The organism is Accumulibacter sp. (assembly GCF_036625195.1).
Taxonomy (GTDB): Bacteria; Pseudomonadota; Gammaproteobacteria; order Burkholderiales; family Rhodocyclaceae; genus Accumulibacter.
Genome location: NZ_JAZKUG010000001.1, coordinates 2,746,631 through 2,861,973, shown reverse-complemented (window position 1 = coordinate 2,861,973; position 115,343 = coordinate 2,746,631). Strand labels below are relative to the sequence as shown.

Here is a 115,343-nt window from a genome sequence, read left to right as displayed (position 1 = left end):
TCGCCGCCGGGTCCAGCAGCCATCGCACACGGGCAGTATCGAGGCCGTTCACTCTGGCCGCTCGAGCGTCGTCGGCATGGCTCATGTCCTCGCGCCGCTCGTCGCCTGCAGCCCCGACCATACGCCGGATCGGGCCAGCGCGGCCAGCGGCGCACGACGGTCGCGCGCTTCGAGCCGGCCGACGAAACGATCGATGCCGGCGAAGTCCGCCGCCGCAAGAAGCCGCTGCAGTTCCCCGACCACTTCGGGATGCCGCCGGACGGTCCGCTCGATCGCCTGCCCGGCCTCATCGCGCTTCCGCTCGACGCGCCGGCGGCAAACCGCCAGCTCGGCGGCCAGCCGGCCTCCTGGAAACCGGTGGCAGTTCCCTGCGCCGGTGGCCGTTGAATCGGGTTGAATCCGCTGAATCATCTGGCCACCATGCAGTTTCCCGTCTTGCTTGCCCTCGCCGCTGCCGGAGGAACGGTTGCAGTGGTTGCGGTCGCCGGTCGCGCGTCACGCATCCAGCCGACAACACGCATGTGAAGGAACGGCGCAGTGTAACCCTGTGACTCGCCCAGAAGAGTGAGCTGTCGCTTTTTTTTACAGCGCATCCAACAAGGTTATTACAACCATCTGATATAACGTCCAATCCATGTCTGGGACGGTCATTGCTTTAACGGTTCCAGCCGCCAACTGAGGTTCCCCGACCTCACTTGGCGACCATCAACCGAAAACCAAAGGAGAAGCATGATGATCAGCACATGGAAGAAACTCGCCGTTGCCGCCACCCTGGCCGCCGCAGCGCCTCTGGCGTCAGCCACGGTGGTACCAGTTGGCTCTTGGGGCTCGTTCCAATTTGGCACGGCGCCGTCGTTCATCGATACCTACACGATTGACGTGGCTCCGGGTACGCATGTGAAAGTGAGGATCGTGGACGGCTACATCATCGGCGACGAGTTCTCGTACTCGGTCGACGGCGGAGCACTGCAGTTCACCACCGACGCGGATGCCGACGACGGTGTCCAGTCGAATGCCTTCGATGGCGACGCCGCCTGGGCTGACCCGAGACTGAGCAGGGCACTGATTTACCTTTTGCCCGGCCTCCATACCATCGACCTCGCCATCACCGAGAATGCCTTGGGCACGAGCGGCGGTGCTGCGTTCATCCGCGCGGATGTTCCCGAGCCGGCAACGCTTGGCATGCTCGGCCTGGCGCTGGCCGGCCTTGGTTTCAGCCGCCGCAAGGCTGTCTGAGCCAGCCCCCGGGCGCATTGAACGAAACCCCGCTGCGGCGGGGTTTTTTTTGCCTCCGCCTGCGCTCTTGGCAGGCGGCAGAGCGGCCGAGTTCGAGCAGAATGGTCGCCCCTCGATCGTCGCTTCTCAATCAGTGCTGATCCGGCGCATGGGGCACGCTGGCGCGTGCGCTCGGTTGGCTGGCGGGCAGCGGCTCTGCGCCGGCCGACAATGCGCGAGCGAGCGACCGTGCGGCAGCGTGCGCCCAGGCATCGTCCGGAACGCGCACGCTCATCGGCATGGCTCATGTCCTCCCGCCGCTCGTCGTCTGCGGCCCCCCTCTCGCCCCGCGCCTGCCCTTCCGGCCGGCTTGGTCGAGCCGCAGCAGCGTGTCGGCATGGGACAGGAAGCGGTTGAGGTAGTCGGGCGACAGATCGCGCATCGCGGCAAGCGAGCGCAGCACCAGCAGGTGCGAGTTGAGCGGCCCGGCGTTCGCGGGTGCCCGTTCGATGGCCTGCGACGCCTGCCTCACGGCGGCGCGCTGCGCCCAGGTGTTGCGGAAGAGACGCAGGCTTCTCAGCTCGCCGCGCGCTCCGTCGTCGCCGGTCGGCAAGACGGCATCCTCCTGCGGCCCCGACCATACGCCGGCCCCGGCCAGCGCGGCCAGCGGCGCACGACGGTCGCGCGCTTCGAGCCGGCCGACGAAACGATCGATGCCGGCGAAATCCGCCGCCGCAAACAGCCGCTGCAGTTCCCCGGCCGCTTCGGGATGCCGCCGGACAGTCCGCTCGATCGCCTGCCCGGCCTCATCGCGCTTGCGCTCGACGCGCCGGCGGCAAACCGCCAGCTCGGCGGCCAGCCGGCCTTCGAGAACGCGCCCGGTCGCTCCCTCGGCCTCGTGCAAGCGCCGCGCCAGGACCTCGATGAAACGAAAGCGCAGCGCATCGAGTTGCCCGGCACCGTCGCTGCGCAAGGCGGCGATCTCGGCGGCGTGGCCGCCTGCCCGCGCAAGCGGCGCCGACTGCGGCATCGCGCCCTGGCCGGACTCACCCACCCGCGGGCGTCCCTGGATTCGCCGAGCGTGGCACCGGCGCGATCTCGACCCGCCGGTTGCGCGCCCGCCCGCGGTCGTCGGCGTTGGAAGCCGCCGGCTGCTCGGCGCCGAACGCCGCGGCGAAGAGCAGCGACGACGGCATCCCTTCGTCGATCAGTGCACGGGTGACGGTCAGCGCGCGCTGCGCCGACAGCTCCCAGTTGTCGGCGAAGCGGGTGCTGCCCTGATGGATCGGCACATCGTCGGTGAAACCGCTGACCATCAGCAACTCGTTGCGCTCACCGAGGTAGACGCGCAGCGGCGCGACCAGGCTCTTCAGCAGCAGCCGGCCCTCGGGCTGCAACTGCGCCGAGTTGAAAAGAAAGAGGACGCTGCCGCTGATGCCGATGCGGCCGTCGTGCAGGCTCACCCGCCCGGTGGTGATCGGGATCGCCAACGCCTTTTCCAGCGCGATGCGCCGCTGTTCCTCCTGCTTGCGCTTGTGCACCTCGTTTTCGAGGTGGGTCGCCAGTTCGAGCTGGACACCGAGGACGCCGACCAGGACCAGCACGAAGGCGCCCAGCAACCCGGACATCAGGTCGCCGAAGACCGTCCATACGGGAGCGACCTGCTCGACGCCGGCGTCCGTGTCGTCCATCAGTCCGGCTTCTCGCCGGTGGCCGGATGCTGCTCGCCGAGCTGGCGCAACTCGGCGACGACCCTCTCCTGCGCCATGATCGACAGATCGATGAGCTCGCGCGCCTGCGCGACGTAGTAGGCGAGCTGTTCGTCGCTCCTCGCCGTCGACTGCTCGAGCGCCGTCTCGATCCGCTGCAGGCTGGTGACCAGCCTTTCGTTGCCGGTGGCGAAGGAGTCGACGGCGAGGGCAAAGGCTTCGCCCAGGCTCGCCACCTCGACGGCGCTGCCGGCAAGCTGCGTGGCGACTTCGGCCAGCCGCGCCGATCCGGCATCGAGCTCATCGGCAAAGCGGCTGCCGGCGGTGTCCAGCAGCGTCGCCGACGAAGTCACCAGAGAGTCGACCGTCGCCCGCTGTTCGCTCGAGGCCTGTTCGATCGCCGCCAGCAGCGCAGCGAGCGTCTGCATGATGCGGGCACGTTCCTCGAGCAGGCGGTTGTCCCGCTCCAGGCTGCCGTTCATCTCCTGGCGCCATTGCGCGAGCAGTTCGGCAGCGGCGTGCCGCGCTTCCGACGCGGTGTCGATCAGGCGCGCCAGCGGCTCCTCGAGCGCGGCGCCGAGCCGTTGCAGGTGCGTCGCCAGTTCTGCCAGCGATCCGCTCCACTCCGCGAACCGTTGCCGTTCGACGGACGCCTGGTTGGCCAGCGAAGTGGCGAGCGTCTCGCCGACTGCCGCCAGCATCGCTTGCGAACGCTGCTCGAAACGCGCGTCGAATGCCGCCAGCGAGCGCTCGATGCCAGCCAGCAGGTGATCGCCGGTACGGCACTGCGTCGCCAGCACCTCGCTCCAGGTCTCCGCGACCTGCCGGGCGGTTCCGCCGAGCTGCGCCGCAAGGCCGTCGAGCTGCGTCTGCGTGGCCGCGATCACCCTTTCGTGCGCCAGCCGCGTTTCGCCGGCAATTGCCGCCATCGCGCCATCGACCGCCGGCCGGATGATCTCGCCGGCAACCCGGACACTGTCGCGCAGGCTGCCGGCGAGCGATTCGGCGACGGCTTGCGCGAGCCCGCCAAAAGCGGCCTGGAGCTCGCCGTGGAAGCGCTCCTGGCCGCTGACGAGGCGCTCGTGGCATTGCCTTTCGCGCTGCTCCATCTGCCCGATCAGTGCGTGCAGCCTCTCGACCACGGCGGGCATGGCCTGCGCCTGCAACTGCAGGGCCTGCAAGGCTTCCTGGCGTTGCTGGCCGAGCGAGAAGGCACGCAGGGCACTGGTCGCGATCCGCGTGTCGAGCAGTTGCAGCACCAGCGCCCTGTCGCGGCGGCTGAGCGCCGAAATCAGGCCGAGCATCGCCGACGCCGCGACACCCGCGACCGAAGTGCCGAACGCCAGCCCGAGGCCGCGGATCGGCGCTGCCAACCCGGCGCGCATGGCCTGCAGGTCGGTGGTGCCGTGCAGCGCCGCGACGGCACCATCCAGGGTGACGACCATGCCGAGAAAGGTGCCTAGCATCCCGAGCATGACCAGCAGACCGACGAGATACGGCGTCAACGCCGGACCCGGAAAGCCGTTGCGCTCGCCCTCGATGCGCAGGCGAACGGGATTCTGCAGCGATGGGTGCACGCCACCGAGCCAGTCGGCGAGGCGCGCCAGCGGCTCGGGAATCGCCGCCAGCGCGTGCGCCAGCGACGCGGTCGCGCGACGGAAGTCGAGGATTTCGAGCGCGCCGAGCAGATAGACCGCGGCAATGATCAGCGTCATCGTCAGCGCCAGCGGATTCGAGCCGAGGAAGCCGGCGCCGACCCAGACGACGACGACGGCACCCGAAAGGAAAGCGAGCGCGCAAAGGCTCCGGTTCATCGCAGCCTGCCCGCCTCGTTTCGCCATGCCTCGACAAGCCCGAGCGTCGGCTGCAGGCGCAGGTCGAGTTCGGCGATCAGCAGCGCCCGCAACTCGTCGCGAAAGGAAGCCAGCCAGCCGCCCGGCTGTCTCCACAGGCCCGGCTCATCGCCCTGCCCTCTGTCGCTCAGCGCCCGTCGGTGTGCCGCCAGCAAGTGCTGGAACCGCTTCTCGAACAGCGCCGGCAGGCTCGTCGCCAACAAATTGCGCTCACGGACGGCGAATATTCGCTCGATCGCCTCGTCCAGCGCGGCAAGCCGCGCCAGACGTGCCGAGCTGTCCGCGAGCGCTCGTCGAATGCCGCCACGCAACGCCCGGATGGCCGTTTCCATCTCGCTCTGCAAAGCCAGGTGGAAGCGCCGATACGGCCCATAGGCCACAGCGTCATCGAGTTCGACGGCGGCTTTCGGCAGTGGCAGCCGGATGCGGCTGCCACTGCCGTCTGGCGAACAACTCGCGACGATCAGTTCGACCAGCGTCGCGCGGACGCGCGCGAACTCGCCTGCTGCGGCGGCCCCCGAGCCGGGCTGCGGCCACTGCCGGGCGGCGGGCACGATGGTCGCGCCGGCGCCCTGCGCGGCATGCAGCCTGATGGCGTCGGCGACGTCCAGCCATCGACCCAGTTCTTCCGCAGAAAACGGCCTCGACCCGGCGGAATCGACGAGGGACAGCCCGGCGAGAAGACGGATGAGTCCCGAACCGTTGAAATCTGTCCGTGGCAGGGCCTGCGACATGACGATGTACCTGCTCCTGATGGGCTGGGATGGGCCGAAGGGGGCCGAAAGGGGCCGTAGCGTACTACATCTTCAGTGCCCGACCAACCGGGCGCGGCGACGCTGGACCGTGCGCGGGGCGGGACCACTGCCGGCCACGCGCTGGAGCACGCAACGGACCGGCAAGGATCGCACCCGGCCAGCGCGAACGGACGCCGCTTGCGCTCCGTCCCGGGCCATCGACAGGCAGCTTTTCCGCCTGCTCCCGACGCTCCCGGCGACCCGGCTCACAGGGTCTTCAGGTACTCCAGCAGCGCCTCCTTCTCGCTGGCCGACAGCTGCGTGCCGAACTCGTGCCCCTGGTTGCCGCTGCCGCGGCTCTGCGTGTCGAGCCTCGTACCGGCCCGTTGCGCCGCCTCGCCATCGCTGACGAAGCCGACCTTCTTCTGGTCATAGACGTCGTAGCCACGCCAGAAGACTCGCGGTCGCCTGGCTGCCGGCTCGAGCAGGTCGCGCAGCGTCGGTACCGAGCCATTGTGCAGGTACGGCGCCTTCAGCCAGATGCCGTCGAGGAACGCGGCGACATAGCCTTCGGGGTCGGCCTCGACCAGGCCACGACGGTCGAGGCCCATCTCCTTGACGACCTGGTTGGCCTTGATCGCCGCCGCCATGTTCCACGAATCGATGCGGCCGCGGTCGGTGCCGACCTCGGCCAGCGGCAGCGGCCGGCCGGTCAGTTCGCTGTCGTGGCAACGGGCACAGTGGGCGACGAACAGCGGCTTGCCCGCGGTCGCCTTCGCACGGTCGATCGGGAAAGGGTATTTCGGCGGCGGCAGTTGCCCCAGGTAGCCGTGCAGCCATTTCACCTGCGCGACGAATTCTTCCCGGTTCGCCGGTGCGGCGCCGAGCAGGCCGAGCGCCGAGTCCATGATCACCGACCAGGCGTCGTGGCTGTCGCCGGCGTAGTTCATGCGATGGCCCTCGTCCCAGCGGTATTTGGCGAGGTTCCAGACTGAGGGCATGTCGGTCGGACCGAAGGTGTCGTCCATCGGCGCGCGGATCATGAAGTACTTCGTCAGGTTCATCGCGTCGTCACGGCCGCGACCCCACTCCGGGAAGTCCGGGCGGTAGATCCAGGCGAACTGCGCCTCGCGTTCGAGCAGGCGCTTCTTGGTGATCGGGATGATGAAGAAGCGGTAGAGCAGCCTGTCGATGACATCCAGATCAGTGACGCGATTGATCTCGGCCATCAGGATGTCGGCGTTGAACCGCGGATCCTTGGCGCAGTCGATCAGATAGCGAAAGAATGCCTCGACGTTGGTGGTGTGCGCCGGGCCGGCGACGATGAAGCTCGGGTTGGCATCCGCCGTGGCGCGGATGCTGGTCGTGTGGCAGACCGCGCAGTTGTTGGCGACGCGGGGAAAGCCGATGATCTTCTTCGTGAAACCGATCGGCAGTTCCTGCCCCAGTTCCCAAGGCACACCGAGCGCGGCGTAGCCGCCGGGAACGATCCGGCCGTCCTGACGCAGCTTCTCCGGGAAGATGCGCGGCAGAACGTAGAAGATCCAGTACGGCACGCCGGCATCGTGCTCGGCGCCGATCGATCCGTACTTGAAGCGCGTCTCCGGCGTGGCACTGACCCAGTCGGGTTGCGGCTGCTCGCGGAAGCCGCGATCGTAGCCGATCAGGGCAGCGAGAATGCCGAGGACGCCGACGAGGATGACGATTGCCCTGACCCAGGGCTTGCGGGTGCCGATGCTCATCGTGGCTTCCTCAGAAGGTTTTCAGGAACTCGACCAGCGCCGCCTTGTCCGCGGCCGGCAGTTCGGTGCCGTAGGCCCGCCCTTCGTGGCCGCTGTTGGCGTTGCCCGGCAGTCGGGTGTCGAAGCGGAACAGCGGCCGCCCGTCGACCTGCGACTGGTCGGAGACGAAGCCAACCCGTACCGGATCGTAGACGTCGTTGCCGCGGTGGAAGACCGGCGGACGCTGCGCCGCCGGCTCGAGCAGGTCGCGGAGGCTCGGGACCGATCCGTTGTGCAGGTACGGCGCCCGCAGCCACAGTCCGTCGAGCGGCATGTTGGCGTAGCCGTGCGTTTTCTGGAAATGCGTGAAGCGCCACGGATAACCGGCGTAGAGCGTCGCCTGGTTGACGGCGAGGGTATAGGTGTAGGAATCGAGGCGTCGACGGTCGGTGCCGATCTCGGCCAGCGGCACGACCCGGCCGACGTACTCGCCGCTGAAGTCGCTGCCAGAAGCCCCGTGGCAAGCAGCGCAGTACTGCTTGTAGAGCGGTGCGCCGCGCGCCGCGAGTTGCCGGTCGATGGCGAAGAATCGGTCGAAGGCGGGCGGTCTGGCGTCCAGGAGCCAGTCCTCGACGCGACGGATGCGCGCCAGGTCGATCGTCGGCGGCGTCGTGCCGGTGCCGAAGGCCGCGCTCTTGTTGCGCTCCTCGACGGTGGTGTTGTTGCCGTCCCAGTGCAGTTGCATCTCGCGCGGCTCCTTGCGCTGCCGCTGCTGCCAGATCGACGGGAAGTCGGCCGGCGCATCGAACTCGCGCGGGTCGAGGTGCGCCATCGGGAAGTTGAAGATGACCTTGGCCGAGTTGAAGGTATCGACGCGCCCCGGCCCCCACTCGTGCTGCCTGAAGACCCAGTCGAAACGGCCGGCGAGCGCGAGCACCCGGTCGCGCATGATGGCGATCGCCAGCGGGTAAACGAGCATGCGGTCGAGCAGGTCGAGTTGGCCACCTTGGCGCTCGATCTCGGGCAGGATGTACTCCTTGGAAAACTTCGGATCGGCCGCGCAGCGGAAGAAGAATTCCTCGAAAGCCTTCATGTTGAACGTCGCCGCCGGCATGCCGAGAATGATCTGCGCCGGCTGGTCGGCGGCAACGCGCACGGTGCTCGTGTGGCAGACGGCGCAGTTGACGAAGACGCGGTCGATTCCCTGGTAGCGGCGGCGCGAAGTGCCGACCGGGACGTCGCGCTCGCTGCCGTCGGCATTCTTCTCGAAGACCATGCCGAGCGACTGGTAGCCGCGGCCCGGCAGGTACTGCGGACACACCTCGGGCAGCGCGCGCCAGATCCAGTAGGGAAAGCCCATCTCGTGCTCGCCGCCGGTCGAGCCGTACTTGAAATGCTCGACGGCGCTTTCGTGGTCCACCGGCACGTCCTCGCCGAAGCGGCGCAGCAGCCACAGGGCGACGAACGCCGGGATGATCACGGTGACGAGTAAGAGGATGATGAAGCGCCTCTTCCAGGGGTTGTCCACCGGCGGGGTCTGGCTGTCGTTCATCTTTCTCTCTCCGCAGCGTCGAGCGTGTCGTTCAATGTGCCGGCAGGCACGGCCGCAAGGCTTCGTAGCCGCCGGCTAGCAGGCCTTCGAGCCGCGGCTCCTGCCCGTTCTCGGCGCGCAGCCAGTCGCCCACCTGCGCCAGCAGCGCCTTGCGCGCCGGACTGTTGCGCCAGCCGTCGATGTCGCTGCCAAAGACCGGCAACAGGCTCTCCGGCGGCATCGGCGTTTTCTGCCGCCGCGCCGGTGGCTCGTCGGCCATCGCCAGGCGCACGTAAAGGCGCGGTGCGCAGTGACGCAACCTGGCCGTCACTTCCTCGGCATTGCCTTGCAGGAAATTGGGCGGGAAGGTCTCGGCGCTCTGGTGGCAGGCGGCGCAATACGGCTGGAAACCGCGGCTGGCCGCGTCGCTGCCGGCCGCTTCCGGGGCGACGGCGGCCACCTCGAGGCGCGCCGGTGGCAGCAGGGCTGCCGCCTGGCAGCAAGCGGCCGGCAGCGGTGCGCCGAGTTCGGCAAACAGGGCCTGCAACAGCGGCTGCCGCGGGAAAGGCGCCGCGCCGAAGAGCGCGGCAGCCGCCGGGCCGGTGAGCAGGCGGTCGATCGCCCGCTGTGCGACGGCGAAATCGTGGCGCAGGCGGATGCCCATCTCACCGCTGTCGCGGTCTGCAGCAAGCGTCAGGTCGAGGCCGACGATGGCATCGCCGGCGGCGGTGCGCGGCAACCCGTTGCCGCCTGCGTTGGTGCCTGCACGGCGCGGGCGCAGGGTCGCCCGCGTCGTCGTCGGCTTGCCGCTGGTGACCAGCTCGATGCCGGTCAGCGCCGTACCGCCGGGCAGCGTGAGGCGCGTCAGCAAGCCAGCCCGAGGCCGCCCGCCGCGCAATTCCACCTGGCCTTCGACGACGCCGTTTCCCGGGCCGGTGCAACGGAACGCGCGCAGACTGCCGGCAGCATCTTCCTCGAAGCGGCACGCCAGCCTGATCTCGCTGCCGGCGACCGGCGCGGCGCCAGCGAGGATCGCCGCCAACCGCTGCCGGTCGGCTTCGGAGATGAACTCAGCCAGACCGGCGGTGACGCGTCGCAGCGCATCGGGTGCTTCCGGTTGCCAGATGTCGACGGCTGCCCGCGGCAGCAGCGGGTCGAAGGCAACCGCGACATGCGACAGGCCGGCACGCCGCGCCGGGTTGGCCGGCAGCTCGGCGACGCCGGCCAGCGGGTCGCGATTCGGCAGGTCGGCGTTGCCGATCGCGAGGCCCTGCGGCCAGCGGCGACGCGCTTCGCGAATGAGCGGTGCGGCGACCGCGTCGGCAAAGGTCGCGTCGCCCGGCCAGAGCTGGCCGCCCGATAGCGCGTAGCGCAGGCTGGCGGCGAACAATCCCGCGCGACAGCGCTGCGCTGCCGGCTCGGCGTCGCCGCAGCCCTGGCGCCAGAGCAGCTGCGTCAGCGCGAAACCGTTGGCGCGGTCGCTGGCGTTGTCAATGGTGTAGGGCAGATCGACGCCGCGCTTGGCGGTGATGCCGTGGAAGCTGCCGCCACTGGCCAGCAACTCGCTGGCGAGGCGTGGATTGGCGTTGGTTTCATCCCACAGCGCCCGGGCAAAGATCGGCGCGCCGTTCTGATGACAGGCGAAGCACAACATCCTGTTGGCGTAGAAGACGCGCGGCCTGCCGCCCGTGCGGTAGTCCTTGACGAGCTGGAACTCGAAGCGCCCCTCCTCCTCGTTGTAGCTGATCACCTCGAGCACAGCCGAGCGTTCCTGATAGCCGATGTACAAGCGGTCCTTGAGCAGGAGCGCAGCAGCATTCGCCGGTGGGCGGTCGACGGCGGCGACGACACGGGGGAACGCGAAGTAGTCGGGAGCAGCCGCCGTGCGCTGCAGCGAGCGACCGAGCGGAATGAGGACGCTCTTCACCGCCGGCAGTGAGCCGTCGGCTGCCGGCTGCAGCTGCGCCTCGATGCGCGCCAGCAGGGCAGAGAACGGCACCGGCAGCTCGATCTCCGCTGGGCCGCCGCGGCTGACGGCAAACAGGCGGTCGAAGAGCGAACGTCCATGGCGCGGCAGGTTGTCGCCCGGACGGGTCGGGTCGACCACCCAGGCCGGCACCCCACGCTCAGCCGCGCTGCTGCCGGATGCCGTCGTCAACGCGCAGGCCAGCCCGAGCACCACTGCCGGCAAGATACGCCGCGAATACCGCGGGCTCATCGGGCACCTTCACTTTCGCCTGCCGATGCCGGCCGCGATCAGGAAGCGGCGGCAGCAGGCTTCCGCACCTGCGTCCCCGGCCAGCACTCCTGCTGCACCTTGCCGGTGCGGACGAACTCGTCGCGCAGCCGGTCATCGGTGACCTTGTCGTAGAGGGTGAAGTTGAGCGCAAAGCCACGGTCGAGGTAGGCCCGCCCGAGGTAGAAACCGGGACGGATCATGCGGATCTCGTCGCGCACGCGCAGGCCGCGACGGCCGGCGAGATAGTCGGGTTTCTCCTGGTAACCGGCGATCTCGTCGCTGAAGAAGTAGTCGATGATGATCGACTCGCGACGGGCGTCGAGCAGGCTCTGACCACAGTAGAGCTTGGCGGGGAAGAGTAGCCAGGTTTCCTTGCCACCGTAGCTCATCCTTGCCGGTTCGCCCTCGACCAGGCCGGCCTTCTTCAGCAGCGAGAGATCCTCGATGCGGTTGCGCAGCACCCGTTCATCGCGATAGAAGACCTTGCCGCGCCACAGCGTCTCGCCGACATCTTCGACGACCAGCCCCTTCAGGTGCAGTACGCTGCCGGCAAAGCCACCGACGATCTCCGACAGGCGGAACTTGCCGCTCTCGCCACGCGGCAGCAGGATGCGACCATCGAAGGCACCATCGGGAATCGGTCCGGCCGGCAGGCGGGCGTAGATCTGGTCGAGCTGTTCCTGGTCGAGCGTCGCCAGATACTCCGGGGTCACCCGGGCCAGCTCTGCCGGCGCGATCGGGAACTTGTGGTCGACCTGCGCCAGATCCATTTTGGAATGGTGGCTCTGGTCGTAGGAGGCAAAAGCGATCTTCGGCGGCTCCGGTTTGCCGCAGGCGGCGAGCGCCAGGACGGTACAGGCGATGGCGAGGCGACCGAGGCTGGTAACGGCGGTGTGGTGGGTGTTCATCTGCGGACCCTCCCGTTGGCTAGAGCGTGGCGAGGAAGGCGGTGAGCGCCATCTTGTCGGCCGGCGAGAGATCCTCGCCGAAGCGATGCCCTTCGTTCTCGATTTCCTGCGTGCAGGTCTGGTAGTTGGCGCTGATGAAATCACGCTGCTCGCGCAGGATGTCGACGAAGCGCGCCGGGTTCTTGACGATGTCGTCCGCCATCGCCTGCAGCGTGGGCACGAGCTGCTTCTTGCCGGCGGCCTCGAGCCTGGCCGGATCACGCTTGGCGAGGAAGAGATCGCCGACCAGTTGCTTGTGCGTCAGCCCGTTGAGGAAGCCGGCGCTGGTGCCGGCAGGGATCTTCACCTGCCCGAAACCGAGCAGGGGTTTCTCGCTCTTGCCGTCGAGCGGCCGCACGCCGACGTCGATGAGCAGGTCGGCGTTGGTCAGCGTCCGCTTGCGGCCACGCTCCTGTGGATTCAGGAGTTCGTGCATCGAGCGCCGGTAGAGCGCGAAGCGCCCCTCGACGCTCGGGTCATAGCGCAGGCAGTCCGGCTGCTCGGGCAGCAGTTTGCCGTCCGCGTCGACGTAGCGCGCGCGATGGAAGTCGTTCGCCTTGTTCGCCGGCTTGCCGCAGATCTCGGGACCGATCGCGTTGTTGTGCATGAACGGCGCGCTCGCCCAGACATTCACGAGCGAGATGTTGCGATAGAAGCCGCGGCCGCCATCCTTCAGCTCGTCGCGCTCGGGGATGTCGGCAACCAGGGGCTGCCGGCGCAGCGTCTCGGAGCCATACTCCATGTACAGGTGGCCCGCCTTGTGATTCGAGTGCAGCGCCCGGCAGCGGAAAGTGCCGACCTCGGTCACCGCAACCGGCCGATCGTTGCCGAGAAAGTCGGCACGGACCTTGCGTGGATGCGCTTCGTTGGCCGCGGCGAAGTCGCGGTTGCGGAACGGGCCAGCGACGCTTTCGGGGATGCTCGAGTGGCAACGGGCGCAGTTGTCGGCAAAGACGAGCTGGCCACGACTGATCGCACCCTTGCCGAACTCCTTCTCGAGCTCGGCGATGAAATCGGTGCGCGAGTAGACGGCAGCGGGGTTGGCCGCCTTGCGCGCGCGTGCTCGCGCCACCTCGAGATCGGTCTGGTCGGACTCGGCCGAAGCGAAGAAATCGAGCAGGTTTTGCAGGCGATCCTCGATCGCCCTGAATTCGGGGCAGTCGCGCCGGCACTGGCCGATGTTGAACGGCGTCTGGGCGAAACCGCGCTGCGCCGGGTCGACCTGGCGCATGTCGGAGAAGTGGTTGACCCAGCACTGCTCGGAACACGAGCCAATGTTGAAGTAGACACGCTGGATCGCTTCCAGGGCGCCGATCGAGTCCTCGCCGCCCTTCAGGATGTGGTGTACGCCCGGCAGCACGACTCTCTGGCCGCCGAGATTGACCGGCGTCGTGTCGTCTTCACGCGTGCTCTTCAGCCAGCACTTGCCCTCGCGACCCGGCTCGCACCAGCACTTGTCCTCGTCCTTCTCGGCGCCGCAGGAGGCGGCCTTGCGCCACTTGCTGATCACCTCGCCGGGAAATACCGGCCGCTGGGCGACATTGACGAGCGCATTGATCGTCCCCGGGTTGTTGACCTGGTCGTGCGAGATCGCCGAGGTATCGGTCACCCCCGGGCGGGCATGCGCGAACATCTGGTATTCGAGGCTGCTGATCGGCATCCCCGAGCCGAGCAGTTCCGACATGCGCGTGTACTGGTTGCCGACCAGCCCCTTGATGTTCTCCCATTTCGGCTTCGCCGGATCGGCGGGCGGGTTGAGCGGATCGAAGGCGATGTGGCACGAGCCACACGAGGTGCCGATCAGGAACGGTGGTTCGATCGACGCGTCGGCCAGCTTGCTAACCCGCTGGTCCGATTCGATGCCGGTCTTCGCCGCCAGCGGCCGCGAATAGCCGCTCCAGTCGGCGAGGCTGCCGTTGAGCTGCTGCCAGCGCGCGGCGTCGAAGCGCGGATTGGGGAACTTGCGAATTCCCAGGGCGCCGGTCGAGGTACCGAACTTCAGATCGCAGGCCGAATGCCGCTGGTCGAGCTTGCCACCCTGGCTGTGCGGATCTTCGGCGTCGAGCGCCGCGTCCTTGAGGCCGCAGGCCGGGTCGACGTAGCCACTCTTGCCGACGTACCTGAGCAGCACGTCATCCCCCGGGCACCAGTCGAAGCCGTAGGTCTCGTCGAGCGACTTCGCCGGGCAGTCGGCTTCGCCCGGCCGGCAGCAGGCGGGGTCGTTGATGATTCCCCACGCCCAGAAACGATCGTCGCGCTGGTCGGCACGGAGGACGCGGAACCAGTCGACAAGGACGCCGATCCGCTGCTGGAAGGTGTAGGTGTGGAAGCGGTCGTTGCCCGCCGTCGCCTTGAACCAGATCAGCCGTCCGACGCACTCAGACTCGTTGAGCCCCTCGCGGGCGCAGGCCTCGCGGTAGGGTGCATCCTGATCGACTGCCGCGGTCTCGGGAGGGGTCGGCGTCGACCCTGCAACTGCCGGGGCCGGTGAAACCTGCGCATTCGCGCTGCCCAGGTTTCGCTGTTGCGACAGGCCAATGCCCCCGCCGACGATGACGATGGCCGCAACGGCAGCCAGCAAAGCAGCTTTCATGCTATCCCCTCCTGCATTGCATGATGTTCGAAAAGCGCGTGATTTGACGTTGTTTTCTTGCGCGACGAAGACCACGTGATACTTCTTGTCCCTGTTCGTGCATGCGTCACTAGCTGTGGTTCCATAGAGTTGTCGAATGCTCGCCGGAGCGATCGGCAAACTGCATGAGCCGGATGCCTGGGTGATCGGCACTCATGCGGCAGTGCCCGACCCCGAAAGCCCTGAACGAGCAATTGACATGGCTCCGGCACTTGCAATAAGATGCCGGGCTTTCCGTTATCAGGCAAAAGGACGGCGTTTTTGATGAAGACTTTCTCCGCCAAGCCGCATGAAGTCACGCGCGAATGGCTCTTGGTTGACGCCACCGACAAGGTGCTCGGTCGCCTGGCCACCGAGATCGCGCGCCGCCTGCGCGGCAAGCACAAGCCCGAATTCACTCCGCACGTCGACACCGGCGACTACATCGTCGTCACCAACGTCGAGAAGTTGCGCGTCACCGGCAACAAGGCGGAAGACAAGATGTACTACCGGCACTCGGGCTACCCGGGAGGCCTTTACGAAAGCAACTTCAGGAAGATGCAGCAACGCTTCCCGGAGCGAATCCTGCAGCAGGCCGTGAAGGGCATGCTGCCGAAGGGTCCGCTCGGTTATGCAATGCTCAAGAAGTTGAAGTGCTACGCAGGCGCAACACACCCGCACGCTGCTCAGCAGCCAAAGGTCGTCGAACTCTAAGGGCTCATGATGGCAGACAACTATTTTTATGGCACCGGGCGGCGGAAGAGCGCGGTCGCGCGCGTCTTCATGAAGCGCGGGAGCGGCAAGTTCGTGGTCAACGGCAAGCCGGTGGACGATTTCTTCTCGCGTGTCACCGGGCGCATGATCGTCCGCCAGCCGCTGCACCTGATCGCGCAGGCCAACGATTTCGACATTCTGGTCAATGTCTCGGGAGGCGGCGAATCGGGTCAGGCGGGAGCCGTGCGGCACGGCATCACGCGCGCGCTGATCGCCTACGACGTCGCGCTGAAGCCCGCGCTTTCGAAGGCGGGCTTCGTCGCTCGCGACGCGCGTGAAGTCGAGCGCAAGAAGGTCGGCTTCCACAAGGCGCGTCGCCGCAAGCAGTTCTCGAAGCGCTGAGCCCTGTCGGCAATGCAACGAAAGCCGCCCGCGGGCGGCTTTCGTGTGTTGAGACCTGCCAAAGCGACCATCTACAGCGATCACGGAGGCGAGAATGATCAGAGTCGGTATCGTCGGCGGAACCGGTTACACCGGCGTCGAGCTCCTGCGCCTGCTGGCGCGACACCCGGAAGTCCAGATCACCAGCATCACCTCGCGCGGTGACGCCGGTACCGATGTCGCGCAGATGTTTCCCAACCTCCGCGGGCGATTGCGGCTTCGCTTCGAGGACCCGGCGAGGGCCAACCTCCAGAGTTGCGACATCGTCTTCTTCGCAACCCCGAACGGTGTGGCGATGGAGCAGGCACCGGCGCTGCTCGATGCCGGCGTGCGGATCATCGACCTCGCGGCTGACTATCGCATCCGTGACGTCGCCGACTGGAGCCGCTGGTACGGGATGCAACATGCGAGCCCGGACTGGGTCGACAAGGCCGTCTACGGACTGCCGGAAATGAACCGCGCGGCCATCCGCAATGCACGCCTGGTGGCCAACCCCGGCTGCTATCCGACCGCCGTCCAGCTCGGCTTCATGCCGCTCCTCGAACGCGGGCTGGTCGACCCCGACCACCTCGTCGCGGACGCCAAGTCCGGAGTTTCCGGCGCTGGCCGCAAGGCCGAGGTGGCAACCCTTTTCGCCGAAGCGTCGGACAATTTCAAGGCCTACGCCGTACCCGGACACCGGCACCTGCCAGAGATCCGACAGGGCCTGTCGGCAATGGCGGGCAGGCCCGTCGGACTGACCTTCGTCCCGCACCTGACGCCGATGATCCGCGGCATCCATGCCACGCTCTACGCCCGCATCCGGGCCGAAGCCGACTTCCAGGCGGTGTTCGCCGAGCGCTACCGCGACGAGCCTTTCGTCGATGTCCTGCCAGCGGGATCACACCCCGACACCCGCTCGGTGCGAGCCGCCAACACCTGCCGGCTCGCCGTGCACCGCCCGCAGGATGGTGAAGTCCTCGTCGTCCTTGCCGTCATCGACAACCTCGTCAAGGGTGCCGCGGGACAGGCGATACAGAACCTGAACGTCATGTTCGGCCTACCGGAGACCGTCGGCCTGCAGCAGATCGCCGTGCTCCCCTGACCGCCTTCGCGGTTGGCTGTGGCCGCACCCTCGTGTGCCGACCTGCCGGCACCGACGATGGCATTCTGTCGCGGCCAAACGCGACGCAACAATGGTGCTATGATTCGGCGCCAGCGCGCCGACGGCATGCCGCGCGACCGGTGGCGCAGCAGCACGTGCAGAGCAGCGGCCAGTGGCAATCGCGTCCGTTCGATGGACTCGGCCGGGACCGGTCGGGTCGCCGGTCTCGCTTCATGCCGCTGGAACCGGATGCCTGGCAACCGGTGGCAGCCGCATCAGGTGACTATCGGTACCAGCCATCAGCCCGGCGCCGCTGGCAACGCTGCGCGGGCGACATGCGGTGGCGCGCTGAACTCGCCAGGGCCACTGCGGTCCACTGGCAGGTAGACAATCAGTGAACGTATTTCGGAGAAAGATTGATGAATGTAGCGACAGAAATGCCCATGCCTTTCGTGTTTACCGACAGCGCAGCCGGCAAGGTCAAGGAACTGATCGAGGAAGAGGGCAACCCGGATCTCAAGTTGCGCGTCTTCGTCACCGGCGGCGGCTGCTCCGGCTTCCAGTACGGCTTCACCTTCGACGAGGTGGCGAACGACGACGACACCGCACTGCAGAAGAACGGCGTCACCCTGCTGGTCGACCCGATGAGCTACCAGTACCTGGTCGGCGCCGAGATCGACTACACCGAGGGGCTCGAGGGCTCGCAGTTCGTGATCAAGAACCCGAACGCTTCCTCCACCTGCGGCTGCGGCTCGTCGTTCTCCGTCTAGAATGGAATGGCCGGGCGGCGGGCTGGCGAACAGCCTCTTCGCCGCCCGGACAGGGTGGAGATTTTCCCAATACGGCGGCGATGGCCGGGCGCGGTGGCGGCGGCGCCTTTGTCAGCCCCGCTGCAGCAGCGTGGCGAGTGTCGCCAGCAGTGCCGCGGCACACGCCCCGTGCGCGACCGCCAGCCAAAGGCTGAAGCCGGAAAGCACCGTGAGGATGCCGATCACGACGGTCGTCACGAGCAGGAACAGGAGCAGCCCTGCCGCCAGCCGCCGCTCGGGGTTGGCCAGCGCCCGCAGTCCCGCCGCACCCAGCAGCAAGAGGGTCGCCACGGCCGCATACCGGTGCAGCAGGTGCAGGTTGACACCCGCCGGATCAGCGGGCTGGGGCGCCGCCTGCAGCACGGCAAGCGTCGGCAGCGCCGGCCAGCCAGCCGCCACGGGCCACCACCTGCCTTGACAATCAGGGAAGGTGGTACACGCTGACGCCATGTAAGTGGCGCCGATCAGAGCCCCGAGGATGACCGTCAGCGTCAGGCAGGCTGCCCCCAGACGCAGTAGAACGGTGGGCGCCGCGTGCGGCTGCAACGTCATCGCCGGCGGCTCGCTGGCCAGGGCCACCCGCCAGGAGAAGCTGACCAGGCCAAGACCGCCGAGAAGGTTCAGCAGGTTCACCAGCGTCAACCGCGGATCCGAACTCCAGATCCCGAGTGCCGACAGTGCCAGCATCAGCAAGAGCAGCAGGGTTGCCGGAAAGGCCACCGGGCGCAGAGCCGGTCGCCGCCAGCACTGCCAGGCAAGAGCACAGGCGAGCAGCAGCGACAGTGAAGCAACCGCGCGGTGCAGCAGCCGTGCGATTCCGTAGTCGCTTGCCGCCGGCGGCAGGGCCAGCAACCGTGCGTAACAGGCGGGCCAGTCGGCGCAACCAAGACCGGCACCTTCCAGCCGCAGGTAGGCACTGACGAGAACGACCAGCAGGGACAACGCGGTCAACAGGCGCGCAAGCGAACGGATTCGCCGCAGACGAAGGCCCTGACTGAGGTTCACCGGGCGGCAGCGTACTGCGGCACGCGCAATTCGTGGTTGAGCCAGAGCAGCAGGGCGAGGACGACCATCGCCCCGCCCTGATGCGCCGCCCCCAGCGCCACCGGCACCATCAGCAACAGTGTGGCAATGCCGAGGATGATCTGCGCGAACACCGCCAGCAGCAACAGCGTCACGGCGAGACGGGCGGTGTTCGACACCTCCGCCAGGCGAATCTTCCACCAGAACCACGGGACGAGAAACGCCAGCAGCCACGCCCCCAGGCGATGGTCGAACTGCACCAGTGCCATGTTGTTGAAGAAGTTGAGATACCAGGGGTCGATGATGAAGCTCTCCGGTGGCAACACGTGCCCGTTCATCAGCGGGAAGGTGTTGTACGCCCTGCCGGCGCGAATGCCGGCGACGAAACCACCGCTGACCACCATGTAACCGACGAGGAGCGTCAGCCAGAAGCCGACCCGCTGCAGACTCCGCACGACCGCATCGTGCGTCGTCCCACGACGCGGGGAAAGGAGATCCAGCGCGACCCAGAACATGGCGATGAAGATCAGGAAGGCGAGCGACAGGTGGGCGGTCAGTCGGTAGTGGCTGACCCGCGGATCGTCGACCAGGCCGCTCTTCACCATGTACCAGCCCATCGCGCCCTGCAATCCGCCCAACACGAAGATGCCGAGCAGCCTCGGCACCAGCGCCGGCTCGAGCTTGCCGCGCAGCCAGAAGTAGAGGAAAGGCACGAAGAAGACGACGCCCACCAGTCGTCCCAGCACCCGGTGCACATACTCCCAGAAGAAGATGCCCTTGAACTCGTCGAGCGTCATCCGATGGTTCACCTGCCGGTATTCCGGCGTCTGCTTGTACTTCTCGAAAGTCGCCTCCCACTCCATCTGGTCGAGAGGCGGAACGACACCGATGATCGGTTGCCACTCGACGATCGACAGGCCGGAATGAGTCAGCCGGGTGACGCCACCGACCACCAGAATGGCAAAGACCGTGGCGCTGCAGACCAGCAGCCAGATCGCGACGTGTCGACGAGCGACTGTATTCATGACAGGGGGAGCAAGCGGCGGAATGGGGAAGAAGGCGCGAATTATATGCCCATCGGGAGGCCTCGTGCGCAGCCACCCGCAGGCCTCCCAGGGTGCGACCATCGGCCGCGGTCGCGAGGGCAAGATGCCGATGTTTGCTGGCCTGCAGCGCCGTTGCAAGCCGCCGCGGTTCTTGACATGCATCAAATCAATCGACCGCCGCCTACGGGTATTCTTCCGCCAATTGTGCCCGGCAGGGCCAAGATTTTCGACGTTATCTGCAATCTGGCCGCGCCGCGAGCGCAAATCAGCGATGGAGGGTAAGACTATGGCCGACAACAATGATGGCGACATTCCGTTCATGCAGAGGCTGCTGGACAACCATTTCCTGCTTCTCTTCCTCGGTGTGGCGTCACCGGGACTGCTCTACATCCTGTGGGGCATCATCGACATCATGAACACGCCGCTCGCCAGATAAGTCATCCAGCCACATCAGGGAGAATCCAATATGAGTGCAATTCTGCCGCCGTCCGAGCGGCTCTGGTGGAAACAGCCCATCGACAAGGTCGAGTGGGCGTGGATCGCGATCGCCTTCGTGTGGGGCATGGTGATGTTCGCGATGATGATTTACTGGCACATTTACGGCAAGCAGAACCTGTCCAATGAAGCCTACAAGACCACTCCCGAGATGTTCGCGGCCAAGGCCGAGAAGTTCATCGCCGAAAATACCATCCGCACCGAAAAAGGCCTGAACGGGGAGGACATCCCGGTCGCCAAGGTTCCCGCCGGTGGCGCGGGTTACCTGATCGCCAGGCTGTGGGCGTGGTATCCGATTCTCGAGCTCGAGAAGGGTCAGACCTACAAGATCCACCTCTCGTCGCTCGACTACAACCATGGCTTCTCGCTGCAACCGGTCAACATCAACATCCAGGTGATCCCCGGCTACGAGCACGTCGTCAAGATGACCCCGACCAAGGAAGGCACCTACGCCATCGTCTGCAACGAATACTGCGGCATCGGCCATCACTCGATGCTCGGTCGCATCTACGTCAAATAAGGGGGAAACGAACCGATGGCAACGACTTACCGTACCTGCCCCGTCTCCGGGCTGCAGTTCGAGGACCAGGCCGAAAAGCTGATGCGCTGGAACGCCGTCGCCGGCGTCCTCGCACTGCTTGCCGGCGGCATCACCGCGCTGCTGGTGATCCTCACCCGCTGGCCCGCGATCAAGCTGCTGCCGGCCGACCAGTTCTACCTGATCCTGACGGCGCACGGCGTCGACATGCTGATCCTGTGGATCATCTTCTTCGAAATGGCAGTGCTCTACTTCGCCTCGTCGACGCTGCTGCGCTGTCGACTGGCGGCACCGAAGGTCGCCTGGGCCGCCTTCTGGCTGATGGTCGTCGGCAGCATCATGACCAACGTCGCCATCTTCCAGGGTGAATCGAGCGTGATGTTCACCTCCTACGTGCCGATGCAGGCAGCGCCGCATTTCTACCTCGGCATCATCCTGTTCGCGGTCGGTGCGCTGATGGGTTGTGGCATCTTCTTCGCCACGCTGGTCGTCGCCAAGCGTGAGAAGACCTACAGCGGATCGATCCCGCTTGTCACCTTCGGCGCGCTGACGGCAGCGATCATCGCCACCTTCACGATCCTGGCCGGCGCCGGCATCCTGCTGCCGACCCTTCTCTGGTCGGTCGGCATCATCAAGGAGATCGACGCGCAACTGTACCGCATGGTCTGGTGGGGCCTGGGGCACTCGTCGCAGCAGATCAACGTCTCCGCGCACGTCGCCATCTGGTACCTGATCGCCGCCGTCGTCTTCGGCGCGAAGCCGCTGTCGGAGAAGGTTTCGCGCTTCGCGTTCCTGCTCTACATCCTCTTCCTGCAACTCGCCAGTGCGCACCACCTGCTCTCCGACCCCGGCATGAGCGCCGAGTGGAAGGTGCTCAACACCTCGTACTTCATGTACTTCGCGGTAATGGCATCGATGATCCACGGCTTCACGGTTCCCGGTGCGATCGAGGCGGCACAGCGGCGCAAGGGCTACACCAACGGCCTCTTCGAATGGCTGCGCAAGGCACCGTGGGGCAACCCGGTGTTCTCCGGCATGTTCATCTCGCTGGTCAGCTTCGGCTTCCTCGGCGGCATCTCCGGTGTCGTCCTCGGCACCGAGCAGATCAACATGCTGATGCACAACACCTTCTACGTTCCCGGCCACTTCCACACGACGGTCGTCACCGGCACGACGCTGGCCTTCATGGCCGTCACCTACCTGCTGGTGCCGGTCCTCTTCAAGCGCGAGATGATCCTGCCGAAGCTGTGCCAGATCCAGCCCTACCTGTTCGGCATCAGCATGTCGATCCTCGGCCTGGTGATGATGGGCGCCGGCACGCTCGGCGTCTCGCGCCGGCACTGGGACATGGCCTTCTCCGGCGCGCCGTTCCAGTATGAGTGGCCGGGTGCTGCATACCTGATGATGGGCCTGACCGGGATCTTCGGCGTCCTCGCGGTGATCGGCGGCGGTCTCTGGATCCTGCTGGTGGTCGGCTCGCTGCTCTTCGGCAAGAAGCTCGACGGCGGCAAGGTCTCCGACAAACCGACGCCGTTGCCGGCGAACACGCAGGCGGCTTCCGCCGTGTCGCACGGTCACGATCACGTTGGGGTTCCCGGCACGGTCGTGCTGGCGTTGCTGCTCTTCGTCTGCTTCGTGTTGTACTATTTCGTCAACTGGAAGTACCTGTCGGAAGTCTGGCTGCTGAGCTGATCCGGCAACCATCCCCGCGCCACGCCGGCGCGGGGACCTGCCGCAATCGGGCTTGGCCAACAGGCCCGATCGGAGCAGGGACGCCTCCTTCGCCACCGCTTCATTCACCTGATCGCCACGCTATCGACGCCAATGCAATCGACCCTCCCATCGAACAGCACTCCCGGCCTCCCCATTCGTGCCATTCTGGGCGTCTTCAAGCTGCGCATCGGCGTCGTCATCACCTTCACCGCTCTGGCCGGGCTGGCCGTCAGCACGGGTCCCGCCCTGACGCCGCTGCAGTTGCTCGTCCTGGCCCTCTCGGTGCTCGTCTCGTCAGCCAGCGCGGGTGCCTTCAACCAGTATTACGAGCACGACAGCGATCACCTGATGGCGCGCACCAGCAAGCGCCCCTTCGTCACCGGCCAGCTCCGCCACGGTCCCGTCTGGCTGCTGCTGATCGCAGTGCTGATGACGCTCTCGGTCGGTGCTGCATGGATCGCGCTCAATGCCTGGTCGGCGCTGTTCGTCTTCCTCGGCGCCTTCTTCTACGCCGTCGTCTATACCGTCTGGCTCAAGCGCCGCACCTGGCTGAACATCGTCTTCGGCGGACTCGCCGGCAGCTGGGCAGTGCTCGCCGGCGCCACCGCTGCCGATCCGCAACTCGGCGCCGTGCCGCTCGCACTGGCTCTGGTCCTCTTCCTGTGGACGCCGCCGCATTTCTGGAGCCTGGCCATTGCCTTCCGTGACGACTACGCCGCCGCCGGCGTACCGATGCTGCCGGTGGTCGTCGGCGACCAGCGCGCCGCCAACACGATCTTCGCCAGCACGCTGGCGCTGGTCGCCGCCAGCCTGCTGCCACTCGCCTTCGGCCTCGGCCCGATCTATTTCGCCGGTGCGGCGGTCGGTGGCTTCCTGTTCATCCAGAAAGCCTGGCTGCTGACCAGGCAGCCCAACCGCAAGACGGCGATGGTCTGCTTCCACGCCTCACTCATGCAGTTGACCCTGGTCCTTGGCGCCGCCATCGTCGACACACAGCTGCGCTTCTGACTCGTGACGGGCCACATGCCGTGATTCGACGAAACGTCCGGCGTCGTCCCCAGCCGACAGTCCGGCTGTCGCGGTTCCGGGTAGAGCTGCTCGGCTTCCTCGCCATCCTGCTGGTGCTGGCCGCATACCCGCTGCGCGCCGCCGATGAGGCGGCCGGCGAAAGGCCCAGACTCACCGCCCGGCCGCAGGGCGCCACCGGCGCCCTGACGCTGACCACGCTCGACGAGCAGGCGGCGTTCGCGCTGTCGCAGGCCGCGGTCGGCAAGCAGGTCGGCGATTTCGTCCTGCTCGACCGCCAAGGACGACCGGTCGAGCTGTCGCGCTATCGCGGCAAACCGCTGCTCGTCACCTTCATCTACACCGCCTGCTTCCAGGTCTGCCCGACGATCACGCGCAACCTGCAGAAGGCCGTCGACACGACGGTCAGCGTCATGGGGGCCGATCGCTTCAACGTCATCAGCATCGGTTTCAACCAGCCCTTCGATTCGCCGGCTGCACTGGCGGACTTTGCGCGGCAGTATGGCATCCGCCTGGCGAACTGGGAGTTCCTCAGCCCGGCCCCGGCGATCGTCGGCGAGCTGACGACCAATTTCGGCTTCAGTTACGTCGCCACTCCGGCCGGATTCGACCACATCAACCAGGTGACGCTGGTCGACGCCGAAGGGCGGATCGTCCGCCAGGTCTACGGCGAGAAGTTCACCGCCGAAGACCTCGCTGAACCGCTCAAACTGCTGATCACCGGCTCGGCGATCCCACCCGAGACCGGCACACTGCAGGAGATCATGGAGCGTGTACGCATCCTCTGTTCGATCTACGATCCCGTCACCGGCCGCTACCGCACGAACTACTCGCTCTACTTCCAGTTTGCTGGCTTCATCACCTTCGTCGGCTTCCTGATCTACCTGTCGATCAACTTCTGGAGGAACCGGCGTCGCGGCGAAGGCCAGGCGCACTGACGAAATGCAGCGCTTCACCATCTCGCTCGAAGCGCCACTGGCCAAAGCCTTCGACGGACTGATCCGCAGCAAGGGCTATCGCTCGCGTTCGGAGGCGATCCGTGACCTGCTGCGGCAGCACCTCGGTACGCATCAGTTGCAGCATGACGAAGCACCATACTGCATCGCCACCCTTTCCTACATCTACAACCACCATCAGCGCGAGCTGGCCGAGCGACTGACGGCGCTGCAGCACCGCCACCACGACCTGACGCTGTCGGCCATGCATGCCCACCTGGATCACGACAACTGCATCGAAGCGGTCTTCCTGCGGGGGCCGACCAAGGCCGTGCGCGAGTTTGCCGATGCGCTGCTTGCCGAACGCGGCGTCCGCCACGGCCAGCTCAACCTGGTACCGGCGGAACTCGTCCAGGAGCCGCATCAACACCAGTCTGCGCCCGGCAGCGGTGGCACCCTGACACACGTCCATAGCACGCCGAAGACCTGAACGCAGTCAATGCCGCCAGAGGGCGCGCTGCCAAGCGGCGCCCGATGGCGCGAGCGGCATGGCAGCCCGCGGCCAGCCCCCGTTGATGCCGGTGGATTTGACCCGTGTCAATTCGCCGCACGCGGGCAATCAATATAATCAACGGCTAATAGTTACCGGCGGCACGCGTCCTGGTCCTCCCGTGAGTTTCCACAGAATTCTGCGCAAAGGCGCGAGCAGCGTCTTCCTGCGCATCGAAGAGGCTCTCGACGGTCCCTTCGGCGGCGGCGACAATCCGCTGCGCCATCTCGGCGCCCTCGGCCTCTACCTGCTCTGGATCATCGTCGGCAGCGGTCTCTATCTGTATACCGTACTCGATACCGGCATCGATGCCGTCTACCAATCCATCGGCGACCTGTCGGGCAAGCAGTGGTATTTGGGCGGCATCCTGCGCAGCTTGCACCGCTATGCCTCGGACGCTTTCATGCTGGTGATGACGCTGCACCTGATCCGCGAATGGTGCTACGGGCGCTACCATGGTTTCCGCCTCTACTCCTGGATGACCGGTGTGCCGCTGCTCTGGCTGGCGTACATCAGCGGCATCGGCGGTTACTGGATCGTCTGGGATCAGCTCGCACAGGTCTCGGCCACCGCGACGGCCGAACTGCTCGACTGGCTGCCGATCTTCAGTGAGCCTTCGGCACGCAACTTCCTCACCCCCGACTCGATCAGCGACCGTTTCTTCACCATGCTGGTGTTCATCCATATCGGCGTGCCGCTGCTCCTGATCCTCGGCCTCTGGGCGCACGTGCATCGCATCAGCCACGTCGACTACCTGCCAAGCAAGCGGGTGATGCTGGCGACGCTGCTGGCACTGCTCATCCTCTCGCTGGTGCAGCCGGCGCTCAGCAACCCGCCAGCCAACCTGGCGATGCTTCCCGGCGCCCTGGACTTCGACTGGTTCATCCTCTTCATCCATCCACTCACCGATCTCACCTCGCCGGCGCTGGTCTGGCTGCTACTCCTCGCTCTCACGGCGCTGCTCTTCGCCCTCCCCTTGCTGCCCCATCCCGCACCGGAGCCGGTTGCGCTGGTCGATCCGGCCAACTGCACCGGCTGCGATCGCTGCCTCGCCGACTGCCCCTACGCCGCGATCGCCATGCAGCCGCACCCGTTGCGCCCGGGCTTCAAGCTCGCCGTCGTCGATAGTGACCTCTGTGCCGGCTGCGGCATCTGCGCCGGCTCGTGCCCGTCGTCCACGCCCTTCCGCCGCCGCGACAAGCTGGTCACCGGCATCGACATGCCACAACGACCGATCCATGCGCTGCGCGAGGAACTCGAGCAGGCAGTGGCGGGGCTCAGCGGCCCGCAGCGCATCGTCGTCTTCGCCTGCGCCCGTGGCGCCGACGCGAGGGGGCTGGCGGCTGCCGACACGGCGGTGATGCCGCTCCTCTGCGCCGGCATGCTGCCACCATCCTTTGTCGAGTACGCGCTGCGCGGTGGCGCCGACGGCGTGCTGCTGAACACCTGCCGCCCAGGGGGCTGTGACTTCCGGCTTGGCGATCGCTGGACGCGCGAGCGCCTCGCTGGTGAGCGCGAACCGCACCTGCGGCAAACGGTCCCTGCCGCCCGACTGCAGTTCTGTGCCGCTGCCGCCGGCGATGAGCCGACGCTCAGTGCTGCCCTGGACGAACTCAGGGCCCGCCTCGGCAACGAGGCGCTGGCCAGCGACAGACTTCCACCCTACCTGCGGAGAGTGTCCAACCATGCCTAAACCCGTCGCCATCATCGGCCAGGTGATCCTCTACGGTGCTTTTGCGGCCTTCATCGGCTACTTCGCCACCTCGCCGAAGTACCGGCAGATTGCCGACGACGTCGCACTGATCAAGCTGTCGATCAGCCACCTCGGCGACCGTGAATGCCGCAAGCGAACGCCCGAGGAACTGGCGAAGATGCCGCCCAACATGCGCGCGCCGATGGACTGCCCGCGTGAGCGCTCGGACATCAGGCTGGAAATGGATCTCGACGGTCAACCGGTCCTGCGGACGGTGATGCACCCGACCGGCCTCTACAAGGACGGCGTGTCGACGATCTACCGGCGCTTCGAGGTGAAAGCCGGCAGCCACCAGATAGCGGTGCGGATGAATGACAACCTCGTCAAACCCGGCTTCAACTTCGTCAAGGAAGAGGAGATCAACCTCAGACCCGGCCAGGTGATGGTGATCGACTTCAACCCCGACAAGGGTGGCCTGTTCTTCCAGTGATCGCCACGCGCGACCAACGGCCGTCTCCCGACGCCTCCCCAATTTCCTGAGCTGACATCGATCATGGTCAAGTTCCTGCAAAAAATCCTGCGTTGGCTGTTCATGCGCATCGAGAACGTCTTCAACGTCGCCTTCGGCGAAAAATTGAACCCTTTCTACCACCTCGGAACGATCAGCTTCTGGCAGTTCTGGCTGCTGGTCATCTCGGGTCTGTACCTCTACATCTTCGCCGACACCGGTGTGCACGACGCCTTCGAGTCGGTCGAGAGCATCACCCACGACCAGTGGTGGGCCGGCGGCATCCTGCGCAGCATCCACCGCTACGCCACCGACGGCATGATCCTGACCATGCTGCTCCACATGCTGCGCCACTTCGCCTACGACCGTTATCGCGGCTTTCGCTCGTTCTCGTGGCTGACCGGGGTCGCCCTGCTGTGGCTGATCTACATCGCCGGCGTAAATGGTTTCATGCTCGTCTGGGACAAGCTGGCGCAGTTCGTCGTCATCGCCACGGCGGAGTGGTTCGATATCCTGCCGATGTTCAACGGCACGTTGATCCGCAACTTCCTCTACGTCGAGAGCGTCAACAGCCGGCTGTTCACCCTGCTCGCCTTCATCCACATCGGCGCGCCGCTGATCGTCGCCTTCATCATGTGGGTGCATGTGCAGCGCGTGCCACGCGCCCACATCAATCCGCCGCGGCCGATCGCCATCGCCGTGACGCTGATGTTCCTGGTGCTGTCTCTGGTCAAGCCTATCCTCAGCCAGGGCGGCGAGGCCGACATGTCGGTGGTGCCGACCAACATCGACTTCGACTGGTTCGAGCTACCGGTGCTGGCGCTCGTCTACGTGACCAACCCGCTGCATCTCTGGTACTGGGTTCTCGGCCTGACGGCCCTCCTCTTCCTGGTGCCCTGGCTGCCGCCGAAGAAGCGCGGATCGGCGCAGGCGCTGACCTCAATCACCTTCCATCCCGACCGGCGTGCGGTCAGTGCGCGCTTCGACGAGACGCTGCTCGACGCCGGCCTGCGCCAGGACATCGACCTGCCCTACGAGTGCCGCAACGGCGGCTGCGGCGTCTGCAAATGTACCGTCCTGCATGGCCGCGTCGACCCCGGCCTCTACCAGCCGAGCGCGCTGTCCGACGCCGAGCTGGCGCAGGGCAAGGTCCTCATGTGCTGCGCCACGGCGCTCGAGGACGCCGAGATCGAGTACCAGGCGAGTGCCGTACCCAAGGCCTTCCGCGAATTCACCGCGAAGGTCGTGCACATGCACCGGCTGACGCACGACGTCATGCAGGTGCTGTTGCGCCTCCCCGACGGCGAGCGGATCAGCTTCAAGGCCGGCCAGTACATCAACATCATTCTCGACGATGGCCAGCGACGCGCCTTCTCCTTCGCCAACCCGCCGCACCAGCCCGACTTCGTCGAACTGCAGATCCGCCTGATGCCCGACGGCCGCTTCACGACGCACGTCTTCGAAGCGATGAAGGAAGGCGACGAGGTCCGCTTCGAGGGACCGATCGGGGACTTCACGCTGCGCGAGTCGGAGCGGCCGATCGTCTTCGTTGCCGGCGCCACCGGCTTCGCGCCGGTCAAGAGCATGGTCGAGGATGCCTTCCAGCGCGGCCTGAAACGAGAAATCCATCTCTACTGGGGGGTGAAGACCCTCAAGGACCTCTACCTGCCCGAGCTGCCGGCCCGCTGGGCACGCGAGCACGCGAACTTCCACTTCATCCCGGTTCTTTCAGAGCCAACGCCGGAAGACCAATGGAGTGGCCGGACCGGCCTGGTGCACGAGGCGATTCTCGCCGACTTCCCCGAGCTGAAGCAGCACGAGATCTATGCCTGCGGCTCGGTGCGCATGGTCGAAGCGATCTTCCCCTTCCTCAAGCAGCACGGAGCCGAGGACGGCGCCTGTTTCTCCGATGCCTTCAGCGTCTCGGCACGCTCGATGGCGCTTCAGCCACGGAAATGACGCGACCTCTGCGGCCACCATCGGCTCTTCCGACTATCGGCTCACGTGGTGGCCTTGCATCGCTCGCACGATCCCATCTCATTTGCGTCGCAAGCAACGCACCCACCATGCGGTCCATCGCCCACCGCACCGTAGGCCACTGCCCTTTACCCAACCCTGCTCCGCCAATCGACGCCGCCGCATCCTGAAAGCCAGTAACGTCGATCCCAAGCCAAAGAGAGCAGGCGTGGACGGCTCGGGAACCGAGGCAAGAACGAGATCCCATTGCAGGATTCGGTGTTCATTGAATCCATCACCAGTCCCGGCGGTAAAACCAAAGTAGACGTCCGGACCAAGCAAGCCAAGAACATCAATTGAGTCCGCAATCAACGGAGTTGATGGCTTGGTACTACTGTCATTCAGAAAAACCTCCCACCATCGAGAAACCGGGTCGTAGTCGATCCATACGTAGTGGACCACGTCATCATTCAGCGAGAACGAAGGGCTTGCGAGATTGCCATGCCGTGCTACGTCGCCATCAGCAACGAAAGCCACATGATTGCCGTTGCCATCGAAGGCATTCTGGTGCGTATCGAATTCGATGGCAAGACTATGACTGATCGCGGGCACGAGAGTAGTTCCAGTTCTGGTCAAGCCGAAACCAAGCCCCTCCCCGGCATTGCCGAGCGCTGATTGACCCCGTGGGTCACTCTGAATCACAAAAGCAAATCCGTCAGCGCCCTTCGTTCCATTTCCATTGACGCCACCTGTCGAGAACGAGAAGGCCGTCTCGATGCTCGTCTTTGGTGTAATGTGGTACGGCACGGTCAGAAAAGCACTACCCGCCTTACCCGGCTGGTCGGGAGTGAGTTGCAGGACGTTGCCCACAACCCCTGCATCCCCGTTGATTGTGAGGATCGAGTGGTCGCTGAAATCCGGTAGCGATGTGTAACTGATGCTGTCGAGATTCACGCGCTTGAAACCGCTGACTTCGGCGGCGAGCAAGACGTCGGCATCCGAAAGCACGCCATGATGCATGCCAACCGACGGCTGGTAGCCATGCATCACCATGGCACCTTGCGGGTAAGGGAGCACGGGGTGACCACCGCCAGCACTTGAATAAGGCATCTGGGTACCCGCAAACGGACCATGCAGGATATCCACATCGCCGTCCTTGCCGATATCTGCAGACTGAAGCCGGCCATAGTAGATATTCAGGGCATGACCGATTTCATGAACCGCATTGTCCAGAAGACTGGTATCGCTGCCACTGTAGCCACCCCCGGGCTGCTGAGTGCCCGGAAATCCCGGCGGCTGACTGACCGCGTAGGCCCATCGACCCGTATTCAGGGTACCACCGCCAAGGTCAACGGCGACCGATTTGATGGGCCCATATTCTTCGCCTTGTCGCGGAGTGGGATCCAGAAACCACACACGACCTGGCCTGTTCAAAGTGTTCGAAAAACGGATCTCAGCCTCCGCGACTCGTCCTGTCGTGGAATCGAGACGACTTGCATAAGTAACGCCATCTGACGAAGGGGTATGACCCCACCCGTAGTTGATCGTTACCGTGTAAGGGTCGGTGAAGCGACTTTCCCAGGCCGCCGCCGCCGCCGCAAAGACATCCTGTATGTTCCCAGTTCCGACAACGGTCGTCGGAGGGTTCAATGCCAGCTCGCCTGAGTGCGGAAAGTACTGCCCCGGCTGAATGTAATTTCCTATTATTTCGAGGGCCATTGCAGAGACCGGTACGGCGGTTAGCCACAGGATGCCCATGCTAGATCCCAAGCGCCAACCTCTCTGCCTGACCCAGTGGCCGATTCGAATCTCCCTCAAATTCCATGACATGCCGTTCACAAGACCTCCGCTTTTGGTTCCAGTGTTAACATGTGACGCCCACCGCCTGGTTGGCGGAAATCCGCCGGAACCTGACGCTCATTGAAGTTGCGGCAACCCCGGATGATGCAGGAAGATGCGCCTTGGAAAGCGGCGGGCAGAGGTCGTGCAACATTTCGGCGGCCCAACCGAGCAAACCAACGTGACCCTCTGGACCGACTCGTACCCCAATTGCTGATATTGAGCTCATACTCAACGGTGCATCGCAAAACGGTCCGGGAGCGGCACCGGGCAACCAGCGCCGCGCTCCGGGCGTGGTGGTTCGCCGAAAATCTTCCGTTCTCCTTGCTGAAAGCGCTCCTCGGCGCCAAGTCCCAGGTGGTCCAAGGCACAACCACATCTTTCTCAGGGCCAAAGCGGCGCACTGGGCAACGACAGTCGGGAACTTGTCGCCGCTGAAGACCCGATCCCTGGCCCCAGCCTTGTTGCTCCGAAGTCGCCGTCGCTTCACCTGCCGACCTGTTCAACTCTTCGATGATTCGTATGCGTCGGATCATCAGGGCAAGTTGCCAGAGAGCCTCCGACGAAAAACTATGATTCCCAAACCCAGCCAAACCAAGAGGATAGATCCTGGCTCTGGAGTAACCATCGCGGTCATGAATGTGTTCTCTATCCGTACCACTTCCAGATATCCACCGGTAGGGATGTATTCAACATAGTCCAGGCTGATAAAGTCCACAACGGTCAGATTACCGACGTAGAAGGAGTCCCACGGAGTTTGTTTTCCGCCCTCTTGATTCCCGCAGCCAAGAAATACATTGACTTCAAGTTCCTGACAGGTAATGCCCAAGTGAAACGAGGACCCATCCGGCGTGGCCAGGGTTTTTTCGACTACCCCAGTCAATGCCAACCCACCGGAGTTCGCGAACTCACCAAACTCAACCTTGAGCGCTGCGGTGCCCAGACCTACCGGATGGAAGTCACCATGGACATCCATGTAGAAGCCGCTATATTCAATGTCGTATTTCAAGGCGTCCGTGTAACTTACGCTTCCGAACAGCGGCGGGCCACTTTCTATTCGCCAAGGATTAGTGCCTGCGGTTTGTCGCGGCTCCAGGACCAACTTCCCAGTAGTTCCCCATGCCGATATACCTGCACCGCCGAAGTCGCCGACAAGAGCCTCGAAGTTGTGGAACTTCATAGTTTCTTTATGATTCGCCCCAAGCGGACGGGAGGCGACAAAGTAGTTACCTGGAATCAGCAGTTCGGCAACCGTGCAGGGCGCGGCCTGAGTGCATGTCAATTCGGCGGCATGCGCATGGCCAAGAATGAGCGGGAGAAAAAGCGCGAGAGTGACTCCGATCGCCAAGTGAATTCTGACCAACGTTTGCTTCAACATAACCGTGTTCCCTTCAAAGATGTTTCTGGAATAGTAAATCTAGACCGCTGTCACGACACGGTGAGCAAGGCACCGTTTACACCGTTTGGGATCCTCGTAGCGGCCACCTCCGTCGGCCGCGGAACATTCGCCGGAGCATTCCCATGTCCGCCAACGATCACACCGGTTGTGTCGCTGAATGCACGCAACCAGCGAGGCTGGCACTCAAGGATAATGTCGGCGCCGACGGGCTTCCGCGCGCGACAAGGCCGCACCCCGCCCGGAGGCAAGCCGCGGCTTTCATCTCCTTGTTCATCTCCAGTTCCAAGTCCAGGGTGTGCTGATCAAGGTTTGCCCGAGGCCCGCGTCACACAGCGAGCCTTGCATCTTGATCGAGGGTCCTCCCCAACTGATTTATAAGCAAGATCAGGGCCAATTCTTGGGACGATTCCAAAGACGCCATAACAAATTCTCGGGGAACCCCAGCGCCTCTCGGGGCGTGGACAGGGGTTTCACTGGCATCTCATCGGAAAGGGACTAGACTGATAGTGAAACCCGCAGGGGTGACATCATGACCATCGAAGACCAGCCATCGGGCATCAACCCGCTCCGCACGACGCTGGCCCGGGCGTATCGCGCCGCTGCCGAGAATCGCTATCTGCACCGGCTGCATTGTGTCTTGCTGATGCTGCACGGCCTGTCAAGTGCCAAGGTCGCTGCATGGTTCTTCCATGACGAAACGACCGTGGCCGGCTGGCGCCGGCGTTTCGAGCGCTTGGGAACGCAAGGACTTCTCGATCAAGAGCGCGCCGGGCGCCCCTCGGCTCTGGACTTGGAGCAACTGGCGGAACTGCAGCGGTGCCTGCGGCGACCACCTGCCGAGAGCGGTTTTCCGACAGCCATAAAATGGCAAGGCAAGCTGGTCGCTGCATGGATCGAGCGCTGCCATGGCCTGCATCTGAGCCTGCGGCAGTGTCAAAGGCTGCTGCGTGATGCCGAAAAACGGGATGCCGCGGCCGACGCCCGGCGGCGGAACCCATCACGGCCACCACCGCCGGCGGCGACTGGCGACAGCCGGCGTGGAATCAGGCGTTCAGCAACGCAGCCATAGGGCGGCGACAGGTCACCGGCAGCGTGCCAGGACGAGGTGAGCGACTTCTGTCGTTCACAATGGGCACACGAGCCTGTGACCGACAATAAGCTGCCCGGCGGAGGCGATGATGTAAAAAATTCCGACACCTCGAGAGGTTGAAGTGGGGTCGATAGTCGCCTCGGCGAGCACTTCGAACACCCTTGCAGCAAATTCTTGATGACTGCGGCACGCTCCGATGTGCGAAAAGTCACACCCCGATACCAATCGTCCATCTCGCAGAAGAGCTCACTGGCCCATGAACCGCAACAGGCTCGGCTCGGTGCACATGGTCGAAGCGATCTTCCCCTTCCTGAAACGGCACGGCGCCGAAGGCGGCGCCTGTCTCTCCGATGCCTTCAGCGTCTCGGCACGCTCGATGGCGTTCCAGCCGCGGCAGTAGGAGACGCCGCTACCTCGCCGGCAAAAGTGGCGCCCTGCCGGCCGCGGTGAACGGAGCCGCAGCGAACCGCGATCAGCGCGACCGGGGCAACTCCGACAGGCACTCGAACCGATCCTCATCGGAAGCCGACGCCAGCGCGGGCGACGCGGTCCGCCCATCGCTCGCCGGACCGCGGCCCATGGCGCGGCAAACCTCCTGGCGCCATGCCCGCCGTCGCATCGCGGCCGTCGTGTCCGTCTCGTCGGCCCGCCGGCGCGAAGCGTCGAAGGCCGGTACCAGGCGTGATTTCGTGCAGGATGCGGTCACCGCGCCTTACAATGGCGGGAAAGGTTCCAACGACAGGGAGGCTACCCATGAAAACAGCGATTCTCGTCCGGCCAGGCCGCCGTCTGCCGCTTGCCGCATTGCTCGTTGTCCTGTTTCCGTTGGCAGGCCACGCTGCCGACCGCAGCGGCAAGGAAGTGGTCGATACGGTCTGCATCACCTGCCATGGACCCGGCAAGGATGGCGCCCCGAGAATCGACGACCGGGCGGAATGGGCCAAACGGGCTGCCAAGGGATTGGACAAGCTCAATGAGAACGCCATCACCGGGGTGCGCAAGATGCCCGCCCATGGCGGCCAGGCGGCTCTCACCGACCTCGAGATGACGCGCGGCGTCGCCTACCTGGTCAGCGGCGGCGCGGCGGCCGATCCCCAGAAGCCTTACACGCCTGCCCGAATCCGCAGCGGTGAGCAGGTGGTCAAGGAGCGCTGTCAGGAGTGCCACGCCGACGGCAGGAACGGCGCCCCCAAGATCGGTGACATCGACGCCTGGAAGCCCCGCTTGCGGAACGGCGTCGCCCCTCTGGTCAACTCCGCCATCGGTGGCCACAAGGGGATGCCGGCACGCGGCGGCATGGCGAGCCTGAGCGACGCCGAAATCCGCGCAGCCGTGAACTACATGGTCGGGCAGACCGCGGGCGCAGCTGTCAAGAACCACTGAGCGCAGGAAACGACCGGCCAGGCGGCGGGCCATCTTCGAGCAACCGCATCCACTGCCCACCGCCGGAAGGTCGGCCGAAACCGCCGCCATGCAGCGGGCTCAGTCCCGGGTGAGCCGCAACAGGATCGGTTCCAGCGTCGCTTCGTCGAGCCGGCCGAGGCGGCTGCCCTCGAGCCGCCCGTCGCGGTCGATGAGGACGGTGGTCGGCAGTCCGCGCACCTGCAGCGCGGGCGTCTGGCTGCCGGCCGCGTCGCCGACGAGCAACGGGTAGGCCACCGGCGTCCGGCTGACGAAGGCCTGCATCTTCTCCACGTCGTCGATGCCGATGCCGACGAACTGCACGCCGCGGGCCGCGAACTTTTCCTGCAGGCGCGAAAAGGCCGGCATTTCCTCGATGCACGGCGCGCACCAGCTGGCCCAGTAATTGACCACCAGCACCTTGCCGCGCCACTGTGCCATCGCCTGCGGCTTCCCGGCGAGATCGGGCAGCGTCAACGCCATGATCGCGTCGACCATCGCCTGCCCCTGCTCCGGCGGCATCTTCGCCGCCGCGATCAGTCCCGGCGGCATCGCGCCCGGCGCCGGTGCCGGCTGCAACAGGCGATGGCCGAGCCAGCCGATCGTCGCCAGCGTCGCCACGCCGGCGGCGAGCGCGAGCGCGAGCGCAGTCTGCCGCTTCATCGCCGCTTGCCGCCGGACATCGCCTTCAGGCAGACGAGGACGAACATCAACCCGCCGATGACAGCGATCAGTCCGCCGAGCCCCATCATCCCCATGCCGACCTTCTGCGGCAGCGTCGTCAGGAACTGGTCGGCGCCGGCAACCTTGCGCTGCACGCCGTAGCCACCCGACCACGCCAGCCCAAGGACGTGGATCAACTGCCCGGCGCCATAGACATAGGGCTGCCAGATGGCCATCGCTCCCTCAGCGCGCGCAAAGCCGAGCAGCGGCAGCAGGACATAGGCGAGCCCCATGAACGCCAGCGTCACACCGACCGTCGAGCCATGATAATGCGCCGGGATGACGACATTGACGCCGTGGATCGCGTAGCCGAGGACACCGCCGAGTGCAAAGAGGACGAACGAGGAAACCAAAGCCGACTTCGCCGGGTCGGCTGCCGCGCGGCGCACGCCCCACAGCGCCATCACGCCGACGAGCAGCAGCGGCAGCATGTACGGATGACCCCAGATCATCAGCTGGGCGAACAGCTCGACATGCGGCAGCGAGCCGACCGGCACCAGCAGGTAGATCGCGACCACGGCGAGCAGCGGCAGCGCCGCGACGACGAACATCAGCGACTGCGCGCGGGGCGAGACCGGCGCCGGTCTGCCGAGCGCAGCGGCGACCCACAACCAGGCAACGATCATCAACAGCGAATGCTGGAACTGCAGCGTGTGCCCGCCACCCCAGAAGATCACCTCGTAGTAGATCTGCCCCTCGACCCACGGCACCAGCCACCATGAGACGAAGAATGCGGCCAGCGAGAGCAGCGCCGCCAGGGCGCCGAGAAAGGAAGCGAGGCGCAACGGGTCGGCGAGGAAGGGCCGCGGCCACGAGGTGAGCAACGCGCGCACGACGGCCAGCATCGTCCCGGCAGCGAAAATCCACAGCGAGGCAAAGAACAGCGGCTGCTCGAGAACCGGGATGTAGTTGTTGAGCACCGGTTCCGCACCGGGAAAGAATGGCGACACCGTCATCAGCGCGGTACCCAGCGCCGCCAGCGCGAAGCCGCTCCAGCCGAGCCAGGCGAGACCCGGCCGACCGAGCGCCGACCATATGACGACGGCGAAGGCCATGAACCAGACGGCCACCGACAGATCGACATGCACCACCAGTGCGGCGCGGAAGAGGTCCTTGAGCGGGAACACGTCCTGGATCCCCGGCGTCCGCGACAGCACCAGCAGCACCGCCAGCAGACCGGAGCCGATCAGCGCCATCACCCCGAGCCACAGCCAGGCGCGCGCCAGTGCCACCGGTGTCCCGGCATCGGGTAGCGGGACCGCTACCGTCGCTGCGGGAAGTGCTGCCCCATCTTGCTTCATAACTGCCTCGGCCGGGAAAAGGCGCAGAGTATACGGTGGGCAGGCTACCATCGCCAAGCCGCGGACGGCAAGTCCGGGGGCGCCCGAAAGGCCACGGCAGTGCCGGCGCTACCCCCTTCCGTGCAGGCCCTCGCACCCGGCGGCAACCACTGCCACCGAGGGATGCCCGGACGCGTACGGGATCCTGTCGCACCTGTTGCGAGAACGATCTCCTTGCCACTGGCGAGGCGATCGCGGCAATCGAACGGTCGCAGTGATGTCCCGTCAGCAACCGCGAACGCCGCACCACCCGTTTTCCGACGTTTTCCGCCGAGTTACCCCGGCAAGGGAAAGTCCGATCATGAGAAGCGTGAGCATCCTCTTCATCGCCTGCACGGTTTTCGCGACACGCTCAGGTCGCCGGACAAGAGTGCGCTGCACATCGGTTCGATCGCATCGTCGGCATCGCCGAGACCTTTCGCGGCAAGGTCGTGGCTCAGCTCGAAAGGCTGTCGTCGGAAGGCCTCAACGTCCATGATCAGTACGACCAGTTGATCCCCGGGGTCGAATCCGGAGCGTTACGGGACCTCTTGTCGAACCAGGCCTGTTCCAGACCTACCAGCGCGATACCGGCGAGGCCCTGAGCGACTGTCGATAGCCCTCACCGTCAACGGCAGGCGTTGGCGAGCGATCCGGGTTGGATTCGATCCGCGGGTCGTCATCGGCAAGACGGGTCAGGGCTTGGCGGGAGAGGTGGAACGTGTCGCCGCAATCGTCGCTGGACCATGAGACAGGGTCGATCGGCGGGCGAAATCCGGAACAGTGCGTCGCCGACGCGGACGCCGGGCGACGCCTAACCGCGCCCCGCCAGCACGACGCCGGCGAGGACGAGGACGGCGCCGGCGATCTGTGCCGCCGACAGTGGCTCGTCAAGGACGAGCCAGCCGAAGAAGATCGTCAGCATCGGCCCCAGCGTGCCGATCAGCACCATCCGCTCCGGGCCAATGCGGCGGACGGCCGCCGACTGCATGAAGGCCGGAACGACGGTCGACACGATCGCCATCGCAACGCCGTAGAGCAGCACCGGTCGCGGCTGCAGCAGCGCCGACAACGGCCGCGTGGCGAGAAAGTGCAGTTGCGTCGCCAGCGTCGACACCAGCATCGCCAACGCGGTGAAACGCGCGGCGCCGAGCCGGGCGATCGCCGGACCGCTGCCGGCAACGTAGATCGCATAGCACAGCGACGAGGCGAGGACGAAGGCACCACCGACGAGCACGGCATCGGTCTCGCCGGCGACGCGCAGGTCGTGCGCGAAGGCCAGCGCGATCCCGGCATAGGACAGCAGCAGTGAGACGATCTCGCGCCGGCCGAGGCGCTTGCCCAGCCACAGCACGGCAATGATCAGGGTCAGCGTCGGGTAGGTGAACAGGATCAGCCGCTCGAGGCCGGCCGAGATGTACTGCAGGCCGAGGAAGTCGAGCATGCTCGCACCGTAGTAGCCGAGCAGGCCAAGCACCAGCACCGCCAGCCAGTCGCTGCGCGTCAGCGGCGGCGCCGAACGGCTGGCGGCAAGGCCGACCCAGAGGAACGCCGGCAGCGAAAAGATCATGCGCAGCGAAAGCAGCGTCACCGCATCGACGGGAGCGGCCGCGTAAGCCAGCTTGACGAAGATCGCTTTCAGCGAGAAGCCGAGCGCAGCGAGCAGCGCGAGGGCGACCCCGACGCGTTCGGCGGACCAGTTCTTGCAGGGCATGCTGGGCATTCGCAACGGGCAAAGGCGAATGATGCCGCCTGCGCCCGCCAGCGGCAACCGGCAGCGGGGCCCTGGCTGCTGGCTGCTGGCTGCTGGCTGCCGGAGCAAACGGTATCCTTGGCGAGCAGCGGGTGCTAGCATGCCGATGCGTCACCCGGACGAATCAGGATGAACGGCAGCAAGCGCACGCCGCGCCAACCCGCAGCCAGCAGTCGCCAGCACGCAGCCGGGCCGGCCGCCGGGTTGCCGCACGGCGGGCCCGGCTGGCTGGCTCTCTTCCCGCTGCTCGTGCTGGCCGCGTGCGCCGCCCCCGGTCCGCCGCCACCGCCGCCACCGCCGGTGCTGGTCGCCGAAAGCACCTGGTGGCTGGTCGACCGGGAGATCGCCGCGGCCGCGCGCGCAGCGACCGTCACCGCCGGCGAACACGCCGGCGCGGCGATGGCGAAGTGGCGCCAGCGCGTTCGGCATTACTGCGAAGCGGACTTCATCCCGTGGTTCACCAGCTACGGAACACAGCAATGGCTGGCCATCAAGGTTGCCTGGTACCGGCTGGGGAACGAGGAACCGACGGATCCGGCGGCCGCCCGACTGGCAGCCTACCTGCAGGAACAATACCAGGAGCGCGTCCTCACCCCGGTCGCACGCGAGGTCGATCCGGCGGTGGTGCGGGAGACGGCGGCGCGCATCTACCAGCGCTCGCTCGGCACCGCGCTGGCCGGCATCCGGCAGCGTCACGGCGTTCCCGCCGACCAGTTCGACCGGCGCCTGCAGCGGATTCCGGCGATCTCGCTGGCGCCACCGCCAACGCACGACGCGTCGCTTCTGCAGTTCATCCACGCCGACCCGCTGACCGCGCTGCCGGCCTACGGCGCCCTGCTCACCAGGATTCGCGAGGCCGCCGACGGCAACGGCGGCGGCGCCGACTCACGCCTGTCGCCGGCGGCCCGCCGTGCCAGCGAGCAGGCGCTGGCGCGCCTCACCGCCAGCGGCGCCGCCAGCGCCGCGGCGGCGATCGTCGGCGGCGTGCCGGGAGTGGTCATCTCGCTCGGCGCGTTCGGCGTCGGCCTGGCGGCGCATGAGAAGCAGCGGCCGGAGATGGAAGCGGAACTGCGCGCCAGCCTCGACGCCGCGCTCGAGGAAACATGGTTCCGCCTGGTCGAGGATCGCTCGAGCAGCGTCATGGCAGCGGTTCATTACCTGTCGACGCGGATCGACGATGAACTCACGCCGGCGCGGTCACGGCCGGTCGAACTCGCTCCCGGACCACGGGAAATCCCGCTGCCCCCAACGCCCGGCCTCGACGTCGAAGACCTGCGCGATGCAGCCAGCCCGGACGAGGCCCGGAGCGAAGCCGAAGCCGAGCCCGAAGCCGATGACGACACCGAGACCGGGGACCAAGACCGCGACGTCGAATCAAGATACTGAACATGCCGGGGTGCAGACGTGCTAGCATCCGCCGTCCCCGCAGCGCCACCCGTCAGTCTTGGCGCCGCTCCGATCCGGCCTGGCGTCCCTGCCCAGGCCTGCCCACACCCATCGCATCGTTGGCCCAGACTGGTTCGTGCATTGGCGATTCGCCAGGCACGCAGGGTGAACGCCTGGAGTCTGCACGCTTGAAATTCACTGAACTGGGCCTCGTGCCCGAGATCCTTCGCGCCATTGCCGAACAGGGATATGAAACCCCCACCCCGATCCAGGCCCAAGCCATCCCCGTCGTCCTCGCAGGGAACGACCTGATGGCCTGCGCGCAAACCGGCACCGGCAAGACCGCCGGCTTCACCCTGCCCATCCTCAATCGCCTCGCCCAGGCTGGTACCGCCGGGCCGGGCAGGATTCGCGTGCTCATCCTGACGCCGACACGCGAACTGGCCGCACAGGTCGAGGAAAGCGTCGCCGCCTACGGCGCACACCTGCCGTTCAGGTCGCTCGTGATCTTCGGTGGCGTCAGCATCAATCCGCAAGTGGCCGCGCTGCGCAAGGGTGTGGACATTCTCGTCGCGACACCCGGCCGGCTGCTCGATCACGCACAGCAACGCCACGTCGATCTTTCCGGGATCGAAGTGCTGGTGCTCGACGAGGCCGACCGCATGCTCGACATGGGATTCATCCACGACATCAGGCGCGTCCTCGCGCTGCTCCCGAAGAAGCGGCAGACGCTCCTCTTTTCGGCGACCTTCCCGGACGAGATCCGCGAACTCGCGAGCAACTACCTCAGCGCACCGAGGTACGTCGAATCCGAACGCCGCAACACAGCCCCCGAACTGGTGACGCAGTACGTCTACAAGGTCGATCGCGAACGCAAGCGCGACCTGCTCGTCGAGCTGATCCGCGACAAGGGCTGGCATCAGGTACTCGTGTTCACGCGCACCAAGTGGGGTGCCAACGGGCTCGCCGAAAAGCTGCTCAAGGCCGGCATCGAGGCCGCCGCGATTCACGGCAACAAGAGCCAGAACGCCCGTACGCGCGCGCTCGCCAGTTTCAAGAGCGGCGAGCTGCACGTGCTCGTCGCGACCGACATCGCGGCGCGCGGCATCGACATCGACGAACTGCCGCAGGTGGTCAATTTCGAGTTGCCCCACGTCGCCGAGGACTACGTGCACCGCATCGGCCGCACCGGCCGCGCGGGAATGGCGGGGCAGGCCGTATCACTGGTCTGCGTCGACGAACATGGTCTGCTGCAGGACATCGAGCGTCTGCTCAAGAAGAGGATCGACGTACTCGAACATCCCGGCTTCGCCCCCGACCCGTCGATTCGCGCCGAGCCGATCCAGGCGCGATCGTCGGGTGCCGCCGGCGGCCAGCGTCCGCCGGGCACTCGTCCCGGTGGCGGAGCAGCCCGCGGCAATCCATCGCGCGCAGCGGGCGCTCCGCCGAGTGGCGGCGCCCGCTCGGGCCCTGCTGCGCACCGCAGCGGCAGTCGCCACCGCTGATTGGTGAAAGACTCTGCAACGAAGGGAGATGGCTTCGCCGCTACCTCGCTCGTCATACGGACAATCCGCGCCGCATGGTCGGGCAGCCCCCTGCTCGCCGGACGCCGGATCTCGAGGCCGAAATCGGTGAGCAGCGTCGGCCTGCAGCCGGCGCGCGTCAAACCATGCTCGATCAGCCACGTGAAGCGCTCGCACTCGAACACCGGCTCGGCAGTGACTATGCCGACTTGCTGCACCTCATTCGTCGACGCCGACGGCAGCCAGCAGTTCGGCAAGTGGATCTTCGAGCCGGTCGGCGGCGTGCAAGGCCTGGCCGGCGATGAAGCGAAGGCCCAGGGCCCGGGCTTCCTGTTCGACGATCTGCGCGAGCGCGTCAAGCAGTCCACGGTGGCCTCCAGCTTCAATCCCGCACATCCCGCCGCCAGCGCGCACGATTTCGGCGGCTGGCAGCCACGAATCGCGCTTCCGCGGTTTGGGTTGGGGTTCGGGTTCGGGCAGCGCAGCGTCGTGTCGAGGGGACGGCGCTTTCCAGGGCTGACTCACCCCCATTGCACCGCGCAGGGCGCCCACGGCAACCCGTAGCCGACCACCTTCTCGCCGCCGCACGACGCGCCCTCGCCACGCATCGAGGCACATCGGAAGCACTTGGCCACGGCGACGGTCACATTCCATCGTTACTTCCTGGGGAGCGAACCGATGACCTCTTCCTTACAGCGTTTGGCGCATGCCGGCCTTGCCGTCGCCGCTGCCCTCGCCCCTGCCGTTACGCTCGCCGGCGGTTCGAACTACGGTGTCACGCCCGGAGCGCTGCCGGCGGTCAGCGGCAAGGTCAGCGAATGGCCGGTACCGACACCCAAGTTCGCGCGCGATCCGGCTCCCGGCCGCGACGGCGCGATCTACATCGCGGTGATGCAGGGCAACCGCATCGCCCGCTTCGACCCGGCGACGCAGCGCTTCGTCGAGTGGGAACTGCCGCCGGGGGCGAAGCCGCACGGCCTCGTCGTCGACCGCGAAGGCCTCGTCTGGTACACCGGCAACGGCAACGGGACGATCGGCCGCCTCGATCCGAAGACCGGCAAGGTCAGCGAGTTCAAGGTGCCCGGCGGCGGCGACCCGCACACCATCGTTCTGGGCGACGACGGCAGCCTGTGGTTCACTGTCCAGCATGGCCAGCGCGTCGGCCACCTGACGCCGGCAACCGGCCGGATCGTCGAATACCCGATGAGCGACAACCCCTACGGACTGGCGATCGACCGCCAGGGAGTCGTCTGGGTCTGCCGGCTGGCCGGCGACGCGCTCGGCTGGATCGATCCGAAGACGGGTCAGCGGGGCGAAGTGGCGACCGGGAGCGGCTCGCGCCCGCGGCGGATCGCGCTCGCGCCCGACGGCTCGCTCTGGGTCGCGTATTACGGCAACGGCCGGCTGGCGCGCCTCGACCCGGCGACGCGGCAGATCACCCACAGTTGGCCGCTGCCGGCGAACGGCGGCAAAGGCGCGTACGCCGTCACCGTCGATGGCGCCGGACGCGTCTGGGTCAACGGGATCGATACCGACACCGTGTCGCTGTTCGACCCGCAGCGCGAGACGTTCCGCGTCATCGCGCTGCCCTCCAGCGGCGTCGGCATTCGCAAGGCGATCATCGACGCCGACGGCCGCTACTGGTACATGGGCAGCCATAGCGGCCGCCTCGGAAGGATCGAATGAGCGCGGGAATCCCCGGGGTCGCCGACGGGCCGCCTGCATCCGGATGATGAAACTGCTCGGCGCTGCCTTCGTCCGCGGCGCATCTCCCGCCAACCGGGAACGCGAGCTTCGCCAGGCGCTGACGCGCCTGGCGCAGCGACTCGGCTACCCCGCGGCCCGCCTGCCCGCGCCAGCTCATCGCCCGGATGGCACCAGCAAGCGCGCCTGATCGCGCAGATCCTGTTGCCGTTGCACCACCCGCCGCTCGAAGCTCGCCAGGTTCTTGGTGCACACCAGCGCATGCGGGTTGCCGCGCCGGTCGGTCTGCTGGCTGACATCGCATTGCTCGCGGCGGATCGAATCCTCGACGTGGCTGCGGTACCTCTGCGCCGCCCTGAAGACCCAGACTGAACGAACCGGGTCAGCGAGAAACTCCGCGAGCTCCCGGCAGTGCGCACAGCTGCAACCGACGCGGCTGGGACGCGCGAAGTCGACTGGCGGAGCGAGCGGTTGATCGATCCGTCGCGCGAGATGATCCAGACAATGCGCGCGTAGCCGCCGCGTCGGCGGCCAGTCGCTCGCCGGCCAGCCGTGCTCGGTCAGCAGGCAGGCGGCGGGGAGGAGAATGGCATCGACGGGGAAGGGTTCAGGCCAGTTCAGCAGGTGGTCCACCGTCTGCTCGCCAAGCGAGTGGACGCCGAGATGACACAGCGCCGTCAGCAGGTCGACGACGAGATCCGGCGTCACCGGCAAGGGGCGCCGCCAGCCTGCCGTCGGCATCGCCACCGCCGGATCCCCCGGCAGGGCAGCAAGCAGCACCTGCGCTGCGGGTTCGAGCAGCTCGGTCGACACGCCGGTGGCCGAACGGGCGAGGAATCGCGCCGCCATCCGCTGCAGCAACCCGGCGCAGGCGCTGGCCTGCCATGCTGCATTGCGGGCGATGATGCGCTGGACGAGATCGGCGGCCCGTTCCGCTGGAAGCAGTGCCGCCGCTTCGGCCAATGCCTCGTTGTCGCCGGCGTCGTAGCAGCCCGCGGCGCTGACCTCAGCGAGCAGGGCCTCGATGCTGCCGCGGTCCTCGAGCCGGCGCAGCGCGGTCAGCATCGGAGCGGCCCTTGCCGCAGGTGTGGGCGACAGCCAGCCGGTTGTCGGCCAGTCCTCCCGCCGCGCGATGATCAGCCGTGCGAGCCGTTGCCCCTCGCGTCGCAGGGGCGACCCCTGGGCCTTGCCTTGCTCGACCCAACGCTCGCCCAGGGCCGCCAGATACGGCAGCGACACCCGGTGGCCGGCGCTGGCGACCACCTGCAGCTTGCCGGCCTGCGGCCAGAGCACCAGCGCGGCCCGCCGATAGCTGCGCTCGAAGCTCGCGCCGGCGTTCCCGGTAGCCTCGAAGAAATGTTGCTCGTCGGGCTCCTCGTCGTCCAGTGCGCCCGGCGGACACAGTTCCGCGTCGACGAACGGGATTTCGCCAAGACCCGGGCGGCTGCCGTCCGGCGCCTGCCAGCCGGAAAGCGTGCTCGAACGTTCGCAGATATCGAGCACCTCGAAATCATCGTCGCCCAGCGACGAATGATGCCTGCCGCGCGACCACTCGCCGCAGTACTCGGCACTGCCGCTCTCGCTGATCGCCAGAAAGGCAAGGTGGAGTTCGCAATCCGCCCGCCCGGCGGCGCTGGCGAGGACCGAGGCGACGGCGGCATCGACCCCCTTGAGCGAGCGAAAGCCGATCTCCGCCGGCGTGTAGACATGCTCGAGCGGATGGATCAGCTTGGCCGGCGACGATGCCTCGGCCGCAGTCGGCTCGACCGCCGTCTGCTCGACCGCCCAACGGCCGAGCAGACCGCCGACCCGCTCGATCGCGGCATCGTACGCCGGCGGGCCGGGCGGACCGCCCGGGCCATGGCGGACCAGGTTGTAGATCAGGACCAGCCGGCAGCCAGCGGTGACCGGCCGGACCTCGTGCCGGCAGTCGGCGTAGAAAGCGGCGTAAGCGATTTCCGCCGGCTCCGGCGAGGAGAGGTCGAGGCAGACCTCGCGCTCGCGGTGGCGGATGCACAGCTCGCCGCCGGTGTAGAGCGAAGGCAGGACGACCACCAGGGTGGCGAACATCCCCGCCGCCTTCTCGGTGTCACGATGGCTGAGGAAGAAGCTGCCGGTATCGTAGACCAGGAGCTTGTAGAACTCGGCCGAAACGGGCTCGCCGATGCCCAGACCGGCCGCGCAGCGCGCGACGATTTCGGCGAACTGCTGGTCCCAGTGCCTGCCGCCGAGCTGCACCCGGTCGGCGGCGATCTGCCATGTCCGGCGCACGTCGGTGTCCACCAGGGTATCGTTGCCGCGGCCGTACGGCGCCTGTTCGGCAACGGCGACGAGCGCTGCCGCCTGCGCCGGCAAGAGCGGCAGCGCAATCGGGCCGACGCCGTCGACCTCCAGCCGCGGTGCGAAGATCTCGCGGCGGCCCGTGGCGAAGAAATCGCCGGGGCGGCGGACGTCCCTGAGGAGTTCGGCCAGGTCTTGGGCAAGATTGCTCATGGCTTGCGGTCTCGCGGGCTGATCGAGGGATTCGGGCGCCTGCGGTTGGCACTTTCGGTGCGCCCGGACGCTGCCTGCGGGCCGGCGGCAGCGCGATCAGTATGGATGCGCGCGAGCCCGAAGTCGAGTACGGCAGCTTCATGCGGCAGGCGCCGCTGAATCGGTCACAGGCGATCAGCCACCACTCAACGCCTGCACGATCATCAGCTCGCCGTCGGCTGCGAGCGGCGTCGACAGCTCGAAGACCATCGCGCGCCGCCAGAAGATCCGCATGTGGCGACGGATCGCCCCCTGCTCGTCGACCATGCGGAAACGGATTCCCGGATACCGCCGGTCGAGGTCGTCGAGAACCGCTCCCACCGTCGCCCCTTCCGCCTCGACCCATGGCCCGCCGGTGTAGGATTGCAGCGCGCTCGGAATCAGCACGCGCATCGCCGCCTCGTCGCCCGCTCGTTCGGCATCACCGCGGGTACGCGATGTCGACCGCGTAGATCTCCGGCAGGTGGCGCGCCAGCACCTGCCAGTGCGCACCCTCATCGCGGCTGCACCACAGCTCGCCGCTCGTCGTGCCGAAGTAGAGGCCGACGGCGTCGGCCTGGTCGGCGCACATCGCCTGCCGCTTCACCGTCCACCACGCCTGTTCGCGCGGCATACCCTCGTCCAGGCGCTGCCAGGATTCGCCGGCGTCGCGCGTCACATGGACCGCTGGCCGGCCGCCCGGGCTGGTGCGCGGCCAGACGTCGGAGGCGTCCATCGGCAGCACCCAGGCCACCCGGTCGTCGCGCGGATGGACGATCAGCGGGAAGCCGATGTCGCCGATCTCGCGTGGCATGGCCAGGCCGATGCGCAGCCAGCGCCGGCCGGGACGGTCGAGGCGGTAGATGCCACAATGGTTCTGCTGGTAGAGCCGATCCGGATTGCTCGGGCAGATGCGCACGCAGTGCGGGTCGTGGAAGCTGATGTCGTCCGCATCGAAACCCTCGACGACCTGCAGGCCATCGACCAGCGGCGCGAAGCTCTGCCCACCGTCGGTCGACTCGTGTACGCCGCCGCCGGACATCGCGAAGTACAGGTGCCGCGCGTCGCGCGGATCGACGATGATCGAATGCAGCTTCGGCCCGTCGGGCGTGCCGTCCTGCGCCGTGCCGAACCACTGGCGGTAGCGCGGATCGTCGTTGATGCACGAGAACGGCGCCCAGGTTTCGCCGCCGTCGGCCGAGCGGAACAGCCCCTGCGGCGAGGTGCCGGCGTACCAGACGCCGGGCTCGCTGGTGTGCGCCGGCGCCAGCCAGAAGCTGTGGTCCACGCTGCGCGCCGCGAGGCCATTCGTCGCCGGGGCGAAGGCCGGCGGCTTCGCCGCTTCCTTCCACGTCTTGCCGAGGTCGGTCGAGCGGAAGATCGTCGGCCCCAGGTGGCCGGTCTTCGCCGCCGCCAAAAGGGTGCGGCCGTCGCGCGGATCGAGCGTGAGGTGGTTGATGATGTGGCCGAGGAAGTGCGGGCCGTCGACACGCCACGATTGGCGCGCTGCATCGCCGTGAAACAGCCAGGCGCCCTTGCGCGTCGCCACCAACAGTACCGGCCTGTCCGTCGTCGCCGTCATCCCCCGCTCCTTTCCAGCATCGCCAAGTCTGCCGCCACGGCTGCCGTGCGGCCGGCGCGGCAGGGGCAGCTGACGCTCGTCGCGCAGCGCCTCATCGCCCCACTCACACCGCGTCCGGCCCGGCCTCGCACAGTTCCCTGAGGACCGCCAGCGCTTTCGGCCAGGCATCGCGCAGGTACTCCTCGAACTCCGGCGCGGTGTCGCATTCGACCGACACCTCGGTCGCACCGTGGACGTCGCGGAAGCGGTAGTTCTCGAAAGCCGGACCCCAGGCCTTGACGGCGTCGCTGTCGGCATCTTCGACACCGTCGCGGATGATGCCCAGATGCTGGATCGAAATGAACTCGTGCAGCCGGTTCGCCGCGATCCGCGCCACCATGCCGCCGCCTTGCGGCGACAGGAAGCGGATGTGTGCGCCCTCGTCCCAGGATCCCTCGTAGTACGAGCCCGCGCAGAAAGGCTGTGTCCACACGCGGTAGGTGGGGTCGTCGAGCATCGCGCGCCAGACGTGCGGGCGCGTCGCATGGATGCGTACCGAGAACTCGAGTTTCGTGCTCATCGTCGGCCCTCCCATGGGCGTTCCGCCACATCGTCCGTTCCGCTGCTTCTATTCGTCATGTCGCCCTCCTCCTCCAGTTCTGGCGCGCGGTCGCGAGTGTCCGGAAGCGCTGGATCGCCTCGCTTGGCCCAAGTGCCTCGAATTCGGGACGTCGCAGCACATCGGCCCCGGCGGCGCAGCCGCTCGTTGAGCGGATCGGGACACCGCGTCGACCGGCCCGGAGCCTCTTGGCGAGACTCTATCTCACTGATCGTGAAGCCGGCGATCAGTTCCCGCGGTTCGCATCCAGCGGCCCATCATCCCGCCCTGTCGCGGCACCGGCAAGCCCCTGCAGTGCGCCAGCGGCTGCTCCTCGCGCCGGGCGCGGGAACCGCAGCCCGGCGGCCGAAGCGAATGTACAATGATGCGGGAGCCTGGGGGGGTATCCTGTCCAGCGACGTTCGGCGCCGCTCGGGACGACCCGCAGTCTCTAGCCGCGGTGCAGGACATCCGTTCCCGCCGACCGCGGCGCTGCCGACGCCGCGGGCGGCGAGCGCGCCACGGACCACGTTCACCCAACCAGACCGGCCAGGCATCGACCATGCGCATCACCGAACTCTTCGGCATCGACCTCCCGATCATCCAGGCGCCGCTGGCCGGCGTGCAGGGTAGCGCGCTGGCCATCGCCGTCTGCCGGGCCGGTGGCCTCGGCTCGCTGCCCTGCGCCATGCTGACGGCCGAGGCGATCCGCCAGGAAATGGCGGCCATCGACGCCGCCACCGACCGGCCGTACAACCTCAACTTCTTCTGCCACACACCGCCGACGCCCGACGCAACCCGCGAAGCGCGCTGGCGCGCGGCGCTGGCGCCCTATTACGCCGAGTTCGGCATCGACCCCGCCGGCATCGCTGCCGGACCTGGCCGCCTGCCGTTCAGCGACGAAATCGCCGCGCTCATCGAACCCTTCGCACCGCGCATCGTCAGTTTTCATTTCGGCTTGCCGGCACCGCAACTAATGGACCGCGTGCATGCCTGGGGCGCGAAGATCATCGCCAGCGCCACCACCGTGGACGAAACCCGCTGGCTCGAGGACCATGGCGCCGACGCGATCATCGCGCAGGGCCTCGAAGCCGGTGGCCACCGCGGCCACTTCCTCGATGGCGACCTGAGCGAGCAGATGCGCACCTTCGAACTGCTGCCACGCGTCTTGGCCGCAACGAGGCTGCCGGTCATCGCCGCTGGTGGCATCGCCACCCACGAGTCGGTCGCCGCCGCCCTGCGGCAAGGCGCGGCTGGCGTGCAGGTGGGCACCGCCTACCTGCTCTGCCCGGAAGCCACCACCAGCCCGCTGCACCGCGCCGCCCTGCGGGCCGCCAGCGGCGACGACACGCGACTGACCAATCTGTTCACCGGCCGCCCGGCGCGCGGCATCGAAAACCGCCTGATGCGCGAACTGGGTCCGCTCAGCGACCTGCCGCCGGATTTCCCGCTCGCCACCGCCGCGCTCGCGCCGTTGCGGACAAAGGCCGAGGAACTCGGGCGCAGCGATTTCTCTCCGTTGTGGGCGGGCGAGAGCGTTGCCGCGATCAGCGAGAAATCGGCAGCGGCGCTGACGCGACGACTGGCAGGAGGCGAGCCGGTCGCCACCTGACTCGACAGTCGCGTCGACGACCGGCGTCAGCGATCGGCGAGCGGCACATAGGCGCGTACCGGCACGCCGGTGTAGCGCTGGCGCGGCCGCGCGATGTGCTGGTCGGCACCCTCGATCATTTCCTTCCACTGCGCGATCCAGCCGATCGAGCGGCCGAGAGCGAAGAGCGACGGGAACATCGCAGTCGGGAAACCAATCGCCCGCAGCATGATCCCCGAGTAGAAGTCCACGTTCGGAAAGAGCTTGCGCTCGATGAAGTACTCGTCCTCGAGGGCGATCCGTTCGAGCTCGAGCGCCAGCGCGAACATCGGTTCGTGCTCCTTGCCCAGTTCGGCCAGCACCTCATGGCAGGATTCACGCAGCACGGCCGCCCGCGGATCGTAGTTCTTGTACACCCGGTGGCCGAAGCCGGTCAGCCGGAACGGATCGCTGCGGTCCTTGGCGCGGGCGATGTAGAGCGGGATACGGCTCTTGTTGCCGATCTCCTCGAGCATGTTCACCACCGCCTCGTTCGCTCCGCCGTGGTCCGGCCCCCACAACGCCGTGATGCCGGCGGCGACGCAGGCATAGGGATTGGCGCGGCTCGAACCGGCGATGCGCACCGTCGCCGTCGAGGCGTTCTGTTCGTGGTCGGCGTGGAGGACGAGAAAACGGTTGATCGCCCGCGCCAGTACCGGGCTGACCACGTATTCCTCGGCCGGAACGCCGAAAGCCATGCGCAGGAAGTTTTCGGCGTAGCCGAGATCGTTGCGCGGATAGAGGAACGGGCGTCCGAGCGAGTACTTGTAGGCCATGGCACAGATCGTCGGCATCTTGGCGATCAGGCGATGCGTCGCCACCATCCGCGCTTCCGGGTCGGTGATGTCGATGCGGTCGTGGTAGAAGGCGCTCAGCGCGCCGACCGTACCAACCATCACCGCCATCGGGTGGGCATCGCGGCGGAAACCCTCGAAGAAGCGCTTGAACTGCTCGTGCACCATGCTGTGATGAACGAGCAGATCGTTGAAGCCGGCCAGTTCCGCCGCCGACGGCAGCCTGCCGTAGAGCAGGAGATAGCAGACCTCGAGGAAGTCGGCGTGCGCCGCCAGATCCTCGATCGGGTAACCGCGGTGCAGCAGGATGCCTGCCTCGCCATCGATGTAGGTGATCGCTGAATCGCAGCTGGCGGTCGACATGAAGCCGGGGTCGTAAGTCAGATAGCCGGTTTCGGCATAGAGGCGGCGGACGTCGATCAGCTTCGGACCATGGGTGCCGCCGACGACCGGAAGCTCGTACTGTTTCCCGTCGGCGTGGAAGACGATGCTCACCTTTTCGCCTTCCACCGGCGGCGTGACTTTCACATCGGGAAGTTCGCGTTGCATGTCCGGGCCTCCTTGCTGTATGCAGATCGTGGTCACTCGCGGATGCGGCACCCGGCTGAAGGATCGACCCTGTGCCCCGGCGTGCGTCCCCGCATGTTTCGGTCCTGTCGCGAATCGGGCTGCGGGACGGCCGATCCGCTGGGTCCGCGGCGAGTATAGGCAGCCGCGGCGCGCGACGTCAATGCCAGCGGCAACTGCCGAAGATCATCGGGAATCCTCGATGACGCGCGACGACGGCCGCGCATGAGCGCGCACAACTCTTCCCACAGAAATGATTGCAGTCTATAATTTCTGCAGAAAGGAGACCACGATGCCCGGAATGAGCATCCAGGCGGCGAGCAGCGCCGAACCCGCAGCCGTCCTGAGCAAGGCGGTGACGCGCGCCGCCGATCAGCTGCACATCCAGCGCTCGCTGCTGGCGAGGGTCCTGGGGATCAGCGCCGCGACCGTCAGCCGACTGTACGCCGGCACCTACCAGCTCGACCAGCGGCGCAAGGAGTGGGAACTGGCGATCCTGTTCGTCCGCGCCTTCCGCTCGCTCGACTCGATCGTTGGCGAGCAGGAGACGGCATGCCGCTGGCTCGTCAGCAACAACCGCGCGCTCAACGGCCGCCCGCTGGAGCTCATCGCCCACACCGAAGGACTGGTCCGTGTCGTCCATTACCTGGACGCCTCGCGCAGTCTCGTCTGAGGCGCGCGACTGGCGCGGCTGGGCCTGGCGCATCGTCGAGGCGCAGCACGTGGCGGCGACGATGAAGATCGTCGATGATGCCACCGAGCAGGAGGTTCTCGAATCGCTGCTCGAAGCCAGCAAACCGGCGGTCCCCGGGACTGCCAGCGGCCTCGACTACCTGCTGGCGACCCCCTTTCGCTATCCACCGCTGGCACACGGTTCCCGCTTCCGGGCGGTCACCGATCCCGGCGTCTTCTACGGCGCAGCAACGGTGCGCACCGCCTGCGCCGAACTCGGTTACTGGCGCTGGCGCTTCCTGCAGGATGCCGAGGATCTCGAGCGCATCGGCCCGGTCGCCCACACCGCGTTTCGCGCCGAGCTACGCACCACGGCCGTCGACCTGCGCGACGAGCCCTTCCGGACAGAGGCCGCCGCGTGGACACACCCCAGTGACTACGCCGCGACGCAGTGCTTCGCCCGGGTCGCCCGCGAGGCCGACGTCGGCGCGGTCATCTACCGCTCGGTGCGGGCACCGGAGCCGAGCTGGTGTCTCGCCGTCCTGACACCGACAGCCTTCGCCAGCCGCAAGCCACATCCGGCGAGGCAAAGCTGGTGGCTGCTGGTCAACCGGCAGGGCGTCATCTGGCGGCGAGATCACGAGCTGATCACGCTGGCGATGCCCTGTCCGGCGCCGGCGACGTAGCCGGCGCCGGGGCTGGATCGCCGCCGGCCGGCATCCTCATCCCCTTCGTCGCCATGCGCGCGCTCGGGCTGAGAGGCTGTGAATCTCTTGCTTCTGCGCCACAGGTGGCGCGACGGGAGGCTGACGCCCGCCTGGGGCGAAATATGCGGATTGCATGCGCTTGGCGAGCTGTTCAGCCGGGAGCTACCGTTTTTCCGCACTTTTCCCCTGATTATCCTGCCATTTCCGGTACTGCGGACGTTCCTGTCCCTAGGCCGACCAGTTCGAGGGGGCGGCGGCATGCATCACGTTGTGCGCCAAGGCGAACAGGAGCGCGACGCCCTTGACTCTCTTCAGCCCGCGGACCAGCAGGCGATTCAGGCCGCGGTTGCACGCCAGCGCATTGACGCATTCGGCCGTCGCCGCGCGATCCTTGTAGAGCGACTTGGCCTCGTCACTTTTCATGCGTTCCCGGCATTGGGCCAGCGCCGGGCTATCCTTGGCCTTTGGTTGGTGAACGTCCGTGTTCCGGTCCTTGGCTTTCAGCACCGGTGCGTAGACGGTGGTGCTCTCGGCGACCGCATGGAAATCGTCTCGTGCATCACGCCAGCGTCTTCGAGATGAACGTGGAGAGTTTCCGCCGCCGCTCTGCTCAGAAGGGGCTAGCCCTGCCCTTTACCCGCAAGTCTTGTTGTCATCCGAAGTCCAGAGCCGGAGCGAGAGCCCTTCGCGCAGCGATTGCAGGACCGAATAGCCGTGCCACATGATTTGATGCCCTGGAGAGGGGTCTTTGGCGCGGCCAATGTATCCGCCGAGTTGGGCTACGAGACGAACGGCGTCGCCGAGCCGAGTGGGCTTGGGGATTTGTTTTTTTTTGCGTAGGCCTGCAGCACTTCGATCTCGGCGTCGGAGAACAAGACCTCGGCGGGAAGATCGGGGCACTGTCTGCCCAGGAGCGTCATGAGCATGATGCGCCAAGCGATGACGAGATTGATGGCGATGGCCCGTTTGAGTCGCTCAGCGGTCTTGTGTTGCAGCGCCTCGATGCGACAGCCGCTCTTCAATACGCGATGCCAGTCTTCGATGCGCCAGCGCAGGCAGTACCACCGCAGGCACTCCTGGGCTTGTTCTGGTGTGGTGATCTCGCAGGTGGTGATCAGGAACCACTCGAGCGGTTCGGCGTCGGCTGGCGGCGAGGGTTCCTGGACATGCACCACCCAGAGCCTGAGGGCCTTCCGGGCCGGGTATTTCGACGGCCGGCGGAGTTCGACTTCGCGGTAGCGCAAATTGACGTGCGCGGTACGTTGTGCGTGCCCGTCGCGTGCCTTCTGTTTGCTTTTCTTGGTCCGAGCGCTTTGTCGCGGCACGTTGATGCGAAGCTGGCGTCGCACGGGGCTTTGTCTGACGAGTTCGAAGAGGTTGAGTGCCTCGCGGGTGGCGCGGTCATGTTTGGCGCGAACCAACAGTTCGACGCGGCCGCTTTGGCGTGGCTCGTCAAACAGTTCGAAGAAATCCGCCTCGCGATCCATCACGCAGACCTGGCGCGTGTCGGGCAGCGCGGGGACCAGATCGTTGCATTGGCGAAGACCCTCGATCCAAGTGAAGGTCTTCTTCTCTTCGATCGGTATGGCCGACGCCGGGCGCAGGTCCTCCTTTGCCCGGTGCGTCGGTGCCACACAGTGTGCCCTCAGGACCCCCAGCGGCAGGCCCTGGGTCGTCAGCACCAGCGTCGAATGCAGGTGCAGTCCGCCACTCTGGGCACCCGTCTGGTTGCTGCCGATGACGCCCAGCCCGGCACACTGGACCAGACCAGAATAGTTCAGCTCGGTCCCGTCCTGAACGCAGAGTACCGTCGACTGCGCCTTCATCCGCTGCACCGTGCGCCGTTGGTGAGGGGCCAGGATCGCCTGCATGGTGACCAGCGAGTCATCGGCTTGCTCGATCAGCCGGTAGTACGACTTGATCGCCGGCTTGTCTCCTTGCGCGGCACCGCAGAACGCGCGCCCCGGCATCTCGCCCATCGTGCGGGCAAAGTCGGCCAGCCGCCTGTTGCTGCGCCGGTCCCCCAAATTCGCTCCGGCAAACTCATGGCCCGCCCACTCGTCCCCCTCCAGACCTTCGCTGATCTGCAGCGCAGTCACTTGGAGCGGTTCGGCAATGGCTGCCAGGCGGGCGCGTACATCGGGCTCCAGTTCATAGACGTAGATGGCCTTGACCGTCTTCGCGTTCTCGTTGAAGCGATCCTGTCGGCCACGCCCTTTGGTCTGGCCAATCTCCAGCCAGTTCGCTGCCCGGTAGCTGGTGCCGATGAAGTGTTGCGTGTCCACAAAGCTCTCCACCAGCCAAGGGCGATAGCCGTACTGGGCCTCGTAATCCGCACCCACGCGCCGCAAAACCATCCCCAGCACGTGCGAGGCCAGATTCGGGCAGTGCACCGAGTGGCGGATGAGAAAGCGGCTCATGCCAATCACCCCGTGCAGGTGCTGGCGCCGGGCATGATCGTTCCAGCCGATCCATCGCTCTCGGTCGGCCAGATGCAGCGCCGACGCCCCGAAACCAAAGCCGCCCAGCCAGCCATGCTCAGAGCCAATCAGGTAGCGCATCTGCGCCCCCACCAAAGGCCCAGCCCCCTGCGGATGCTCGCACAGCATCAACTCGTTCCACACCCGCATCAGCTCGAGAGTCTCAACGAGGACCAGCCTCAGCCCACGAAGCTCTGCGAGCACCGTCGGCACGTCCATCGCCCCATCAACGGGTTGACCCAGACGCCGCGGCCCTGCTGCCGTACGGCGCTTGCGCATCGGCGCCGGCAGAACGAAGTGCCCCGCCCCCTCCAACTCACGCAGCGCCTTGACGCAGCCTGCGATCTGGCTACGCCCGCGGGCATCACGCAAGCCGAAGTGCTGACAAATCGACTCGGCAACCGAGGATAGACTTCGATGCTCCTTGCCCGCCAACAGCTCCCGGATAACCTCAATCGAGGCTTGCTGTCTCAGCGCTCGCTTGACTTGGTTTTGCTCATTCATACCGAACCATAATCGGTTCGATCAAGAAAGTCCAGTCCTAATTTTTCGGGTAAAGGGCAGGGCTAGCCCCTTCTGAGCAGAGCAAAAACCCACAAGCAAAACCGAAGGGGTAGCGATCCATTGCGCCTCGCTTCCACCGGCCAGGATAATTGACGCCGACCGGTCAAAATAATTGACGCCAGGCAATCGACCGATGCGCCGATCAGATTCTCTCCACGTACCATCAATTCGGGCAGCACGAAGCGGTGTTCGGCCGCGAGTTCGCCGTCCATCGCGTCGCACTGTTCCGCTTGATCGGGATTGAGACGGGTTCCGGCGAGCATCAGCGCCCCGGCGCGTGAGTCCTCGTCGATCCGCGCCTTGACCACCGCCGGCGCACCGACCGAGTCAGTAGTACTTCTCGGCGCAGCGCGCTATATCTGCTGTCCGCTCGTACTGCAGGCACGCCCGAGCATCGAGGTGCCAGCGCGCATGTCGACGAGCCGATCCGCCAGTCAACCGAGCATCACCCTCGCTGCTTGGAGCCGCGGCCGCCAACGGGCCCGTCGGCCCCGCTACCACCTGGACGGCCGGGCGCTGCTGACTGGCCAAGGCTTCTCCGACCCTTCCGGCGAAGCGCTCCAGACCGCCCTGAAAGTACTCGCGCGTGGCCTCTCGCACGTTGTCGGCATACCATTTGCTCGCCGGACTTTCGTAAATCGCCGCGAAGGCAGCGAGTTCGTCGTCGCTTGCTTCGCGATAGGCGTAGGCAAGCCTACTGGCAAAGGATTCGCGAATTCGCGGTTCGAGTGTCGAGCGCAGCGTCGCCATCTGTGCCTCGACGTCCATCACGCGCTTGCCTTCGCTCGCCGCGGCAGCCTCCAACATCGCCTTGGTGCTGCTCAAGGTCATCTCCGCGGCCCACTGCCCGGCACCGATCGCACCTTCGAGGCGCAGCAACAATGCCTTCCGCTTGTCTGCCGGCGGCTGGATACGTGACTGCTCAACAAAGCGAAGGAAGGCTTGATCGTCCTTTTCGCCGGCGGCCGAGAGTTCACTCATTCGCCGCCCAACGGGACCGCTGAAGTCGTTGAGCACGGCGCGAAGTTGCGCTTCATTGAACTGCGTCCTGAAGCGCTGCTGGAGTCGATGGCGAAGCGCCTCCGGGGGAAACGCTTCGCGCTGCGCCGAGTAGATAAGCTGCTTTTGCTCCGGCCTCAACCGGAGGGATGCGCCAATGGACTCGAGTGCGACGCCGATGCGCTGCTGCATTTCGGCGATGCTTTGTGCCACCCCGGTTGCTTCGAACACCTGCCCAATCAGCACATCGGGCGCCGGTGCGGTCACCGGAGGCCCGTTTGCTGGCTTCGGGACAGGTGTCGCTGCGGGAGACGGAGGTGGGGGCGAAGGCTCGCCCAGAATCATACCCTTTCCAAACCACACCAGCGTCAGCACGACCACAAGAGCCAGCAAGTCCAGTAACAACCATCGCTTCTCGCGCATTTCTGGGATCCTCGCCATGCCTTTTTCAGTGCCTTCACCCGCCTGCCCTGCTGTGATCATCATGGCTCTTGTCTTCTTCCAAGTCAGAAAGAGCAAGAACGGAACGGACGCTGTGTAGCCAAACAAGAAGCCGAAAATCCATGCGTTCCGACCGGGATCTTCAAAGCCCGCATACCCATACGCAAACGACCAAGCATAGAGGGCAGGCGCCGTCAGGCAGTACACGATTAGCGTAACTCGGCCAGCGTGTCGCCTTCGCAAGAACACAATGCCCCCGAATAGTGGAAGGGCCGCCAAGGCAGCCATTCTCAAGTAACGGCCGATTTGCCATCCAATGGGCATTGCAGCGTAGGCGGGAGGTCTCATCAGCGCGATCTCGATGAGGGACAACAGTTCAAGGCACCCAATCGCCACAAATATGAGAGCGACCACGCGAATGCCTGTATTGATGTTCATGACTCTTATGGGGTAACTGAGTTTCCGGAAACAGTTCTGCTGCAGAATTTCAGGGCCTACTGGCGAACTCGGCGCCCCAAAAAATGCTGGAGGTCGAGTCCCATCAAGCTTTCGCTCGTACGGCGGTTGCTCCTATTGTGTACGCGGTTGGCGGGAGAAACAATGCCCATACTCCAAACAATAGTATCCCGTGCGGATCGTGTCAACGACTGGTTCGGGGAAGGGGTTCTTGAGCGTCGATGCTTGGCCGTCAGCAGACGAAGGATTTCCACTTGGCATCGCATGCCGCCGCGGAGCCGGGGCACGACCTTACCACGGTAGGATGTCGCCATTCTGGTGCAAGAATCGTCCGGTTGTCTCGATCTTGAGTTCCTCGATGCGCTGTAAGAGCCCGCGAACAGACTCGTCCGGATCGATCTGGCCGTGGCCCCGAGTCATCTCGGTACGCACGCAGCCTGGATGCAGGATGACCACAGAGGCTCCCAGCGGCTTGAGGTGGTGGGCGAGGGAGACACCGGCCGCATTGAGGGCCGCCTTGCTCATACGGTAGCCGTAGTAACCCCCGGAAGTGTTATCGCCCATGGCGCCCATCCGACTGGTGATGAGCGCAACCTTCGTGCCCGGATGCAGGCGCGGGGCAAAGCCCGCGTTAGAAAGAGCGGCGCCAAGGCGTTCACTTCAAACTGCGCGCGCACCGCGTCAGCATCAACCGCTTCGAGGGAGTCGGCCATGAGCACGCCGGCGTTATGGATCAGGAGGTCAATCTCGTCGTGGGCAAGCCTTTCGGCCAGCTTGGAAGCAGCATGAGGGTCTGTCAGGTTGGTCGGGCTTTCGACACGCACCCCGAGCGCGTCGAGCTCCGGCGACATACCGCGACCACGCTCCCCCACGAGCCCTGAGCTGTCGCGCGAACTCAAGGCCGATTCCGCGATTGGCACCAGTGACGACTGAACCCCCCATCCCGGTCCTCCTCTTCGATCCGTCTCAAACCCCTCGCTCCAGTGTCCATGCCTTACCGCCATGACCCTTCTTCACGGCAGAAGCACATCGGGTCGACTACAAGAATAGGACAGCTTGAACGGAGAAGCCAGAAGCCCAGAAGCCAACAGATCCTCGAGCTTTTCCTGTCCAAACAAACGGGGCCACCTCTGGCTTCGCGGCTGGCGCCTCGCTTCATGCACCCTCGGCGCACCCTCCTCCGGCCTACCTGGCGATCAGCAGCAGGACGCTGCGCCCGCACAGCGAGTAGTTCGTTCCTTCTCCGCCCACAGGATCTTCGCCGCGGGGGGCGCGCACCTGGCTCGCGCCTTCGGCCCACGGGCACGTATCGGTGACGCGATGCCACTGCCGGTTGCTTCCCGGCCACGGCAGAGAGAAGTTGACGTCGCCGCTCCAGCCGTTGTAAGCGATGTAGATCGCCGCAGCGCTGTCGCCGAACTCGGTGCCGTCGATGCGCCAGGCGATGGCGTGGTTGTTCGGGTGGTCGAAGTACGCTCCGTCTGCCACCGCGCCATCGGGCTTGAACCAGCGCAGCTGCTCCATCACGTTGCCGTTGTTGTCGATGGCGGAATAGAACGTCGCCGGGCGCAGCGCCGGGTGTGCGGCGCGAAAGGCGATCATCGCCTTCGCGAAAGCCCGAAAGTTGCTCTGCTCGGGGCTCGGGTTCCAGTCCAGCCAGTTGGCGGTCGAATCGAGGTTGTACGGATTGTTGTTGCAGCGCAGCCCGCGCAGCGCCTCGTCACCGCCGCCGATCATCGGCACACCGGCCGACAGCATCAGCAGCGCGAGGCCATTGCGTGCCGCCCTGCGCTGCGCGCCGGCGTCACCGCCTTGGTCCCAACTGCTGTTGTTGTCCTCGCCGCCGTCGGAGGGACCGTAGGGCCACGCCTGGCCGTTGTTCTTGCTGTTGCATGCGTACAAGTCGTGCAACGTGAAACCATCGTGTGCGATGAGGAAGTTGACCGAGTTCCACGGCTGGCGACCGTTGTTCTGGTACAGATCTGCCGATCCGGAAAAACGCGTCGCGAGTTCGCCGGTGGTGATCGACGCGCTACCGAGCTGGTTCTGGCTGCGCCTGACGCTGTCGCGATAGCGGCCGTTCCATTCCGACCAGCCACTCGGAAACCCTCCGACCTGATATGAGTTGCCGCCGATCGCCCAGGGCTCGGCGATCAGATCGATGCCAACGCCGCCACCGGCCGGGCGTGGCGGCAGTTCGCGAACGATCCGGTTCAGCGCTGTGCCGGGGTCCATCTTGTCGTAGTTGAAGCAGGCGGCTTCGCAGGTGTTGCCGAGCACCGACGCGAGGTCGAAGCGAAAGCCGTCGACCCCCAGCGTATCGCGCCAGTAGGCAAGCGAATCGACGATCAGGTTTTGCGCAATCGGGTTGCGGGTGTTGTAGTTGCCGCCGACGCCGGTGTTGTCCCAGGTCCATTGTCTGTCGCTCGTCAGCGTGTAGTAGGTCGGGTTGTCGAGACCGCGAAAACTCAGCACGTTGTACGTCGTCGGGTCGTCGGACTTCCACGCGCCGCCTTCGCCGGTGTGGTTGTAGACGACATCGATCAGAACCTTGATCCCCTGGTCGTGGAAGGCCTTGACCATCGCCTTGAATTCGCGCGTCGGGCCGCCGGGGCTGCGATCGGCGGCGTAGCGGCGATCGGGGGCAAAGTAGTTCAGCGTCGCGTAGCCCCAGTAGTTGTCGCCGTCGGTACTTGGCGGTTGCGACACGTCATTGGTGTCGTTCTGCGTTTCCTGCACCGGCAGGAACTCGACGGCGGTGACGCCGAGGCTCTTCAGATACGGCGCCTTCAGTCCCGCGCCGCGATAGGTGCCGCGATACGCCTGCGGAATGGCCGCATCGTTCATCGTCAGGCCGCGCACGTGGACTTCATAGATGATGTCGTCCTTGAACGCGCGCGTCGGCTTGCTGCCGATCGACTGCCTGTCGCTGCCGAGCACAATGCCTCGCGGTGCGACGTGGCCGCTGTCGAGGTTGCGATAGTCCGCTCCCGACGCATATGGTACGCCACTCAGGTTATCCGGCGTCAGCGGGTCGTGGCTCAGCTCGAGCGCGTACGGGTCGACGAGCAGCTTGTTCGGATTGAAGCGGTTGCCCAGCGCGTCGACATCGCTGACGAAGCCCAGGCTCGAGCCCTTCGTCCAGTCTGCATCCCAGGTCCAGTTCGGGCCCCACGCGCGATAACCGTAGTACACCGGGCCGTTGAGGCCGGCTCGCTTCAACGCCGCGCGCGAGACGACCGTCGACCAGACGTCGCCGCTGCCGCGCGTGAGCGGTATGCGCGCCACTTCCGGCGAGGCGCCTGCGGCGGCGTAGAGCCACAGTTCGATCCGCGTCGCGCGCGACGAATAGACCTTGAAGGTGATCGCGCTGCGCTTGGCGTTGTAGCTGGCACCGAGTTGCGACGCATTGATCGCCGCAATGGCTGGAACGTAGGCAAGGGCGCTGCAGGCCAGCGCAAGGCCCAGCAGATGGCGAATGAAGTGCATGCTTGCTTCTCCTTGAATGCAGAGTTGAAGGTCAGCGCGCGAATGGGCCGTCAGCGCGCGCCTGCGCTCCCGACGCGCAGCTCGTGAATTCACGGTGGCCGCTGGCACTTGCCTGGTCGCACTCCCAGACGGCGCCTGTGCCGTCCCATTTCGCGTGCTTGTATTGCACCGCCGTGGCGGCCGGCAGGCTGATGCGGTCGCTCCATGGCGCGTCGGCGCCGGTGCCGCGAATCGTCAGCGCGAAGCCGTTGCCGGCAGACCAGTTGCCCACGCCGGCCTGGTTGCCGACCACGTACAGGCTCTGGCCCCAGGCCGTGCCGGCTCCGGTGACGATGAACGTGAGGGTGCAGGTGGCGCCACCGCCTATTGGCTGGCCGGTGTCGATCGCCACCGCCGGAACGTTCGCGCCGCCAGCCGGCACGGCGATATCGCCTTGGCCGTGGACGTCCACCACCACCCTCGTGCCGCCGCAGGTTCGGCCGTTGGCGTCGCGTGTTGCGTCGATGACGTTGCAATACGTTCCGGCCGGCATGTGCTTGGCAGCGTCGATGCGAAAGCCGTCGACGCCCATTTCGAGCAAGCGGCATAGGTGGTTGGCGACTTGGCCCTGGACATGGCTCCTCTCGACGGCGAGATCGGGCATGCCTTCGAGGCGACAGTGCATGACCTCGCCGCGACGGGCAGGCGACGTGCAGTCGGCGTCGCTGATCGGACCACCGTCGGTGTGGAAGTCATTGGCACTGAAGTAGTGATCGGTCAGCGTGACGGCGTTCGAAGGCGGACCGTCGGCGGCGATGCCCGCATCGGTGGCCATCCGGTTGACGACCACGTCGGCGAAGACCCGCACCCCGGCGTCGTGGCAAGTGCCGATCATTCGCTGCAGATCACCCGGAGTTCCCATGCGGCTGGTGAGATTGAGGGAGTTGACCGGCTGGCAAACGCCCCACCAACTGCCGACCTGCTGCGAAGCGCCAGGCGGCAAGATCTGTACCGCGCCGATACCTTGCGGGCCGAGCCATGCGATGCGCTCGGCGGCGATGTCGTTCCAGTTCCACTGGCACATCTGCACCGAGGCGGCGGGCGGGTTGAAACGGGCGGCGTCGGCGGCGCCGGTCAGCGCCAGCGCTGCCAGCGCGGCCACCAGCGAACGCGGCTGCCGACGAAGGCATTTCCAGTTCATCATGGTTGCTTCATTGTTGGATCGCCATGTGTGCTGTCTGTCACCCTCGTCAGCGATCTTCGCACCGGTCGGCGAAGGCGCATTCGATTGGATCGCAAAATTCAGAAGCGGGAGGATCGGAACTTCGATGCCTCCAGCAGTATCTCGTCCGTTCCCGTCCGCGTCAATCGTGAAATTCGTGCTCAGGGTTGCCGATCGGCCCGGCAAACCCACTCCGGGACGCCTGTCATCTGTGCCCGTGGCCACATCGGCGGCAGAAGCCTGGCGGCGGCCATCTCGGCCGCCTGCGCCAGTGCGCTGACGCCTCACGCAACGGCGAGTTCGGCGCCAGCACCCCGCAGTTTGTGATCGGAGACCTGTCGCACACGGTCTGCGCCGCTCGTTCGGCACTCTGGCCGAGTGGGTGGAGTGCCCTGCGGGAGTTTCGGCGCAGATCATGGGCCACGGAGCTGGACGCGCTAGCGCTGAAGGCGCTGATGCGTCCGTCCAGGCTCGGCAACGAGAGCCGGCTGGATGACGTGCTGACGAGCTTGTCTGCTAACGTGATCAGGCCGGCGGCGAACCCGGAAGCGGTCGAGGAAGACGGTCAAGCCGAGCATCGACGGGCGATGTGACGGGCACCACACTGAACCGCTTCCGCCCCTTCAGCCGGCGCGCTCGACTTTCGCGGAAATGCCGAGGGTGCGCGGCGACACTTGCATTCTGGTCGTTCCCCAGTCGTTCCCAGAAACCCAGAAAGCAAAAAGCCCGGCCTTGCGGGTCGGGCTAAGTGCTTGGTTTACTGGTGCCGCTGCCCGGAATCGAACTGGGGACCTACGCATTACGAATGCGCAGGCTGAGGCAGACCTACGCATTAACGAAGCTAAATAGTTCTTGCCCTAGCAGTATCTTAGCGATACACTGACCTTAACGGGGTTACAGCAAAGCGCATCGTTCTGCACCCGAAAAGTAACCCCAGCGTAACCCCGGCGTAACCCCGGGGCAGACCAAACGCATAAGGTCACGTCATGAGCGATGCATCGAGATTCCAGTTCAACAAGGAGCGAATCCTTGCCCTGCCTGCTTCGGCGGCTGGCACGCGGGCAACTTATCACGACACGAAGACACCGGGCCTACAGCTTCGCGTAACCCCCGCAGGCGTGAAAACCTTTTCCATGTACCGGCGCACCAAGGGCGGCGGTCCGGAACGGGTGACCTTGGGTCGCTTCCCTGCCATGACCGTAGAGCAAGCGCGGAAGGCGGCTTCGACGGTCAATTCAGAAATCGAGCACGGCGCGAACCCTGCCGAAGTGAAGCGCGTACTCAAGGCGGAGCCGACACTGACGGAGTTCTTCACCGAATACGGGAGACGGCACGGCGAAAAGCTGGCCGTGTGGTCCAACATGCAGCAGCGATTCCGGGACTACTTGCAGAAACCGCTGGGTGACCAGAAGCTCGGGGGCATCACGCGGGCGATGATTGCGCGCGCGCTGTCCGACGTTGAGAATGCAGGCAAGGCCCCGGCGACGGTCAGGCTGGTACGGGCGCTGGCGTCTGGAATTTTCGGCAAGGCGATTGAATGGGGCTACCTTGAAGTGAACCCGGCGCAAAGCGTCAAGGTGGCCGGGCGCCTCGTGAGCCGCGACCGATTCCTGCAAGCTGATGAACTGCCCCGGTTCTTTCAATCGCTGGCGGAAGAGCCGAGTATCGCCATGCGCGACTTCATTCTGCTGGCGCTGCTGACTGGCGCACGGCGGTCAAATCTATGCGCCATGCGCTGGTCGGAAATCAACGTGGCGGATTCCGTCTGGCGAATCCCCGATACCAAGAACGGCACCCCGCAGAACGTGACGCTCTGCCCGGAAGCCGTCGAGATCCTGAAGGCACGACAGGAAACGATCGCAGGCGAGTTTGTCTTCCCTGGGCCTGGCGCCAGCGGCCACATGGTGGAGCCGAAGAAGGCGGTGATTCGCGTCATGGAGCGGGCCGGGATTCCCTACGGGCGCAACGAGGCGAACGGCGTAACGCTGCATGACCTGCGGCGCACGCTCGGCAGTTGGCAAGCGAGAACCGGCGCAACGCTGGCGATCATCGGCAAGAGCCTGAACCACAAGAGCCAGCAAGCAACCGCGATCTACGCGCGACTCGATCTTGATCCGGTGCGCCAGTCCGTCAATACGGCAACGGCTGCCATGCTGGAGGCCGGCGGAATGAAAGAGGGGGCCGAGGTCGTACGACTGCCGAACCGGGGCGCTGCCTAGTCATGCCTGAAATCTCCCGCTTCTTCGGCATCGTCATTTACATGAACTGGCGGGAGCATCCGCCGATGCATTTTCACGCGGTCTATGGCGAGCATGAAGCCCTGATGACGCTGGATGGCAAGCTATACGCCGGTTCGCTGCCGGGCCGGGCGCTGTCGATGGTGCGCGAATGGCTGACGCTGCACCGGAAAGAGATTGAAGCCGACTGGGAGCTTGCCATGCTGCGCAAGCCGCTGAATCCCATTGATCCCTTGGAGTAACCCTGATGATCCTGCACACCACGGAAGTAACCCCGCTGTCGGGCTATCGCCTGTTCCTGCGCTTCAACAACGGAGAGTCCGGCGAAGTGGATCTGTCCCACGAACTTGACGGTGAAGTGTTCGAACCGCTACGCGACCCGGCGCTGTTCGCTACGGCCAGCCAGCACCCGGTCATGCGCACGGTGGCATGGGCAAGCGGCGCGGACATCGCCCCGGAATTCCTGCTCGATCTGATGCACGCGCAGCAAGGAGATCGGGCTGCGTGACCAAGGATCTCCGGACCGATACGCCCGACCCCGCCCTGTGGCGGTCCGACCTGGCAGCGAGGAAAACCCGTGAGATGCGCCATCTGCCGACACGGCGAAACCCGACTCGGTGCCGTGACTGTTCCACTTGAACGCGACGGCATGACGATTGTTTTCCGGAAAGTTCCGGCGCTGGTGTGCGAGAGCTGCGGCGAAGCCTTCCATGATGAAGGCGTTACCGCTTCCTTGCTGAAACAAGCCGAACAGGCAGCGGCGGCGGGCGTGGAAGTCGCCGTGCGGCGCTTTGCGGTGGCCGCATGACCTGACAAAACCTGAGTTTTGCCGCGCCTATCTCGACGGAGAGAAAACCGGGAACCCTTGCCCGGCTGGCGTGGCATTCTGAACCAAGGGCGAAGCGTGAAAGGGGCGCTGAAATGATTGACCCGGAGCAGGAACGGGAGGATTTCATTTCGATCCGTCACTTGGTCGGAATCATTGCAAGCAGCACGGGGAAATCGGAGCAGAGGGCGGCGGCGATGCTAGCCGCTTCGCTCGCGAAAGATCCGGCATGGTCGCGTCTAGCGTTTTACGAATGGCGTCCATCCCATGGGTGCGTAGCGCTTGAAGAGAATGGAAAGCGCGAGAACACAGCCCGTCAGCGCCTCGATAGGTGGGCAGAAAACGGAAGCGATCGACCAGGATTCGAGGATTTCGACGATGACATACCCTTCTGATGTGCTCGACTGCGTTGGCTTCCTTCGCTCTGACGTATGGCCATTGCTGGCGAAGGCAGGGATAGATGGGTCCGTTGTCTTGGCGATCCCGAAGCCCGTGCCCCCGGATTGGCCGGAGTGGAAGCAGGTGATGGCCTTGCTCCCAACGTTATCCGATGCCGAGGCCGCTTCCGCATTTGCCAGTGTTGACCTAGAAGCGAGTGGCTATCGATCAGATGACGAATTCGCTGAGGTCTCCCGGTGGGGAACAGTAATCTGCCGCGCAATCATGGCGGAAGCGCTTCCTGCGAAGGCGGTGAAGTTCGACGAGGACGGTGAGCCCTCGGGGTGGAGCATTGCGCCTGCTGACCTTGCCGCTTGGTGTGTCGCGAACCAGCGGGAGTACCCGCTGCCATCTCGCGGGTCTTTACCGGCGACAGATGCGGGACTCCGCGAGGCACTGGCAACCTGCGACCGAGAGCGCGCGCAGTGGAAGGCGGAAGCAGAGTCCATGGCAGCGGTAGGTGACCGATGCGCAAGTTTGCAGGCTGAGATCGAACGCTTACGCGGAGACCTGCGAACTATGACCGATAAGCAGGCAGCCTCGACTGTCGAACTGACCCAGATGAGATCCGACGCGTTGGCCGGAAAGTCTAGGACCGCGGCATTGAAGATAATCGGCGGCCTGGCGATGAAGGGCTACGGACTGAACATTCACGCCGCGCGGCTGGATGGTATCGGCGATCTAGTCAAAGATCTGCAGACCGCAGGGGGGGACGTGACGGAAAAGACCCTGCGAGTATTCTTGAAAGAGGCGGCAAACGTCATTGAGCCGAAGAAGCAAAGACCTTGAAACGAGCCTGAAACCCTTATGAATCATGGACACATTCGGTAAATACCGAACCAGCCATCGGTATTTACCACTTCCCCGCTTTCCTTTTCTCTAGCCTTCGCTCCATGAACTGCGCTGTGCGGTTCCCCACTGGAGCGAACCATGACCATTCAGCAAGTCATCGGCAAGACCCGCGAGCTTGTCGATGAAAAGACGGCGGCGAAAATCCTCAACGTGTCGCCTGGCACACTCTCCGTGTGGCGGAGTACGGGCAGGTACAACCTGCCGTTCACCAAGTGCGGTCGATTGGTCCGATACGACAAGGCCGTTCTCGACGCATGGCTTGACGCCCGCACCCGCCAAACCGGCGCGACGGCTTGAGGGGCGCGCAATGACCAGAAACAACAAGGGCCGCGACCGGCTGGCATCCGGCGGGCTCCGGAAGACTGCCGATGGCGACAACCGTAACGAAGGCGACCAGCAAACAGTCTGGTTCAATCCTTCCAAACCTTCCCGCAATCGCCCGCAGAAGCGTCGTTGGCAACGGGGGAGCAAGCGATGAACGCAGCCGAAAAATTTCTGTCCCGCGTCGAACATAAGCAGACGGGTTCGGGACGCTGGCAGTTCAGAGTCCCCACGCGCAAGGACCGGCACATGTCCGGCGCTCTTCGCGAACTGGACGATGGCAGGATACTGATTCACGACTTTGGCGGGGACTCGGCGAGCGAGATCATGAGCGCGGTCGGATTGACGCTCGAAGATCTGTTTCCGGCCCGTGGGCCATATCACGGCAAACCAGAACGGCGACCATTCCCGGCCGCAGACGTCTTGCGTTGCATCGCGTTCGAGGCGCTTGTCGTTGCTGCTGCCGGCGCAGCGCTACTCGCTGGCCACCCGTTCAACGCGACGGATCGTGAGCGGTTGTTACTGGCCGTGTCCAGGATTCAGGCGTCGGTGACGGCGGGAGGGCTGGCATGAGCGCCTACGACCATGCCGCCCTCAAGCGTGGAGCGTCCTTTCTCGATGAGCTTGCCGTGCAGGTCCACGGTACCGCTGTAGAAAGCCGAGGCAAGGTGGCAATCGCGAGTCAGCAGCCGATCGAAGAACAGGTTGTCGACACTGACCCGGAGCCGTTCGACCAAGCCACGCCGCCGACGCCCTGGCCTGCTGACGGTTTGCCGCCGGGCATGGCGGAGGCCGCTCGCGCCATTGCTGAGCATGTGCAGGCACCGGAAGCCTTGGCCGGCATGGCGGTGCTGGGGGCTGTTGCGCACGTGGCGATGCGGCTGGTCGATGCGCAACACCCAAAAAAGGGAACACTGCCCGCCAGCTTGTACATGCTCACGGCGCTGTCGAGCGGCGGACGCAAGTCGGAGTGTTTCAATCTGGCGACAGCGCCCATAGCGAAGTTGGAGCGCGCGGCGCGCGAGGCGCACAAGGCCAAGCTGAAGCGGCTTCAAGCCGAGGCTGCCGCAGCGATGCCAAAGGATCGCGCCAGCATCCTCCAGGAAGCGCCCCCCGATCCGCGCACGATATTCCTGGATACGACGACGCAAAAGGTCGAGCATGAGTTTGTGCACGACTCAGCACCGGCGCTGAGCCTGTCAACGGACGAGGGCGGCACGCTGCTGAGCGGTCATTCCCTGAAATCTGAAACGCGGGCCGCGAGCCTGGGCGCTTTGACCCGGTTGTTCGACGGCACGGGCGTACAGCGCGACCGGATCGGCGATGGACAAAGCGGGTTCAGATTCGGTGTTCGATTCGGACTGTTCCTGAGCGCACAGCCGGTTGTTCTGGCGGACGCTCTGAGCGATCCGCTCATGCGAGGTCAAGGCTTCCTGCCCCGCTTTCTCTACGCAGCACCCGCCAGCTTGGCAGGGACAAGGCTGCTTGATGAGAGAGCGCTGTCTCGAAAAGCCGCCGACGATCGGCGACTGATCGAGTACTGGAAAGCACTTGAGCGCATGTGCAACAGCGAAGTCGTCGTCGATGAGCACCGGGGGCTGTGTCTGCCAACGGTAGGCATGGACTCCGATGCAGTCACGCACTGGCTGGGCTTTTACAACCAGACCGAAATCCAACAGGCTGAGGGGGGCGACTTCGAAACCTTGGGGGCGTTCGCTTCCCGAGCGGGCGAATTGGCGGCACGCGTGTCTGCCGTGTTTGCTGCCTGGCGCTGCTGCAAGCGCGGCTCTGACGTCAAGGATGCCACCGTCACCGGCAGCGACATGCGGTGCGCCGTGGCGCTGGTGCGCTACTCGCTCGCGGAGTGGCGCCGGCACAGCGCTGGCGCTGTGTTGAGCCCTGTCGAGCGTGACGCCCGCGAGCTTCTGGAGTGGCTGCACCGCAAGGGCTGGAAAACGTTCGCGCGAATGAAACTCGGCCAGCACTGCCCGAACGCACTGCGCAAAGACACACGCCGCCGTAATGCCGCCGTCGAGGAACTTCAGCGCCGGCGCTGGTTGCTTGAATCGGACGGTTGCTTCTCCGTGGTGCAGAAAACGGCGGCGCCACCTGCTGTTGCTGTATCTGCTGTTTCTGCTGGCGGACGTGCGAGGGAAGCAGCAGATACAGCAAGAAAAGCAACAGCAATCGACGGCGTAGCTCTCTTACCCGAGGCGTCGCGGCGGATGCCGGAGACTGTCGCCGACGTCGGCGCGACCGTGGCAGCGGTGCTGAGCAGCAGCGCAGCAGTTTCTGAGGAGTTTTTCTGATGGGCGCGCATGACTTACTCGCCGCCATACGAGCGGCCGGGTTGTCACCAACGGTTGTCGAGGGTCGCCTGCGCGTAGCCGGCCCAACGAATGCGCTGGACCAGTTCCGCCCGGCGATCCGGGAGTACCGCGACCGCCTTGTCGTAGAGCTGAACGGCGCTGCCACGGTGGCCGGCGAGCATGGCGCGTCACACACTTCGCTGATCCACTACCCCGACCGCGAGCCGTTGGAGGTGGCGACCTGCCCGCCTGCAACCCGTGCCAAGATTCCGGAGCAGTACCCGGACGCGTTGGCGGCGGACCTCTTCACCCCGAGCTTGCAGCCGCCAGCGTCGTCCCTGACCGGCAACGAGGAACGAGCCGTTCTGCGCTGGCTGGACTTGATCGGCGAGACTGACTCGGCGACGATCGCCGAAGTGCTGACTGCTTGCCGGTGTGACATCGAGGCGCGGCGGTACTTCCTCGAACGGGCAGAATGGCAGCCGAGCAACAAGACCACCTCCGACTGCGCGAGCTGCCGGTTCCGGCGAAGTCCAGGCGGCGTGGTCCGCTACTGTGCCAGCGGGCGAAGCGACTTGCAGCTGGCGTATGGCGCGGGACATCCGCTGCGCCGCTTGCCGGATGACCAAGGGCATTGCTGCAATCAGCACTCTGAGCTGGGTCAGAAAGGAGTCGAATAATGGCCAGCAAGCCGAAGGCAGTGGAAGCCGAGAAATTTCCGAGGAAGACCATCCCCTGCGAGTCGGGGCCTTCCGCCGAGGAGCAAGGGCAGGCCTACGCGAAGCTGCTATCCTCCCCTGCGGTATGCGCGTACCGCGTCATTCTTGCCAACCACCCGAAGGATCTGGCGAAGGAAATTGATGCCCCGACGTTCGTGGCGACCTTGCGCGAGCAAGCGGCGGCGGTGCAAGGCGGCGACATGTCCCATGCCGAGGCGATGCTGATCAATCAGGCGTCGGCGCTGCAGGCTCTGTTCGTTCGGCTCGCCGAGCGGGCGGTGGAGCAAAGCCACATGCCGAACCTTGAAGGCTTCATGCGGCTGGCGCTGCGAGCGCAGTCCCAATGCCGGGCAACGCTGGAAACGCTCGCGGCGATCAAGAACCCGCCGATCGTCTATGCCCGACAGGCGAACGTGACGACCGGGCCGCAGCAAGTCAACAATGGCGTGGCGGCTCCCTCACGCCCGCGGGGAATCGAAGCCGAGCAAACCCAACTATCAGGAGGAACCCATGAGCTACTCGCGGACACCCGAACATCGGGCCATGCGTGCCGAGTTGATCCGGCGCTGGAAACCTTGGGAGAAGTCGACCGGGCCAAAGTCCTTCGAGGGTAAGGCGCGATCTGCCATGCGCGGATTCAAGGGCGGCTGGCGCGGCCGGTTGCGGGAATTAGTCCGTGCGCTGCGGGAGCAGGCCGAAACGTTGAAGCGTATCGGCTAGGAAGTCGGCACTCACGGATACCTATTTGCGCACGCTGCTGATCCACGGCGCTCGGGCGGTGATACGGGTAGCCGAGCGCAAGGCAGGTTATGCGCAAAGCTGGCTGGCGCAGCTGATCGGGCGGCGCAACAAGAACGTGGCTGCCGTGGCCTTGGCGAACAAGAACGCCCGCATCGTCTGGGCGCTACTGGCCCACGAGCGAGACTACCAGCCAGGCTATGAACCGTCGGCGGCATGAACACGGGTTGCCCACAGGCGCTCACTCGCCAGCGTATGGGGCGCGCTCGCGAGCGCCTATGGACAGCCCTGCGATATCGCAGCACCACCGCTTTTTGTAGTTGTAGAGGAATAACCCCCACCGATTGCTCAGGCGATCATGACGTGATGGCAAGGCAGGTAGGACCGTGGTCGATTCAACCTGATAGCAGCCTCGCGCTTCTAGCGCGTCCGACTGATGAGGCATCGATCAGCGAATTACATTAGGGACAGAGGCATCGCCCCGATCAAAGTCCGAATGTATGGCTGCAATCTTTACCCTTCGAACCGTCACCAATTGAATGCTTGGCAAACCCAGGGGCGACCATGTAAGGCTGCTAGTCCCAGTCGCCATCGCCGAAGTCCTCGTAATGGTCGTGGTCGTGGACGAACACGTGCTGTTCGTCCACGGAGAACTGAAGCTCACGGTGCGAGTACTCAATAGATCGGGTGACGAAGAGCTTCGCACTGCCCTTCACGTACTCAACCGGAAAGCATAGTATCTGCTGTGGCTCGCTTTCCGACAACGACGGTGTGAAAAGCGGCAACGTGCCCCAGTTGTACTCGTCAACGTCGACCAACTCAAGGGAACTACGGCCGAACAGGACTATGTTCGCGCCTCCATTGCGCTGCACCGACTGGAAGATCACGCCGTCAAACGCTGGCCGATGCACGTGCGCCAGATATTCGGTCAGTATCTGCGTTATGAGATATTCATCGTTATCCCCCGGTACCACCGGGCGGCTAATAAGTGCATGCAGCTGACGCAGGAATACGGCTCGCTCCCGCTGCTCCGCGTACTTCGAGTCGAAGTAACTGAGTTCGGCGAGCCTGGCGGCTTCGAGCCGCCTGAAGTCGAGAACGCGTAGCGCCTGAGTCGTCCGGAATCCACCGATCAATACCCGTGCCCCAAGTGCCGGGCGCATTTCGGCAAGGCAGGTGTCCGAGTCAAGAGCCCCGTAGAAGACAGCGATTCCGGTCGCGTTCATTCGACCGGCCAGCGCCTTCTCAGCCGGCGGCGCACCCAGTTCACGCGACGGCGTTTCCACGAACACCCTGAGGTCAGAGTCCGAGCGAACCACACGCGCGCGAAGAACATCCGTTCCCGTCGGTAGATCGTTCACCACGAGCAGCCACTGGTCGGTGTCCTTGTCGAAGGACTCCAAGTCAGCGACGCCTTCGAACAGCCGATCGAAGAACGCCCTCGCGCTGTCGCTAAAAAAACGTCGACGATGAGCCAACTCTTCGCAAAGGTAGCTCCATTCGAACATCCAGGCGTGCGGCGTTGCCCTGCGCCGCACGTAGAGCTGGGTGTCGTCGTAGAAGGCTTCCTCGCCGTCACCTGGCCAGTAGTCTTCGGCGTTCATGAGCGCGTTGACGAGCGCGTCCGGATCGTCAACCTCCTGGCCTAGGGCCCTCTGCACTATGTAAGACAGCGAGTCGCCCTCCTGCTCCCAGCCCTCCTCATCGTCGTCGTAGAACTTTCGGACAGTCGGACCAAGCTGGAAATGCTTACGCACGACCGGTTCCAACGCCTTGCCGAGCCGCTCATAGGAGAAGGCGTTGTTGTCCTCTAGACCGCAGGACTCGCAAAGAAGCGGTTCGCCTTCGCCCTCGACTGTCGCGCGCAGCACCTCGTCCTCAATGCACTTGAAGCAGATGGCGTGTTCGGCCATGCGTGAAGTCCTCCTTCCTCTCCGCACTGTACGCCTGTCGACGTGCAGGTGCGAGCCGCGCCTTGGACCGGGCCAACTTCCACGCGCCGGGGCTTCGGTGCAAGTCAACGGGCCTCTAGGGATGTCGGCACCCAACCCGCCGTCGCGAGCAACTGCCGACTCCATCGGCATCGGGACAGATCTGCGGTCGGCGTCGCTGAGCACACCAACCGCGGCGTGGCCATAAGGCGTGACCTCGAGGATGAAGACGTCAGCGTCCGGTGGGGCGCGGGTCGCCCACCTTCGGCAATACCAAGGCGACACGGCGGATGACGCGGATGGCCAAAGCCCGCTACTGAGAATCTTCCCAGACTCACAGAGCAAACCGCGATGCTTTCCTCGTCAAGCGTCCGCTCTCCGCCTACGCGACTGAGCGCACCAAGTCGTGAGTTCCAGCTTCCTCGCGGCGGAAGGAAAGGAGATCAGACGCCACGTGCGCAAGTGTCAGCCTTGTCCAACCTGGTGTGAGCCTGAGCGAGGCGCGTGTTTCCACTCAGGAATGGGCCTGAGCGAAGGAAATTGGCAGTTGAATTGAGGTGTGGGTTGATCATCGTAAAGATCGTGATCGACATGAACGAAGCACGGCTGACGACGATTGAGCAGCTCAATCGAGTTTTCGGCGGCAGGCGATGACGGTGAACGGTATGCGCACATCAGGCGCGTGCTGAAGTGCCTCGACGACCCCGGTGGCAGCGTAACCGCTTGGCCGAGCTTCCCTTGGACCAACGCGACGGCGCGCCTGTTGCACCATTCGCACACAAGCACGTGGCGCGGAACCTCCTGTCCTTTACCAACATCAGAAGTCGGCGTGATTGTGTCCCACCTCGACTGATCCCCCTTTGTCCACCGCTATCCGTGAGGTACAGTTCAGGTTCTGTGCCACTCGGCATCGAGACGCAAACCTGATCGCTCATGGCCCTCAAGAAATCCGAGCTCTACTCCTCCCTCTGGCAAAGCTGCGACGAGCTGCGCGGCGGCATGGATGCCAGCCAGTACAAGGACTATGTGCTGGTGCTGCTGTTCGTCAAGTACATCAGCGACAAGTACGCCGGCCAGTTCTTTGCTCCGATCACGATCCCGCCCGGCGCCAGCTTTGCCGACATGGTGGCGCTCAAGGGCAAGAGCGACATCGGCGACCAGATCAACAAGAAGATCCTCGCCCCGCTGGCCGCGGCCAACAAGCTCTCCGACATGCCGGACTTCGCCGACGCCACCAAGCTCGGCAGCGGCAAGGAGCAGGTGGACCGGCTCACCAACCTGATCGCCATCTTCGAGAACCCGGCGCTCGACTTCTCGAAGAACCGCGCCGACGGCGACGACATCCTCGGCGACGCCTACGAGTACCTGATGCGGCACTTCGCCACCGAGAGTGGCAAGAGCAAAGGCCAGTTCTATACGCCAGCCGAGGTCAGCCGCGTGATGGCCAGCATCCTGGGCATCGCCCGCGCCGAGACCACCAGCGCCACCACGGTCTACGACCCCACCTGCGGCTCGGGCTCGCTGCTGCTGAAGGTGGGCGACGCGGCCCGCTCCAAGGTCACGCTCTACGGGCAGGAGAAGGACTCCGCCACCGCCGGCTTGGCGCGCATGAACATGATCCTGCACGACAACCCGACGGCGCTGGTGATGCAGGGCAACACGCTGGCCAACCCGCTGTTCACCGACGCCGCCGGCCAGCTCAAGACCTTCGACTACGTCGTCGCCAATCCGCCCTTCAGCGACAAGCGCTGGAGCACCGGCCTCGACCCGGCCAACGACCCGCACGAACGCTTCAAGCACTACGGCACGCCGCCCGCCAAGCAGGGCGACTACGCCTACCTGCTGCACATCCTGCGTTCGCTCAAGAGCACCGGCCGGGGCGCCTGCATCCTGCCGCACGGCGTTCTGTTCCGCGGCAATGCCGAGGGCGTGATCCGCCGCAACCTCGTCCAGCGCGGCTACATCGCCGGCATCATCGGCCTGCCGGCCAACCTGTTCTACGGCACCGGCATCCCCGCCTGCATCGTCGTGCTTGACAAGGCTCAGGCCCCGGCCCGCGCCGACGCGTCGTCAGCCGGCAGCGGCATCTTCATGATCGACGCCAGCAAGGGCTTCCGCAAGGACGGCCCGAAGAACCGCCTGCGCGAGCAGGACATCCACCGCATCGTCGACACCTTCACCCGTCAGGTGGACATTCCGGGCTACGCGCGCCGCGTGCCGCTGGCCGAGATCAGCGACCCGAGGAACGAGTTCAACCTCAACCTGCCGCGCTACATCGACAGCACCGAGCCCGAGGACCTGCAGGACATCCACGCCCACCTGCGCGGCGGCATCCCCGACCGCGACCTCGATGCGCTGGCCCCTTACTGGCAGGTCTTCCCCGCCGTGCGCACCGCGCTGTTCGAACTGGCCGACCGCCCCGGCTACAGCCGGCTCCGTGTCGCACCCGCCGAGATCAAGCCGACGATCTTCGGCCACGCGGAGTTCACCGCCTTCATCGCGGCCGCCAACGAGCTGTTCGCGCAGTGGAAGGCGGCCAACACGCCGCACCTGCGCGGCTTTGCGCAGGACGGCCACCCCAAGGCCCTGATCGGCACCATCGCCGAGGCGTTGCTCCAAGCCTTCGATCACGCCCCACTGATCGACGCCTACGACGTCTACCAGCACCTGATGGACTACTGGGGCGAGACGATGCAGGACGACTGCTACCTCATCGCCGCCGACGGCTGGCTGGCGGCCGCCCAGCCCCGGCTGATCGTCGAAGACAAGGCCAGCAAGACCAAGACCCGGCCCGACTTCGCCGTGGGCAGGAAGAAGTACGCCGCCGAGCTGATCCCGCCCGCGCTCGTCATCGCCCGCTACTACGCGAAGGAGCAGGCCGCCATCGAGGCGCTGGAGGCGCAGGCCGCCACCCTGGCGCAGCAGATGGAAGAGATGGCCGAGGAACACGGCGGCGAAGGTGGCCTGCTGGACGAAGCGAAGAACGACAAGGACAAGCTCACCAAGGCGAGTGTGACCGCCCAATTTAAGGCGATCGACAAAGCTGACCCGGACACCGCGGACGAGCGCGTGGTGCTGCAGGAATACCTGTCCCTCATCGAGCAGGACACCGAAGTCGGCGCCAAGCTCAAGGCGGCGCAGGACGCGCTGATGGTCAAGGTGGCTGCCAAGTACGGCCAGCTCACAGAGGACGAGATCAAGACCCTCGTCGTGGACGACAAGTGGCTGGCCACGCTGGCTGCTGCCGTGCAGGGCGAGCTGGACCGGGTGTCGCAGACGCTGACTGGACGCATTCGCCAACTGGCCGAACGCTACGCCACCCCGCTGCCGAAGCTCACCGGCGAAGTGGCAGTGCTAGCCAGCCGCGTTGAGGAATACCTCAAGCAGATGGGGGCCGCGTGGTGATTGCGTCTGGACTACAGAGAAGCGAGGCCGGGCCTGTGCCGCGCGATTGGGACGTGGTTGCCCTTGGCGACCACGTGCGAATCACCAGCGGAGCCAGTCCGTCACTGTTCCGCTTTGAGACGAGTGGCGTGCCGTACTTCAAGGTCGAGCAGCTGAATAGCAGCGAGAAGTACTTGGACGCCGCTTCAACGCCGTACCACTTCTCGAAAGGCGCGACAGTTTCAGCAAATAGCGTCGTCTTCGCGAAAAGAGGTGCTGCCATTGCGTTGAACAAGGTTCGCATACTGAGCGAAGCGTCGTACATGGATACGAACCTCATGGCGCTAACGCCAACCGGAAACCTCAACTGCGAGTACCTCTACTACGCACTTGCGCACATCGGGCTGTGGAGGTTCGCCGATACGACATCGGTCCCACAGATCAACAACAAGCACGTCAAGCCGCTTGCCTTCCCGCTGCCAGGGCGAGATGAGCAACGCGCCATCGCGGGAGCGTTGAGCGATGTGGATGCGCTGCTGGGCGCGCTGGACCGGCTCATCGCCAAGAAGCACGACCTCAAACAGGCCGCCATGCAGCAACTCCTCACCGGCCAAACCCGCCTACCCGGCTTCCACGGCGAGTGGGAGATCGCCAGCCTTCAACAACTCGTGATCAGGGCAACGGGGTACTGGGGCGCTCGAGAGCCTGACGCCGATCGCCCGACATCTGCAGAGATCATTCGTGCAGGCGACATCTCGCCAGACGGTGTGCTGACCTCCACTGCATCGCGCTTCTTGTCTGATGCCGAGTTCGCACAGGCGCGGTGCCACTTGGACGATATCGTCATCACAACGAGTGGCAATGGTCTGGGCAAGGTCTGGTGGTGCGATGGTCGACCGAACGTGGCTGCCTCGAACTTCGTGCGGGTGCTCCGGCCTGTCAAGTCAAGAGCCCTTGGCAAGTTCTTGTCCTACGTGCTGAGAAGCGACAAGGCCCTGCGACAGTTGCAGGAACACACCGCTACCAGCGCATATCCCAACCTTCGCCCGACCTTCTTCTCGTCGACCTGGATCGACCTTCCACCACTCCAGGAGCAAGCTGCCATTGCCGAAGTGCTGTCGGATATGGATGCGGACCTGGACTTGCTGAATCGTCGCCGCCACAAGACTCGTGACCTCAAGCAGGCCATGATGCAGGAACTGCTCACCGGCAGGACCCGGCTGGTATGAGCAACACCGCTGCAGCCTACGACGCCCTCTGGGCCGAATGCACCGCGAACAACCGCTTGGTGCCGATGCCGCCGCAGTGGAGCCGGCTCTACGGGATGCTGAAGAACCCGCGCCAGAAGCCCTCGGGAGGCTGGGAGCCGCCCGCGCCGCTGATCCTCGCCGCCTGGCACCACACCACGCCGATCGAGAAGCAACTGCGGTTCAAGGAACACCTCGAATGGGCGCAGCAGCAAGGCCAGCTCGAGCAGATCGGCGCGTTCCTGCGGGCTTTGCCCGAGGACCAGTGGTGCCACTTCGACGAAGTGTGAGATGAGCGGCATCGGCACCCCCGAGCGCGCCACGCAGAACCGCGTGCTCGCCCTGTTCCGCGATGAGCTCGGCTATCGCGCGCTGGGCGACTGGACCGACCGCACCGGCAACAGCAACATCGAGGAGGGCCTGCTCACCGCTTGGTTGAACATGGCCGGCAACACGCCCGACCAGATCAACCGCGCCCTCTACCTGCTGCGCACCGAGGCGGACAACCCCAACCGCAGCCTCTACGACAACAACAAGGCGGTCTACGGCCTGCTGCGCTACGGCGTGCCGGTGAAGATCGAAGCCAGCAAGGCGACCGAGACGGTCAAGCTGATCGACTGGGCGCAGCCGCTGGCCAACGACTTCGCCATCGCCGAGGAGGTGACGCTGCGCGGCGGGCTGGGCGGGCACGAGCGGCGGCCCGACCTGGTGCTGTACGTCAACGGCATCGCGGTGGGCGTGGTCGAGCTGAAGAACAGCCGCACGTCCATCGGCAACGGCATCCGGCAGAACCTGTCGAACCAGACGCCCGAGTTCAACGCCTGGTTCTTCAGCACGGTGCAGTTCGTCTTCGCGGGCAACGATTCCGAGGGGCTGCAGTACGGCACCGTCGGCACGCCGGAGAAGTACTTCCTGAAGTGGGAGGAAGACGAGGCCGACAACCGCCGCTTCAAGCTCGACAAGTACCTGCTGAAGATGTGCGCCAAGGCGCTGCTGGTCGAGCTGATGCACGACTTCGTGCTGTTCGACGGCGGCGTGAAGAAGCTGCCGCGGGTGCACCAGTACTTCGGCATCAAGGCGGCGCAGCAGCACGCATACGCCCGCAAGGGCGGTATCCTCTGGCACACGCAGGGCAGCGGCAAGAGCATCGTGATGGTGCTGCTGGCCAAGTGGATCCTGGAGAACCGGCCGCACGCCCGCGTGGTGATCGTCACCGACCGCGATGAGCTGGACAAGCAGATCGAGGGCGTGTTCACAGAGGCCGGCGAGCCCATCAAGCGCACCAGCAGCGGGCAGGACCTGATGAACCAGCTCGGCCAGGCCAAGCCGCGGCTGCTGTGCTCGCTGATCCACAAGTTCGGGCGCAAGGGAGTCGACGACTTCGACACCTTCATCAAGGAGCTGGCCTCGCAGCCCAGCCCCACCGTGGGCGAGGTGTTCGTCTTCGTCGACGAATGCCACCGCACGCAAAGCGGCAAGCTGCACAAGACGATGAAGGCGCTGATGCCCGGCGCGGTGTTCATCGGCTTCACCGGCACGCCGCTGCTGAAGCAGGACGCGCAGACCAGCCGCGAGGTCTTCGGCGACTACATCCACACCTACAAGTTCAGCGAGGGCGTGGAAGATGGCGTGGTGCTCGACCTGGTGTACGAGGCGCGCGACATCGAGCAGAGCCTGGGCTCGCAGGACAAGATCGATAAATGGTTCGAAGCGAAGACCCGCGGCCTGAACGCCTGGCAGAAGGCGGCGCTGCGCGAGCAATGGGGCACGATGCAGAACGTGCTGAGCTCGCGCTCACGCATGGAGCGCGTGGTCGAAGACATCGTGTTCGACTTCGGCGTCAAGCCACGCCTGGCCAGCCAACGGGGCAACGCGATCCTGGTGGCTTCGAGCATCTACGAGGCGTGCAAGTACTTCGAGCTGTTCCAGAAGACCGCCTTCAAGGGCAAGTGCGCGGTGGTCACCTCGTACAACCCGCTGGCCAAGGACGTGACGCTGGAGGAGACTGGTGCCAACACGCAGACCGACAAGCAGTTCCTCTACGACACCTACACCGCGCTGCTGAAGGGCGTGCAGGCCGAGCCCGGCAAGTCCAAGACCGAGACCTACGAGGACAACGCCAAGAAGCTGTTCAAGGAACAGCCCGCGAACATGAAGCTGCTGGTGGTGGTGGACAAGCTGCTCACCGGCTTCGACGCGCCGAGCTGCACCTACCTCTACATCGACAAGAGCATGCAGGACCACGGCCTGTTCCAGGCCATCTGCCGCGTGAACCGGCTGGACGGTGACGACAAGGCGGTGGGTTACATCGTCGATTACAAGGACTTGTTCAGGAAGCTGGTCAATGACGAGGGAACTGGGGCACTACAGGTTTATACGTCGGAGCTGGACCGCAGTGCGCCCGGCGTCAGCCCCGACGTGCTGCTGCACGACCGGCTGACGAAGGGCCGCGAGCGGCTGGACAACGCGCTGGAAGCCGCGGCGCTGATCTGCGAACCGGTGAAGCCGCCCAAGGGCGAGCTGGAGCACATCCATTATTTCTGCGGCAACGTCGAAATCGCGGCCGACCTGGCTGAACACGAGCCGCAGCGCGTGGCGCTGTACACCGCGACGGTGTCGCTGGTGCGGGCCTACGCCGCAATCGCCGACGACCTGGAAGCAGCGAAGTACAGCGTTGAGGACATCGCCCGCATCAAGAAGGAGGTGCAGCGCTATCTGGAGCTCCGCGAGGTCATCCGGAAAGCCAGCGGCGAGACCATCGACCTCAAGGCCTATGAGGCCGACATGCGGCACCTGATCGACACCTACATCGAAGCGGCCGAGCCGCGGCCTATCTCGACGTTCGGCGACACGCCGCTATTGGAGGTGATCGTGAAGGCGGGCATCGCCAGCGCGGTGGACAGCCTGCCCGGTGGCATCAAGGCCAACAAGGACGCCGTAGCCGAGACGATCGCCAACAACGTGCGCAGCCGAATCCTGCAGGAGCATCTGAACAACCCGGCCTACTACGACCGGATGTCGAAGTTGCTGGAGGAGATCCTCGCCGACCTGCGCGCCCGGCGCCTGAACTACCAGGCGTACCTGCAGCGCATCGCCGACCTGGTCAAGCGCGTGCTGCATGGGCAGGCACCCGACACGCCCGAGGTGCTGCGAACCCGGCCGTGGCTGCGCGCGCTGTACGACAACCTGCTGGCCATGGCCGCGCCTGCTGCCAGTGGAGTTGCAGAGCCACCGCCAGCGGCTTACGGCGCCGGGAACAACCCGGCGCTGGAACTGGCACTGGCCATCGACGAAACCGTGCGACGAGTGCGGCCCGACGACTGGCGGGGACATCAGGCGAAGGAGAACGAAATCAAGCGCGCCCTGCTGCCTTTGCTGCGCAACGATCCTCAGCAGGTCGAGCGCATATTCCTGATCATCAAGGCGCAGCGGGAGTATTGATGGTCACACAGATCGAGCTCGGCGACATCGTTCTCGACGTGGTCAAGAAGGACATCCGGAACATCCACCTGAGCGTCTACCCGCCGACCGGGCGCGTGCGGCTGGTCGTCCCCGAACGGATGAAGCTCGACACGATCCGGCTCTTCGCGATCTCCAAGCTCTCCTGGATCAAGCAGCAGCAGAAGAAGTTGCGCGATCAGGAACGCGAGACCCGGCGCGAATTCATCGACCGCGAGAGTCACTCCGTATGGGGCCGGCGGATGTTGATGAAGCTGATCGAGGCGGATGAGCCAGCAACGGTGCAGCTACGTCACTCCACGCTGCTGGTGAGCGTTCGCCCTGGCACCGATGAGGCGGGTAGAAAAGCGATCGTGGCGAACTGGTATCGCCAGATCCTGAAGACCGAGGTGGCACCTTTGATTGCGACCTGGGGGCCGCGCCTCAAGGTCGAGGTGAGAGGGTTCTACGTGCAGCAAATGAAGACCAAGTGGGGTAGCTGCAATCCGTCGGCTGGCACGATCCGCTTGAACACGGAACTGGCGAAGAAGCCGAAGGAATGCCTTGAGTATGTGGTCGTACACGAAATGCTTCATCTGCTTGAGCCGACCCACAGCGACCGCTTCATGGCACTGCTTGGACTGCACTACCCGACTTGGCGGGAGTCGCGGGCGAAGTTGAACGAGTTGCCGCTGGCAGATTGGCCCAGCGCTTCCTCCACCGAGCTCGACCAACAGATGGGGTAGGTCGTGGCTTCGCACGATCTGTCTTTGTTCGTCAGGCGTCACCGCTATGTTGGCCACGTTGTGTTCTTGAAATAGCCCAGATCAGCCTGAATGCCATTCACCTTCTTGTCGTCCGTTGGATCCCAGGTCGGCAGGTGCAGATAAACGATATCGGACGAATGACTGCGTTTGCCGGCCTTAGGCCGATCAGTGGCGATGCCTACGACGGTCTTGACTCTCGGACATCGTCCACGGACAACGAAGCAGCGAAGGAATAACTCGCGCCCACGAAGCTCGCGGTCGGCCGAGTCGCCCGTCGTGAATACGAATGCTGTTTCGTCGTCGGCCACCACGCACCTGGCGGCAACACGCGCGTGGTCAGACCCCAGGAACTCAAGGAATGCGTCGGCAAGATTCGCCCGGTGCCCGCGTGGCTGGAGTGCCATGGCGACGAGTGCCAGTTCGTTCTGCGTCACCTCACTCCGGAACATGTCGAACATTCCGTTGGTGAGGAGGTCCTCGGCGTAGCTCTCGATCAGGCGGTCCCACGCATACGACGACTCAAGGTCTCGATTGCGAGCCAAATAGTCTGCCTGTTTGATGAGCGCTGCCCAGATCCCGTCTGTGATGATGGCGAGAGCCGGGTGGCCTGTGGCGGGATCGAAGAGACCAAAGTCGGATCCGTTCTGAACATAGAGTGCCAAGAGATCCTCCGCTCCGCCGCCTGCAAACACTGGTCGAACACCACGCTCGAAGATGTTCTCTGCGGCGCTCAGGTAGCGCACGAAGTCTGTGACCGTCGTCAATTCGCTGAATGCCGCCTTCAGACTCTGCTCGTCCAAGAGGTGAACAAAGCCATGTCCGAAGTCTCCCCACTGCAAAGGTACTTCGCCTCGACCTCCGAGAGAGACGGTGATGCGATGAAATTGGCGAGCTTCCTTGGGCGGCAACATGATCTCTCGTCCGTCGCTTCGAAGGACACGGTCGGACATTCGAAGCCAACGCTCGGCGCCCCAGATTTGCTTGACCGACTTATCGATCGCTCCCTTCTGCCATCTTTCCCAACCAGTTTTGTCGCCAGTATCCCGGTACTCGACTTCCTTGACGGAGAGGATGATGATGTGAGGACCGCACACGACTAGGCAATCGCACAACTCCTTGCCCCCCTTTCCAACGGGATTCGGATGAGTCCATAGCCGCAGGAAACTGCTTGAGCTCAGCCGGTTGACCAAAGCTTCTGAGGGGGTAAGGCCTGGGCTCATAGTGCTTGTGAGGCCTAACGAATAGTGTTGTCTGTCCCGCCGAGGACGTGCTGTCCAGGCGCTCTCACCGCCGGGGCGGATGAACCTGGTGGGAGAGAGCGCCTTGGCGGCGGTGCCTATGGGGATTGTATACGTGACGCGCCGCGGGTCAATCCGTGGGCACCGGGCGCCGGGCGTTACTGCGTAACGGTGATGTGGTGACCAAGTTCAACCCGATGTTGCTGGCAACGCGACGGCCCTGACCGCCAAGAACCCGGCTTGGTTACGTCAAATGTAACCCCGGCGTAACCCCACAAAAAAGCCCCGGCTTTTGACCGAGGCCAAGTGCTTGATTCTTTGGTGCCGCTGCCCGGAATCGAACTGGGGACCTACGCATTACGAATGCGCTGCTCTACCGACTGAGCTACAGCGGCACGGCGTCCAGTGTCGCCAGTGCAGGACGCGGATTCTAGCAGGGACCAAGCCGTTATGGAACCCCCCCTGCGAACGGCCTCGCACCTCCTCTGGGCCAGCCGCAACCGAGAAGGGCTGGTACGCGACCGGCGTCAGTCGAGACGCGCGAGCCGCGACTTGGCGAGCGGCGGGTTCTTGGCAAAGTACTTGCGGATGCCGGACAGGATCGCCTCGGCCATCTTGTCCTGATAGGCTTCGTCGTTCAGTTTCTTCTCCTCCTCCGGGTTGGAGATGAAGGCCGTCTCGATCAGGATCGACGGGATATCGGGTGCCTTTAGGACGGCAAACCCGGCCTGTTCGACATTCGCCTTGTGCAGGCGGTTGATGCCGCCGATTTCGCCGAGAACGGCCTTGCCGAGCTTCAGGCTGTCGTTGATCGTCGCCGTCTGCGACAGATCGAGCAGCGTCCGCGCCAGCACCGGATCCTTGACGTCGATGTTGACCCCGCCGATCAGGTCGGCGGCGTTTTCCTTCTGAGCCAGGTAACGCGCTGCCGAACTCGAGGCGCCGCTCTCCGAGAGGACGAAGACCGACGAGCCGTTGGCATCGGGCCGGACGAACGCATCGGCGTGGATCGAGACGAAAAGGTCCGACTGGATTCGGCGCGCCTTCTGCACGCGCGCCTGCAGCGGCACGAAGTAGTCAGCGTCCCGGGTGAGCACCGCGCGCATGTTCGGCTCGGCCTCGATCTTGGCCTTCAGCCGCCGGGCGACGGCCAGCGTGACGTTTTTCTCGTAGCTGCCACCGCTGCCGACCGCGCCCGGGTCTTCGCCACCATGCCCGGGATCGAGCGTGATGGTGACCAGGCGATCGACCATTGGGCGGCCCGCGCGCTTGGCCGCAGCCTTCTGCTCGCTTGGCGCCGCTTCGCTCCGGACCTCGCGCCGGCTGTCGGCCACGGCCTCGGGCCGCGCCTCGCTGCGGCTGTCTGGCCGGCTGGCCGTCCGGCTCTCGACCACCGCCTGCCCGGGCTCATTCCTGTCGATCAGCGAGAGCAGCGGATCGGGCGGATTGAGTGGATAGACGTCGAGAACCAGTCGGTGGCCGTAGCCACCGACCGGTGCCAGTTCGAACACCTGTGGATTGGCCTCCCCCTTGAGTTCCATCACCAGGCGAACGACTCCGGGCTTGTAGCGGCCGGCGCGCAGCAGGCGGATGTTGGGGTCATCGGCGGCGACCTTGCTCGCGAGGCCGTCGAGAACGCCGTTGAACTCGACTCCCTCGAGATCGACCACCAGACGGTCGGGGTCCTTGACCAGGAAATGGGTGTATTTCAGTGGTGCGTTGTGCTCGATCGTCACGCGTGTATAGTCGGCCGCCGGCCAGACCCGCACTGCCACGATTCCCACGGCGCGTCCCGCCGCGGCCTGCCCCAGCGGGCTGACCGACAACAGCAGTGACGCGCCGGTGAACTTGATCAGCCGGCGGCGGGCAACCAGCCGCTTCTCAGCGCTCGCAGACATTCTCGACCCTCCTCACTGCCGGCGACGATGTCCACCTCCCTTGCACGCTGCGCGAAACGCAGGCGCAGGACGAGGTCGGCCGCAGGCATGTACCCGGCCGCATTTTGCGGCCATTCGACCAGACAGACCGCATCGTCACGGAAATACTCGCCAAGCCCAGCATCCAGAAATTCTTCCGGAAAGTTGAAACGATAGAAATCAAAGTGATAGAAGTATATCCTCGAAATCACATAAATTTCAACCAGCGCATACGTAGGGCTTTTGACGGGACCACAATGGCCTCGGGCGCGCAACAGCGCGCGCACCAGGGTGGTCTTGCCGGCGCCCAGGTCGCCATCGAGCGCAACGACCATTCCGGGCTCGAGCAGCGGCGCCAGCGCGCCGCCGACACGAGCGGTGGCGGCGGCATCCGGCAGGTGCAGGCGGAGGGCGGACTGGTTATCATCCGGGCTATGCACGATGAGGACTCCGAGACGGGTGGGAGGCGAGCGACGGGCGACGCGCCATCATTGAGCGTCGGCGACGCGGCCGCGCTACGGCAGCAGATCAGCTCCTGGGGTGCCGAACTGGGCTTTGCCGCCATCGGCGTCAGCGGCATCGACGTGGCCGCGGCTGCACCCGGGTTGCTGCGCTGGCTGGATCTGGGACGGCACGGGCAGATGGATTATATGGCCAAACATGCAGCGCTGCGTCTGGCGCCGCAAGCGCTGCTGCCCGGTGTCCGGACGGTGATCTCGGCCCGCCTGCCCTATTGCCCACAGGCGGCGGACGCCCTGTCGGTTCTGGGCGACGACCGCCTCGCTTACGTTTCCCGTTATGCCCTCGGCCGCGATTACCACAAAACGATGCGGCGCCGCCTGCAGAAGATCGCCGCGCGCCTGCAGGAAGCCGCCGTGAAACTCGGCCGGCCCTGCAGTTGCCGTGTCTTTTCGGATTCGGCGCCGGTTCTCGAGACCGAGTTCGCACGGCAGTCGGGAGTCGGCTGGCGCGGCAAGCACACGCTCTCACTGACGCGCGAGGGGTCGTGGCACTTCCTCGGCGAGATCTACACGAACCTGCCACTGGCCGCCGACCCGCCGGCAGAGGAGCATTGCGGCGACTGCCGGCGCTGTCTCGATGTCTGCCCGACGGCGGCGATCGTCGCGCCCTACCAACTCGACGCGCGGCTGTGCATCTCGTATCTGACGATCGAGTTGCCGGGCAGCATCCCGCCGTCGCTGCGGCCACTGATCGGCAACCGCATCTACGGTTGCGACGACTGCCAGCTGCATTGCCCATGGAATCGTTTCGCCCGCATTGGTGATGCCGACTTCGCCGTGCGCAACGGGCTCGATGCGGCGCCGCTGACCGCACTCCTTGCCTGGAGTGAGAGCGAATTCGACAGTTGCCTGGAGGGCAGCGCAATTCGCCGCATCGGTCACGAGCGTTGGCTGCGCAACGTGTCGGTCGCCCTCGGCAACGCCCGCCCAGGAACCCCTGGAGTCGTCACCGCCTTGCGTGCGCGGCTCGACCACCCTTCGGCGCTGGTGCGCGAACACGTCGTCTGGGCGCTGGCGCGCCACGCGGCGGCGGTCTGAGCGACGCCGCCACCTGCCGACTCACATGTTGGGGTAGTTCGGTCCGCCACCGCCCTCGGGGGCAACCCAGCGGATGTTCTGTGTCGGATCCTTGATGTCGCAGGTCTTGCAGTGCAGGCAGTTCGAAGCGTTGATCTGCAGGCGCGGACCGGCATCCTCCTCGACGATCTCGTACACACCGGCCGGGCAGTATCGCTGCTCGGGCGATGCATACTCGCGGTAATTGACCGCAATCGCCTTGCTGCTGTCGAGCAGTTGCAGATGGATCGGTTGCTCTTCCTCGTGGGCGGTGTTCGACATGAAGACCGAAGACAGCCGGTCGAAGCTCAATTTGCCGTCCGGCTTTGGATATTCGATCGGCTGGAAGCGGGATGCCGGCGCCAGTTGCCCGTGGTCGCTGCTGCGGTCCTTGAGCGTGAAGAACATGCGGCCACCACACAGGTTCTGCTGGATCCAGTTGAAGGCACCGCCGAGGAAGGTACCGAACTTGTGCAGCGCCGGGCCGAAGTTGCGCGCCTGGTGCAGTTCGCCGTACAGCCACGACTCGCGGAAGGCCGCGGCGTAGGCAACGAGATCGCTGCGCCCCTGATCGCCGGCCTGCAGCGCCGCGGCGACCGTTTCGGCAGCGAGCATGCCGGACTTCATCGCCGTATGGATGCCCTTGATCTTGGCGAAGTTGAGCGTACCGGCGTCGCAGCCGAGCAGCAGACCGCCGGGGAAGCTCTGTTTCGGCAGGCTGTTGAAACCGCCCTTGGTGATCGCGCGCGCCCCATAGCACAGCCGCTTGCCGCCCTCTAGGTACTTCCTGATCTCCGACTGTCGCTTGAAGCGCTGGAACTCCTCGAAGGGCGAGAGGTACGGATTGGCGTAGTTGAGGTCGGCGATCAGGCCGACGACCACCTGCCGTTCATCGAGATGGTAGAGAAAGGAGCCGCCGGTGGCGCCATGTTCGCTCAGCGGCCAGCCGGCGCCATGCACGACGAGCCCGGGCCGGTGCTTCGCCGGATCGATCTCCCACAGCTCCTTGATGCCGAGACCATAGTGCTGCGCCGTCGCGCCGGCGGCCAGGTCGTAACGCGCGATCAGTTCCTTGCCCAGTTGCCCGCGCGAGCCTTCGGCAAGCAACGTGTAACGGGCGTGCAGTTCAAGTCCCGGCTGGAAGCCGTCCTTCGGCTGGCCATGCTTGTCGCGACCCATGTCGCCTGTCGCCACCCCCTTCAGCGAGCCGTCTTCATGGTAGAGGAGTTCGGCGGCGGCAAAGCCGGGGAAGATCTCGACGCCCAGCGCCTCGGCCTGCTCGGCCAGCCAGCGACAGAGCGAGCCGAGGCTGATCACCCAGTTGCCGTCGTTGTGCATCGGCGCCGGAACGGCAAAGCCCGGCAAGCGGACGGCCGAGGTCTCGCTGCGATAGAGGAAGACCTGGTCCTCGCAGACCGGTGTCGTCACCGGCGCACCCCGGGACTGCCAGTCGGGCAGCAACTCATCGAGCGCCCTGGCCTCGAAGAGCGCGCCGGAGAGGATGTGGGCTCCCACTTCCGAACCCTTTTCGAGGATCATCACCGACCAGTCCGGATTCAACTGCTTCAGGCGGATGGCTGCGCTCAGGCCCGCCGGACCGGCTCCGACAACCACCACGTCGTACTCCATTGCTTCCCGTTCCATTACCGCTCCCCATGGTTTCTCGATCGAGTCGGCAGCCGCCGCAAGCCCCCCGGCGCCTCGCCGGGCTTGTCGCCGGCAGACTGCACTGCGTTCGTCGTATACCGCAGTCAGCGGGTCCGGTCAACGACCTGAGCGGCGCGATCGGACACGACCTCGCCCGCCGGCGCCACTCTTCACTCAAGCCTCGTCGGCTGCTGGCAGATCGGGTGACGGCTGTGGCCGCAGCCGCCACTCCGGAAACTCGGCGCGAAAGTTGCTGCCGGCGCCAGGCTGCGAGTCGACCACCAGCGCCGCCTGATGACGCAACAGGATGTGCTTGACGATCGCCAGCCCGAGACCGGTGCCACCGGTATCGCGCGAGCGGCCGCGGTCGATGCGGTAGAAGCGCTCGGTCAGGCGCGGCAGGTGTTCGGCGGCGATGCCGACGCCGGAATCACGCACCGAAAAGACACCGACACCGGCGCGCAGTTTCCAGCGAACGCGGATGTCACCACCGGCCGGCGTGTAACGGATCGCGTTCGACACCAGATTGCCGAAGGCGCTGTGCAGTTCATGGCGGTTGCCGCGCAACCCCGGGCCGCCGCAACGGAACTGCAGGCGGTGCCGGCCGCCGCTGAGGCCCTCCGCCTCGGCCTGCAATTGCGCCAGCAGGTCGGCCATGTCGATGTCTTCCTCGCTGGCGGGTGCGTCGTCCGCCTCGAGACGCGACAGCGTCAGCAGATCGTCGACCAGGCTCAGCATGCGCCGCGTCTGCTCGCTCATCAGGCGGACGAATTGCTGCCGCTGCTCGGCGCTCATCGCGCTGTCGTCGCCGAAGTGCTCGAGAAAGCCGCTGACGACGGTCAGCGGCGTGCGCAGTTCGTGCGACACGTTGGCGACGAAGGTGCTGCGCATCGCCTCGACGCGCCTGGCGTCGGTGACGTCGAGACTGACCAGCAGGGTGTTGCGCTCGCCCAGCGGCACCGCACGCAGTGAATAGGCGCGGCGACGAACCGCCGGCGACAGCAGGACGAACGGGGGCTGCCCGGCCGGACTGCTCAGGTACTCGGCGAAACCCGGCGCGCGCACGAGCTGCTGGATGATCGCACCGCCATCGCGCGGCAGGCGGATGCCGAGGTGCTCGCCGGCGGCACGATTGGCCCACTGCACCTGATGGCTTTCGCTGAGCACGACCAGGCCATCGGGAACGGCATCCATGGCGTCCCTGAACGAGCCCAGTCGCGCCTCGACCTCCGCCAGTGCGCGTGCGTCGAGGCGCAGCTTGCGCGACAGCTTGCGGAACACCTCGCCCCAGGCGCCACCCGAATCAGGCACCTCGCCCTGCTGCGGGCCATCGATCCACGCCGCGAGCAACGCCAGCCGCCGCGTCTGCAGCAAGACGACGAGCAAGAGCCCGCAGGCTGCCACCACCCAGCCCCATGTGGCGCCATGGAGCGCCGCCAGCAGCAGCGCGAGGCAGACGATCGGCAGCACGCCGGTGAGAACGATCCGCGCGCACCAGCGGCTGGCGGCAGTCATGCCTCGCTCGGCGGCGTTCCTGGCTGGGCGCAGAGCTTGTAGCCGGCGCCGCGCACCGTCTCGACGACATGCTCGGCTGCCGGGCCGAGCGCGACGCGCAGGCGACGGACATGGATGTCCACCGTGCGGTCCTCGATATACACGTGGTCACCCCAGACGTTGTCGAGCAACTGCTGGCGCGAGTAGACGCGCCCGGGATTGGCCATCAGGAAGCGCAGCAGGCGGAACTCGGTCGGCGTCAGGTTGAGGCGCTGGCCGGCAACGCGCACCTCGTGCGCCACGGTATCGAGCGCCAGCGGTCCGACGGTCAGCGTGCCGGCGGCGAACTCGGGTGCGCAGCGGCGCAGGACGGACTGGACACGCGCCATCAGTTCCTTCGGGCTGAACGGCTTGACGATGTAGTCGTCGGCGCCGCCTTCGAGTCCGGCGACGCGGTCGGCCTCCTCGCCGCGCGCAGTCAGGATGATGATCGGCAGCCGCCGCGTCCGTCGCTCGCCACGCAGTTTGCGTGTCAGCGCCAGGCCCGACTTGCCGGGCAGCATCCAGTCGATCAGCGCCAGGTCCGGCAGCGTCCCGCCGAGCGCGGTCTCCGCCTGTTCGGCAGTTTCCACGCACAGCGGCTGGTAGCCACCGCAGACGAGCGTGAAGCGCAGCAGCTCCTGGATTCCCTTGTCGTCCTCGACGACGAGTACCTGCGCCCGGCCGGCATCGCTGCGCGTCATGCTTCGTCCGTCTTGCTGGCGGCGACCGAGCTGTGCCGAATGTCGATGCCGCTGACGATGTAGATCACGTTCTCGGCGATGTTCGTCGCGTGGTCGCCGACGCGCTCGATCGCCTTGGCGATCCAGATGATGTCGAGCGCCTCGCTGATCGTTCGCGGATCCTCCATCATGTAGGTGATCAACTGCCGCAGGATGGCGTTGAAAGCGGCATCGATCGCCTTGTCGGCGCCGATCACCTGCCGTGCTGCATCGATGTCCATGCGCGCCAGCGAATCGAGCGACCGCTGCAGCATGTCGCTCGCCAGGCGCCCGCAATGGTGTACATCGGACAGCCGCGGAATCCGCTGCGAACCCGCCTGATGCAGCTTCTGCGACATGCGTGCGATCTTCGACGCCTTGTCGCCCACCCGCTCGAGATCGGTGACGATGCGCGAAATCGCCATCACCAGCCGCAGATCACGCGCCGTCGGCTGCCGCCGCGCGATCAGCAGCGTGCAGTCCTCGTCGATCCCGACCTCGAGCACGTCGACCTCGCGATCGCTGCCGATGACCTGCTGCATTTCGTCGAGGTTGCCGCTGCTGAAGGCATCGACCGCCGCCAGCACCTGTCTTTCGACCAGGCCGCCCATCTGCAGGATGCGGGTACGGATGTTCTCCAGTTCGAGATCGAATTGTTTGCTCAGGTGATCGCTCATAGGGACACGGGCTCGTTTCGGGTTGCGGACAGAAGCATCGACACAGGCAGCTTAGAACGCCAATGTTACGGGACAATGACGGCACGGGCAGCTTGCGCCGGCAGCGGCAACTGGCGGCAGCGACGGCCGCCTGTCCGCCACGGCAACGCGCAGCGCGATGCCGCCTATAATCGCGTCTCCGACAACACGGACTGGCGCTTCGCCAATGGCGCATCCCCACGACTCGAACCTGCTGCTCGCGGCGATCCCGGTACTCGCCTTCGCCGGCTGCCTGCTGCCACTGCTGCTGCAGCGCTGCGGCCGGGCAGTGGCGGCGGTCGCCGCTGCGGCGGTCATGGCCGGCTGTCTCGGCCTGCTGCTGCGTCTGGCTGCGGCCGCCTTCGCCGGTCAGACGCTGATCTTCCGGCTCGCCTGGCTGCCGGCGTGGGGCCTCGACTTCAGCCTGCGGCTCGACGGCCTCGGCCTGCTCTTCTGCCTGCTGATCCTCGGCATCGGCCTGCTCGTCGTGCTCTATGCCGCCTGGTACCTGCCGGAGGAGGATCGGCTCGGCCGCTTCTACTCGATCCTGCTGCTCTTCATGGCCGCGATGCTTGGCGTCGTGCTGGCCGAGAACCTGCTGTTGCTGCTGGTCTTCTGGGAGATCACCGGCCTCTCCTCGTTCCTCCTCGTCGCCTACCGAAGCGACAGGCACGAATCCCGCATCAGCGCGCGCATGGCGCTGGCGGTCACCGGCGGCGGCGGTCTGGCGCTTTTCGCCGGCATCCTGCTGCTCGGCGAGATCGTTGGCAGCCACGAGCTGTCGGCCATTCTCGATGCCGGCGAGCGGATTCGTTCCAGCCCGCTGTACGCGCCGGCGCTGCTCCTGATCCTGCTCGGCGCGTTCACCAAGTCGGCGCAGTTTCCCTTCCACTTCTGGCTGCCGAACGCGATGGCGGCACCCACCCCCGTCTCCGCCTACCTGCATTCGGCGACGATGGTCAAGGCCGGCGTCTTCCTGCTCGCCCGCCTCTACCCTGCGCTCGGCAGCAGCGACCTCTGGTTCTGGCTGGTCGGCGGCACCGGCGCAGTGACCCTGGTCTACGCTGCGGCGATCGCGCTCTTCCGCAACGACATCAAGGGCCTGCTCGCCTACTCGACGATCAGCCACCTCGGCCTGATCACCCTCCTCTTCGGCCTCGACACCCCACTGTCGGTGATCGCCGGCATCTTCCACATCATCAACCACGCGATCTTCAAGGCCTCTCTGTTCATGGCTGCCGGCATCATCGACCACGAGTGCGGCACCCGCGACATGCGCCGGGTCAACGGCATGTTCCGCTACATGCCGATCACCGCGACGCTGGCGATCATCGCCGCCGGCTCGATGGCCGGCGTACCGCTGCTCAACGGCTTCCTGAGCAAGGAGATGTTCTTCGCCGAGGCCGTCAGCTACAGCGAGCCGATCAGCTGGGCACTGCCGCTGCTGGCGACGGTGGCGGGCATGCTCGCCGTCGCCTACTCGGCGCGTTTCGTGCATGACGTCTTTTTCAACGGCGAGCCGGTCGACCTGCCGCGCCAGCCGCACGAGCCACCACGCTGGATGCGCGCCCCGATCGAACTGCTCGTGCTGCTCTGCCTGCTGGTCGGCGTCGTACCGGCGTGGACGGTGGCGCCGCTGCTCGATGCGGCAGCGGGCGCTGCGCTGCAGGGCCCGCTGCCGGACTTCCACCTGGCACTCTGGCACGGCTTCAACAAGCCCCTGCTGATGAGCCTGCTGGCCCTCGCCGGCGGCGTCCTGATCTATGCCCTGCGCCGGCCGCTTTTCGCCTGGCAGGAGCAGTTGCCGCCAATGCACCCGCGCACCGCCTTCGAGCGTTTCTACCGCTTGCTTGCGCTCTCCGCGCGGCGCTGCGTCTTCCTGCTCGACAACGGCTCGCTGCAACGCTACAGCGCGCTGCTTTTCGCTTTCGTCTTCGTGCTCGCGACCTGGGCCCACCTCTCCGGGCCAGCCGGCGGCGGCATCAGCGTACCGGCGCTGGTCGCCGACGAGGCAGCGGTCGCCGCGCTCTGCGTCCTGCTGCTGGGTACCGTCGGCGCGACGGCGCTCTACCGCGAGCGGCTGCTGGCAGTCATTTTGGTCAGTCTCGTCGGTTTGGCGGTGACCCTCACCTTCATCCGCCTGTCGGCGCCGGACCTCGCGTTGACCCAGCTCGCGGTCGAGATGGGGACGATCATCCTGATGCTCCTGGTGCTCTATTACCTGCCGCCGCGCAGTGCACCGAAGAGCAGCGCGGCGCGCCTGTCCCGAGACCTGCTGCTGGCGCTGCTCGCCGGCGGCGGCATGGCTCTGCTGACGTTGCTGATGCTCAGTGCGCCGGTCGCTTCGATCTCCGGCTTCTACCTGCAGGAATCGGTTCCGGGCGGCGGCGGCGCCAACGTCGTAAATGTCATTCTCGTCGATTTCCGGGGCTTTGACACCCTCGGCGAGATCACTGTCCTGGCGATGGTCGCCCTCGCCTCGCAGGCGCTGCTCGAACGCCTGACGCTGCGCTCACCGGCGCACGACGCGGACGGTCGCCGCTGGGACAGGGACATGCATCCGCTGTTTCTCGCCATGCTGACGCGGCCCCTGCTGCCGCTGGCATTGACGGTCTCGGTGTACATCTTCCTGCGCGGTCACAACGTCCCCGGCGGCGGCTTCGTCGCCGGCCTGATCACCAGCGTCGCACTGGTCATGCAGTATCTCGCCAATGGCATCGACTTCGCGCAGCCGCGCCTGCCCGCGAGACCAGCACCGCTGCTGGCACTGGGCCTGCTGCTGGCAGCCGGCATCGGGGTCGCCAGCTGGCCTTTTGGCCGTCCCTTCCTGACCAGCGCGCACGGTCACGTGCAACTGCCGCTGCTCGGCGACATCGAACTGGCGAGTGCGATGGTCTTCGACCTCGGCGTCTACGTCGTCGTCGTCACCGTCGTCGTCACCATTCTGGCGGGACTCGGCCGCCTGTCGCTGCGCGCCCGCTCCGGCAACGAGGGTCCGGCCTGATGGAAGCACTGCTGGCAAGCGCGATCGGCGTCCTGACCGCCTGCGGCGTCTTTCTCATCCTGCGCGCCCGGACCTTCCCGGTGCTGCTCGGCCTCACCCTGCTCTCCTATGCCGTCAACCTCTTCCTCTTCGCCAGCGGCCGCCTGCACCTGGATGCGCCACCGCTGATCCGTGCCGGCGCCAGCTATACCGACCCGCTGCCCCAGGCACTGGTGCTGACGGCGATCGTCATCGGCTTCGGCATGACCGGCTACCTGGCGATGCTCGCGCTGCGCGCGCTGGCGGAAGCCGGCGACGACCGCGTGGACCCCGGCAAGGATTCGTGATGCACGCCCACCTGCCGATCCTGCCGATCCTCATCCCCTTCGCCGCCGCCCTGCTGCAGATGGCCTGCCCCCGCCTGGCCTGGCAGCGCGCCGTCGGATTCGCTGCCACCGTCCTGCTGCTGCTGGTCTGCGGCTGGCTGACACAGCTCAGCGACGACGGCCAGTTGCGCGTGTACGCGCTTGGCGACTGGCCTGCTCCCTTCGGCATCGTCCTCGTCGTCGACCGGCTGGCGGCGATGATGAGCCTGCTCTGCGCGGTCCTCGCGCTGGCGACCCTGCTCTACGCGAGCGCCGGATTCGACGAACACGGACAGCACTTCCACCCCCTCTTCCAGTTCCAGCTCGTCGGCCTTTGCGGTGCCTTCCTGACCGGCGACCTGTTCAACCTCTTCGTCTTCTTCGAGGTCATGCTGCTCGCCTCGTACACGCTGCTGGCACACGGGGGCGGCCTGGCGCGGACGCGTGCCGGCATCGCCTACGTCGTCCTCAACCTGATCGGCTCCGCGCTTTTCCTGATTGCCCTCGGCCTGCTCTACGGCACACTCGGCACCCTCAACCTCGCCGACATGGCCAGCCGGCTGCTCGGGCCGCAACACGACGCCGCGCTGTCGCGTGTCGCCTTTGCGCTGCTGATCGCCGTCTTCGCCCTGAAGGCCGGCTTGCTGCCGCTCTCATTCTGGCTGCAGCCGACCTACAGCGCTGCCGGAGCACCGGTCGCGGCGCTGTTTGCAATCATGACCAAGGTCGGCATCGTCGCCATCCTGCGCGTGCAGGCGGTGGCTCTGGCACCGGCGATGCCCGATCTCCTCGCCGGCTGGCTGACGCCGCTGGCGCTGGCAACGGTCGGCTTTGCCGCGCTCGGTACCCTCGTCGCCGACCGCCTGCGGGCGCTGGCAGCCTGGCTGGTCCTGCTGTCGGCGGGCAGTCTGCTGCTGACACCGGTCCATGCGAGCCAACAGGTCGTCACGGCCGCGATCTACTACCTGCTGCAATCGACGCTGACCGGCGCTGCCTTCTTCCTCGTCGCCGGGCTCATCGCCCGCCAGCGCGCCGGCTGTGGCGATTACTTCCGTGCCGGCCCGCCGGTCGCCAGCTGGATCCGGTTCGCTTTCCTCGTCGTCGCCGCCAGCGCGGCCGGCCTGCCGCCGTTCGCCGGCTTCATCGGCAAGCTGATGCTGCTGACGACCCTGCGCCAGACGCCGGCCGGAACGGCCATCTGGATCGTTCTTCTTGGCGCCGGCTTCCTGGTCATGGCGGCACTCGCGCGCCAGGGATGCATCCTGCTCTGGAAGCCGCAGGCGCTGCGCGTTGCCGCCACACCGGCACCGGCGGTCGGCTGGCGGCGGGCGCTGGCGACGCTGCTGCTGGTCGCCGCGGCGCCGCTTCTGGCGATCTTTGCGGGCCCGCTGAGTGCCTACGCGCAGCGCACGGCCAGCCAGCTGCACACGCCGGGGGCGTACGTCGCCGGCGTCCTCGGGGCGCAGCGATGAGGCGCCGCCTGCTGCCGCGACCGCTGCTCTCGTTCAGCGTCTTCGTCGTCTGGGCGCTGATCACCAACGCGGCGTCGCTCGCGCTGCTCGCCCTCGGCGCCCTGCTGGCGCTCGTCATACCGCGACTGACGGCGCCCTTCTGGCCGCAACCGCCACGCCTCGTCCGTCCGCTGTCGGCCTTGCGCTTTCTCGCCGTTTTCGCCTTCGACATCGTCACCGCCAACTGGCGCGTCGCACGGCAGGTCGTCGGCCCGCTGCATCGGCTGTCGCCAGCCTTCGTCGAAGTGCCCCTCGATCTGCGTGATCCCTTCGTCGCGACGCTGCTCGCCAGCGTCGTCTCGCTGACACCGGGCACGGTGGCCATCGACGTCGACCGGCACGACTGGATCCTGCTCGTCCACGCCCTCGACGCCCCCGATCCGCGAGCGCTCATCGACGAGATCAAGGAGCGCTACGAGCAACCACTGCGGGAGATCTTCGCATGCTGAACGCGGCCCTCGAAATCGCCTTCGTGTTCATCGCCGTCGCCCTGGCGCTGAACCTCTACCGCCTGCTGCGCGGACCCGACCTCTGCGATCGCATCCTGGCGCTCGACACCCTCGGCATCAACGCGATTGCAATGCTGGTCCTGTTCGGCATCCGCAGTGCCAGCACCGCCTACTTCGAGGTCGCGCTGTTGCTGGCGCTGCTCGGCTTCGTCGGCACCGTCGCGTTGTGCAAGTTCCTCTTGCGCGGCGACATCATCGAATGAGTCCGATCAGCGAAGCGACCGTCGCCGCGCTGATCGTGCTCGGTGCGCTTTTCGTCCTTCTCGGCTCGGTCGGCCTGGCGCGCCTGCCCGACTTCCTGACCCGCCTGCACGGACCGACCAAGGCGACTACCGTCGGCGTCGGCGCGATCCTGCTCGCCTCGGCGATCTTCTTCTCCAGTGGCGGGTCGGTGGCGATCAGCCTGCACGAACTGGCGATCCTCCTCTTCCTCTTCATCACCGCGCCGATCACCGCCCACCTGCTGGCGAAGGCGGCACTGCACCGACAGACGATGAGGAGCGACGAGGCCGACGCCGCAACACGCGCCGACGACGGGCGCCAGGCACCGGAGTGAGCGTCCGCCCCTCGCCGGCAGAGCCGGCTCCGGCCGGCGAATGCTAGAATCCGGCTGCGGGCTCAGGCCGCACCCGGGACACGCCACCGGCACGGCAGGCGCCGCGGGGAAACAACAAACGAACAACCAGGAGCAGCCCGCGATGTCCGAGGAAGGCCAGTTCTTTCGCCCGGTGAAGGACTTCTGTCAACGCCAGGTCGTCACCTGCGCACCCGAAGACCGGCTCGTCGATGTCGTCGCAGTCATGCGCGAGAAAAACATATCGAGCGTCGTCGTCCTCGAGAACCGCTTGCCGCACGGCATCATGACCGACCGCGATCTGCGCAACAAGGTGGTTGCCGCCGGCCTGGATCCGACGACGCTCAGCGTGCGCGCGATCATGAACAGCCCGCTGTCGGTGATCCGGGAAAGTGATCTGCTCTACGAGGCCCTCTACCGCATGTCGCGCCAGCGCATCCACCGTCTGGCGGTGGTCGATGGCAAGGGCAAGCTGTCGGGCATCATCACCGACAGCGACATCATCCGGCTGCAGGCGAACACGCCGCACCAACTCGTCCTCGACATCGAGCGCGCGACCAGCCTCGAGGAACTGCGCAGCGTCTTCGAGCGCATCCAGGGACTGGTCCTGCACATCAGCGACGGCGGTGCGGGGACGCGCAGCGTCCGCGACCTGGTGCGGATGATCGCTCATCTCAACGACCAGGTCCTGCTGCGCCTGATCGCCCTGCTGCGCCAGGACCGCTTCGCCGACCTGCCGGCGCGCTTTGCCCTCGTCGTCCTCGGCAGCGAGGGTCGCGGCGAGCAGACGCTGCTGACCGACCAGGACAATGCGATCGTCTATGGTGACGAGCTCGGCGCCGATGAGGTCAGCCGCATCGAGGACTTCGCGCAGCACCTCATCGAATCGTTGACCGCCATCGGCATCCCGCCGTGCCCCGGCGGCATCATGGCGAGCAACAAGGAATGGCGGCGCAGCCTCGGCAAGTGGCGCGATCAGCTCGCCCGCTGGTTGCAGGCGCCAACGCCGAAACATGTCCTGAGCTGCGGCACCTTCGTCGATATCAGGACGATCTTCGGCGACCCGTCGTTCGAGCAGGAACTCAAGGATCAGCTCTACACGCACGTCCCGCGCGACAAGCTGTTCCTCATGCGAATGGTCGAGAACACGCTGCGCTTCGCGCCGCCGATCGGCTGGTTCGGCCGCATCAAGGCGGAGAGCGAGGGCGCGCATTCCGGCATGCTCGAGATCAAGAAGGCCGGCATCTTCGCCATCTCGGAAGGCGTCAAGGCACTGGCGATCCAGGCCGGCAAGCTGGAAGGCAGCACGCACCAGCGGCTCGACATGCTGGTCAGGGACAAGGTGGTCAACCGCAAGATGGCGGCCACCATTTCCGAAAGCTTCGACTTCCTGGTCCTGATGCGCCTGCGCGCGCAGGTGGAAGCCGTGCGTGAGGGACGCCCGCCCGACAACTACGTCGTGCTCGAACGACTCAACACGATGGAGCTCGGTCGCCTGCAGCTGGCGCTCAAGGGGGTCGAGAACTTCCAGGCGTTCATCAAGGGCCACTTCGCCCTGCATCTGCTGCGCTGACCGGCAGCCACGATGCCGCTCATTCAGAAGATGCCGGCGTCGACATCGTCGTCCTTCTTGACACCCGGCTTGCGTCCGCGAGCGGGCGTTGGCGGATCGCAGGAAAGGCGACAACTGATCCCTTCGATCTTGCGACCCTCGATGAAGCGCGTGACCCGGCAGCAGATCACGTCTCCCGAAGCGGCAAGCTGGGCGATCTGCTCGCGCAGTTCGGCAAGCGGAATGCGCAACGCTTCCGCCATATCAACGTCGAGCTGCTCGGCATGGGCTCGCAGGTAAGCAACAATCGTTTCGGTCATCAGACACCCCCAAGAAAACGCACCTGCCGATGCGGGAAGGCTGCAGTTTGCGCCAGCGAAGCCGTTCTGGCAATTCCTTCCGCGGGCGCCGGCATGGCCCTGCAGCTTGCCAGCGGCATGCGCCTGCCAAGCCCTGCACTGGCCCGAACCGCGAGCTGCCGGATGCCCACACGCGATCGCCACTGCCCACAGCACGCTCGCGACGGCCACCGGGACGGCTGCTGGCGCGCGCCAAGCAACCACATGACGCGCACTGCGAGGGCTGGATTCTAGCGATTGCGCAGCGGCTGTCAATTCCGATGCTGCGCTGCGGCAAGGGACGGCTGCCAAGGGTACAATCACGCTTCGTCGGCAAACCAGGATCACGCGGCATGCAGGAACAGACCCTCTACCTCCTGCTTGGCGGCGAGACGACCGTCGCCAGGCTTTGCGACCGCTTTTACGAGCTGATGGCGCAGGTACCACAGTTCGCCACGATTCGTGCACTGCATCCGGACGACCTGCAGTCATCCCGCGACAAGCTCTTCATGTTTCTCTCCGGCTGGCTGGGCGGGCCCGACCTCTATGTGCAGCAGATCGGCCACCCGATGCTGCGCCGCCGACACATGCCCTTTGCCATCGGCGAGGAAGAGCGCGACCAATGGGTGGCCTGCATGCTGCTGGCCATGGAGTCGACCGGCATCGAGGAGAGCCTGCGGGAAAAGCTGCTGGCGGCATTCTTCAATACGGCTGACTTCATGCGCAACCAGCCGGGCCCCGTTCAACGGTAGCCGGTACCGCCGCCGCCATCCGCAGCAGCGGGTCGGGGCGGCCGTGCTAGAATGTCGGCCCTTGTCCAGAGGCCTCAGCCGACATGTCCCGTGCCGTTCGCAACATCGCCATCATCGCCCATGTCGACCATGGCAAGACCACCCTGGTGGACAAGCTCCTCGTACAGGCCGGCAGCTTTGCCGCGCACCAGCACATCACCGAGCGCATGATGGACTCGAACGAGCTCGAGAAGGAGCGCGGGATCACCATCCTGGCCAAGAACCTGGCCGTGGACTACGCCGGAATCCACATCAACATCGTGGACACCCCTGGCCACGCCGACTTCGGCGGAGAGGTCGAGCGCGTCCTGTCGATGGTCGATGGCGTCCTGCTGCTGGTCGACGCCGTCGAGGGGCCGATGCCGCAGACGCGCTTCGTCACCAAGAAGGCGCTCGCCCTCGGGCTGAAGCCGATCGTCGTCGTCAACAAGATCGACCGCGATGGTGCCCGCCCCGACTGGGTCGTCGACCATACCTTCGACCTCTTCGACAAGTTGGGCGCCAACGACGAGCAACTCGATTTTCCGGTGATCTACGCTTCGGCGATCAACGGGCACGCGACGCCCGACCTGGCGAAGCCATCGCCCGACATGCGGCCGCTGTTCGACGCCATCCTGCAGCACGTGCCGCCACCGCAGGCCGCCGGGATCGACGGCCCGCTGCAATTGCAGATCTCGGCGCTTGACTACTCGAGCTACGTCGGCCGCATCGGAATCGGTCGCCTGCAGCGGGGTCGGCTGAGACCGGCGCAACAGGTGACGGTGATGTACGGCCAGGCGGACGCGGCAGGCCGCTTCGAACATGGCGCGCCAAAGGGCGCCAAGGTGAATCAGGTTTTCGGTTTTCGCGGCATGGAACGGGTCGCGATGGACGAAGCGGTGGCGGGTGACATCGTTCTCGTCACGGGCATCGAGGATCTGTCGATCGGCTGCACGATCACCGACAGCGAGAAACCAGAGGCGCTGCCGATGCTGAAGATCGACGAACCGACGCTGAACATGACGTTCATGGTCAACAACTCGCCGCTTGCCGGCAGCGAAGGGCGCTTCGTCACCAGCCGGCAGATCGGTGAAAGGCTGCGCAAGGAACTGCTGACGAACATGGCGCTGCGCGTCGAGGAGACCTCCGACACGGACAGCTTCCTCGTTTCCGGACGCGGTGAACTGCACCTGACGATCCTCCTCGAAACCATGCGCCGCGAAGGCTATGAGCTTGCCGTCGGGCGCCCGCGGGTGATTCTCAAGGAGATCGACGGCGAAGTCTGCGAACCCTACGAAATGCTCACGCTCGACGTCGAGGAGTCGCATCAGGGTGCCGTGATGGAGGCGCTCGGCTACCGTCGTGGCGACCTGCAGGACATGTCCGCCGACGGCCGTGGCCGCGTCCGCCTCGAATACCGGATTCCCGCCCGCGGCCTGATCGGATTCCAGGGCGAATTCATGAACATCACCCGTGGCACCGGACTCATCAGCCATGTCTTCGACGAGTACGCAGCAGTCAAGGGGGACATCCCGGGGCGCCGCAATGGCGTCCTGATCTCGGCCGAGAAGGGCGAAGCGGTCGCCTACGCCCTGTGGAAGCTGCAGGACCGCGGCCGCATGTTCTCCGTCCCCGGCGACAAGCTGTACGAAGGAATGGTCATCGGCATCCACAGCCGGGAGAACGATCTCGTGGTCAATCCGATCAAGGGCAAGCAACTGACCAACATCCGCGCCTCGGGATCGGACGAGGCTGTGCGGCTGGTACCGGCAGTGGCCCTGACACTCGAATCGGCGGTCGAATTCATCGCCGACGACGAACTGGTCGAGATCACGCCGAAGAGCATCCGCATCCGCAAGCGCCTGCTCACCGACAACGAGCGCCGGCGTGCGGCACGCGAGGCTTAGCGGCGGCCGCGGTCGCCGCTGACCGACCGCCCGACCGCCTCCGGCCGGCAGGAGAACGCATGAACGCAACCCGACCCGCTGGCCTGATGAGGGGCAGCGACTACCGTGAATCCTTGCGCCGTTACCGGCCGAAGGTCTATCTCGACGGCCGCCGCCTCGACTCGGTAGCCGACAGTCGCGAGCTGCAGCCCGGCATCAACGCCCTCGCCGTCACCTACGACTTCGCCCACGATCCGCGACAGGCGCCGCTGATGACCGCACTGCAGACGAGCCGTGGACGCACGGTGAATCGCATGCTGCACATCGACGAGTCGGCCGCTGACCTGCTGAACAAGCTCGAGGCAGTGCGCCTGCTGTGCCAGGAGACCGGCTGCGCGCAGCGCTACCTGGCACACGACGCGCTCAATGCGATCAACCAGCTCTGCGCGCGTGCCGACGCCGCAGACGGCAGCAATGAGCGACGGGCACGCTTTGCCGCGTACCTCGAGCACGTCCAGGACGGCGACCTGGCGCTCGGGATCGCGATGACCGACGCCAAGGGCGACCGTTCACTGCGACCGTACCAGCAGGCAAGCCGCAACAGCTACGTGCACATCGTCGAGCGCCTAACCGCCGGCGTCGTCATTTCGGGCACCAAGGCCATCGTCACCGGTGCGCCCTACATGCACGAAATCCTCGTCATGCCAAGCCGCAACATGGGTCCGGCCGACGCCGATTTCGCCATCTGCTGTGCCCTGCCCGTCGATGCAGCGGGACTGACGATGATCGCCCGCCCGGCCGGACGGCCCGGTGAGAAGCTCGAACATGGTGCCGCTCCGTTCTCGCGCCGCTACGGTCAATCGACAGCCGTCCTCGTCTTCGACCGCGTCTTCGTCCCCTGGGACAGGGTATTCCTCGCCGGCGAGTGGGAGCATTCGGCCTCGCTGACCTACGCCTATGCCACACACCATCGACACAGTTGCATCGCTGCCCGCGCCGGCTTTGGCGATCTCCTGATCGGCGCCGGCGCGCTGATGTGCGAGGCGAACGGCTTCGATCCGGGGACGGAGGCGAGTCTGCGCGAACCGATGGTCGAGCTGATCAAGATCACCGAGGGCTTCTTTGCCTGCGGCGTCGCGGCCAGCGTCTATGGCGCTGCCGACCCGCACAGCGGCAGCTTCATGCCCGAGCCGGTCTTCGCCAACATTGGCAAGCTGCTGCTGGCGACCCAGATCTACGACATGCACCGGCTGGCGCACGAGGTCTCCGGCGGCCTGATCGTCGCCCTGCCCGGCCCTGACGAAGACCACAATCCGGCGACTGCAGCCACGCTGGCCGAAGTCCTGCGCGCCAATCCGGACGTTCCCTACGACCGGCGGATCGAAGTCGCGCGCTTCATCGAAGACCTGACGGCGTCGTACCAGGGCGGCTGGTACTCGGTGATCAGCCTGCACGGCGGCGGCTCGCCGGCGGCGATGAAACAGGAGATCTGGCGCAACTACCCGCTTGGCAGCAAGGTCGAGCTGGTCGAGCGGCTGCTCGAGCGCGGTGTCCTGCACGACGAGTCGCGTCCGATCACGCGCAACAGACAACCCGGACGCTGCTGCGCTGCCGGCTGCTCGCTCCCCGGGCAGGCGATGATGGTACCCCTGCCGGTGACCGCCGGTTGCCACCCGACTTGCGCTGAGGAAGAGCCAGCCGCCGAGTAGGCGAACCCGGCCGTGTCAGCAGCACGACGACCATGCTCGCGAGATGGTAACATGCGAGCCGCGCCAGGTCCGTGGGGCGCCGCCGGCGGAACGACGCGGCGCTCACGGCAGCCGGCGCCGACATCAGCAAGGGAGAAGAGAACGATGCACAAGGCATACAGGCTGCTGCTCCTGGCAGCACCGGCGCTGTTCGCGGTCACTTCGGCAGTGGCGAAGCAGGGGCCGGATCAGTACCCCAACGGTTCCGAGAACTTCATGGCTGGCGCCCTGCCACCACCGGGAAACTACTTCATCAACTACCTCGGCTATTACGAGGGCGACTACCGCGACAACAAGGGCGACAAGGTCCGCGGCCTGAGCGTCAGCGCCACCTTCGATGCCCTGCGCTTCATCCACGTCACCGGCCACAAGATCCTGGGCGGCGACTGGGCAGTGCATGCCATCGTGCCGGTCGCATACCAGCGGCTGCACACCCCGATTCCCGGCATCGGGTCCGGCAGCACCTTCGGCCTCGGCGACATCGTCATCGACCCGATCATCATTGGCTGGCACTTCCCGCCCGACTGGCACCTGACGGTCGGCCTCGACATCTATCTGCCGACCGGCAAGTACGACGCCAATGATCCGACCCAGAGCATCGGCGCCAATTACTACAGCTTCGAACCGATCGTCGCTTTCACCTACCTGAACCAGAGCGGCTTCGAGGTGTCGGCGAAACTGATGTACAACATCAAGACGAAGAACAACGACACCGACTACCACTCCGGCCAGGAATTCCACATGGATTACCTGGTTGGCCAGCACTTCGGCCCCTGGGGAGTCGGCCTCGCCGGTTATTACCTGACACAGACCACCGACGACGAGGTCGCTGGCCGCAAGGTTCCTCCCGACGGCCGTCGCGGCAAGGTCTTTGCCTACGGACCCGCGGTCCAGTACAACCACAAGGGAACGAGCTTCATTGCCAGCTGGAACCACGAAGTCGGCGTCGACAACCGCTTCCAGGGCAACAAGTTCTTTCTCAAGCTCGTCACCGGGTTCTAGGGAGCCTGCGGCGATCGGCCGGCGATCGTCTACCCCTCATCGGCTGCCTGCCGACCGCCGACAACGCGCAGCCGCTCCCCGGCGGCGGTTGCGGGTGGCACCAGGCGCAACAGCAGCACCTCGTCGCCAAGCACGACGAGTTGGGCTGGGCGACGATTGTCGCCGGTATCGCTGTACTCGAAGTCGTACGTCCGTCGCAGGCGAAGCCTTCCCTCGCCGTCACGCTGCAGGCGCAGATGCGCCAGCGCCACCGTGTCATCGAGCAGCAACAGCCCATCGGCAGCGCAGGCGACGCGTGCCGCGTGCATCGCCGCCGCCCGCGCCTGGAAGCCGTCGAACCAGAACCAGCCGGCGAGCAGCAGAAGGCCCAGGCCCAAGATCTCCAGCCAGGGCATCATCGACTCTGCGGGCCAGGCAGGTACGAGGCGAACGTTGCTCGGAGCCTGCCCGCCGACCGACGCCGCAGCCGCCGCATCAGGCAGGCGGCCGCGCGGCGCCGCCTGCCTCCGGCCCCTCCCGGTCCAGCCGCCGGCTGTGGCGAACGAGGCTGCCACTCAGTTGCTCGATGATCTCCGACGCAGCGTTGACGATCTGCCGCGGCCCGAGACCGACACGATTCATCTCCTTGTAGAACGAGCGCGCGATGATGCGCGCCACTTGGTCCGGGTTTGGCAGCGGGCTCGCCAACGCCTGTCCGATGTCCTTCTCTGCCAGGTCGAGGAGCGCCAACTGGGCGAAACGGGAGTTCAGCAGACCCTGCAACTGGCGGATCTGGATGGCCTTGCCGACCAGCAGCGCGACAATTTCCAGCAGGTGCAGGTCATCCAGGCCGAAAGCACGTCCGGTGCGATGCGCGCTGACGTTGAGAACGCCGATGACCGAGCCGGCATGGCGAACGGGTACGCAGAGCAGGCTCTTGCGCGGGTCGTCCGCTCGCCGCGCGCAACTCGCGAACTCGGAACGGTCGATGTCGGTGACGAGCAACGCTTCGCCACTGGCGGCGACGCGGCCGGCGATGCCTTCGCCGGCCCTGACATCCTCGAGGTAAGCGCGCTCGGGGAGCGGCCCAAAGCTGGCACAAACCCGCCAGCGAAGCTGCGACTGCTCGTCCTCACTGCGCAGCATCAACGAGCAACGCTCGCTGTCAAGTATCCGCGCGGTCGTTTCGGCCAGTCGCTGCAGGCTGTCCTCGCCACCTGCCTCTTCGAGCAAGCCGGCAAACTGCTTCAGTCGAAGCAGAAGGTTCTCTGTTGCAGCCATCGACGTACCATTTCGCGAGTGCCGCCGCGAGAAGCGGTGGCAGGGGTCCATGCAGCGTCAGTGCCGGAAGGCTCATCGCTGCGGGTCGGGGCCGCCGGCAGCTGCAGCGCGGTGGCCGGCTTCGATTTCTCCGGCAACGACGTCGAAGATGCCGCGCAGCCGCGGATTGAGGTTGGCGACCACCTGCGCCACGTCGATCATCGCCGGAACACGCAGGCCTCGGTGCTCGGCTGCCGCACCGATTTGTCGGTTGCCGATGCCCAAGTGATTGAGATGGCGGGATAGACGCGGCTCGACGAGAAGGAAGAGCGTATCCAGTCGATGGCGCTCGGCGATGACGAATACCGCCATGTAGAGGCCAACGAGCAGATAGGGAAAGCGCGGCTGCTCGGCGGTACCGAAACTGGAAGCGAGCAGTGTGCCGGGTGAACCTTCCTCGCCTCGCCGCCGTCGATAGTCGCGGACAATGGCCAGGCGGGAGACCTCGGCGATCCGATCCCGGCTGCCGGCGAGCCGATCCATCAGCACACGGTCCAGCGTCTCGCCACAGGTCAGCTCGAATGGCAGGCGCTGACTGGCCGCCTCGTCCGTGCGACCGAGAACCAGGCGCACGCAGCCGGCAAGCCGGCCGGACGGCTTGCTGCGGGCAAGGCAATGCAGCGAATGCGCGTCATAGGCATCCGTCTCGAGCGCATCGCTCCGCCGCTCCTCCCAGCCGAGATCCTCGCAATAGACCTCGTGCCGCAGGCGGAAGGTCTGCTCCTGCTCTTCCCTGCTCAGCGCCGGCAGCATCTCGAAGTACTTGCTGAAACCGGCGCCGGTATCGAACGGGTCGGGTAAACCGCTCATCGCCAATCGCCACCGCCGCAAACCGATAGCTGCCTCGTTCGGGGAAACGACCGCCGCGCGGCAAGCCAGCGAATGGCCGGCTGGGGGCGCTTGTGGCCATGGTCGCGGCTCACGGCCGCCCCGCGCGCTGCTGTGGCTGCGCCTCGCCCGGCAGCAACCTGTCCGAAAGCGCTTCCTGATCGTCACCCACCAGAAAATACCGGTAGAGGCTCCTGCCGGCAGCCGGATCGTTCTTCCTGCCGCCGTAAAGTTCGATCTGCCGCGCCGCCACCTCATAGTCGAGACGCAGCAGCACTGCCGGCGCGTTGACCCGCGGGCAGTGCCGCTCCTCGCCGATACAGACGAAGTTGGCTCGACTGACGTAGTAGTCGACATGTCTTGGATTCACCTCGATGATCGCATCGGTGAAGCCGTCTGCTTTGGCAAAGGTGTAGAAGACGTTCATCAGTGCGGCGACGACCTTTCGCGAATCCACGAAGCCGCGATCGATCGCCAGCCTGCTGTACTCGACCAGCCGCCGTCCCTCCCTTCGCAGTCGATCCAGCTCGGCAGGATAGAGCTCATCCGCCAGCAGGCCGCCGGGGCCATCGAAACGCAGGGTCGCCGTACCGACCGGCAGGCCATCATTTCCGTAGACCAGACCGGTGATCGTCAGCGCTCCCTCCTTACGGGCCAATGTTGCATCACCGCTCAGCTTGTAGCCTCGCCAGCCGTACATCTTCTCGACCAACACGGTCGCTGACCGCCGACGTTCCGGACTGCTGCCTGCAAGCCGCAACTTGAAACGCTCACGCTCCACCCGGGAAACGTGATCGGCAGCCAGCGACGGGCGCTCGAACGACATCGGCCGCGTCCGGTCCATGACGGAAAACTCCATGACCGTCTTCTGGATGTCGCTGGGCATGGGAGCAGTGCTCACGGGCGCCACCTGGCGTCCGATTCCCAAGGTCTCACCCAGTCGTCGAATCCACTTCACGCGTTGCTGCCTCCTCCGGTCACGGAGATCCGATGTTCATCCATCGGGACATCGGCCGGGCTCCGTCTTCAACACCACATCCGCTTCCCCAGTTCCCTTCCGCACATCGAGCATCGCTGCGCCAATAGACGATAGCGGCAGTCGGGCCCGTAACGTAAGGTTGCGCCGCGATGTCGCAATACAACGAGATGACGAGCGAACTCTGGCACAAAAAGGAGAGCCAAGCAAGCACTGATGGCACCCCTAGCCCTGCCCTTTACCCGAAAAATTAGGACTGGACCTTCTTGATCGAACCGATTATGGTTCGGTATGAATGAGCAAAACCAAGTCAAGCGAGCGCTGAGACAGCAAGCCTCGATTGAGGTTATCCGGGAGCTGTTGGCGGGCAAGGAGCATCGAAGTTTATCCTCGGTTGCCGAGTCGATTTGTCAACACTTCGGCTTGCGTGATGCCCGCGGGCGTAGCCAGATCGCAGGCTGCGTCAAGGCGCTGCGTGAGTTGGAGGGGGCGGGGCACTTCGTTCTGCCGGCACCGATGCGCAAGCGCCGTACGGCAGCAGGGCCGCGGCGTCTGGGTCAACCCGTTGATGGGGCGATGGACGTGCCGACGGTGCTCGCAGAGCTTCGTGGGCTGAGGCTGGTCCTCGTTGAGACTCTCGATCTGATGCGGGTGTGGAACGAGTTGATGCTGTGCGAGCATCCGCAGGGGGCTGGGCCTTTGGTGGGGGCGCAGATGCGCTACCTGATTGGCTCTGAGCATGGCTGGCTGGGCGGCTTTGGTTTCGGGGCGTCGGCGCTGCATCTGGCCGACCGAGAGCGATGGATCGGCTGGAGCGATCATGTCCGGCGCCAGCACCTGCACGGGGTGATTGGCATGAGCCGCTTTCTCATCCGCCACTCGGTGCACTGCCCGAATCTGGCCTCGCACGTGCTGGGGATGGTCTTGCGGCGCGTGGGTGCGGATTACGAGGCCCAGTACGGCTATCGCCCTTGGCTGGTGGAGAGCTTTGTGGACACGCAGCACTTCATCGGCACCAGCTACCGGGCAGCGAACTGGCTGGAGATTGGCCAGACCAAAGGGCGTGGCCGACAGGATCGCTTCAACGAGAACGCGAAGACGGTCAAGGCCATCTACGTCTATGAACTCGAGCCCGATGTACGCGCCCGCCTGGCCGCCATTGCCGAACCGCTCCAAGTGACTGCGCTGCAGATCAGCGAAGGTCTGGAGGGGGACGAGTGGGCGGGCCATGAGTTTGCCGGAGCGAACTTGGGGGACCGGCGCAGCAACAGGCGTCTGGCCGACTTTGCCCGCACGATGGGCGAGATGCCGGGGCGCGCGTTCTGCGGTGCCGCGCAAGGAGACAAGCCGGCGATCAAGTCGTACTACCGGCTGATCGAGCAAGCCGATGACTCGCTGGTCACCATGCAGGCGATCCTGGCCCCTCACCAACGGCGCACGGTGCAGCGGATGAAGGCGCAGTCGACGGTACTCTGCGTTCAGGACGGGACCGAGCTGAACTATTCTGGTCTGGTCCAGTGTGCCGGGCTGGGCGTCATCGGCAGCAACCAGACGGGTGCCCAGAGTGGCGGACTGCACCTGCATTCGACGCTGGTGCTGACGACCCAGGGCCTGCCGCTGGGGGTCCTGAGGGCACACTGTGCGGCACCGACGCACCGGGCAAAGGAGGACCTGCGCCCGGCGTCGGCCATACCGATCGAAGAGAAGAAGACCTTCACTTGGATCGAGGGTCTTCGCCAATGCAACGATCTGGTCCCCGCGCTGCCCGACACGCGCCAGGTCTGCGTGATGGATCGCGAGGCGGATTTCTTCGAACTGTTTGACGAGCCACGCCAAAGCGGCCGCGTCGAACTGTTGGTTCGCGCCAAACATGACCGCGCCACCCGCGAGGCACTCAACCTCTTCGAACTCGTCAGACAAAGCCCCGTGCGACGCCAGCTTCGCATCAACGTGCCGCGACAAAGCGCTCGGGCCAAGAAAAGCAAACAGAAGGCACGCGACGGGCACGCACAACGTACCGCGCACGTCAATTTGCGCTACCGCGAAGTCGAACTCCGCCGGCCGTCGAAATACAGAGGGGGCCCCGGAATTTTGGACAGCAGGATAAGTGGTAGCCTTGCCCCATTGAACGGCTGCGGAAGCAGCCCCAACAGGAGCGAGAGCATGACGAGAAGGACGAGGCGGAACCACACGCCGGCATTCAAGGCGCAGGTGGCGCTGGCGGCGCTGAAGAGCGACAAGACGCTGACCGAACTGGCGCAGCAGTACGACATTCACCCGAACCAGATCACGGACTGGAAGCGGCAGCTGACGGAGCGTGCGGTCCAGGTTTTTGGGGATACCAGCGGTCCTGCGAGCAGCGATCCGGACTTGACGAAACTGCACGCCAAGATCGGACAGCTGACGCTGGAGAAGGATTTTTTAGAACATGCGCTCACCAAGGCGGGCTTGCTGAGCGCAAGAAGATGATTGACCGCAAGCACAAGCTCCCTGTCGCGCATCAGTGCTCCCTCCTCGGGGTGGCCCGTTCGAGCGCGTACTACACGCCCCGCGAGGTCTCGGCGGAGGATCTGGCGCTGATGCGCCGGATCGACGAGTTGCATCTGGAGCACCCCTTCGCCGGCGCCCGCATGTTGCGCGATCTGCTGCGCCCCGAGGGCTTCCGGGCCGGCCGCCGACACATCGGCACCCTGATGGCGCGCATGGGCATCGAGGCCTTGTATCGGAAGCCCAACACCTCTCGTCGGCGGCGCGGCGACGAAATTCATCCGTATCTCCTGCGCGATCTTGCCGTCGAGCGGCCCAACCAGGTGTGGGCGGCGGACATCACCTACATTCCGATGCGCCGGGGCTTCCTCTACCTGTTCGCCGTGATCGACTGGTACTCGCGGCGGGTGCTCGCCTGGCGGCTGTCGAACACCTTGACGACCGACTTCTGTCTGGACGCGGTCCGGGAAGCCATCCACCGGCACGGCTGCCCGGAGATCTTCAACACCGATCAGGGTTGCCAGTTCACCAGCGGCGAATTCACCGGGATGCTCAAGGCGCACGGCATCCGGATCAGCATGGACGGCAAGGGGTCCTGGCGGGACAACGTTTTTGTCGAGCGCCTGTGGAAGACGCTCAAGTACGAGGAAGTGTATCTCAAGGCCTATGACAGCGTCGCCGATGCAAGAGCCAACCTGACCACGTACGTCCGCTTCTACAACGAGCGCCGACCGCATCGCGCCCTGGACGGCAAGACGCCGGACACCGCCTACTTCGCTGCCCTCGCGTCGGCCATCCGAGCCGCGGCGTAAGGCATGGGGAAGGGGCTCCGTGGATTTGTGGACGATGCGCTAGCGCGCACCGGGCCGCTTGCCGTGGAAAAGTCTGGCGACTTTCCCACCGCACGTCCCTTCGCCCACAAGCTCCACCGAGCTCTATTCGGTTCGGATAAAATCCCAGAAGGTCAAAACCAACCGCATCACCGGTCAGCCGACCGGAACTGGCAGGGCTCCACTTATCGAAGAGCCTTTGCTGTCCAAACAAGCGGGGCCACCTCTCCCTCGCCGCCAGCCGACGCCGAACCGCTCGAGTGGTTCCTGATCACCACCTGCGAGATCACCACACCAGAACAAGCCCAGGAGTGCCTGCGGTGGTACTGCCTGCGCTGGCGCATCGAAGACTGGCATCGCGTATTGAAGAGCGGCTGTCGCATCGAGGCGCTGCAACACAAGACCGCTGAGCGACTCAAACGGGCCATCGCCATCAATCTCGTCATCGCTTGGCGCATCATGCTCATGACGCTCCTGGGCAGACAGTGCCCCGATCTTCCCGCCGAGGTCTTGTTCTCCGACGCCGAGATCGAAGTGCTGCAGGCCTACGCAAAAAAAAACAAATCCCCAAGCCCACTCGGCTCGGCGACGCCGTTCGTCTCGTAGCCCAACTCGGCGGATACATTGGCCGCGCCAAAGACCCCTCTCCAGGGCATCAAATCATGTGGCACGGCTATTCGGTCCTGCAATCGCTGCGGGAAGGGCTCTCGCTCCGACACTGGACTTCGGATGACAACAAGACTTGCGGGTAAAGGGCAGCCCTAGCCTTGGCGCCTGTTGCCATGGAAAGGGTCGTCGAGCAAGAAAGGTTCAGGCCGGCGGCTGGGATACAACCTGCCCTCTTGAGCATGTTATACCCGCGAGAAGCGTGACCTGTGACGGACAGGGCGGTGGAGACGATGGCCGCGCCGCGGCGATGCGTCTTGCGGCGGATCAACGAGAAGGATGAGGCACGCAGCAGTCCGGATCTCGCCAGCGTCGCCCGCCAACGCACATCCGCCCAGTCGGTGGATTCTCAGGATCTGGGCCGACCCGGATGCAGCGGATTGGCGACCGGCAGTCTGTCGGACTTGATGGGTCGAAGCGAAAAAAGTGGGAGACGAGCGCAGCTTCTTGCCGATCTCAAGCGAATAGTTGTTCTATTCGTGCAGAAGAACGGGGAGAAATGAGCCGTCTTCCCACTTCTTGCAGCCGACAGGGTCAAGTCCGACAGGCTGCCAGGCAACCGAAGCCTGCACTAGCGCCAGCGGCTGCGAGAACGAGCGCACAGCCTTCGCAAGCGAAGCTGTCGCGAACCATTTCGCATGGGGTCATACGAAACCGCCAGTGATCCAGCCCATCCGACAGGTTGGCATGATCACGATCCGATAGCTTGGGAGCACTGGCTGTAGATTCTCAGAAAGTGGTGGAATTTCTCTGCTCAGGTGGCTGTTAAATATGGTTAAATGTGTTTCATGTTTTCGCCGCCAGCCAATTTCCCGTTTGAGTTGCCCGCGCCGCTGCCGGAGGAAGGGTTGCTGTGGTTGCGGTCGCTGGCCACGCGTCTCGACCAGCTTGCTGCCGAGAACGCCGAACTGAAGGAACGAGTGTTGCAGCAGGCCGAAACCATTCGGGAGTTGCGAGACGAAATTGCCGTGCTCAAGGGTCAGAAGGGTCGGCCGGCGATGAAGCCGAGCCGGATGGACAAGGAGACGGACAAGAACAAGGATGACCAGACCGGCGGCAGAGGGCGTGGAAAACGCCGCAATTCGGATCAGCCGGCAAAGACGGCCCGCCTCGACATTCATGAAGAGCGCAGGATAGCGGTCGACGACGTGCCGGAAGGTTCGCGCTTTCTCGGCCACCGCGCCTTCACGGTGCAGGACCTGCGCATCGGCGCGCACAACGCCCGCTTCCTGCTCGAACGCTGGGCGACGCCGGACGGCCGGGTGCTGACGGCGGCCTGCCCGCCGGAGCTGGGCGGACTGCATTTCGGTCCGAGGCTGCGGGCCTTCCTTCTGTACCAGCACCACCACTGCCACGTCACGCAGCCGAAGCTGCACAAGCAACTGCGCGAATGGGGCATCGAACGCTCCGTCGGTCAGATCGACGCCCTGCTGACGTCTGGTCAGGAAGCCTTCTCGGCCGAGAAGTCCAGTCTGCTCAAGACGGTCCTGGCGATCAGTTCGGCCATCACGGTCGACGACTCCGGCGCGCGCCACCAGGGCCGGAACGGCTACGTCACCGTCGTCAGCGGCCCGACCTTCGCCTGATTTGGCAACGCCGACAACAAGAGCCGCATCGGCTTCCTGACCCACCTGCATGACGGCCAGCCGTCGTATGTGCTGAACGACCTGGCTCTGGAGCCTCTTGCAAAACTCCCGCGGCGCCATTTGCTGCGCGGCAGCATTCGCTCTCCGGGAGCGATTTTTCTTGCGAACGAAGCCTGTCCGGCTGAGTTGCTAGCCTGATGGCATCGTTTTCCGAATCCGGTGCGAACCCCCTCCTGCACTCCTCGAATGCACCGCGTTCAGAGAGCGACGGCTGGGGTTCATCGTTGTAGTCGCATCAATTGGTCAGCGGACAGCGCGAGCAGGCCGAACATCAGGTGGGCCATCACCTTGGTGTGGCCCTTGACCCGGATGTGCCGGCCACCGAACTCATCCTTGAGGCGAGCGTTGCTCCGCTCGGCGGCGCTCCGCTCGTTGTAGCGGAGCGCTTCGGCCGGGGAGAATTCGATCTTCTCACCGCGCCGCGGGTTGTGGTCGATCAGGGGAACGTGCCCGAGGCTCTTGCTGTGCGCGCGCAACTCGCTGCTGCAATAGGCCGCGTCCATGAGGTCATAGAGGCTGGTGACGCGCTTGGCGCTGATCAACGACAGGGGAATGGCGGCGAGGCTGTCGTGCATCGAGGCGCTGGAAAGGAGCGCAGAGATGGGGACACCACAGTCGGCGGTGTCGAGATGCAGCTTGTAGCCGGTCCAACTGTTCTTGTAGCCCTGCGCATTGCACTTGGTGCCGCGATCGCACGCGGTGGGAATCTCCTGGAGCATTTGCACCAAGCTTTGCCCGCGCTGGCGCTCGATCGGCGAGGCCTTCACCGCCGGACGCGCTTCGCCACGCCGCGGGCGGCCCCGCTTTCTCGCCGGCGCCGCTGGTGCCGGCGTGCTCGTCGTCGCGGCAGGAGTCTCTTCGGTCGCCAACAGGGTGGGCTGTGCCTTGGTGACCCCTTTTTCTGCGCCTTTGCCTTTCCCGGCGGGGCGTTCGCGGGCCTCGATGGCTGTCCCATCGCGGCTCAGATGCCCGATCAGTTGATCGCCCAGATGCTCCTGGATCAGGGCTTCATGGACTCGTTGGCCCAGGCTCCCTGCGGCAAACTCGTCGAAGGCGCGCGAGAAGGTGGCCTCGGAAGGCAAGCTCCGGTACAGCGGGAAACCACAGATGCGGCGCAAGAAACGGTCATTCATCAGGCGATCGAGCAGCCCCACCGTCGTCGTCAAGCCCAGCACCGCCTTGGCAACAAAGGCGTTCGCCAGCCACGCCCGCTCAAACGGCGGACGACCGACACCACACCACGACACCGCCGTGAACTCCTCGATCCGCACCCACTCGAGAATGTGGATGACCCGCTCCAGCTTCGGCGTCAGCGCGCCCCAGCGCGCCTCAAGTTCCGGGATCAGTTCGTGCTGCACCACATTCCACCGGTCCATCGTCCGGCAAGCCGTGTTATCGTTCCTCATGGCAGGCGTGATCAGGGTTTCGACGCTCCAATCATGCCAGAAATGGCCGCCTGCCCCCCCCTTCCCAACCGCTTGCACGGAAAAATTCGGCTGAATAGCGAGTTTTGCAAGAGGCTCTCTGGCCCATCTGCAGAAGCAGGGATTGAAAGCGGTGCTGGTCGAGCAGCCGCAGACGAACCCGTTTGCCGGTGAGCTTCACCCTCAAGGCCATCGCAGCCTGGGCCAAGACGCATCTGGCTCCGGGCAGCACCGTGTCTTCTGATGGTCTGGCCTGCTTCACTGCCGTCACCGAAGCCGGGTGCATCCATCAGCCAACCGTCGTCGCCGGACGAAAGCCGAAAGACTTGACGGAGTTCCAGTGGATCAACACCGTCCTGGGCAATCTCAAGACCAGCCCGACCGGTAGCTATCATGCATTCAACTTCCGGAAGTATTCCGCTCGATACTTGGCGGCATTCACCTACCGCTTCAACCGTCGATTCGACCTCAGCACTTTGCATCAGCGGCTCCTCATCGCCGCTGCTCGCTGTGACGCCCACCCCGAGCACACGATTCGCTTGGCTGAGACTCATTGCTAATCAGGCCACTTTTTGAGAAGGTACCACTGGCTGTGCTCGCTGCGGCCCCGACCTCAATAGTTCTGACGCAACGAGTTGGCGATGGGGTTCCTCGACACCCGGAAAGCAGGCAATAGCGCGGCGAACAGGGTCGCAGCAAGACCTACGGCGAAGGCAATCGCCACCGCCGAAGGCAACAACCGAATGGATACCACATAGCCCGTATTCGAGTTCGGCAGGGGCGGCATCTCGAAACCGACCAGGGTAAGCACTTTGGCCATCAGCAGACCGCCAACAACTCCGACGACCGCACCGGCCAGGCCAACCACAGCGTTTTCCAGAACCACCAAACGAAAAACACTACTACTGCTGCTGCCAAGCGCCAGAAGCGTACCAAACTCTCCGATGCGCTCGAATACGCTCATGTTGACGGTATTGCTAACGGTCAGCAGGACCATCAGGAGCACGATCAGGCGCAGCGCGCCAAACTGCCTGTCATAAAGGTCAACGGCTTTCTGATAGAAGTCATTGAGTTCAGGCCAAGTCTTGATTTCGTACTTGTCCGGGTTCAGCCTCGATGCGAGCCAAGCCGCGATTCTGTCCGTCTCCCCGGTTTCTTGCAGGGAAACAACGAGGCTGTTCACGCCCTGCGAAGCGAAGAGTTCTTGGGACGCGGCGAGCGGGATCCTGATAGCATGGGCGTCGAACTCCTTGGAAAACGTCTGGAAGGTGCCAATCACCTCGAAGTCAAGGGTGTTCATCGCGCCCTCCGCCGTGGTAATCAGAAGGCTGACCCGGTCACCGGGGTGCAGCTTCATGCTACGCGCCACGCCTTCGCCCAGCAGAATGCCGTAGCGATCGTCGTCGGTCAGCTGCCGTCCCGCGCTGATCTTGACGTAGCTCCCCAGTCGGGCCTCCGGGCCCGCTTCAACCCCCTCACCGATGATCGACACGTCACTGCGGCCGTTACTGAGCAG

The 115,343-nt window shown here is 65.4% G+C and carries 99 protein-coding genes, 1 tRNA gene and 8 pseudogenes (2 of these 108 running past the window's edge); 61 read left to right on the top strand and 47 right to left on the bottom strand.

Annotated elements, in window-relative coordinates; genetic code table 11:
• Together V5B60_RS12725 and V5B60_RS12720 are read right to left on the bottom strand one after the other, a co-directional pair.
• Positions 1-52: the beginning of a hypothetical protein gene (locus V5B60_RS12725; protein ID WP_332347377.1), read on the bottom strand. The gene continues 1,403 nt to the left of window position 1, outside the view; 52 of the gene's 1,455 nt are visible here — the first part of the coding sequence; its start codon is at positions 50-52; its stop codon lies beyond the left edge, outside the window.
• 29 nt (positions 53-81) lie between these two features.
• Positions 82-411 (bottom strand): hypothetical protein, encoded by a 330-nt coding sequence (locus tag V5B60_RS12720; RefSeq protein WP_332347376.1) that lies wholly within the window; start codon positions 409-411, stop codon positions 82-84.
• Positions 412-729: 318 nt separating this feature from the next.
• Here V5B60_RS12720 and V5B60_RS12715 point away from each other — a divergent pair, with 318 nt between their 5' ends.
• Complete coding sequence (locus V5B60_RS12715; protein WP_332347375.1) at positions 730-1,236, top strand: PEP-CTERM sorting domain-containing protein; 507 nt, start codon at positions 730-732, stop codon at positions 1,234-1,236.
• 283 nt (positions 1,237-1,519) lie between these two features.
• Here V5B60_RS12715 and V5B60_RS12710 read toward each other — a convergent pair whose 3' ends face one another.
• From V5B60_RS12710 to V5B60_RS12670, 9 genes are all read right to left on the bottom strand, one after another.
• On the bottom strand, positions 1,520-2,269 hold the full coding sequence (locus tag V5B60_RS12710) for a DUF2894 domain-containing protein (RefSeq protein WP_332347373.1): 750 nt from the start codon (positions 2,267-2,269) through the stop codon (positions 1,520-1,522).
• Positions 2,262-2,906 (bottom strand): OmpA family protein, encoded by a 645-nt coding sequence (locus V5B60_RS12705; protein WP_332347371.1) that lies wholly within the window; start codon positions 2,904-2,906, stop codon positions 2,262-2,264. Before V5B60_RS12705 ends, V5B60_RS12710 begins: the two co-directional genes overlap by 8 nt.
• Entirely contained in the window at positions 2,906-4,738 is a 1,833-nt protein-coding gene (locus V5B60_RS12700) for a DUF802 domain-containing protein (RefSeq protein ID WP_332347369.1), read from the bottom strand. Before V5B60_RS12700 ends, V5B60_RS12705 begins: the two co-directional genes overlap by 1 nt.
• On the bottom strand, positions 4,735-5,511 hold the full coding sequence (locus tag V5B60_RS12695) for a DUF3348 domain-containing protein (RefSeq protein WP_332347368.1): 777 nt from the start codon (positions 5,509-5,511) through the stop codon (positions 4,735-4,737). The genes V5B60_RS12700 and V5B60_RS12695 overlap by 4 nt, the downstream gene beginning before the upstream one ends.
• A gap of 266 nt (positions 5,512-5,777) precedes the next feature.
• Positions 5,778-7,253 (bottom strand): hypothetical protein, encoded by a 1,476-nt coding sequence (locus tag V5B60_RS12690; protein WP_332347367.1) that lies wholly within the window; start codon positions 7,251-7,253, stop codon positions 5,778-5,780.
• Positions 7,254-7,263: 10 nt separating this feature from the next.
• Positions 7,264-8,784: a cytochrome c gene (locus V5B60_RS12685; RefSeq protein ID WP_332347365.1), complete on the bottom strand. Its 1,521-nt coding sequence runs from the start codon at positions 8,782-8,784 to the stop codon at positions 7,264-7,266.
• 31 nt (positions 8,785-8,815) lie between these two features.
• Positions 8,816-10,981 (bottom strand): hypothetical protein, encoded by a 2,166-nt coding sequence (locus tag V5B60_RS12680; RefSeq protein WP_332347363.1) that lies wholly within the window; start codon positions 10,979-10,981, stop codon positions 8,816-8,818.
• A gap of 38 nt (positions 10,982-11,019) precedes the next feature.
• Entirely contained in the window at positions 11,020-11,910 is an 891-nt protein-coding gene (locus tag V5B60_RS12675; protein ID WP_332347362.1) for a hypothetical protein, read from the bottom strand.
• Between the two features lie 19 nt (positions 11,911-11,929).
• Entirely contained in the window at positions 11,930-14,542 is a 2,613-nt protein-coding gene (locus V5B60_RS12670) for a cytochrome c (RefSeq protein ID WP_332347361.1), read from the bottom strand.
• A gap of 303 nt (positions 14,543-14,845) precedes the next feature.
• Here V5B60_RS12670 and rplM point away from each other — a divergent pair, with 303 nt between their 5' ends.
• The 4 genes from rplM to erpA all read left to right on the top strand — a co-directional run bounded on the left by rplM (position 14,846) and on the right by erpA (position 17,569).
• Entirely contained in the window at positions 14,846-15,274 is a 429-nt protein-coding gene (gene rplM / locus V5B60_RS12665; protein WP_332347359.1) for a 50S ribosomal protein L13, read from the top strand.
• 9 nt (positions 15,275-15,283) lie between these two features.
• A complete protein-coding gene (rpsI, locus tag V5B60_RS12660) occupies positions 15,284-15,676 on the top strand; it encodes a 30S ribosomal protein S9 (protein WP_332350552.1) in 393 nt (130 codons plus the stop codon).
• A gap of 94 nt (positions 15,677-15,770) precedes the next feature.
• Positions 15,771-16,799, top strand: a complete 1,029-nt coding sequence (gene argC / locus V5B60_RS12655) for an N-acetyl-gamma-glutamyl-phosphate reductase (protein ID WP_332347358.1) — start codon at positions 15,771-15,773, stop codon at positions 16,797-16,799.
• A gap of 419 nt (positions 16,800-17,218) precedes the next feature.
• Complete coding sequence (erpA, locus tag V5B60_RS12650) at positions 17,219-17,569, top strand: iron-sulfur cluster insertion protein ErpA (protein ID WP_034941160.1); 351 nt, start codon at positions 17,219-17,221, stop codon at positions 17,567-17,569.
• Positions 17,570-17,680: 111 nt separating this feature from the next.
• Here the strand turns inward: erpA and V5B60_RS12645 are convergent, their stop codons facing one another.
• Positions 17,681-18,613, bottom strand: a complete 933-nt coding sequence (locus V5B60_RS12645) for a COX15/CtaA family protein (protein ID WP_332347356.1) — start codon at positions 18,611-18,613, stop codon at positions 17,681-17,683.
• A complete protein-coding gene (locus V5B60_RS12640) occupies positions 18,610-19,656 on the bottom strand; it encodes a COX15/CtaA family protein (protein ID WP_332347354.1) in 1,047 nt (348 codons plus the stop codon). The genes V5B60_RS12645 and V5B60_RS12640 overlap by 4 nt, the downstream gene beginning before the upstream one ends.
• A gap of 307 nt (positions 19,657-19,963) precedes the next feature.
• Between V5B60_RS12640 and V5B60_RS12635 the strand changes: the two genes are divergently transcribed.
• The 9 genes from V5B60_RS12635 to V5B60_RS12595 all read left to right on the top strand — a co-directional run bounded on the left by V5B60_RS12635 (position 19,964) and on the right by V5B60_RS12595 (position 29,094).
• Positions 19,964-20,113, top strand: coding sequence for a hypothetical protein (locus V5B60_RS12635; RefSeq protein WP_287464147.1), 150 nt, complete (start codon positions 19,964-19,966; stop codon positions 20,111-20,113).
• 30 nt (positions 20,114-20,143) lie between these two features.
• Complete coding sequence (locus V5B60_RS12630) at positions 20,144-20,692, top strand: cytochrome c oxidase subunit II (RefSeq protein ID WP_034941147.1); 549 nt, start codon at positions 20,144-20,146, stop codon at positions 20,690-20,692.
• Between the two features lie 15 nt (positions 20,693-20,707).
• Entirely contained in the window at positions 20,708-22,402 is a 1,695-nt protein-coding gene (locus V5B60_RS12625; RefSeq protein WP_332347350.1) for a cbb3-type cytochrome c oxidase subunit I, read from the top strand.
• Between the two features lie 132 nt (positions 22,403-22,534).
• Positions 22,535-23,431: a heme o synthase gene (gene cyoE / locus V5B60_RS12620; RefSeq protein ID WP_332347349.1), complete on the top strand. Its 897-nt coding sequence runs from the start codon at positions 22,535-22,537 to the stop codon at positions 23,429-23,431.
• A gap of 20 nt (positions 23,432-23,451) precedes the next feature.
• A complete protein-coding gene (locus V5B60_RS12615; RefSeq protein WP_332347348.1) occupies positions 23,452-24,387 on the top strand; it encodes an SCO family protein in 936 nt (311 codons plus the stop codon).
• A gap of 4 nt (positions 24,388-24,391) precedes the next feature.
• Entirely contained in the window at positions 24,392-24,874 is a 483-nt protein-coding gene (gene nikR / locus V5B60_RS12610) for a nickel-responsive transcriptional regulator NikR (RefSeq protein ID WP_332347347.1), read from the top strand.
• A gap of 181 nt (positions 24,875-25,055) precedes the next feature.
• Entirely contained in the window at positions 25,056-26,627 is a 1,572-nt protein-coding gene (locus V5B60_RS12605; protein ID WP_332347346.1) for a cytochrome b N-terminal domain-containing protein, read from the top strand.
• Positions 26,620-27,117, top strand: a complete 498-nt coding sequence (locus V5B60_RS12600; RefSeq protein ID WP_332347344.1) for a hypothetical protein — start codon at positions 26,620-26,622, stop codon at positions 27,115-27,117. The genes V5B60_RS12605 and V5B60_RS12600 overlap by 8 nt, the downstream gene beginning before the upstream one ends.
• A gap of 63 nt (positions 27,118-27,180) precedes the next feature.
• Positions 27,181-29,094 (top strand): 2Fe-2S iron-sulfur cluster-binding protein, encoded by a 1,914-nt coding sequence (locus V5B60_RS12595; RefSeq protein WP_332347342.1) that lies wholly within the window; start codon positions 27,181-27,183, stop codon positions 29,092-29,094.
• 78 nt (positions 29,095-29,172) lie between these two features.
• Here V5B60_RS12595 and V5B60_RS12590 read toward each other — a convergent pair whose 3' ends face one another.
• Positions 29,173-30,849, bottom strand: coding sequence for an L-type lectin-domain containing protein (locus V5B60_RS12590; protein ID WP_332347341.1), 1,677 nt, complete (start codon positions 30,847-30,849; stop codon positions 29,173-29,175).
• Between the two features lie 616 nt (positions 30,850-31,465).
• Positions 31,466-32,308 carry a PEP-CTERM sorting domain-containing protein gene (locus tag V5B60_RS12585; protein ID WP_332347339.1) on the bottom strand — a complete coding sequence of 281 codons (843 nt, stop codon included), beginning with the start codon at positions 32,306-32,308 and terminating at the stop codon, positions 31,466-31,468.
• A gap of 550 nt (positions 32,309-32,858) precedes the next feature.
• Between V5B60_RS12585 and V5B60_RS12580 the strand changes: the two genes are divergently transcribed.
• From V5B60_RS12580 to V5B60_RS12570, 3 genes are all read left to right on the top strand, one after another.
• Complete coding sequence (locus tag V5B60_RS12580; RefSeq protein ID WP_332347337.1) at positions 32,859-33,398, top strand: helix-turn-helix domain-containing protein; 540 nt, start codon at positions 32,859-32,861, stop codon at positions 33,396-33,398.
• Positions 33,399-33,675: 277 nt separating this feature from the next.
• On the top strand, positions 33,676-33,819 hold the full coding sequence (locus tag V5B60_RS12575) for a hypothetical protein (RefSeq protein WP_332347335.1): 144 nt from the start codon (positions 33,676-33,678) through the stop codon (positions 33,817-33,819).
• Positions 33,820-34,172: 353 nt separating this feature from the next.
• Complete coding sequence (locus tag V5B60_RS12570; RefSeq protein WP_332347333.1) at positions 34,173-34,802, top strand: c-type cytochrome; 630 nt, start codon at positions 34,173-34,175, stop codon at positions 34,800-34,802.
• A 99-nt stretch (positions 34,803-34,901) separates the two neighbouring features.
• On the opposite strand, the gene V5B60_RS12565 is transcribed toward V5B60_RS12570, so the two are convergent.
• The 3 genes from V5B60_RS12565 to V5B60_RS12555 form a co-directional block, all read right to left on the bottom strand.
• A complete protein-coding gene (locus tag V5B60_RS12565; RefSeq protein WP_332347331.1) occupies positions 34,902-35,483 on the bottom strand; it encodes a TlpA family protein disulfide reductase in 582 nt (193 codons plus the stop codon).
• A complete protein-coding gene (locus V5B60_RS12560) occupies positions 35,480-36,844 on the bottom strand; it encodes a cytochrome C oxidase subunit I (RefSeq protein ID WP_332347329.1) in 1,365 nt (454 codons plus the stop codon). Before V5B60_RS12560 ends, V5B60_RS12565 begins: the two co-directional genes overlap by 4 nt.
• 832 nt (positions 36,845-37,676) lie before the next feature.
• Positions 37,677-38,576 carry a DMT family transporter gene (locus V5B60_RS12555; protein WP_332347328.1) on the bottom strand — a complete coding sequence of 300 codons (900 nt, stop codon included), beginning with the start codon at positions 38,574-38,576 and terminating at the stop codon, positions 37,677-37,679.
• A 168-nt stretch (positions 38,577-38,744) separates the two neighbouring features.
• Between V5B60_RS12555 and V5B60_RS12550 the strand changes: the two genes are divergently transcribed.
• From V5B60_RS12550 to V5B60_RS12530, 5 genes are all read left to right on the top strand, one after another.
• On the top strand, positions 38,745-40,001 hold the full coding sequence (locus tag V5B60_RS12550) for a hypothetical protein (protein ID WP_332347327.1): 1,257 nt from the start codon (positions 38,745-38,747) through the stop codon (positions 39,999-40,001).
• A gap of 188 nt (positions 40,002-40,189) precedes the next feature.
• Complete coding sequence (locus tag V5B60_RS12545; protein ID WP_332347325.1) at positions 40,190-41,506, top strand: DEAD/DEAH box helicase; 1,317 nt, start codon at positions 40,190-40,192, stop codon at positions 41,504-41,506.
• Between the two features lie 126 nt (positions 41,507-41,632).
• On the top strand, positions 41,633-42,088 hold the full coding sequence (locus V5B60_RS12540) for a hypothetical protein (RefSeq protein ID WP_332347324.1): 456 nt from the start codon (positions 41,633-41,635) through the stop codon (positions 42,086-42,088).
• A gap of 114 nt (positions 42,089-42,202) precedes the next feature.
• Positions 42,203-43,210, top strand: a complete 1,008-nt coding sequence (locus tag V5B60_RS12535; RefSeq protein WP_332347322.1) for a Vgb family protein — start codon at positions 42,203-42,205, stop codon at positions 43,208-43,210.
• Between the two features lie 43 nt (positions 43,211-43,253).
• Positions 43,254-43,418: a hypothetical protein gene (locus V5B60_RS12530; RefSeq protein WP_332347320.1), complete on the top strand. Its 165-nt coding sequence runs from the start codon at positions 43,254-43,256 to the stop codon at positions 43,416-43,418.
• Here the strand turns inward: V5B60_RS12530 and V5B60_RS12525 are convergent.
• The 4 genes from V5B60_RS12525 to V5B60_RS12510 all read right to left on the bottom strand — a co-directional run bounded on the left by V5B60_RS12525 (position 43,385) and on the right by V5B60_RS12510 (position 47,880).
• Positions 43,385-45,721 (bottom strand): 2OG-Fe(II) oxygenase, encoded by a 2,337-nt coding sequence (locus V5B60_RS12525; RefSeq protein ID WP_332347318.1) that lies wholly within the window; start codon positions 45,719-45,721, stop codon positions 43,385-43,387. The genes V5B60_RS12530 and V5B60_RS12525 overlap by 34 nt on opposite strands.
• A 174-nt stretch (positions 45,722-45,895) precedes the next feature.
• Positions 45,896-46,153 (bottom strand): MoaD/ThiS family protein, encoded by a 258-nt coding sequence (locus V5B60_RS12520; protein WP_332347316.1) that lies wholly within the window; start codon positions 46,151-46,153, stop codon positions 45,896-45,898.
• Between the two features lie 28 nt (positions 46,154-46,181).
• The gene (locus V5B60_RS12515; protein ID WP_332347315.1) at positions 46,182-47,321 is read right to left on the bottom strand and encodes a WD40/YVTN/BNR-like repeat-containing protein; all 1,140 of its coding nucleotides are present in this window, start codon (positions 47,319-47,321) and stop codon (positions 46,182-46,184) included.
• A gap of 103 nt (positions 47,322-47,424) precedes the next feature.
• Positions 47,425-47,880, bottom strand: coding sequence for an SRPBCC domain-containing protein (locus V5B60_RS12510; protein WP_332347313.1), 456 nt, complete (start codon positions 47,878-47,880; stop codon positions 47,425-47,427).
• A gap of 580 nt (positions 47,881-48,460) precedes the next feature.
• On the opposite strand from V5B60_RS12510, the gene V5B60_RS12505 reads away from it, so the two are divergent.
• On the top strand, positions 48,461-49,510 hold the full coding sequence (locus V5B60_RS12505; RefSeq protein WP_332347312.1) for an NAD(P)H-dependent flavin oxidoreductase: 1,050 nt from the start codon (positions 48,461-48,463) through the stop codon (positions 49,508-49,510).
• 26 nt (positions 49,511-49,536) lie between these two features.
• Here V5B60_RS12505 and gltA read toward each other — a convergent pair whose 3' ends face one another.
• Positions 49,537-50,871, bottom strand: coding sequence for a citrate synthase (gene gltA, locus V5B60_RS12500; protein ID WP_332347311.1), 1,335 nt, complete (start codon positions 50,869-50,871; stop codon positions 49,537-49,539).
• A 310-nt stretch (positions 50,872-51,181) separates the two neighbouring features.
• Here gltA and V5B60_RS12495 point away from each other — a divergent pair, with 310 nt between their 5' ends.
• A complete protein-coding gene (locus tag V5B60_RS12495; RefSeq protein WP_332347309.1) occupies positions 51,182-51,562 on the top strand; it encodes an MbcA/ParS/Xre antitoxin family protein in 381 nt (126 codons plus the stop codon).
• Entirely contained in the window at positions 51,522-52,247 is a 726-nt protein-coding gene (locus tag V5B60_RS12490; protein WP_332347308.1) for an RES family NAD+ phosphorylase, read from the top strand. Before V5B60_RS12495 ends, V5B60_RS12490 begins: the two co-directional genes overlap by 41 nt.
• A 211-nt stretch (positions 52,248-52,458) precedes the next feature.
• On the opposite strand, the pseudogene V5B60_RS12485 reads toward V5B60_RS12490, so the two are convergent.
• The 8 genes and pseudogenes from V5B60_RS12485 to V5B60_RS12450 form a co-directional block, all read right to left on the bottom strand.
• A pseudogene (locus V5B60_RS12485) lies at positions 52,459-52,808 on the bottom strand (transposase); the annotation flags it as partial.
• Between the two features lie 93 nt (positions 52,809-52,901).
• Complete coding sequence (locus tag V5B60_RS22255; protein WP_434735300.1) at positions 52,902-53,168, bottom strand: IS4 family transposase; 267 nt, start codon at positions 53,166-53,168, stop codon at positions 52,902-52,904.
• Positions 53,144-54,898, bottom strand: a pseudogene (locus V5B60_RS12475) (IS4 family transposase); the annotation flags it as partial. The pseudogene V5B60_RS12475 and the gene V5B60_RS22255, both read right to left, overlap by 25 nt.
• Before the next feature lie 416 nt (positions 54,899-55,314).
• Positions 55,315-55,620 carry a hypothetical protein gene (locus tag V5B60_RS12470; RefSeq protein ID WP_332347303.1) on the bottom strand — a complete coding sequence of 102 codons (306 nt, stop codon included), beginning with the start codon at positions 55,618-55,620 and terminating at the stop codon, positions 55,315-55,317.
• Between the two features lie 19 nt (positions 55,621-55,639).
• Complete coding sequence (locus V5B60_RS12465) at positions 55,640-57,190, bottom strand: hypothetical protein (RefSeq protein ID WP_332347302.1); 1,551 nt, start codon at positions 57,188-57,190, stop codon at positions 55,640-55,642.
• A 309-nt stretch (positions 57,191-57,499) separates the two neighbouring features.
• Positions 57,500-58,150: pseudogene (locus V5B60_RS12460) on the bottom strand (SDR family oxidoreductase).
• A gap of 243 nt (positions 58,151-58,393) precedes the next feature.
• Positions 58,394-60,697, bottom strand: coding sequence for a glycogen debranching protein (locus tag V5B60_RS12455; RefSeq protein WP_332347300.1), 2,304 nt, complete (start codon positions 60,695-60,697; stop codon positions 58,394-58,396).
• A 31-nt stretch (positions 60,698-60,728) separates the two neighbouring features.
• Positions 60,729-61,598, bottom strand: a complete 870-nt coding sequence (locus V5B60_RS12450) for a carbohydrate-binding module family 20 domain-containing protein (RefSeq protein ID WP_332350550.1) — start codon at positions 61,596-61,598, stop codon at positions 60,729-60,731.
• Positions 61,599-62,241: 643 nt separating this feature from the next.
• Between V5B60_RS12450 and V5B60_RS12445 the strand changes: the two are divergent.
• From V5B60_RS12445 to V5B60_RS12385, 13 genes and pseudogenes are all read left to right on the top strand, one after another.
• A pseudogene (locus tag V5B60_RS12445) lies at positions 62,242-62,322 on the top strand (tyrosine-type recombinase/integrase); the annotation flags it as partial.
• Between the two features lie 31 nt (positions 62,323-62,353).
• Positions 62,354-62,491: a hypothetical protein gene (locus V5B60_RS12440; protein WP_332347298.1), complete on the top strand. Its 138-nt coding sequence runs from the start codon at positions 62,354-62,356 to the stop codon at positions 62,489-62,491.
• Positions 62,492-62,884: 393 nt separating this feature from the next.
• Positions 62,885-64,117, top strand: coding sequence for a tyrosine-type recombinase/integrase (locus tag V5B60_RS12435; protein WP_332347296.1), 1,233 nt, complete (start codon positions 62,885-62,887; stop codon positions 64,115-64,117).
• Between the two features lie 2 nt (positions 64,118-64,119).
• Complete coding sequence (locus tag V5B60_RS12430; protein ID WP_332347294.1) at positions 64,120-64,377, top strand: DUF4160 domain-containing protein; 258 nt, start codon at positions 64,120-64,122, stop codon at positions 64,375-64,377.
• Between the two features lie 5 nt (positions 64,378-64,382).
• Complete coding sequence (locus tag V5B60_RS12425; protein ID WP_332347293.1) at positions 64,383-64,643, top strand: DUF2442 domain-containing protein; 261 nt, start codon at positions 64,383-64,385, stop codon at positions 64,641-64,643.
• Between the two features lie 69 nt (positions 64,644-64,712).
• Positions 64,713-64,943, top strand: a complete 231-nt coding sequence (locus V5B60_RS12420) for a type II toxin-antitoxin system MqsA family antitoxin (RefSeq protein ID WP_332347292.1) — start codon at positions 64,713-64,715, stop codon at positions 64,941-64,943.
• A gap of 300 nt (positions 64,944-65,243) precedes the next feature.
• On the top strand, positions 65,244-66,188 hold the full coding sequence (locus tag V5B60_RS12415; RefSeq protein ID WP_332347291.1) for a hypothetical protein: 945 nt from the start codon (positions 65,244-65,246) through the stop codon (positions 66,186-66,188).
• A 141-nt stretch (positions 66,189-66,329) separates the two neighbouring features.
• Positions 66,330-66,548, top strand: coding sequence for a helix-turn-helix domain-containing protein (locus V5B60_RS12410; RefSeq protein ID WP_332347290.1), 219 nt, complete (start codon positions 66,330-66,332; stop codon positions 66,546-66,548).
• Positions 66,549-66,725: 177 nt separating this feature from the next.
• Positions 66,726-67,145, top strand: coding sequence for a DNA primase (locus V5B60_RS12405; RefSeq protein ID WP_332347288.1), 420 nt, complete (start codon positions 66,726-66,728; stop codon positions 67,143-67,145).
• Positions 67,142-68,881, top strand: a complete 1,740-nt coding sequence (locus V5B60_RS12400; RefSeq protein ID WP_332347286.1) for a DUF3987 domain-containing protein — start codon at positions 67,142-67,144, stop codon at positions 68,879-68,881. The genes V5B60_RS12405 and V5B60_RS12400 overlap by 4 nt, the downstream gene beginning before the upstream one ends.
• Positions 68,881-69,561 carry a hypothetical protein gene (locus tag V5B60_RS12395; RefSeq protein ID WP_332347284.1) on the top strand — a complete coding sequence of 227 codons (681 nt, stop codon included), beginning with the start codon at positions 68,881-68,883 and terminating at the stop codon, positions 69,559-69,561. The genes V5B60_RS12400 and V5B60_RS12395 overlap by 1 nt, the downstream gene beginning before the upstream one ends.
• Positions 69,561-70,214 carry a hypothetical protein gene (locus V5B60_RS12390; protein WP_332347283.1) on the top strand — a complete coding sequence of 218 codons (654 nt, stop codon included), beginning with the start codon at positions 69,561-69,563 and terminating at the stop codon, positions 70,212-70,214. Before V5B60_RS12395 ends, V5B60_RS12390 begins: the two co-directional genes overlap by 1 nt.
• 122 nt (positions 70,215-70,336) lie before the next feature.
• Positions 70,337-70,558: pseudogene (locus V5B60_RS12385) on the top strand (IS110 family transposase); the annotation flags it as partial.
• Between the two features lie 355 nt (positions 70,559-70,913).
• Here V5B60_RS12385 and V5B60_RS12380 read toward each other — a convergent pair.
• The gene (locus V5B60_RS12380) at positions 70,914-72,251 is read right to left on the bottom strand and encodes an RES family NAD+ phosphorylase (RefSeq protein WP_332347282.1); all 1,338 of its coding nucleotides are present in this window, start codon (positions 72,249-72,251) and stop codon (positions 70,914-70,916) included.
• Positions 72,252-73,202: 951 nt separating this feature from the next.
• Between V5B60_RS12380 and V5B60_RS12375 the strand changes: the two genes are divergently transcribed.
• The 5 genes from V5B60_RS12375 to V5B60_RS12355 are packed head-to-tail and all read left to right on the top strand — an operon-like array spanning position 73,203 to position 81,084.
• Positions 73,203-75,674, top strand: coding sequence for a type I restriction-modification system subunit M (locus tag V5B60_RS12375; RefSeq protein ID WP_332347280.1), 2,472 nt, complete (start codon positions 73,203-73,205; stop codon positions 75,672-75,674).
• Positions 75,668-76,882 carry a restriction endonuclease subunit S gene (locus V5B60_RS12370; protein ID WP_332347279.1) on the top strand — a complete coding sequence of 405 codons (1,215 nt, stop codon included), beginning with the start codon at positions 75,668-75,670 and terminating at the stop codon, positions 76,880-76,882. The genes V5B60_RS12375 and V5B60_RS12370 overlap by 7 nt, the downstream gene beginning before the upstream one ends.
• Positions 76,879-77,190: a hypothetical protein gene (locus V5B60_RS12365; RefSeq protein WP_332347277.1), complete on the top strand. Its 312-nt coding sequence runs from the start codon at positions 76,879-76,881 to the stop codon at positions 77,188-77,190. The genes V5B60_RS12370 and V5B60_RS12365 overlap by 4 nt, the downstream gene beginning before the upstream one ends.
• A 1-nt stretch (position 77,191) precedes the next feature.
• Positions 77,192-80,341 carry a type I restriction endonuclease subunit R gene (locus V5B60_RS12360; RefSeq protein WP_332347276.1) on the top strand — a complete coding sequence of 1,050 codons (3,150 nt, stop codon included), beginning with the start codon at positions 77,192-77,194 and terminating at the stop codon, positions 80,339-80,341.
• Positions 80,341-81,084: a M48 family metallopeptidase gene (locus V5B60_RS12355; RefSeq protein ID WP_332347275.1), complete on the top strand. Its 744-nt coding sequence runs from the start codon at positions 80,341-80,343 to the stop codon at positions 81,082-81,084. The genes V5B60_RS12360 and V5B60_RS12355 overlap by 1 nt, the downstream gene beginning before the upstream one ends.
• Positions 81,085-81,128: 44 nt before the next feature.
• Here the strand turns inward: V5B60_RS12355 and V5B60_RS12350 are convergent, their stop codons facing one another.
• From V5B60_RS12350 to tsaE, 4 genes are all read right to left on the bottom strand, one after another.
• On the bottom strand, positions 81,129-82,016 hold the full coding sequence (locus V5B60_RS12350; RefSeq protein WP_332347274.1) for a hypothetical protein: 888 nt from the start codon (positions 82,014-82,016) through the stop codon (positions 81,129-81,131).
• Between the two features lie 646 nt (positions 82,017-82,662).
• Positions 82,663-82,738: transfer RNA gene (locus V5B60_RS12345), tRNA-Thr, on the bottom strand.
• 132 nt (positions 82,739-82,870) lie between these two features.
• Positions 82,871-84,241, bottom strand: a complete 1,371-nt coding sequence (locus V5B60_RS12340) for an N-acetylmuramoyl-L-alanine amidase (RefSeq protein ID WP_332347273.1) — start codon at positions 84,239-84,241, stop codon at positions 82,871-82,873.
• Positions 84,196-84,699, bottom strand: a complete 504-nt coding sequence (tsaE, locus tag V5B60_RS12335) for a tRNA (adenosine(37)-N6)-threonylcarbamoyltransferase complex ATPase subunit type 1 TsaE (protein ID WP_332347272.1) — start codon at positions 84,697-84,699, stop codon at positions 84,196-84,198. The genes V5B60_RS12340 and tsaE overlap by 46 nt, the downstream gene beginning before the upstream one ends.
• A 51-nt stretch (positions 84,700-84,750) precedes the next feature.
• On the opposite strand from tsaE, the gene queG reads away from it, so the two are divergent.
• Positions 84,751-85,818, top strand: a complete 1,068-nt coding sequence (queG, locus tag V5B60_RS12330; RefSeq protein WP_332347271.1) for a tRNA epoxyqueuosine(34) reductase QueG — start codon at positions 84,751-84,753, stop codon at positions 85,816-85,818.
• A 21-nt stretch (positions 85,819-85,839) separates the two neighbouring features.
• Here queG and V5B60_RS12325 read toward each other — a convergent pair whose 3' ends face one another.
• The 4 genes from V5B60_RS12325 to phoU form a co-directional block, all read right to left on the bottom strand.
• Positions 85,840-87,480, bottom strand: coding sequence for an electron transfer flavoprotein-ubiquinone oxidoreductase (locus V5B60_RS12325; RefSeq protein ID WP_332347270.1), 1,641 nt, complete (start codon positions 87,478-87,480; stop codon positions 85,840-85,842).
• Positions 87,481-87,657: 177 nt separating this feature from the next.
• Positions 87,658-88,998 (bottom strand): phosphate regulon sensor histidine kinase PhoR, encoded by a 1,341-nt coding sequence (gene phoR / locus V5B60_RS12320; protein WP_332347269.1) that lies wholly within the window; start codon positions 88,996-88,998, stop codon positions 87,658-87,660.
• Complete coding sequence (gene phoB, locus V5B60_RS12315; protein ID WP_332347268.1) at positions 88,995-89,720, bottom strand: phosphate regulon transcriptional regulator PhoB; 726 nt, start codon at positions 89,718-89,720, stop codon at positions 88,995-88,997. Before phoB ends, phoR begins: the two co-directional genes overlap by 4 nt.
• The gene (phoU, locus tag V5B60_RS12310; protein ID WP_332347267.1) at positions 89,717-90,415 is read right to left on the bottom strand and encodes a phosphate signaling complex protein PhoU; all 699 of its coding nucleotides are present in this window, start codon (positions 90,413-90,415) and stop codon (positions 89,717-89,719) included. Before phoU ends, phoB begins: the two co-directional genes overlap by 4 nt.
• Before the next feature lie 229 nt (positions 90,416-90,644).
• On the opposite strand from phoU, the gene V5B60_RS12305 reads away from it, so the two are divergent.
• The 7 genes from V5B60_RS12305 to V5B60_RS12275 all read left to right on the top strand — a co-directional run bounded on the left by V5B60_RS12305 (position 90,645) and on the right by V5B60_RS12275 (position 97,948).
• The gene (locus tag V5B60_RS12305; RefSeq protein ID WP_434735375.1) at positions 90,645-93,437 is read left to right on the top strand and encodes a monovalent cation/H+ antiporter subunit A; all 2,793 of its coding nucleotides are present in this window, start codon (positions 90,645-90,647) and stop codon (positions 93,435-93,437) included.
• A complete protein-coding gene (locus V5B60_RS12300) occupies positions 93,437-93,763 on the top strand; it encodes a Na+/H+ antiporter subunit C (protein WP_332347265.1) in 327 nt (108 codons plus the stop codon). Before V5B60_RS12305 ends, V5B60_RS12300 begins: the two co-directional genes overlap by 1 nt.
• Positions 93,763-95,253 (top strand): monovalent cation/H+ antiporter subunit D, encoded by a 1,491-nt coding sequence (locus V5B60_RS12295; RefSeq protein ID WP_332347264.1) that lies wholly within the window; start codon positions 93,763-93,765, stop codon positions 95,251-95,253. Before V5B60_RS12300 ends, V5B60_RS12295 begins: the two co-directional genes overlap by 1 nt.
• On the top strand, positions 95,250-95,741 hold the full coding sequence (locus V5B60_RS12290) for a Na+/H+ antiporter subunit E (protein WP_332347263.1): 492 nt from the start codon (positions 95,250-95,252) through the stop codon (positions 95,739-95,741). The genes V5B60_RS12295 and V5B60_RS12290 overlap by 4 nt, the downstream gene beginning before the upstream one ends.
• Positions 95,735-96,004, top strand: a complete 270-nt coding sequence (locus V5B60_RS12285) for a K+/H+ antiporter subunit F (RefSeq protein ID WP_034942408.1) — start codon at positions 95,735-95,737, stop codon at positions 96,002-96,004. The genes V5B60_RS12290 and V5B60_RS12285 overlap by 7 nt, the downstream gene beginning before the upstream one ends.
• The gene (locus V5B60_RS12280) at positions 96,001-96,357 is read left to right on the top strand and encodes a Na+/H+ antiporter subunit G (RefSeq protein WP_332347262.1); all 357 of its coding nucleotides are present in this window, start codon (positions 96,001-96,003) and stop codon (positions 96,355-96,357) included. The genes V5B60_RS12285 and V5B60_RS12280 overlap by 4 nt, the downstream gene beginning before the upstream one ends.
• Positions 96,358-96,499: 142 nt before the next feature.
• Positions 96,500-97,948 carry a DUF294 nucleotidyltransferase-like domain-containing protein gene (locus V5B60_RS12275; RefSeq protein WP_332347261.1) on the top strand — a complete coding sequence of 483 codons (1,449 nt, stop codon included), beginning with the start codon at positions 96,500-96,502 and terminating at the stop codon, positions 97,946-97,948.
• A 23-nt stretch (positions 97,949-97,971) separates the two neighbouring features.
• On the opposite strand, the gene V5B60_RS12270 is transcribed toward V5B60_RS12275, so the two are convergent.
• Entirely contained in the window at positions 97,972-98,247 is a 276-nt protein-coding gene (locus tag V5B60_RS12270) for an ArsR family transcriptional regulator (protein WP_332347260.1), read from the bottom strand.
• Positions 98,248-98,618: 371 nt separating this feature from the next.
• Between V5B60_RS12270 and V5B60_RS12265 the strand changes: the two genes are divergently transcribed.
• From V5B60_RS12265 to V5B60_RS12250, 4 genes are all read left to right on the top strand, one after another.
• Positions 98,619-99,017, top strand: coding sequence for a group II truncated hemoglobin (locus V5B60_RS12265; protein WP_332347259.1), 399 nt, complete (start codon positions 98,619-98,621; stop codon positions 99,015-99,017).
• Between the two features lie 83 nt (positions 99,018-99,100).
• On the top strand, positions 99,101-100,942 hold the full coding sequence (typA, locus tag V5B60_RS12260) for a translational GTPase TypA (protein ID WP_332347258.1): 1,842 nt from the start codon (positions 99,101-99,103) through the stop codon (positions 100,940-100,942).
• A 59-nt stretch (positions 100,943-101,001) separates the two neighbouring features.
• On the top strand, positions 101,002-102,630 hold the full coding sequence (locus tag V5B60_RS12255; RefSeq protein WP_332347257.1) for a 4-hydroxyphenylacetate 3-hydroxylase family protein: 1,629 nt from the start codon (positions 101,002-101,004) through the stop codon (positions 102,628-102,630).
• 144 nt (positions 102,631-102,774) lie between these two features.
• The gene (locus tag V5B60_RS12250; protein ID WP_332347256.1) at positions 102,775-103,671 is read left to right on the top strand and encodes a SphA family protein; all 897 of its coding nucleotides are present in this window, start codon (positions 102,775-102,777) and stop codon (positions 103,669-103,671) included.
• Positions 103,672-103,700: 29 nt separating this feature from the next.
• Here the strand turns inward: V5B60_RS12250 and V5B60_RS12245 are convergent, their stop codons facing one another.
• From V5B60_RS12245 to V5B60_RS12230, 4 genes are all read right to left on the bottom strand, one after another.
• Positions 103,701-104,069 carry a DUF3301 domain-containing protein gene (locus V5B60_RS12245; protein WP_332347255.1) on the bottom strand — a complete coding sequence of 123 codons (369 nt, stop codon included), beginning with the start codon at positions 104,067-104,069 and terminating at the stop codon, positions 103,701-103,703.
• Positions 104,070-104,145: 76 nt separating this feature from the next.
• A complete protein-coding gene (locus V5B60_RS12240; RefSeq protein WP_332347254.1) occupies positions 104,146-104,931 on the bottom strand; it encodes a GAF domain-containing protein in 786 nt (261 codons plus the stop codon).
• 72 nt (positions 104,932-105,003) lie between these two features.
• Positions 105,004-105,780: a PEP-CTERM/exosortase system-associated acyltransferase gene (locus tag V5B60_RS12235; RefSeq protein ID WP_332347253.1), complete on the bottom strand. Its 777-nt coding sequence runs from the start codon at positions 105,778-105,780 to the stop codon at positions 105,004-105,006.
• 109 nt (positions 105,781-105,889) lie between these two features.
• Positions 105,890-106,699 (bottom strand): N-acyl amino acid synthase FeeM domain-containing protein, encoded by an 810-nt coding sequence (locus tag V5B60_RS12230; RefSeq protein WP_332347252.1) that lies wholly within the window; start codon positions 106,697-106,699, stop codon positions 105,890-105,892.
• 366 nt (positions 106,700-107,065) lie between these two features.
• Between V5B60_RS12230 and V5B60_RS12225 the strand changes: the two are divergent.
• The 5 genes and pseudogenes from V5B60_RS12225 to V5B60_RS12210 all read left to right on the top strand — a co-directional run.
• Positions 107,066-108,097: pseudogene (locus V5B60_RS12225) on the top strand (Druantia anti-phage system protein DruA); the annotation flags it as partial.
• A gap of 840 nt (positions 108,098-108,937) precedes the next feature.
• Positions 108,938-110,073, top strand: a protein-coding gene (locus tag V5B60_RS12220; RefSeq protein WP_332347696.1) for an IS3 family transposase whose coding sequence is annotated in 2 segments (ribosomal slippage) — positions 108,938-109,190 and positions 109,190-110,073 — 1,137 coding nt in all. Because the reading frame shifts where the segments join, the coding sequence is not laid out codon by codon here.
• 3 nt (positions 110,074-110,076) lie between these two features.
• Positions 110,077-110,475, top strand: a pseudogene (locus tag V5B60_RS22250) (hypothetical protein); the annotation flags it as partial.
• A 101-nt stretch (positions 110,476-110,576) separates the two neighbouring features.
• On the top strand, positions 110,577-110,843 hold the full coding sequence (locus V5B60_RS22245) for an IS4 family transposase (protein WP_434735328.1): 267 nt from the start codon (positions 110,577-110,579) through the stop codon (positions 110,841-110,843).
• A gap of 702 nt (positions 110,844-111,545) precedes the next feature.
• Positions 111,546-112,343 carry a hypothetical protein gene (locus tag V5B60_RS12210; RefSeq protein ID WP_332347250.1) on the top strand — a complete coding sequence of 266 codons (798 nt, stop codon included), beginning with the start codon at positions 111,546-111,548 and terminating at the stop codon, positions 112,341-112,343.
• 278 nt (positions 112,344-112,621) lie between these two features.
• Here V5B60_RS12210 and V5B60_RS12205 read toward each other — a convergent pair whose 3' ends face one another.
• Complete coding sequence (locus V5B60_RS12205; protein ID WP_332350548.1) at positions 112,622-113,779, bottom strand: transposase; 1,158 nt, start codon at positions 113,777-113,779, stop codon at positions 112,622-112,624.
• Between the two features lie 209 nt (positions 113,780-113,988).
• On the opposite strand from V5B60_RS12205, the pseudogene V5B60_RS12200 reads away from it, so the two are divergent.
• Positions 113,989-114,387: pseudogene (locus V5B60_RS12200) on the top strand (transposase); the annotation flags it as partial.
• A gap of 53 nt (positions 114,388-114,440) precedes the next feature.
• Here the strand turns inward: V5B60_RS12200 and V5B60_RS12195 are convergent.
• On the bottom strand, positions 114,441-115,343 hold the 3' portion of the coding sequence (locus V5B60_RS12195; protein WP_332347249.1) for an ABC transporter permease. Its footprint extends 309 nt past the window's final position; the window shows 903 of its 1,212 coding nt (coding positions 310-1,212); its start codon lies beyond the right edge, outside the window; the stop codon is at positions 114,441-114,443.

Bases quoted from the DNA above. Each gene is read 5' to 3' on its own strand.
- V5B60_RS12720 (WP_332347376.1), bottom strand. From the start codon at position 411: ATGATTCAGCGGATTCAACCCGATTCAACGGCCACCGGCGCAGGGAAC.
- V5B60_RS12715 (WP_332347375.1), top strand. From the start codon at position 730: ATGATGATCAGCACATGGAAGAAACTCGCCGTTGCCGCCACCCTGGCC.
- V5B60_RS12705 (WP_332347371.1), bottom strand. From the start codon at position 2,906: ATGGACGACACGGACGCCGGCGTCGAGCAGGTCGCTCCCGTATGGACG.
- V5B60_RS12700 (WP_332347369.1), bottom strand. From the start codon at position 4,738: ATGAACCGGAGCCTTTGCGCGCTCGCTTTCCTTTCGGGTGCCGTCGTC.
- V5B60_RS12695 (WP_332347368.1), bottom strand. From the start codon at position 5,511: ATGTCGCAGGCCCTGCCACGGACAGATTTCAACGGTTCGGGACTCATC.
- V5B60_RS12690 (WP_332347367.1), bottom strand. From the start codon at position 7,253: ATGAGCATCGGCACCCGCAAGCCCTGGGTCAGGGCAATCGTCATCCTC.
- V5B60_RS12685 (WP_332347365.1), bottom strand. From the start codon at position 8,784: ATGAACGACAGCCAGACCCCGCCGGTGGACAACCCCTGGAAGAGGCGC.
- V5B60_RS12680 (WP_332347363.1), bottom strand. From the start codon at position 10,981: ATGAGCCCGCGGTATTCGCGGCGTATCTTGCCGGCAGTGGTGCTCGGG.
- V5B60_RS12675 (WP_332347362.1), bottom strand. From the start codon at position 11,910: ATGAACACCCACCACACCGCCGTTACCAGCCTCGGTCGCCTCGCCATC.
- V5B60_RS12670 (WP_332347361.1), bottom strand. From the start codon at position 14,542: ATGAAAGCTGCTTTGCTGGCTGCCGTTGCGGCCATCGTCATCGTCGGC.
- rplM (WP_332347359.1), top strand. From the start codon at position 14,846: ATGAAGACTTTCTCCGCCAAGCCGCATGAAGTCACGCGCGAATGGCTC.
- rpsI (WP_332350552.1), top strand. From the start codon at position 15,284: ATGGCAGACAACTATTTTTATGGCACCGGGCGGCGGAAGAGCGCGGTC.
- argC (WP_332347358.1), top strand. From the start codon at position 15,771: ATGATCAGAGTCGGTATCGTCGGCGGAACCGGTTACACCGGCGTCGAG.
- erpA (WP_034941160.1), top strand. From the start codon at position 17,219: ATGAATGTAGCGACAGAAATGCCCATGCCTTTCGTGTTTACCGACAGC.
- V5B60_RS12640 (WP_332347354.1), bottom strand. From the start codon at position 19,656: ATGAATACAGTCGCTCGTCGACACGTCGCGATCTGGCTGCTGGTCTGC.
- V5B60_RS12635 (WP_287464147.1), top strand. From the start codon at position 19,964: ATGGCCGACAACAATGATGGCGACATTCCGTTCATGCAGAGGCTGCTG.
- V5B60_RS12630 (WP_034941147.1), top strand. From the start codon at position 20,144: ATGAGTGCAATTCTGCCGCCGTCCGAGCGGCTCTGGTGGAAACAGCCC.
- V5B60_RS12625 (WP_332347350.1), top strand. From the start codon at position 20,708: ATGGCAACGACTTACCGTACCTGCCCCGTCTCCGGGCTGCAGTTCGAG.
- cyoE (WP_332347349.1), top strand. From the start codon at position 22,535: ATGCAATCGACCCTCCCATCGAACAGCACTCCCGGCCTCCCCATTCGT.
- nikR (WP_332347347.1), top strand. From the start codon at position 24,392: ATGCAGCGCTTCACCATCTCGCTCGAAGCGCCACTGGCCAAAGCCTTC.
- V5B60_RS12600 (WP_332347344.1), top strand. From the start codon at position 26,620: ATGCCTAAACCCGTCGCCATCATCGGCCAGGTGATCCTCTACGGTGCT.
- V5B60_RS12595 (WP_332347342.1), top strand. From the start codon at position 27,181: ATGGTCAAGTTCCTGCAAAAAATCCTGCGTTGGCTGTTCATGCGCATC.
- V5B60_RS12590 (WP_332347341.1), bottom strand. From the start codon at position 30,849: ATGGGCATCCTGTGGCTAACCGCCGTACCGGTCTCTGCAATGGCCCTC.
- V5B60_RS12585 (WP_332347339.1), bottom strand. From the start codon at position 32,308: ATGTTGAAGCAAACGTTGGTCAGAATTCACTTGGCGATCGGAGTCACT.
- V5B60_RS12580 (WP_332347337.1), top strand. From the start codon at position 32,859: ATGACCATCGAAGACCAGCCATCGGGCATCAACCCGCTCCGCACGACG.
- V5B60_RS12575 (WP_332347335.1), top strand. From the start codon at position 33,676: ATGAACCGCAACAGGCTCGGCTCGGTGCACATGGTCGAAGCGATCTTC.
- V5B60_RS12570 (WP_332347333.1), top strand. From the start codon at position 34,173: ATGAAAACAGCGATTCTCGTCCGGCCAGGCCGCCGTCTGCCGCTTGCC.
- V5B60_RS12565 (WP_332347331.1), bottom strand. From the start codon at position 35,483: ATGAAGCGGCAGACTGCGCTCGCGCTCGCGCTCGCCGCCGGCGTGGCG.
- V5B60_RS12560 (WP_332347329.1), bottom strand. From the start codon at position 36,844: ATGAAGCAAGATGGGGCAGCACTTCCCGCAGCGACGGTAGCGGTCCCG.
- V5B60_RS12555 (WP_332347328.1), bottom strand. From the start codon at position 38,576: ATGCCCTGCAAGAACTGGTCCGCCGAACGCGTCGGGGTCGCCCTCGCG.
- V5B60_RS12550 (WP_332347327.1), top strand. From the start codon at position 38,745: ATGAACGGCAGCAAGCGCACGCCGCGCCAACCCGCAGCCAGCAGTCGC.
- V5B60_RS12535 (WP_332347322.1), top strand. From the start codon at position 42,203: ATGACCTCTTCCTTACAGCGTTTGGCGCATGCCGGCCTTGCCGTCGCC.
- V5B60_RS12530 (WP_332347320.1), top strand. From the start codon at position 43,254: ATGATGAAACTGCTCGGCGCTGCCTTCGTCCGCGGCGCATCTCCCGCC.
- V5B60_RS12525 (WP_332347318.1), bottom strand. From the start codon at position 45,721: ATGAGCAATCTTGCCCAAGACCTGGCCGAACTCCTCAGGGACGTCCGC.
- V5B60_RS12520 (WP_332347316.1), bottom strand. From the start codon at position 46,153: ATGCGCGTGCTGATTCCGAGCGCGCTGCAATCCTACACCGGCGGGCCA.
- V5B60_RS12515 (WP_332347315.1), bottom strand. From the start codon at position 47,321: ATGACGGCGACGACGGACAGGCCGGTACTGTTGGTGGCGACGCGCAAG.
- V5B60_RS12510 (WP_332347313.1), bottom strand. From the start codon at position 47,880: ATGAGCACGAAACTCGAGTTCTCGGTACGCATCCATGCGACGCGCCCG.
- V5B60_RS12505 (WP_332347312.1), top strand. From the start codon at position 48,461: ATGCGCATCACCGAACTCTTCGGCATCGACCTCCCGATCATCCAGGCG.
- gltA (WP_332347311.1), bottom strand. From the start codon at position 50,871: ATGCAACGCGAACTTCCCGATGTGAAAGTCACGCCGCCGGTGGAAGGC.
- V5B60_RS12495 (WP_332347309.1), top strand. From the start codon at position 51,182: ATGCCCGGAATGAGCATCCAGGCGGCGAGCAGCGCCGAACCCGCAGCC.
- V5B60_RS12465 (WP_332347302.1), bottom strand. From the start codon at position 57,190: ATGAACATCAATACAGGCATTCGCGTGGTCGCTCTCATATTTGTGGCG.
- V5B60_RS12455 (WP_332347300.1), bottom strand. From the start codon at position 60,697: ATGCACTTCATTCGCCATCTGCTGGGCCTTGCGCTGGCCTGCAGCGCC.
- V5B60_RS12450 (WP_332350550.1), bottom strand. From the start codon at position 61,598: ATGGGAACTCCGGGTGATCTGCAGCGAATGATCGGCACTTGCCACGAC.
- V5B60_RS12440 (WP_332347298.1), top strand. From the start codon at position 62,354: ATGCGTCCGTCCAGGCTCGGCAACGAGAGCCGGCTGGATGACGTGCTG.
- V5B60_RS12435 (WP_332347296.1), top strand. From the start codon at position 62,885: ATGAGCGATGCATCGAGATTCCAGTTCAACAAGGAGCGAATCCTTGCC.
- V5B60_RS12430 (WP_332347294.1), top strand. From the start codon at position 64,120: ATGCCTGAAATCTCCCGCTTCTTCGGCATCGTCATTTACATGAACTGG.
- V5B60_RS12425 (WP_332347293.1), top strand. From the start codon at position 64,383: ATGATCCTGCACACCACGGAAGTAACCCCGCTGTCGGGCTATCGCCTG.
- V5B60_RS12410 (WP_332347290.1), top strand. From the start codon at position 66,330: ATGACCATTCAGCAAGTCATCGGCAAGACCCGCGAGCTTGTCGATGAA.
- V5B60_RS12405 (WP_332347288.1), top strand. From the start codon at position 66,726: ATGAACGCAGCCGAAAAATTTCTGTCCCGCGTCGAACATAAGCAGACG.
- V5B60_RS12400 (WP_332347286.1), top strand. From the start codon at position 67,142: ATGAGCGCCTACGACCATGCCGCCCTCAAGCGTGGAGCGTCCTTTCTC.
- V5B60_RS12395 (WP_332347284.1), top strand. From the start codon at position 68,881: ATGGGCGCGCATGACTTACTCGCCGCCATACGAGCGGCCGGGTTGTCA.
- V5B60_RS12390 (WP_332347283.1), top strand. From the start codon at position 69,561: ATGGCCAGCAAGCCGAAGGCAGTGGAAGCCGAGAAATTTCCGAGGAAG.
- V5B60_RS12380 (WP_332347282.1), bottom strand. From the start codon at position 72,251: ATGGCCGAACACGCCATCTGCTTCAAGTGCATTGAGGACGAGGTGCTG.
- V5B60_RS12375 (WP_332347280.1), top strand. From the start codon at position 73,203: ATGGCCCTCAAGAAATCCGAGCTCTACTCCTCCCTCTGGCAAAGCTGC.
- V5B60_RS12365 (WP_332347277.1), top strand. From the start codon at position 76,879: ATGAGCAACACCGCTGCAGCCTACGACGCCCTCTGGGCCGAATGCACC.
- V5B60_RS12360 (WP_332347276.1), top strand. From the start codon at position 77,192: ATGAGCGGCATCGGCACCCCCGAGCGCGCCACGCAGAACCGCGTGCTC.
- V5B60_RS12355 (WP_332347275.1), top strand. From the start codon at position 80,341: ATGGTCACACAGATCGAGCTCGGCGACATCGTTCTCGACGTGGTCAAG.
- V5B60_RS12350 (WP_332347274.1), bottom strand. From the start codon at position 82,016: ATGTTGCCGCCCAAGGAAGCTCGCCAATTTCATCGCATCACCGTCTCT.
- V5B60_RS12340 (WP_332347273.1), bottom strand. From the start codon at position 84,241: ATGTCTGCGAGCGCTGAGAAGCGGCTGGTTGCCCGCCGCCGGCTGATC.
- V5B60_RS12325 (WP_332347270.1), bottom strand. From the start codon at position 87,480: ATGGAACGGGAAGCAATGGAGTACGACGTGGTGGTTGTCGGAGCCGGT.
- phoR (WP_332347269.1), bottom strand. From the start codon at position 88,998: ATGACTGCCGCCAGCCGCTGGTGCGCGCGGATCGTTCTCACCGGCGTG.
- phoB (WP_332347268.1), bottom strand. From the start codon at position 89,720: ATGACGCGCAGCGATGCCGGCCGGGCGCAGGTACTCGTCGTCGAGGAC.
- phoU (WP_332347267.1), bottom strand. From the start codon at position 90,415: ATGAGCGATCACCTGAGCAAACAATTCGATCTCGAACTGGAGAACATC.
- V5B60_RS12300 (WP_332347265.1), top strand. From the start codon at position 93,437: ATGGAAGCACTGCTGGCAAGCGCGATCGGCGTCCTGACCGCCTGCGGC.
- V5B60_RS12295 (WP_332347264.1), top strand. From the start codon at position 93,763: ATGCACGCCCACCTGCCGATCCTGCCGATCCTCATCCCCTTCGCCGCC.
- V5B60_RS12290 (WP_332347263.1), top strand. From the start codon at position 95,250: ATGAGGCGCCGCCTGCTGCCGCGACCGCTGCTCTCGTTCAGCGTCTTC.
- V5B60_RS12285 (WP_034942408.1), top strand. From the start codon at position 95,735: ATGCTGAACGCGGCCCTCGAAATCGCCTTCGTGTTCATCGCCGTCGCC.
- V5B60_RS12280 (WP_332347262.1), top strand. From the start codon at position 96,001: ATGAGTCCGATCAGCGAAGCGACCGTCGCCGCGCTGATCGTGCTCGGT.
- V5B60_RS12275 (WP_332347261.1), top strand. From the start codon at position 96,500: ATGTCCGAGGAAGGCCAGTTCTTTCGCCCGGTGAAGGACTTCTGTCAA.
- V5B60_RS12270 (WP_332347260.1), bottom strand. From the start codon at position 98,247: ATGACCGAAACGATTGTTGCTTACCTGCGAGCCCATGCCGAGCAGCTC.
- V5B60_RS12265 (WP_332347259.1), top strand. From the start codon at position 98,619: ATGCAGGAACAGACCCTCTACCTCCTGCTTGGCGGCGAGACGACCGTC.
- typA (WP_332347258.1), top strand. From the start codon at position 99,101: ATGTCCCGTGCCGTTCGCAACATCGCCATCATCGCCCATGTCGACCAT.
- V5B60_RS12255 (WP_332347257.1), top strand. From the start codon at position 101,002: ATGAACGCAACCCGACCCGCTGGCCTGATGAGGGGCAGCGACTACCGT.
- V5B60_RS12250 (WP_332347256.1), top strand. From the start codon at position 102,775: ATGCACAAGGCATACAGGCTGCTGCTCCTGGCAGCACCGGCGCTGTTC.
- V5B60_RS12245 (WP_332347255.1), bottom strand. From the start codon at position 104,069: ATGATGCCCTGGCTGGAGATCTTGGGCCTGGGCCTTCTGCTGCTCGCC.
- V5B60_RS12240 (WP_332347254.1), bottom strand. From the start codon at position 104,931: ATGGCTGCAACAGAGAACCTTCTGCTTCGACTGAAGCAGTTTGCCGGC.
- V5B60_RS12235 (WP_332347253.1), bottom strand. From the start codon at position 105,780: ATGAGCGGTTTACCCGACCCGTTCGATACCGGCGCCGGTTTCAGCAAG.
- V5B60_RS12210 (WP_332347250.1), top strand. From the start codon at position 111,546: ATGTTTTCGCCGCCAGCCAATTTCCCGTTTGAGTTGCCCGCGCCGCTG.
- V5B60_RS12205 (WP_332350548.1), bottom strand. From the start codon at position 113,779: ATGGACCGGTGGAATGTGGTGCAGCACGAACTGATCCCGGAACTTGAG.